This window comes from Acinetobacter sp. UBA6571, from assembly GCF_002434085.1.
Lineage (GTDB): Bacteria > Pseudomonadota > Gammaproteobacteria > Pseudomonadales > Moraxellaceae > Acinetobacter > Acinetobacter radioresistens.
The window spans coordinates 1-108,236 of record NZ_DJJJ01000001.1 but is presented as its reverse complement, the minus strand read 5'-3'; the positions used below and the strand labels follow the sequence as shown (position 1 = coordinate 108,236).

Here is a 108,236-nt window from a genome sequence, read left to right as displayed (position 1 = left end):
CACAATTTAATTTACAGTCTCAAAAATTATGCTAAAAAGCAACCATTATTGATTTATTTAACGTTATTTGGAAATGAACCAAGTTTTTCTTCATTAGGTAATATTAAAAAAGTTGATAATAAGTATTTAATTCAAGCTAATAATGAGTTAATTAATATAAATTTAAGATGTTTAAGCTATAAGATAGATATTATTTCATGGCTTGAGGATATTAAGTCTCAATTTAATCACTTAACAAATCTTCAGTCAGCTCTTAATCAGTATATTAATTTACTAAGAATGTTGACTAATGAGCTGGTAACTGTAAATAAAGAATTAAAAAATATGTTATTAGAAATGACACCCAACGAACTTCAGGCGATTAAGCAAATCTCTAATCAATTTAACAGTAGTAATTATAGAGGAGACTTACTTTTTAAATTATTTGCATATTTTGAACATAAATTTATTGAAACAGGAAATTATGAAATATCTCCTGAATTCCAAGATATACATTATACATTTAAAAATTGCCAACAATGGTTTAAGCAGCTTAGTAATATTAATCCAGAAAGTAAAAGGAATGTTATTGGTTGTGTATTAAGAAGCAAAAAAAATCTTCATGTTACTTTTTTGTTTGTAGCAGCTAAAGATAATTTACATTATGGGATCACGTTATCAGAAGAGTGTCATTTTAATTTGAATGATCTAGAACGTCTACTACCAACATGGGGGCAAGCTAAACAATGGAAAAAAATCCCTGATGGTCTGATTAGCAAAGGTATAGAAAATCTAAGAAATTTTTCTGGTGATGCATTTAAATTATTGGCTGTTAAAGATAATAATTTTCTAGATGATTTCATTAAGGATAGGTTGCAGGAAATGGATATTATTCTAAAGCTATAAAAATAAGAATTTTTTAGTATTATCAAAATCAAATTATTAGTATTCCATATATATGTTAAGTATTAATCTAATTGATAATACTTATACATATATATGTGGAATATTCAGCGGACCTTAAGCTTAAGAAGAAACTTCATAAGTTTAAATATGATGAAATTCCTCGCAGGAGAATAATTTATAACAATCAAGTGAATAAACTATATGACTATATAGAGATTAGGCTTAAAAAAGAGAGTCACTCGGAAATTTACTGATTTTTTAGAGTTAAATTTTGAGCATATTTTTTAAAAAAGGGTTCACACTATAAAATTTGAAGTTAATTGATATTTTCTATATTAATATAATCTTTACAAGATAGGCAATAAGTTATTAAATTTCCTTAAATATGCTAGTTTAAAAGAGAATGTCTAAACAATCCCGCTTCCTCTGCATCGGCGGTTTCCTCAACGGAACCCAAGTCAAAGACCAAGGTGACAGCTTCGTCTGCGTCGAAAATGGTAAACAAGTGACTTACCATAAAAAGGAAATCTTCCATCAAGATGCTTGGGATCATGACTATTATGTCTGTGAAATTATCACTGACCAACAAGCTAAAAACTGGGTCTACGACATTGAAAGCTGAGCTGAAATTTTAGAGATTAAAAAGCCCTATAATGAGAAGCTGCTTACATAAGGTACTTCTCTGTTATTAAAAATAGTAAAATATACATAGTTTAAATATACGAGATAGCTTTTTAGCCTTTAATTTATTCAATCATGAGTAAATCTGCATTATTTGCCAGTTTTAGAGGACGTAAAGCAAAAATTGAACGGGTATGACGTACCCCCTTCATAGAATATAAATTTTTACGTAAGAAACGCTCATAGTGTTCTGAGTTTTTAACTGCTACTTTGACCAGATAATCATAATCGCCAGTTACCAGATGTGCTTCAACGACTTCAGGCATATTCGCTAAGGCCTCACTAAACTGGTCCAGAATTTCATCATCATGCCGTTCAAGTGTAATTTCGATAAAGAACAGCTCATTAATACCAATGGCTTTAGGATTAATATTGGCAGTATAGCCTTCAATAATTTTTAAAGATTCAAGGCGTTTAAGCCGAGTCCAGCAAGGTGAAGAAGAAAGTCCAACTTGTTCAGCTAGCTGAGCGATAGTTAAACGGCCGTCCTGTCTTAAAGCCGATAAAATTTTTCGGTCTATTTTATCTAATGTGTAATCTGTGCTGTTCAAAATTCAAACTATAGAAAATTATTCTGTTAATACTTAATATACTTAATTTTTGTACTGTATATAAGCAAAATTAACAGGAAATTCGGGAGATATTTTGTAAAATTTAACGATACACTATGGTCATAAAATCAGAGTCAATTGGGTAAAGGCTTTGATTAAACTTATAGCTCTTTTAAATAAGGGTGATTTAAAAGGGCTATGAGTTTCTCTAACTAATTTTATAGAATTAAAAACTTAAAATATAATTTAATAAAATTAATAATTACAAACTTAAACAAAACTGTCTTCGAGTTTAACTTAATTTAAGTTTTTGATAAAAATAAAATTTTTTAATATAAGTAGTCATTCTTAAAGTTTAAAATATAAATATTAAAGATAATTATTCTCATTTGTGATATTTTCTTAATTACTCCGCTCTTTTTGCTTTAACTTCGCATGTTATTTCCCTGCCATGATTAAACGCCGTTACCTGTTTCTTTTGCTTGTTCCTCTTGCTGTTATTTCGTTATTTACAGGTGTGGGCGAAATGAATATTACCGGATTACTGACAGGCAATATTCATGAATGGCAATTATTCTGGACCAGCCGTTTACCACGCTTAATGGCCATTTTAGTTGCAGGTGCAGGGCTGAGTGTTTGTGGGCTGATTATGCAGTCACTCAGCCGGAACCGTTTTGTTTCCCCAACTACAGCCGGTCTTTATGATTGTGCCCGGTTAGGTGTTCTCATCTCGATTATCCTGTTGCCAGCCGCTTCTATTTTTATTAAAACCGGTTTTGCAATTTTAGTTACATTGGCCGGTGCATTGGTTTTTATGAGTATTCTAGCCACACTCAAGCATCGGGATACCGTTTTTGTTCCTCTGGTTGGTATGATCTTTGGCAGTATTATTTCTGCATTTACGACTTTTATCGCTTTGCAAATGGACTTGTTACAAAATCTGGCGGGATGGTTACAGGGAGACTTTTCAACCGTTCTAAATGGTCAATATGAGCTGATCTATTTAAGTATACCCATTTTAATAGTGAGTTATTTTCTGGCCAATCGCTTTGTCTTGGCAGGTATTGGGGAAGACTTTGCAACTAATTTAGGTCTCAATTATAAACAGACCTTATTTTTAGGACTAATTCTGGTATCTGTCATTACTGGTGTAGTCATCGTCACAGTTGGAGCTATCCCATTCTTAGGTTTGATTGTTCCCAATATTGTAAGTCTGTATCTCGGAGATAATATCCGCAAGACTTTATCGCATACTGCAATTTTAGGGGCTTTACTGGTACTGGTCTGTGATCTGTTTGGACGTATAGTGATTTATCCGTACGAAGTTTCAGTAAGTCTGATTATGGGTGTACTGGGCAGTGTGCTTTTCTTGTGGCTCTTGCTACGGAGGTACCGTTATGCATAACCGTACCAAACTGATGGTTTTGGGCTTTGCTGTAATCATTATGGTTACCTTGTATCTCGGCTGGAATCTGGGCTCAGGCTGGCAGTTTGCTGTGAAGCTCCGTTTAAAGACAATCATGGCAATTATTGTTGCTGGCATAGCGGTTGGAGTATCTACTTTAGTGTTTCATACTATTGTAAATAACCGCGTAGTGACTCCTCAGGCATTAGGTTTAGACAAGCTATATGAGCTGTCTAAAACCATGATCATTTATTTCTTTGGTGCAAGTACCTTACTGTCAATAAATTTTGTGACTGACTACCTGATTAGCCTGCTATTAATGGTCAGTTTTGCGCTCTTGCTTTACCGTTTTATTTTTCAGAAAGTCGCGCAACAGAATATCTACTTTCTACTTTTGGTTGGCCTGATCTGTTCAACATTGTTTGACAATATGATCACCTTTTTTCAGGTATTGCTCGATCCGGATGAGTTCCAGATAGCTGCTTATGCCGGTTTTGCCAGTTTTAACATAGTGAAAATGGAAACCGTAGGGTTAGCTTTACTCACTATTTTACCAATTTTACTTTATAGCTTTAAACACCATCACCGTCTGAACGTTATGGCACTGGGCCGTGACCATGCTCTTAATCTGGGGCTGGATTACGATAAAACCAGCCGTATTTTGCTGATTTTGGTAGTTCTGGCACTAGCCTCAGCAACTGCACTGGCTGGACCTATGATGTTTCTGGGACTGTTGGTACTCAATATTACCTTGGAACTTTTTAAAACCCATCAGCATTATATTCTGCTGCCTGGCATCATTCTGGTCAGTATCCTGTCTCTGGTCATTGGGCAGTTTATTGTCCTGCATGTGCTGAATTTTAAAACAACGCTGAGTGTCATTATTAATTTTGTCGGTGGAATTTATTTCTTCTGGATTTTGTTGAAGGAAAATAAAAAATGGCAATTGAGCTGAAAAATTTAAGCAAAAGCTATCACGGGCAGAGGGTGGTAAATGATGTGTCGCTTACTATTGCCAAAGGACAGTTCACTGCTTTTATCGGGCCAAATGGGGCAGGCAAAAGTACTTTGCTGTCAATGATCAGCCGGTTGACTCAGGTTGATACCGGCGACGTTCTGCTGGATAGCCAGAATATACAGCAGATGAAGAGTACCGAGATTGCTAAAAAGCTGGCAATTCTTAAACAGTCCAATCATACGGAATTACGTTTAAGTATTGAAGATTTAGTGGCTTTTGGGCGTTTTCCCTATTCACAGGGCGGCTTAAAAGCTGAAGACCAAAAGATTATTGATCAGGCAATCGCCTACATGGAACTAGAACTGTTACGGCATAAACAGCTGAGTGAACTTTCAGGTGGCCAGCGCCAGCGAGCTTATATTTCTATGGTTCTGGCACAGGATACAGATTATATCCTGCTGGATGAACCTTTAAACAATCTGGACATGAAGCACTCTGCACAAATTATGCGGGTACTGAAAGACTTGGCGGTGAATCATGGCAAGTCAATTATTGTGGTAATACACGATATTAATTTTGCCTCGGTCTATGCCGACCAGATTATTGCCATGAAAGATGGACAGTTACTTTATCAGGGCACACCCGAACAGATTATGCAGGAAAATATACTGCAGCATATTTTTGATTTTGCGATTCCAATTCAGCAAGTTCAGCAACACAAACTTGGTCTGTACTTTATTAGCTAGGAGATAGATATGTTTTTTAACAAGAAGGTACTCGCCATTGCCTTGGCCGCTGTGGTTACTGCATGCAGCAATTCCAATATACCTTCTGAAGGTACAACACAAGCGCAGAGTGCAGATACCTTAAGCTTTAGTAGCAAGGCAGGTAATATTGATGTACCGGCTAATCTTTCAAGAATTACAGTATTAGATACCAATGCATTAAACACCATTCATGAACTAGGAGCAGATGAGAAGGTGGTAGCTTTACCTAAAGGTACACCTTTGCCAGCAGTATTAAACAAGTTTAATGACCAAAAATATGCAGATGTCGGTACAGTAAAAGAACCGAACCTGGAACGAATTGCAGCCAGCCAGCCACAACTGATCCTGATGAGTGGCCGAATGGAAAATCTGGTTGATCAGATCAAACAGATTGCACCTACCTATTTTATTGATATTGACTATAAAGACCAATTTAACTCTTTTAAACAGCAAACACTGAATATTGCTCAAATGGTAGGTAAAACAGCGGAGGCTGAAAAGGAACTGGCCGAGCTAGAACAGGATATTGCTGAAATTAAGCAAAAGACTAAAGGCAAGACTGCTCTGATCGTGCTGGTTAATAATAATAAAATTGCTGCCTATGGCCCGGGTTCACGTTTTGGTAATATCCATGATCTGTACGGTTTCACTCCAGCTGATCCATCTATTAAAGTAGGGTTACATGGCATGGCAATTTCACATGAATTCATTGCACAGAAAAATCCGGATTATCTATTCGTGATTGACCGCGGCGCAGCTATTACCGACAAGAAGGATGGTGCAAAACATATTCTGTACAATAATATTGTGAACCAGACCAAAGCTGCTAAAAATGGTCACATTGTATATCTGGATTCAAGCAACTGGTATTTAATGAATGGTGGACTGGGCGGTATGAAAGATATGCTGAAAGAGGTCGAAACTGCCTTAAACTAAGCTGTCTAAATTTAAAGCAAGAGTGCCAGTCAAGTCATCTTCACAAGTTATTTTTAAAAAGTTAAGTGATAAAAAAGCCCCGCAGTGCGGGGCTTAGTCGTATATAGATCGTGCTATATACTGTATGAGGCTCATCTCAAACTGCCTGCATTAAAACATAATTTAAGTTGGCTAGCGAGAATTTTCAGCTAAAAATTATTTTGAAATCGTTGCAAAATGACTTTTGAATTAAAAGGAACAGCTGCATACAAGCTCTATCTTATAGAGGCGAAAAATTGACCGATATTTAAGCAAGTCATTTTTAACTGGTCTGTAAGAGCTTTTGTTTCTTTTCAACAGCGAAAGCAAATAATAAAATAATTAAACCGCCAAGACTGAGCACGAATCCAACCCAGACAGGTGCTAGCCAGCCCATACCATGACTCAGTACCCAACCTCCTAAAAAGGCGCCCAAAGCATTTGCCAGATTAAAAGCAGAATGGTTCAGGGATGCCGCAACGGCTTGTGCTTCACCAGCAACGTCCATTAGACGGGTTTGTAAAGTTCCACCTAAGCCCATAACAGTCAGGCCGATGAGAAATAGAGCTAGAAACGCAGTATATAGATCAGAAAGCATAAAACTGGCTAACACGAAAGCTAAAGCTGAACTAACCAGAATACCAACAATAGTTTTATTTAAATACCGGTCTGCCAGCCAGCCTGCAACCAGACCGCTAATGACCATTCCTGCTCCCCATATTGCTAATGCTACAGGCACCACTTCAATATTTGCGCCAGTATATTCAGTCAGAATGGGTGAAACATAACTATAAACCGAGAACATCCCCCCGAAACCGATTGCACCGACGCCTAGTGTTAACCACATCTGAACATTTTTAAGTCCGGCCAGTTCTGTCTTGATACTCGCTGTAGCCTGAACCTGAATTTTTGGAATATAGAGTATGACCACTGCTACAGTTAAAAAAGCAATCAAGGCAGAGAATTCAAAACCGGTTCGCCAGCCAAACTGCTGACCTAGCCAGGTGGCCAAGGGTACGCCAACCACTGTTGCCAGAGTAAGCCCTAACATCATTTGTGCAACTGCCGAAGCACGACGCGAAGGACCGGCCAGCTCTGCTGCGACCAGAGCACCTACACCAAAATAAGCCCCATGCGGTAATCCGGCAATAAAACGTGACAGCATGACAGTTTCAGTACTATGCGCTAAAGCAGTTAATCCATTCGCTATCCCATAAAATAGCATTAAACCTATTAATAATATTTTACGTGGTATTCGGGCGCCTAAAATCGCGATTACCGGCGCACCAATGGTTACGCCTAGCGCATAAGCACTAATAAAATGCCCGGCAGCTGGAACAGAAATGTTGAGATCTGCTGCAATTTCCTGAATCAGGCCCATAGCAACAAACTCAGTCGTACCAATACAAAATCCGCCAAGTGCTAAAGCGAAAATGGCAAGAAAGAGCGAATAAGATTTTTTTTCGACAGGAGAGTCTTCTATTAGAGGCATAACTACTTAAAAAAATAACAAGAACGCGAATTATAAGGAAAAATAGGTAAAAAATATAAAAAAATAAAAAATCACTTCATATTTAGGTACTATTTTATCTATATATGAGAGTTTATTAATGAGTTTGATCAAGTGAGTAGGGAACTATTAAGTATTTAACGTATCTAACAGAAATATAAGCAAATTAGTTCGAGTTGGAGAAACATGCTAAACCAAATTTGATTTTTAATTAGTCAAAATAAAACTCTATAAAAACTTAAACTAAACAAGCTGATACATAAAGAACTTTCAACTAGTCGCATACTGAGGCTAGAACTTACGAAATAAATGATAAAGAAAATCAGGAAACCAGATGAATTATCAAATCGATGCTTTTGGAACCTTGGTATTAGCTGTACTGGTCCTGTTATTGGGCCGGTTTTTGATTCAAAGAATTAATTTCTTGAGACAGTATAATATTCCTGAACCAGTAGTAGGCGGCTTGATTGCTGCGCTTATTGCTTACCTGCTCCATAATTTTCTTAATATGAGTGTAAATTTTGACAGTAATGTACAGAATATTTTTATGCTCATGTTTTTCTCGTCAATCGGTTTGAGCGCGAGTTTAGTCAAACTGAAGAAGGGCGGCGGGGCCTTGCTGGTATTTCTGGTTTGTGTAGCTTTCTATGTACTTGTACAAAATGCAATTGGCATGAGTCTGGCAACTTTATTAGGACTTGACCCGCTCATCGGCTTGATTGCCGGATCAATTACTTTAACAGGTGGTCATGGAACAGCAGGTGCCTGGGGAGAGATTCTGGAAACCGAATATGGCATTCAGGGAGCGATTGTGCTCGGTATGGCCAGTGCGACATTTGGTCTTATTATTGGGGGAGTGATGGGTGGTCCGGTCGCTAAATTTCTAATCCGGCGTCATCAACTGGCAGAAGAAATTCCCTATAACCAGCGTGATGATGAAACACCTCCTGGGCTTGAAACAGATGTTGCGCCGTTCGAGTATCCACGTAAAACCCGATTGATTACTGCCAGTAATGCAGTGACTACGCTTGGTATGTTTGCCTTCTGTATTTATGCTGCTAACTGGATGACTGATATCAGTGCAGGACAATGGTTTGAACTGCCTACTTTTGTTTGGGCGCTGGCCACAGGAGTATTGCTGCGTAATATTCTGGAAAATGTTTTTAAAGTAAATATTTTTGATCGGGCTATTGATGTATTTGGCAATGCTTCATTATCTGTTTTTCTGGCAATTGCTTTGCTATCACTTCAACTCTGGTTACTGGCAGATCTGGCAGGCGCCCTGGTTGTAATACTCATTGCGCAAACAGCAGGGCTTGCCTTATTTACTATTTTTGTGACTTACCGCTTTATGGGTAAAAATTATGATGCTGCGGTTTTAAGTGCAGGGCATTGTGGTTTCGGTATGGGGGCTACACCTACAGCCATTGCCAATATTCAGGCAGTCACCAATACTTATGGCCCATCACACAAGGCTTTTCTAGTAGTACCATTATGTGGAGCATTTTTTGTTGATATTATTAATGCAGTGGTAATTCAGGGCATATTATCTTTTTTCTAATTTTCATTTAAAAAATAGACCTAATTTAAAGGTCTATTTTTTATATTCAGTATACGCAGACTATAAATTCAAACCCAAAAGCATATAGCAACTGACAGGCCAGTTGATATCAAATCTCTTTTAATAATTTATAGGTTTTTATAGGCATTTAACTGGTATATAAAGATTATAGGGTTAGCATTAAACTATTATGATCGGCTTGCTTTAAAGATAGGAATGATTATTTACCTTTATAAAATAAGCTATTAACTTAGGTAAATTAGTAGATTTCAATATAATGGGAAGGGCGAGAGAAAGTTAAATATTCTATCTTATTTAATTTCTTAACAGCTTGAAAATATAAAAAAAATAAGTGTAATACTGTCTGAATTAAAAAACCTTCATAAAAAATAAAATAGCCAATTGTAAACAGGCTAAAGCTGGCATCAATCTGATTTTTCTGCTTGTTATCTTCAACCGGCTGAGTTTTTTCCAGAAATCTATTCTGGTCAGTTTTTCCTTGTCCATAGTCTTTTTCTGCAAATTAATATTCATATTTTGCCTTGGTACCCGAGTAGTCAAGAATATTGGCTTAATAAAATATTCATCCTAATTTTTATGGGTAAAATTAACTTATTTAAGAATAATAAAGAAAAGTTATAATTGAGTAAAACTAATTAAATTCATGGTATATTGAATTTAATTCATTTGAACATTTTAAGTTTAATTTATGCTTGAGATCCGTCACTTAAAAACTTTACTGGCTTTACGTGAACATGGTTCGCTGGTGGCTGCTGCTAATGATTTATGCCTTACGCCGTCAGCAATTTCTCATCAGTTAAAGGAACTGGATCACTGGTATGGAACTGAAGTAGTAAATCGCCGAAGCCGCCCTGTAACTTTTTCTAATGTTGGGCAACGCCTGTTACGACTGGCAGATGATGTTCTGCCACAGATACAACTTGCACAAAGTGATATAACTCGTATTGTTCATGGACAAACTGGGCGTATTATATTTTCTTCAGAATGTCATAGCTGTTTCGACTGGCTAATGCCACTTCTCAACCAGTATCGTCATCAGTACCCAGATGTAGATCTGGATTTTGCTTCCGGCTTTGAAGCTAACCCTCATGAACTTTTGCAAACTGCCGAGTTTGATCTGTTAATTACAGCTGATCCGATTGCTCTAAAAGGGGTGGAGTATTTTCCAATTTTTGAGTATGAATCTCGTCTTGTGCTTGCCAGTACCCATCCACTGGTCCGTGTTGAGCAAATTACGATACAGCAGCTGGCTGAGGAAACCTTGATTACTTATCCGGTTGATAAACATCGGCTGGATATTATGGCAAAACTGTTTATTCCTGCCAATATTCAGCCCAAACACATCCGTACTACCGATCTGACCCAGATGCTGATTCAGCTGGTTGCCAGCGGACGCGGTATAGCAGCTTTACCAGACTGGGTGGTCAATGAATATGAACAGAAAGGCTGGGTCATCAGCCGTCGTCTGGAATGTGCGGGAGAGAAAGGCCTGAGACGGACTTTATATGCGGGTTATCGTACTGAAGAGAAGGAAAAGGACTATTTTGCAGGCTTTTTAAAACAGTTGCAGAAATTCTCTCATCAGCGTACACATTATTATATGTAAGTTAACTTCATGTTTAAGATGTACCAATAATAATAGATAACAGGCCTGCTGCAATTAGTGGGCCGACCGGTACGCCACGTAATACCGCTACACCGGCAACTGTTCCAATTAACAGACCAGCCACGACATCTGGCTGGTTAGACATCAGTTTTACACCGCGTCCACCGAGCCACGCTACCAGTAACCCGATTCCAATTGCCAGTAATGATTTCAAACTTAGAAAAGATTTTAAAATACTTTCGCCTGGAATTTTACCGCTAGCGATCGGCGTAAGCACACCAATAGTTAAAATAATAATACCAATATTTAAACCATGTTGCTGAAGATAGGGGAAAAACTGCTCTAGTGGCGTCATTTTGAAAACAATCAGTATCCCGGCTGCAATAGTGACAGCAGTATTATGACTAAAAATACCACAAGCCAACAAAACCAAAAGAACCATCAGGTTTACATCAAGTTGGGACATCATAAGCAAGTCAAACGTTGGGAGAAACGGACTGCCATTGTACTCTCTTTCCTTAAAGGCGCTAGGGCAGGTTAATGCTTGAGAAACGCAAGTAACTAAGACAGATCGCTAATATCAACTATGCTGTATTTAACTAAATACTTTAAAAACCCGAATCGCGGATAAGAAATTGACTTGAAAAATAAGAGGACTAGAGCCATCAGTTAAGTTACCACACCAAACTCACAACTCTAGTCCTGATGTTCGATAGTACCGAATTATTCTGCATAATTGATGATTTTTTTCTTAAATTTGAAGCAACTTATTGGGAGTTTCTCAAACAAAACCGTGGTTCCTTAAGAATCAGAACTGCTCAACTTACAATTTCAGAAATCTGCTTTATTGCCATTTGGTACAAATGCTCTCATTTCAATAATTTCAAAGCCTTTTTCACCTGGTTAAAAGAAGATAAAAGCCATTTATTTAAGTACTTGCCTTGCTATCAAAGGATGATTCATCTGATCAATATGCATGAATTAGCCCTACACGCTTTACATGTGGCACTGATGAAAGGCCAAGGTACACAATATTTATGGATTGATTCAACAACTCTGCCAGTTTGTAAAACTCAACGTATTCAGCATTATAAATCATTAGTCCAAATTGCATCACGTGGTAGAAGCTCAATGGGCTGGTTTTATGGCTGTAAATTACATATTGCGATGAATCAATTTGGTGAAATTGCCTGTTCTGCTTTATCGAATGGACATGTTGCTGACATAAAAATGGTTGAGCAATTGGTTGCTGGTATAGAAGCAAAACTTTACGGGGATCGAGGTTACATCAGCCAAGAATTAAAAATTAGATTGAAATATCAAGGTATTGATTTAATTAATTATCATCGAAAGAATATGCAGGCTATTCAACTTTGTGCATCAGATGAATATCACCTAAGACAACGCAATAAGATAGAAACATTATTCAGTTTATTGAAGGGGCAATACAATTTAGTGACGAGTAAAGCACGTAGTCTTCATGGATTTCTGAGTGGAATTTACGCCTCACTATGTGCATATCAACTCACTCATCAAAATAAGCCAACAATTCAAATTAAGGAATCATCGGCTTAAGCAGGATTCGGGTTTAAAAGGCTATAAATATTTTAAAAATAGAGGAAGCTCTGCCTAAATTTCAATATTTTCAATAAAAAATTTTAACTTATATGCTTCACTCTCCAATAGTTACGATCTGCTACTTTTCATATTGTTTGAGGTATCAAAAAAGAAAATAATAAGTTATTTATTTTATTTACCACAAGAGAGCAGATAACAATCATCAGCGCATTCTTGGTGGAACTTAGCTAAAATAAACCGATTATTTTGGAGAATATCTCATGTTGCTGGAAAAAATATTGCAATCTCAAGGTTTTGGTTCACGAAAATATTGCCAGCAACTGATTAAAAGTGGAGCAATTAGTATAAATCACGAAATTTGTGTAGATACTAAAGCAAAATTTGACCTGAAAAATTTTACTTTTAAGGTACATGGTGAAGAGTTTGAATATCGGGAAAAAGTATATATCGCATTAAATAAGCCACAAGGTTATGAATGTTCTCATCAGGCCCAATACCATTTTAGTGTATTTGATTTATTTGATCCCACTCTCCTTAATCGTGGAATCCAGTGTGTAGGCCGGCTCGATCAGGATACAACCGGGTTGCTGTTGTTGACAGATGATGGTCAATTTCTACAGGCTCTGACACATCCACGTAAACATGTGGCAAAAGTATATGAGTTGATAACGGCCAACCCTATTACGCCAGAACAGATTCGATTGCTGGAACAGGGCGTAGAGCTTCGTAATGATGGTATATTTAAAGCAAGCAATATAAAGCAAACCAGTTCTAATCAGTTGAGTCTGGCGATTCATCAAGGTGTCTACCATCAGGTAAAACGTATGCTAGCTGCGGTAGGTAATAAAGTCGAAAAATTGCACCGTAGTAAAATCGGAGAACTTGAATTACCTATGCTTGCCGAAGGAGAATGGACTTATCTGGACCAGACACAGATTGAACTGGCAAAGTCGCGTATGGTGCCATAGTAAAGTCTATCCAAAAGCTGAATCTAGGTTTTATGTATATAGGTTTGGCATGAAAAAACAATCAGACTTTGTCACTTTCCCCTAAAAGAGCATTGAGCTCTTCAAATAAGTCAGCATCATTCTCATCATCTGGTTGATAGGCTGGAGAAAGGGGAGCAGTTGCGTGCTCACTTTTCATCTTACGCAATTTGGTCAGCTGTTCCATATTAATACTGGGATTTTCAATTGCGAAAGGAATAGATTTGGTCAGTACGACTTGCTTGAAAAAAAGGCGGACTGCCTGTGCTGGTGTAATTCCCAATTGCTTAAAAACTGCAAAAGCCTGTTTTTTTTCTTGTGAGTCAAGTCGGACTTGATAAACTTCCGTTTTCCGCATGAATAATAACCAAGTTAGGAGAAAGAATTTTAGCTGTATTTTAACGCTACAAAATGTATTTTCAACGCTTTATATCAAGTAAATAATTTTTTTGTCATTACAGGTAAATTACAATAGCAGGTCAAATCCTGACTGATAGGTTTTTTTAACTAAATCTACAGGATCAATAAATGTTATTTCTTTAGCTAGTAGCTGCAAGGGCGCTGTAAAATCGTTATCTGATTTGTGCTGAACGATAGGATAAAAACTGTCATTTTGAATAGGTATTCCCAGATGATTTAGATGAACCCGTAACTGATGTTGTTTGCCTGTGCGTGGCTTCAACTGATATTTTGCCCAGTGAGCTCGAACATCTAAAAGATCAATCAATGTTTCTGTATTAGACTCTCCCTCCACTATCTGCATAGTATAAAAAGGTTCACCTTTGTCGAGACGTAGTGTTAGGTTTATCGGGAAATTAAGCTCGGGCTTAAAAGGCGCCACGGCATGGTAAGTCTTTTCTACCTTACGTTCAGCAAAGAGCTTCTGATATAAACCACGTGTTTCAGGACGTTTTGAAAAAAGTACTACACCTGCAGTTTCACGGTCGAGTCGATGAATAGGGGTGAGAGTCTCTATTCCGGTTTGTTTTTTCAAACGAACCAATAATGTTTCTTGTACATACTGCCCGGTTGGGCTCATCGTAAGGAAATGCGGTTTATCGACCACCAAAAATTCATCTGTTTCATGCAAGATGTGATGCTCAAATGGCACAGGTGTTTCCTTGGAAAGAAAACGATAGTAATAAATATGCTGATTTCCCTCATAAATACTATCAATCCTTAATTTCTGCCCATGTGTCGTATAAACCAGCCCGTCCTCGAAACGCTGCATCCATTCATTCGCATTAATATGCGGAAACTGCTGGGTTAAATGTTCATAGATGGTATTTGCCTGAGATTTTAGTGGCAGAAATACTTTACTGGCGCTAACACCATCGATCATAGGAGGTATAAAAACTGTACTAAAAGGTTTATTCATGAGAGCAATAATATATAGACAATAAGAACTGATCTTTATAAAGACCGGTCAAGATTAAAATTAATGAATATAGTATAGGGCAGCATAGGCTTTAAGGCGGGGCAATGCTATCATAATTGCAAGATTGGAACATGATGTGAGCCTTATGCAGTATACTTTTAGCCTGACTTTAAATAGTGAAGATGATACACAAAAGCTGGCTCAGGTACTGGCTCAGCATTTTAATTCAGGTGTTGTATATCTGGTCGGAGATTTGGGTGCCGGCAAGACAACACTCAGCCGTTATTTTTTGACAGCATTGGGCCATCAGGGTGCTGTAAAAAGTCCTACCTATACTTTGGTCGAGCCTTATACGATACAAGGTCGTGATGTTTTTCATTTTGATTTATATCGTCTGCATGACCCTTACGAGCTGGAACTGATGGGGATCCGTGATTATCTGGAAATTCCGGATGCGCTGTTTTTATTTGAATGGCCTTCCAAAGGTGGAAGTGAAATTCCGCAAGCTGACCTCATTATTGATATTTTAAAATCAGACGATGACCTGCAACGTCAGGTAAGTATTTCAACTGAATCGGCTGAGCTGTTTAATAAATTACGGGAAAAAATGAATGTCGCATGATGAAAGCGGTTTGCGCCGTATTCATACGCTTGATGCTGCTCTTGCAAACCAGATTGCTGCAGGTGAGGTAATTGAGCGGCCTGCTTCTGTGGTTAAGGAGTTACTAGAAAACTCGATTGATGCTGGTGCTACCGAGCTGATTATCCGGGTCGCCCAAGGTGGCAGTACTCTAATTGAAATTATTGACAACGGACGTGGAATACATCCTGAAGATCTTGCACTGGCAGTGATGCGACATGCAACCAGTAAAATCCAGTCTGCTGAAGACTTATATGCAATAGCCAGCTTGGGGTTTCGGGGTGAAGCCTTGGCTTCAATTGCTGCGGTATCACGCTTGAGTTTATGCAGTAGTCAAGATGACTCAGGTATTGGCTATCAGGTTGAAGTTAATGGTACTGCTTTTGATCACCAGGAGATTCAGGCAGTCGCAGCACAAAAAGGGACGCACATTCGTGTACAGGACTTGTTTTTTAATGTGCCTGCCCGTCGGAAGTTTTTGAAAAAACCGACCACCGAGTTCGGGCATATTGAGGAAATCGTCCGTCGCATGGCGCTTACGCATTTTGATGTGCGTTTCGTTCTTGAACATAATGACAGTATCCGTTTAAACCTGCCAATTGCTGATAGTGGAGAGCTGCGCTCTCAACGTGTCCAGCAGTTGCTGGGTCGCTCATTTACTGAAAATGCTTATTGGATTGATGCGCAAAGTATTAACATGCATCTTTCGGGTTGGCTTGGTCATCCATCTGATGCGCGTCCTCAGGCAGACTTGCAGTATGTCTATGTAAACGGAAGAATTGTAAAAGATAAAACCATCTCACATGCATTACGTATGGCGTATGATGGTATTTTGCATGGCCATCAGCATGCAGGATACTTATTGTTTCTGGAAGTCGACCCAGAAAATGTCGACGTGAATGTTCATCCTACAAAACATGAAATCCGTTTTCTAAATCAACGTGAAGTTCACGAATTTGTGCGGCACTATGCAAAAGAAACCTTATCACAGTTCCAAACTGCAACTGCTGACCTTGCCCAGGCAATGAAAGCTGAATCAGTTATACATACCACGACTGGTTCTTTTAACCCGCAGCCGCGTCACCAGGAACAGTTTCAGTTACATCGTCCGACACAGCCCAAGGCTTCAGCTCTGGGCATAGCAACTCCCCAAACTGAAGTATCTACCGAATTACTGACCGAATTTAAGGCGAGTGCACCGCGTACTGTACAATATGCACCCCAGCGGCCTTATGCCGGCTCTCAGCAGTTAAATAACGCCTTAAGGAGTTATCTGTCACCATTAAGGGAAGAGAGTACTCAAGCGCCTGTTATTCCGGCTGCATCGGTAGTATCGACTCATGTAGATGAGTTTCCATTAGGAATTGCAATTGCTCAACTGCATGGTATTTATATTTTGGCGCAAAATACTGAAGGTTTGATTATTGTTGATATGCATGCAGCCCATGAGCGGATTTTGCTACAGCAAATGAAGTCTGCCTGGGATAAATCTGAGTTCTGGATAGCACAGCAATTACTCATTCCTAAAGTTGTTTCAATTACGCGTATGCAGGCAGCACGTATTGAAGAGTTGAAACCACAACTGGAACGTTTGGGGCTGGATATAGACCAGTATGGAGATGAGCAGGTGATAGTAAGAGGTGTTCCTGCTATTTTACAAAAAGCCGACTTCACTACACTAATACCTGAACTTTTAAATGATCTTGACCCAAGTGATGAAGCGCGCGGTCTTACGCAAAAACGTGACCAGATTCTGGCTGGTATGGCGTGCCATGGAGCAGTACGTGCACATCGGCAACTTAGTCTCTCTGAAATGAATGCATTACTTCGTCAAATGGAACAAACTGAATTTGCCAGCCAGTGTAATCATGGCCGTCCAACTTGGCGTGCGTTTCCTTTAACTCAATTAGATAAATTATTTGCTCGAGGAGAGTAGTTGTACATGTCTAGCGTACTACCCGTCATCAATTTAATGGGCCCAACGGCAAGCGGTAAGACGGCGCTGGCATGTGAGCTGTATGAACAGGGCGGATTTGAACTGATATCTGTTGACTCGGCACTAATTTATAAAGATATGGATATTGGTACAGCCAAACCTACCAAGGAAGAGCAGGTTCTTTATCCGCATCATCTGATCGATATTATTAGCCCACTAGAAGTATATTCAGCTGCACAGTTTGTGGAAGACGTCTGTCCGCTCATTGATGATATACACGCCAGAGAAAAAACACCTATACTGGTAGGTGGAACTATGCTCTACTTTAAAGCTTTACTTGAAGGTCTTTCAACTAATCTACCAAATGCAGATCAGGCTATCCGTAAAACTATTGAGCAAAAGGCTGAATACGAAGGCTGGGAAGCAGTCTATGCTGAACTATGTGAAGTAGATCCTTTAGCGGGACAAAAATTTAGAGTAAGTGATAGACAGCGTATAACTCGTGCACTGGAAGTTTTTTATATCACTGGCCAGCCTATTACAAAACTACAGGCCGAACAGCCAAAAAATTTACCATATCGTTACACATTTCATAATCATGCCCTACTACCTAATCGATTAGAATTGCATGAGCGCATTGAGAAAAGATTAAAAAAAATGTGGGAAATCGGATTTTTAAATGAAGTAGAGATATTGATTAAAAAATACGATTTAAATGAAAACTTGCCCTCAATGCGTAGTGTAGGATACCGCCAAGTAATCGATTTTCTATTAAAAAGTGATAAAACTATTAAAAGTAAACATGAAATGGAGGATAAAACCTTATTTGCAACACGACAACTGGCAAAACGTCAATACACTTGGTTACGCTCTTTGCAAGAATTACACCAATTTAAAACTTACGAGACGCTTAAGCAGGCTCAACAAGACTTGCGAAACTGTTATAGATAAAGCAAAATTTAACTACTGTCTTTTTTATAATTTTTAATTGAAAAATAAAGATAGTTTTTTGCGCTGATTTTAATTTTTTTGGAGTTATAAAATGTCTAAAGGTCAAACTTTACAAGATCCGTTCTTGAATTCTCTCCGTAAAGAACGTATTCCTGTTTCTATCTTCCTTGTTAACGGTATTAAGCTACAAGGTCATATTGAATCTTTTGACCAGTATGTTGTTTTATTGAAGAATACTGTAAGCCAGATGGTTTATAAGCATGCGATTTCTACAGTAGTTCCAGCGCGTAATCCTCGTCCTGCAGGTGCACCTGCAGGGGCTCAAGGAGCTGGCGGCTTTGGTGGCGGTCAAGGCAGTGGCTTTGGTGGCGGTCAAGGTGGTGGCTTTGGTGGCGGTCAGGGCGGTGGCTTTGGTGGCGGTCAAGGCGGTTTTGGCGGCGGTCAATCGACTTCAGGCTTCGATAATGACTCGAAATTTGAAGATAGCCAAGATGACGATACCAATAATCGTTAATTTATAAGTAATAAAAAAAGCTCCTTAAAAAAGGAGCTTTTTTTATTAATCAAACATTGACTTAAAACTTTTAAGTTTAGTTATTAAAAAAGACACTGTTACCAGTGTCTTTTTTTCAGCTTAACTAGGAGTTACTGTCCAGATTAGGTTGTTTGATTTCAACATAAGCATTGGCACGCAGTTCACGTAGCCAGCTATCAAGCTCGGTTTCAAACTGCCGCTCACCCAGAATTTGGCGAGCCATACGTTCTTGGTATTCTTCTGTCATATCCTGCTGACGAGTATCTGTCACCTGTAAAATATGCCATCCAAACTGGGTCTGGAAAGGAGCACTAACCTGGCCGACAGGAGTGCTTTTCATTTTTTCTTCAAACTCAGGCACCATTACACCAGGGCTTACCCAGCCCAAACTACCACCGTCACGTGCTGATCCAGTATCTGTTGAAAAAGTAGAAGCTAATACTGTGAAATCCTCACCAGCTTTAAGACGATTATAAATATTATCAATCATGTGTTTAGCATTTTCTGGACTGACCACTTCAGATGGCTGAATCAAAATATGACGGGTCTGATACTGAGGGACTAATGCTTTTTGTTCACTTGTCTTACGTTCTAATACTTTTAGAACATGCACACCATCACGTGCCGGAATCAGCTCGGTAGTTTGGCCGACAGGTAAGGCACTTACGCGAGCTGCAAGTTCGGCAGGTATGTCTGCTAGGCTGCGAAAGCCCATGTCTACACCTTCTACCTGAACCTTAGCATCTGAATATTGCTTACTGATAGCCTGAATATCATTGCTTGTGTTTAATGCATTTTTTACTTGCTGCGCAATACTTTCAACATTAGCAGTCTGTTTGTCTTTGGGAGTAATCCGGGCATGAATGACATGGACCTGACTACCCAGTGCCGCCTGACCTTGTGGAGATTTCAGGAAATTCTCTACATCTTGGTCGCTGATTTTGATGCGGGACATAACCTGTTGCTGGCGAAGACGATTAATTGCTAAATCTTCAGCAATACGGTTACGTAATGATTCATATGTTCCTGGAGCCATAGCATCAAGCTTTTGCTGAAAGGCTTCTAGGGTTTTTGTGCCGGACTGACTGGCAACCTTCATCACTGCTTCATTTAAACTCTTTTCATCAGGTTTAACGTTATAGCGTCGCACCTGTTCAAGCTGGGCCTGACGCAAAATCAGCTGGTCCAAAGCCTGTTTTTCCAGAAACGCCTGTGGAGGAACTTCACGTTTCTGGGTTTCCAGCTGATGTTTAAGTTCAGCTACGCCTTGTATCAAATCACTTTTTAAGATGACACCATTGTCCACAATCGCAACAACCTCATCTACAGGTTGTGCAAAGCTTTGCATTGATGAAGAAATGACTAAGGCAAGCGCAGTGGCTTTAAAGAATTGTTTAAAATACTTTGTCTTCATTAACGTTGTGTCCAAGATTGATTAATTTTACTAAAACCTAAAACGCGACTTTCAAGTAAAGAGGCCAGTTTATTATTTAGCCCCCCTAATCCCTTGAGGGTGAACTCGGCCATAACAGCGCGTTTCGGTTTAACGCCCGGCTCATTGATGTCATCTAGATCATTATAATAAGAGCGGCCATATACTGACACGCCCCAACAGCAGGATTCATAATTTACACCGAGCAGATATTCGCGTGCTACATCCTGATCAATGTCATATTGCACATGTCCCATAATACGCCAATTGTTATAAACAGGTTGTATAAACGATGCAACCACCTGGTCATAGCTGTCTTGGCGGTTTGGAATATCTTTGCGGTAAAAATAGCCAAGATTGTAAAGATTGCCCTGATTACCGGTGTAGTAAACCTGAAAATCTCGCTGCGAGTTTTCACCATTAGACATCCAGGCTGAATTGGCGCTAATTGTGAAATTCTGGTTCAGTTGGCTACTCAGGCTGAGTACGGGACCTGTACGTTTTTCTTGGTCCAGCTCATCTTCATTATATAAAGTTACTCTGCGGTCTTCAAAGAAGTAGCTTTGTCCTACACTGGCACGCAGTCTTTCCAAACCTATCTGATCCATCAGGCTGTATGTTACGCCCAGAGAAAGAAAATTATTGTCTTCTAAGCGGTCATGTCCATAAAAGCGGTAAGGATTGAACAACTGGTCATAACTGATAGAGGCTGTAGTCGTATCAAAGTTTGGATAATCATTCTGATCTTTATACGGCGCATAAGCATAGAAAAGGCGCGGAGAAATACTTTGCAGGAAAGTTCCTTCTTTTTCAAACAATAGGCCGGTATCAAGTGTAAATTGCGGTACTGCTACACTTTTTGTCAGAGAATCTGCTTCAATACCCCGGTCTTCACGAGAGTCGCGATCATAGAAAGTGTTAATAGAGCGGAAAGATACTTCCGGAATTACAAAAGACCATGGATTGCGGTAGTTGTAACGAACCGCAAATTGATTATAGATACGGGTACCACTACTTTCCAGAACATCTGAATCATCATTAATTGATTTTTTAAAATAGCCGGTATCATTGTTGAATTCATACTGTAGGCCCTGAGGATTTCCCCCGACGTAATTCAGCAGGAATTGAGGAAGTCGAGCGTACGGCCGATCTTCATCCTTAATGTCTTTATCCAGTGTCTGAAAGTCTTCGACCTTAAGTTGAGCTTTCAAGCCTGGAATCTGATTACGATAGTTAATTACCCAGGCGCGGCGCTGGTTCAGATCTGTTTTGCTGTTTGGACTTGAATCCAGGTCGGCGAAATAGTCTTTATCAGAGACATAATTATATTCAAGATTGGTTGACCAATACGGGTTAATGACCCAGTCATGTAAAAAATGGAATTCTTTACGGTCTTCATCGTTATATTCTTTATCAGAAGGAAGATAACCTCCCCAAACACGCCCCTCACCAAAGTTTTCAGTTAAATAGCGGAACTCTCCCTCAGCCATAGGGCCACGATCAGCAAGATAGCGTGGTATAATGGTCGCATCATAATTTGGTGCAAGATTGAGATATACCGGGACAGAGAGCTCTAGTCCACCATCATTTGAGAAACCGAACTGGGGGTTTAAAATACCGGTTGTACGCCGGTCATCAATTGGGAAATTGAAGTAGGGCACAGCCAGCACAGGTGTATTTTTTACATATAATTTTGTTCCGGTTGTTACCCCGCGCCCGGTCTCCTGATTAAGCTCGATCCGGTCAGCCTGCAGCCTCCAGGCTGGTGCTTCACCTGGCGGGCAGGTGGTATAACTGGCATTACTGAGTATTGCAACTGTAGGGGAGGTTCGTTCAATTTTCTCTGCATGACCATGAGCATGCTGTTGCTCTGCAATATAAAAACTATTGTTCAGGTCGCCCGTCTGTGTTTTGAGGTTATAGTTAATCTGGTCACTTTGTGCTAGCAGCCCACCTTGAGCCAGTTGTACCCGACCTTGTGCATTCGCATAGGTTCGTGTCTGGTCAAGAGTGACTTTGTCTGCACGGATGCTGCGCCCCTCTTGATCAATTACCACATTACCTTCAAGTGTCGAATCACCTTGCGGATTGTAATAGCCATAATCAGCAGTAATCACAGAGGTGACCTTGTCTGGATCAGGTGCGTTATTGTCCGGACTAACTGGTGTAATCCATGTGCCCTGACAAAATGCAGAACTTAAGGCCTGAGTATTTCTTAGTTGTGCCTCAGGTGCACTTTTGTCAACATAATATTGTTCAAAAAACTGTTGCCCTGGGTAAGCTTCATTAATGCTTTCTTTGAGCTGGTTATTGCTTACTGTTGAAAAGGGTTCTGACTGCTCTGCATAACTTGATATGGAGCTACCACATAAAAGGGTCAAAATAGCAGTCGCTAAAGGATTAAATTTAAACTTATGCTTCATTTGTCTCATTAACCAAGTATGCTTTTCGCAATTAATTATTGTGGCATCATAGAGAAAAAGTGCAGAACTAGCTACACTTAATCCTTTAAAAAACTCAGCCTGTTTTAGATTTTATTGCAAATGAATACACAACGTGAACAATTGATACAAACATGGATTACAACTGTACTGAACTCGGATGAGTTTGAGCTTAATTTTTTAGCAGGTGATGCCAGCTTTCGCCGCTATGCACGTATAAAATATCAGAATAAAAGTTATATGCTCATGGATGCGCCGCCAGAAAAAGAAGACTGTGCTCCATTTGTTCATATAGATGAATTTTTTGCTGCTCATGGAGTGCGGGTGCCGCAGATTATTGCAAAAAATCTGGAACAGGGATTTTTACTGCTGGAAGATTTTGGTGATGTACTGCTTTCTACCCTGCTAAATGAAGAGACTGTAGATCAATATTATTTGCAGAGTTTCAAGCAACTGGTACAGCTGCAATCAATTGACGGAAAAGGCCAGTTTTCGCTTTATTCTCAGGAGAAATTACTGTCTGAAATGCAGTTGCTGACAGACTGGATGCTGCCTGCCTTAAGTATTGTACCCTCTCCGCAAGAACAGAAAATTATTGATCAGACATTTAAATTTTTATCTAAAGCTGCTTTAAGTCAGCCACAGGTGATCGTACATCGTGATTTTCATAGCCGTAACTTGATGAAACTTGAAGATGGGCAAGAGCTAGGGATTATCGACTTTCAGGATGCGGTAATTGGTGCAGATACTTATGACCTGGTCTCCATTACCCGTGATGCTTATGTACAGTGGCAACCAGAGCGTGTATATCAATGGTTCAAGACATTTTATGAGCTTTTGCCGGCCAGCACAAAACTGAACCGTACCTTTGAAGACTTTAAGCGTGATGCTGACTTCATGGCAATTCAACGGCACATTAAAATACTAGGTATTTTTGTGCGTCTGTTTGAGCGTGATGGTAAGGCGGGTTACTTAAAAGATCTCCCTCGTGTGATGTGGTATCTGTTAGAAGAAAGTCAGGGCTATACTGAACTTGAAGCGTTTGCGGAATTTATACGTCAGCGTGTGATGCCTGCTTTTACCCAAAAATACGGAATATATGAGGTGGCTGCCTGATGAAAGCAATGATTCTGGCAGCGGGACTGGGTAACCGGATGCGGCCACTCACACTGACCACGCCCAAGCCTTTACTGGAAGTTGGTGGGAAGCCACTTATAGTCTGGCATCTTGAGAAATTACAGCGTATCGGTGTTCGTGATATTGTCATCAATACGGCATGGCTGGGCGAAAAGCTCGTTGATGCTCTAGGTGACGGTTCAGCCTTTGGAGTCAATATCCTCTGGTCACATGAGGATGAAGGACTGGAAACGGCTGGTGGAATTATCAATGCTTTACCTCTGCTGGGTCGTGAGCCATTTATTCTGGTCAATGGTGATGTCTGGACTACGATGGATTTTGCGCCTTTGCTGCAGACTGAGTTAACTGGACATCTTGCACATTTGGTACTGGTTGACAATCCGCCTCAGCATCCTCAGGGTGATTTTATATTATCTCAGGGACATGCCTATACTTTTGCACAGGCGAAATCTGGTGAGGCACTGACTTATAGTGGTATTGCTGTTCTTTCGCCAGAGCTGTTTGTTGGGCTGGAACCTGGAAAGCGTCCACTTGCCCCGCTATTAAAAGAAGCTATGCAACAGCAACAGGTGAGTGCTGAAAAAATGCAGGGAGTCTGGGTCGATGTGGGTACACCAGAGCGTTTGAATGCTCTAGATCAGCAAATTCAGCAGGGCTTGTATGACCAAATGCATAATCACTAGTCATTAGATACTGTGTCATGAACTAGAAATCGGTATACTTCACTTAATTTTTTTGAGATGTTGCTTGTTTATGCATCCGTTTTTCCAAGAGTTAAAACAGGGCAGTCAGGCCTTGGGGCTAAGCTTGAATGATGAGACTTTAGGTCTGTTGTTGCAGTATCAGGATGCACTGGTACTCTGGAATAAAGCCTATAATCTGACAGCAATCCGTGACCCGAAAGAAATGCTGGTAAAACATTTACTGGACAGTTTAAGCATCTTGAAAGATCTGCCGTCTGGACGTCTGCTGGATATTGGTACCGGAGGTGGCATGCCAGGCATGATTATTGCCTTGTGTCAGCCAGAACGTGAATGTGTATTGCTGGATTCAAATGGCAAAAAAATCCGTTTTCTCAAACAGTTTATTGCTGACCTGAAACTAAAAAATGTGATTGCAGTACAAACCCGTGTAGAAAATGAAGAAAGTATTCATGAGCTTGGCCAGTTTGATGTGATCACCAGCCGTGCATTTGCGTCACTGACAGATTTTGTGTTGGCTTCAGAACCTTATATGCATGGCGGAAGTGTGATTGCCTCTATGAAAGGGTTAGTTCCACATGAGGAAGTCGCTACTCTTGCAGAAAACTTTTCTTGCCAGATTATTGAACTGCAAGTTCCACGTCTGGATGAACAGCGGCATCTGCTTTTATTAAAACGTATTTAAAAGATTTTTAGGATTGGGGTTAGCATGGCTCAGATTATTGCGATTGCAAACCAGAAAGGTGGCGTAGGAAAAACCACAACTGCCGTCAACCTGGCAGCTTCTCTTGCAGTATTAAAAAAACGTGTATTGCTGATAGACATGGATTCACAGGGCAATGCGACGATGGGTTCTGGCGTGCAGAAAAATGATCTGCTTTATTCAGTTACAGATGTACTGCTGGGTGAAGTACCCATTGAAACGGCAATTACCAAAGCAGAAGTAGGTTATAAAGTTCTTGGGGCCAATCGTGACCTTGCTGGGGTAGAGCTGGCGATCGCTGAACAGCCAGGCCGTGAATATATTTTGCGGGAAGCTTTAAAAGATATTGAAAAGTCTTATGATTATATCATTGTTGATTGTGCACCTAGTCTGAGCTTGATCACCGTTAATGCGCTTGCTGCAGTGCAGGGTGTAGTCATTCCGATGCAGTGTGAGTATTACGCGCTTGAGGGACTGGCAGATCTCACGCAGACAATTGACCGTATTCAGCAGGCGCTTAATCCTGACCTGCAAATTGTGGGTGTATTGCGTACCATGTATGATGCCCGAAATGCCCTGACCCGTGATGTTTCGGCTGAACTGGAACAGTATTTTGGCAAAAAACTCTACGAGACGGTTATTCCACGTAATGTTCGACTGGCTGAAGCACCAGCGCATGGTTTGCCTATCATTTATTTTGAGAAAAGTTCTAAAGGTGCAGTAGCTTATTTGAATCTTGCAGCCGAAATTCTTAAAAAGACCAAGCTAAAAAAAGGAAGTAATGCATGACCACCAAAAAGCGCGGATTGGCCAAAGGCCGTGGTTTAGATGCCTTACTGGGTTCGATTCAAAAAGAGAAGTTGCAGCTAGAAGCTCAATCACTGGATCACGGACAGCTTAAACAGATTGATGTGCATCTGCTTAAGCGGGGTGAATACCAGCCGCGCCGTTTTATTGAGGAAAAAGATCTGCAGGAGCTGGCCGCTTCAATTGAGAAGCATGGGGTGATGCAGCCGATTGTTATACGCCCAGTTGATGATGAAAAGCGTCCCTATGAAATTATTGCAGGAGAACGCCGCTGGCGTGCAGCGCAGCTGGCGGGGCTGACTGAAGTACCGGCAATTGTTCGTGACTTAAATGACCAGGTAGCAATTGCGCTTGCCTTGATTGAAAATATTCAGCGCCAGGATCTGAATCCAATTGACCAAGCAATAGCATTACAGCGTTTTCATGATGAATTCGGTTTAAGCCATCAGGAAATAGCCGAAACAGTAGGCAAGGCCCGTACTACCGTAAGTAACCTGTTGCGTTTGCTGAGCCTGGCTGAGCCAGTAAAAGACTTTATGCAACAAGGTTTGCTGGATATGGGACATGCGCGTGCAATCCTGACCTTAAAATCTAAAGATCAGCTAAAAGCTGCTGATACCGTTATTGAAAAAAGTCTTTCAGTCCGTCAGACCGAGCAACTGGTGCGTGAGTGGAACACACCAAAACAGGAAAAAAATAAAACGTCAATGTCAGCTGATCTTGAGCAGCTCACCCAGCGGCTTTCTGAACGTTTCAGTGCAGATGTCAAAATTGATTACAACAAGCAAGGTAAAGGAAAACTGGTGATCCATTATCATTCGCTTGATGAGCTTGATGGTATCTTGAATATCTGTCTGGCTGATTAACAGTTTAAAAATATAAAAAGATAGTTTGATTTGGGGTATACAGCATGTGGGAACTTGTTAAAGCTGGCGGCTGGCTAATGCTGCCGCTCGTCGTATGTTCTATTTTTACCATAGCTATTACATTGGAGCGCTTTATCCGTTTAAAGCGCTCTCAAGTGATTCCTGTAGAGCTGATTTTACGTCATCCCCAAGATATTGCTCCAGTAATCGACAGGTTAAGCCATGCCCCAAACCTGCAGGCTAGCACTTTGGGGCAGATTCTGCTGGCAGGCTATGCGAGTCGGCAAGAAAGTGAGCAGTTTGCACGTGCCCAGATGGAAGCGAAAGCCTCTCAGGAAATTGGGTATTTGGAAAAGAATATTAATTTTTTGGGTACCTTGAGCGCAGTAGCCCCATTACTTGGGCTGCTGGGTACGGTGCTGGGTATTATTGAATCTTTTCTGGTGATTGACCTAGGTACGACCAGTAACCCGGGTCTTATGATACCGGGTATTTCTAAAGCCCTGATTACCACTGCTGCGGGTATGCTGATTGCTATTCCTGCATTATTTGCTTATCGTTTCTTTCAAAGACTGGTACAGGAATATGTGGCTGAGCTTGAGCAGCAGTCAACATTATTTCATGCAGCATTGTTCTATAGTAGTACGGCTGGTTCAGAGCTGCGAAAAGTCGGCTAAACAGGTCAAATGTCATGAAATTCAAGCGCTCTCAAGTGGAAGATATCCAGATTAACCTGACTCCCATGATCGACTGCCTACTATTTATTCTGGTATTTCTGCTTTTGTCTACGACATTTAATCAGCAAAGCCGTCTTAACCTGACCCTGCCAGATGCACAGGGTGTTCCACCAAAACAATACGATCAAAAAATCGAGGTTATGGTAGACTCTTCCGGCCATTACGCAGTCAATGGACAAGCTTTGTCCAGTAAAGAAGTGGCTGATTTAAGCGCAGCAATCAAGCAGGTTGCTGAAGACCGGCGTGATTTGATGTTTATTATTGCGGCTGATGCCAAGGCCACCCATCAGGATGTAATCCGTGTGATGGATACGGCCGGACAGCTGGGCTTTGTAAATGTCAATATTAGTACCAAGCTCCCTACCCGAGGTTATTAGTGAAGCAAGATTTTAAAGTTTATGCGCGTCTCCTGTCTTATTTAAAGCCTTACTGGGGGGCAGCTTTACTTGTACTCGTCGGTTTTGGTATTAATGCTTCTACAGAGGTATCAGTTGCCAAGCTGCTTGAATATATCATTAATGCCATTCAGCACCAAAACCAGCAGAATTTAAACTGGTTTCCATTTCTGGTTATTATCTTGATTTTTTTCCGTGGATTGGGGCTATTTATTGGCGGCTACTATACAGCCGTCATCTCACGTAGTCTGATTTTTCAGATCCGGCAAGAGGTGTTTGCCAAACTATTGCGTTTACCTGCCCAGTATTATCTGGACAATAACAGTGGCCAGATTACTGCCAAAATCATGTATAACGTGGAGCAACTTACAGCTGCTTCTTCTGAATCTTTAAAAACACTGGTTCAGTACGGTTTTATTACATTAGGCCTAATTGGTTATCTATTATATACCAACTGGCGTTTAACTATCTGTATCTTGATTTTCGCACCGCTGATTGGACTATTGATCCGCAAAGCGGCTAAACGGATGCGCAAGCTTTCCGTGCAGGTGCAAAATACTATGGGTGATATTAACCATGTTGTACAGGAAAGTGTAAATGGCAATGCAGTCGTAAAAGGGTTTGGTGGAGAGACCTTTGAGCAGGAGCGTTTTTATCATCATTCTAATGAAAACCTGAAACGTGGCCTGAAAATGGTCATTGTACAGCAGATGAATAGCCCAATTGTTCAGCTGATCATGGCAATTGCAATGAGTATTATCATCTGGATTGCTTTGCGCCCACAGGTTCTGGGTAATACTTCAGCAGGCGAGTTTGTCGCTTATATTACAGCTGCCGGATTACTGGCTAAGCCGATCAAGTCTCTAACAGATATTAATGAAAAGTTGCAGCGGGGGATGGCTGCTGCCTATTCAGTATTTGAATTACTGGATATGCCTGAAGAAAAAAATACAGGTGATTTAAAACCTGTACTAAAAGGCAATATTGAATTTAATCAGGTAAACCTGACTTATAGTGATGGCTCACAGGCTATTTATGATTTTAGTCTTAATGTAAAAGCTGGTGAGACAGTAGCATTGGTTGGACGTTCTGGTGCAGGTAAAAGTTCTCTGGTGAATTTGCTGGTACGTTTTCAGGAAATCAGTTCCGGAAAAATTTTACTAGATGGCTTCGATATTCAAAAAATCGAACTGACAGCCTTGCGTTCTCAAATCGCAATGGTAAACCAGCAGGTCGTACTATTTAATCGTAGCGTGCGAGACAACATCGCTTACGGTCAGCTACAAGGGGCAAGTGAGGCTGAGATCATTGCAGCTGCAAAAGCAGCCTATGCCCATGATTTTATTATGAGTTTGCCGCAAGGTTATGACACCATTCTAGGTGCACAGGGACTTAATCTTTCAGGTGGTCAGCGTCAACGTATTGCAATTGCCCGTGCTATTTTGAAAAATGCCCCAATTCTGATTCTGGATGAGGCTACCAGTGCACTCGACAATGAGTCTGAGCATTTCATTCAAAAAGCCTTTGATAAGGCTATGCAGGAACGGACCACTATTGTTATTGCACACCGTTTATCTACTATTGAGAATGCAGACCGGATTGTGGTTATGGATAAAGGCCGTATTGTCGAGCAGGGTAACCATCAGGAACTGATGCAAAAGCATGGCGCGTATTATCAGTTGCATCAGCGTAATTTTGAGGAAAACTGATCCATGTCAATGGCCCGGTTGATTCAAGATGCGTGGAATAAGCAGGCTGCTTGGCTGATTATTTTAAGACCATTGGCATGCTTGTATCGTGGAGGATTTTTGATAAACCGCTGGTTCTATCAGGCAGGTTTAAAGAAAGTCTATCACTCACCTGTGCCGGTTATGGTTATTGGCAATATTACCGTGGGCGGTAGTGGAAAGACACCACTGCTGATTCATCTGGTTAAATATTTGCAGAGTAAGCAGGTGCGAGTGGGGGTGATCAGCCGCGGATATGGAGGCAAAGGACCATTTCCAGCACAGGTTTCTGTTCACTCCACACCTGAGCAGGTTGGTGATGAACCTTGCCTGATTGTACAGTCGACCGGTATACCAATGGCAGTAGGCAGCAACCGGCAAGCTAATATTGAACTGTTATTGCAACATCATTCGCTTGATCTGATCATTAGTGATGACGGGCTGCAGCATTGGGCATTGGGCCGGCAAATTGAGTGGATTGTACTGGATAATAACCGTGGCCTGGGCAATGAAAAACTCCTGCCAGAAGGCTACTTACGCGAACCGAAGAGTCGTCTGCAGAAAGCTACTGTAATTGAACATGCTCAGCATCCTCAGTCTGTATTTAATATGCATCTTGAGCCTGGGCAGCCTTATTTGCTTAATCCTGATGCAGGAAAAGAGCAGAGATTTGATGCCACTCTGGAATTTCATGCAGTTGTAGGTATCGGTTTTCCTGAGCGCTTTTATCAGACGCTCGCTTCACTGGGCATTAATCGGATTTATCATCATGCCTACGCAGATCATCATGATTACCAGCTTAAAGATCTGGAATTTGGTGACTTGAAACCGCTGATTACTACTGAAAAAGATGCAGTAAAAATCCGCCAACTTCTAAAGAGTGTTCCAGAATTTAAAAGGCAGATTTGGGTCGTGCCGGTCGATGCGATATTATCTTCTGCTTGTTATGCACTGCTGGAACAACAGCTTGGTCAATATGATATACAGATTTCTTAAGGTCTTTTTATGAAACACATCGTCATCCCTGCACGTTATGCAAGTTCACGTCTGCCAGGTAAACCGCTTCTGGAAATTCATGGACGTCCAATGATTTTACGTGTGGTAGATCAGGCCCGTAAAGTTCAGGGGTTCGATGATTTGTGTGTGGCAACTGATGATGAGCGTATTGCAGAGGTGTGTCGGGACGAAAATGTGGATGTGGTGTTAACCCGTGCAGATCATCCATCAGGTACGGACCGCTTGAGTGAAGTTGCACGGATTAAGGGTTGGGGAAGTGATGATATTATTGTTAATATTCAGGGTGATGAACCTTTATTGCCAGCTCAACTGGTACAACAGGTTGCACAGCTATTAATAGATCAGCCCCAATGTTCAATGTCGACTTTATGTGAGCCGATTCATGAGCTTGATGAGTTTCAGCGTGACAGTATAGTTAAAGTGGTAAAAAGCCTTCATGGAGAGGCTTTGTATTTTAGTCGAGCCACTATTCCTTATGATCGTGATGCTGCCCGGCAGACTATACCGCAGTTACATACGCAGGCTTTTCGTCATCTGGGGCTTTATGCGTATCGTGTGAGCCTGCTGCAGGCTTATGTAGGTTGGGATATGGGACTGCTTGAAAAACTGGAAAGTCTAGAGCAGCTGCGTGTACTGGAAAATGGCCATCGTATTGCAATTGCTGTTGCTATGGCTAACTTGCCACCGGGTGTAGATACTCAAGCTGATCTTGACCGGCTAAATGCATTGGATATTTCCTATTTTGAATAAATGCTGGAACAAATAATATGGAAAATGTTCTTGAGCAATCCCGGGTTTATCCCTGGCAGCAGCCAGTATGGGAAACACTGACGCAGCGTTTTCCTGACATCGGTCATGGGCTACTGTTTTACGGCAAATCTGGCTGTGGTAAAGAAACTTTTAGCCGGCATTTTCTCGCCTGGATACTTTGCCAGAATAAACAAGCTCAAGGACCGTGTGGGGAATGTAGTAGTTGCCAGTGGTTAAAATCAGATACACATCCCAACTATGTACATATTTCGACCGATGAAGAAAATAAAAAACAGAATGCTAAAATTCGCATTGAAAAAATACGTGATTTACAGCCTTTCGTACAGCAAACCGGTGAGGGCTGGCGCGTTATAATGATTGAGCCAGCTGAAGCACTCAATATTGCTGCGGCAAATGCATTGCTTAAAACTTTGGAAGAACCGGGGGAGCGCATTGTCATTATTTTACTGGCTGATCATTATTTAAAGTTACCGGCAACTATTCGCAGTCGACTGCAGCACTATGCACTGGATCGAATCAGTACTGAACAGGCAGAACAGTATATCCGTCCCAACTTGTCTGACCTGAACCAGCAAAATTTGCAGCTTTTAATGAATCTATCCAGTGATATGCCTTTAAAGGCATTAGAGTTGGCTGATTCTGCATGGTTGCCGAAGCGCCAGGAATTTCTTAAAGATTGGGAAAAACTGGTAGCTCAAAAAAATATGCCGGTATTCTTTGCATCAAAATGGCATAAAGAGCTGACATTTCCTGAATTTATCACTATGTTTGAATACTTGTTGTGTGATCTGATTTGTGTCAAGCTAAATCAAAACCTGAAGAATGTTGATCTTAACCTGAAGCCAGTTGCTGAACATTATTCGCTTGATGTTTTATTCGAAATCTATTCAGATTTGCAAAAATCCAAGCAGCTTACTGAGCAGAATGTACAGGTTAACTTGGTTCTGGATCAACTGTTCATCAGGCTGATGAATGTTTAAGACTTAAGGGGAAAGTCGATGCAACCACGTATGGGTGGTATTATTCAGGTGAATATACCTGACCGGGCAACCTTGCAGGCCAGTTATATGGGTTTTGTTCAGGGTGGTGGTCTGTTTATTCCATCACAACAGCCAGTAAAAATGGGTGAAGAGGTTTTTGTGCTAGCTACTTTGCCTGGACAAGCTCAGAAAGTACCCTTGACTGGCAAAGTCATCTGGATTTCCCGCAAACAGAATGGAATTCGACCTCAAGGTTTCGGAATTCAGCTAAGTGGCGAGAAAGGAATTTATTATAGAAGTGAAGCTGAAAAGCTGCTTGCCGGTAGCCTGACTTCAGATCGTCCGGGTTATACCGTCTAAAACTGTCGATTTTTAAGCTCACTGGTTGTTATAGGAAAAAATTGTGTTTGTAGATACTCATTGTCATTTAACCCTGCTGGACCTGTCGCCTTATGATGGTGATATTGATCTGGCCATTCAGGCGGCAAAAGATGTAGGGGTATCAAAAATGATGAGTATCTCGGTAAATCTGGATGACCACATTGAGCTTTCGCGAATTGCCATCCGTCATCCTGAGTTGGGCTATAGTGTAGGTGTGCATCCTTGTGAAGATGCCACAGTCATGGCGCGTGCTACGACTGAATATCTGGTTGAGCTAGCACAGGCAGAAAAAGCGTGGGCGCTTGGTGAAACCGGTCTCGACTATTTTCACAGTACGGATTTTATTGCTGAACAAAAAGAATGTTTCGCCCGTCATATTCAGGCTTCAAAAATAGTAAAAAAGCCAGTAGTTGTACATACTCGCTCGGCCAAGCAGGATACGGTTGATATTATTCGTGCCGAAGGTTCTGAACATGGAATTCTGCACTGTTTTACAGAAGATTGGGAAACTGCCAAGGCAGTCCTGGATTGTGGTTACTATATTTCTTTCTCGGGTATTGTATCCTTTAAAAATGCTCAGGACTTGCGAGATGTTGCCAAACAGGTCCCCCTTGACCGTATTTTGATTGAAACGGATAGCCCGTATCTGGCACCAGTACCTTATCGAGGTAAATCTAATGAACCAAAATATGTTCCATATGTAGCCAAAGCCTTAAGTGATGTATATGATAAACCGCTTGAGGAGATTGCTTTCATAACAACACAAAATTTTGAAAACCTCCTTAATTCAAAGTAAATACGCATTGAAAAGCAAAAAGAGAGTAATCGGGTGAAGATGGATCGTCAGGCCCAGTTTCGGGCAAGAGAAGCATTAATATTTCAAGTGGCAGAGCAACTCCTGTTAGAAAATGGTGAGTCAGGCATGACACTTGATGCACTGGCGGCAGAACTCGATTTAGCCAAGGGTACTCTATACAAGCATTTTCAAAGTAAGGATGAGCTGTATATTCTGCTCATTATTCGCAATGAGCGGATGTTGCTGGAAATGATTCAGGATACCGAAAAATCTTTTCCTGAACACTTGGCTTTTTTCATGTTGCATCATCTGCATCATCCGGAACGTACCGTACTTTTTCATCAGATTGAAGAGCGGCTTTCGATTACCGGACAGGGAATCCACCATCTTTTTAGTGAGCTTTATCAGGTCCGTAAACAGCGAATGCGTATTATTATACGCATGACCGAAAACTATTTGGAATCCATCGGCAGTATCATGACAGTGCGTGACTATCTCGCTTCGATCTGGTCACTAACACATGGCGCGGCAGCAATTTTAAATTCAAGTTTTTATCAGCGTTATCTGGGGTCGCGTGATACTTTAAGAGTGGCCTATATTGATCAGGCTTTGGCACTGCCCAAGCAGGTTAATGAACAATATGCCTGATATGGAATAATCTAATGATCCGTTCATCTTCATCTGCTCATTATGGTTTTACCTTAATCGAACTGATGGTGGTCATTGTGATCATTGGTATTATGGCATCTCTTGTTGTAATGAATTTGAATGGTATTGATCAGCGTAAAGCAATGCAGGCTAGGGAAGTTTTTTTACTGGACCTGCAGAAAATCAACCGCGAAGCCAATGACCAGGCACGTATACTCGCACTTGAAACGCGCTCAGCTACTGATGTAAATACTTTTGTTTATAACTTGCTCGAATATCAAGCTACGGCTGATATGAAAACTACTACTGGGTTTTTAGCTCCTGCACCAGAAAAATGGCAGAAATATAGTGAGTTTCCTTCTCGACATTTGCCCCCAAATGTCAGCTTTAGTATTCAGCCTCTCGATCATGATTTTCAAAATGCCAGTAATGAAGAGTTATTAGGAAGCCGGGCACCTAAACTGATCTGGCTGGGAAATGGAGAAGTGCGACCTGTACGCATCCAGTTCTATCTGGAGCAAAGGCCGGTAGGTCATGAAATCGAAATTGATTATTTAGGTAAAATTAGTGAAACCTAAAGGCTTTACATTACTTGAAGTTATGGTTGCGCTAGCAATTTTTGCGACAGCAGCAGTTGCCCTGACAAAAGTAGCCATGCAATATACACAAGCCACCTCAAATGCAATTTTAAGGACAAAAGCGCAATTTGTAGGTATGAATGAAATTGCTCTCATGGAAATGAATCAGGCGTGGTTACAGGGAACAGAGTCTAAACAGGTAACATCTCAAGGTGAAACCTGGCAAATTGACAAACAGGCAGCTTCCACCATCAGTCCAAATGTACAGCGTATTGAAGTACAAATTAGTCTGTTTAATACAGAGCAGGGTAAGGTTGAAAATGGAATTGCGACCTTGGTGTTTTTTAATCATCCACTCAAAGAAAATACTTCATGAAATATAAATGGGGTTTTACTCTTGTGGAGCTGTTGGTCGCAATTGCGATTTTTGCAGCACTCTCTGCGCTGGGTTGGAAGGTTTTTGATTATCTGATCAAAGTAAAAGAACGAAATAGTATACATGAGCAAAATCTTGCCCGGTTACAGGAAGCTTATCAGCAAATCTTACGTGACAGCCTGCAACTGATTCCATTAACTGCAAATAATGGAGGAGAGTTGCGTCCTGCACTTGAATTAAACGATCAGCATTTTATTTTTAGTAAAGCTGGTGTAACTGATCCTTTGGGCCAAGGGCTGGGGCCTTATGAGCGGATCGAATATCAATACAGTAGTGCAGATCAGAAACTGTACCGGTTAAAATATCAAAACCTGAATACTTCAACTGCTATTCAGCCCCAGTCAAGTGTGCTTCTTGATCAGGTCGAGCAATACCGGATTAGCGTCTTAAATCCGGCTGAACTGAACAGATGGCCTGAAGGCGTATTAGATCCTGCTTCCCAATCAGAACAGCTTAAAATTCTACCGCGCGGTTTTAAAATCAATCTGACCATAAATGGAACTGAATACGAATGGATTTACAGCCTTTTAAATACAGATGATTTAAAAGAAAAAACAATAAATCCATCTTAAAAGTAAAAAACTGGGGATTACTATGCGGCAGCAACAGGGTATAGCACTTATTACTATTCTGATGATGGTTGCCTTGGCAACCATTCTGGCTGCCACTATTGCCAAGCGGCAAAGTCAGACAGCAGATAACACCGCTTACCTGATGCGACAGGACCAATCTTTACTCTATGCAAAAAGTGCTGAAGCATTTTTCTCTGAAATCCTGCAACAAGACAAAGAAAATGCTGGAGATATTGATCATTTACAGGAAATTTGGGCACAGCCTATGCCCGCCTTTCCCGTAGAAGACGGTTATATTTCAGGTCGTTTAAAAGATGAAAGCGGAAAGTTTAATTTAAATAATTTGGTTAAGGTAGATGGTACGGTTAATCCGGATGCTCAGGCCTGGTTTGAGCGCTTGCTGGTCCGTGTTGGTCTGCCTGCCGAACTAAGCCAGGCAGTGATTGACTGGCAGGACCCTGACGATCTGACTATAGGTGCTATGGGCGCGGAAAGCAGTTATTATCAAGGTTTGAATCAACCTCATCTTACTCCCAATACCCGGTTTTTTAGTATTGAAGAGCTGAAGCAGGTAAGAGGGTTCGAAGGAAAAAAATACCAATTGATAGCGCCTTATGTAAGTGCATTACCAGCAGAGACCAAAATTAATATCAATACAGCACCTGCTTTGGTTCTTGCCAGTATGGATGAGAAGCTTGATCTGAATGCTGTCACAGATGCTTTGCAGCGTAAGCAAAGTAATATGGAATACTTTAATGCCACAGGCGATTTGTGGGGACTTGAGCCATTCGATCAGATAAGTGCTACCAACAAAGCACAAGTAAATCCATTGCTGGATATAAAGTCAGATTTTTTTAAAGCTGAAATTGAAGTACGGCTCTCAGAACGTAAACGGCAGTTCACAACATACTTTAAACGCGATGAAAACCAGATCTATGTATATTTTCGAAGTCTTGCCCCATTTTAGACTGCATGAATTGTGAGCAGTTATAAAAATAGCTGCGAACTACTTTACTTTTGCTTTATAATTAAAAATATTTGCAGTCAATTACCTATTCGGCGCATGTTAATTCGTAAGTTATTTAAGTTTGAAAACGCTCATATCGTGCGAAATTGCACTTCGGATCGCTGTAAGCGTTCAATTCATGGCCATAGCTACAAGGTTGAGTTGTTACTCAAGGCTAACCGGTTGGATCATGGACAGATGGTCTACGACTTCGGCCTGTTGAAAGGGGTGATTAAAGATCTTTTCGACAGTTTTGACCATGCCATCTGTTTTTGGCAAAATGATGACCAGGAATATATTGCAGCGTGCAAAAAATTTAGTGCGCGCTGGATAGCTCTGCCTGTTTCACCCTCTGCTGAACAGTTTTCGCGCATTTTCTTCTTTCTAGCCCAGCAGGTTCTAAATTCAACCGTTACCCAGAACGGGGAAGGTGATGTTGAGGTTTACTCGGTAATTGTGCATGAAACAGATACAGGTTATGCACAGAGTTTTCAGGAAGATATAGAAAATAGGCAAATGGGTTTATTACAGCTTGAACAGATCGAATTTTCTGAACAGGTTCAGCAAGAATGGGCCGATCCGACCATGTATGAAAGATTGAAACAGGGTTTGAAATTTGAAAATCCTGGAGTTGAGCTGCAGGTCAAGCTTTAAAACTTCGGATATTTTATTTTGGATAAGACTTTAAGGAAAAAGGCATGCAGTTAACTGAGCAGCAAGATGAAAAATTGAGTAAGGTTCAGTTAGACGAAAGTTGGAAATATGCCTTGGCAGATTTTTTGCTGGGTGCCAAGATAGAACACTTGCGTAACTTCTTGCGAGAAGAAAAGAAAGCTCAAAAAACAATTTATCCCCCAAACCCGGAAATATTTAAGGCATTAAATATGACTCCACTTGACCAGGTGAAGGTCGTAATTTTGGGGCAGGATCCTTATCATGGGCCTAATCAGGCCAACGGGTTGAGCTTTTCTGTACATCGTGGTGTAGGTTTACCGCCATCATTACGTAATATTTTTCATGAACTGCATACTGATCTGGGTGTGCCTGAGCCTCACCATGGTGATCTGACCAAATGGGCAAAGCAAGGTGTATTACTGCTAAATAGCGTATTGACTGTTGAGGCAGGTCAGCCAACTTCTCATCAAAAGCAGGGCTGGGAAGATTTTACCGATTATGTGATTGATGTGGTAAATGAACAGCGGGAACATGTTGTCTTTATTTTATGGGGTGCATATGCACAGCGTAAAGGACAGCGAATTAATCAAGACAGACATTTGGTCTTGAAAGCTGCTCACCCTTCTCCTTTGGCAGCCAACCGTGGTGGTTTCTTCGGTTGTAAAGTATTCTCCAAAACAAATAATTATTTAACACAACATGGCATTGAGCCTATAGACTGGCAGCTGGACGCATGACAAATTCTCCCTTACTAAATTCTTATCATCCTGACTTGGTCGTTGAAGCTGCCGATAATGGCTGGCGTATAGTACGTTTAAATCGTCCGAAATCCTTGCATGCTCTGGATGAATCTATCGTTTCTGCATTACTGAAGGCTTTTGAAGATTTTCAGCATGATGATCAGGTCAAGGCTATCTGGTTAGATTCAACAACACCAAAAGCCTTTTGTGCAGGTGGAGATGTTCGTAAACTACGTCAATTAGTCATTAATCATGAAGTAGATACAGCGAACCGGTTTTTTGAACAGGAATACGCACTGGATTTACTCATTCATAATTATGCCAAACCAATTCTGGTCTGGGGAGAAGGTTATGTTATGGGAGGTGGGCTGGGCTTGTTTATGGCAGCACCGTTCCGGCTGGTCACTCCCTATTCGCGGTTAGCTATGCCTGAGATTAATATTGGTTTATATCCTGATGTCGGTGCAAGCCGTTTCTTGGCAGATCGGGGTCCGATAGGTTTATTTACCGGTCTGACGGGTTCAATTATGACCTCTGCTGGCGCTTATGGCATCGGTTGGGCAACCCATATCTGTGATGCACAGCGTGATGTAGTATTACAAAAAGTCATCAGTATTGATTGGAATCATTATCCTGCGGGAAGTTTCCGTGCGATTGATGATACCTTAAACAGCCTGCACCGACCGGTGGCCCCAGGCCCATTACAGAATTCACTTGATGTAATTCATAGTGTCTGCCGGGGTATAAATTTTGAACAGGACTATCAGGCTATTATTGGTTTAAGTGATGCTCGTAGTGACTGGTTGCGTCAGGCAAGCGAAAATCTGCAAAAGGGCTCGCCTGCCACAGCCGCACTTACTTGGCTGTTATGGCAATGGGGGCGTCAGGTTCATTCTTGGAACGAAGTATTTGAGCTTGAACTTCAAATTTCCAACTGGAAAATCCGCCATCCTGATTTTGTTGAAGGAGTACGTGCACGACTGGTGGATAAAGATTTGTCACCTGAGTGGAAACAAAGTGCCGATTTAAGTCTGCGCAGTATCTTGGGTGATCAACCACCAGTAACCACAAATGAAAGCTGGAACAGACTACTTAAACAATATCAGGTGATTGACTGATATATGCAGCAACATGAATTCGATGATCATTACTGGATGCAGCTTGCCTATGAGCAGGCTGCACTTGCAGCGTCAAAAGGGGAAGTTCCGGTAGGTGCGGTAATTGTAAGTAATAACCAGGTTATTGGTGTAGGACATAATCAGCCAATTTTCAAGCATGACCCAACAGCTCATGCAGAAATACAGGCCCTTCGAGAGGCTTGTCAATTGACACAAAATTATCGACTGCCAGATGATACTACTTTATATGTCACTCTTGAGCCTTGTACAATGTGTGTAGGAGCATTAATCCACGCACGGGTGCAGAGAGTGGTTTTTGGAGCGACTGAGCCTAAAGCCGGATCGCTCGTCAGTGCGCGCCGCTTATTAGAGAGTGGTTATTATAATCATCTATTTCAATTTGAATCAGGCTGTTTACAAGAACAGTGTTCACAACAGCTAAGTGATTTCTTTAGAATGCGACGTGAACAGAAGCGTCAGCAGAGTAAACCCTGAACTAATCTCCATAAAATAGATACCATCATGGTTTCAGAACTCTCCAAATTATCAATTTTCAATAAAAAACACAGGAAAGAAAATGGATTATATTGAAGTAAAAAAACAGTTTAATGCGCCTGTATCCCAAGTCTTTGAATTGCTCTCCAAGCATTCAACATATAATACAGCATTCGCACCTATACAGGTCGTGCGTAGTAAAGACTCAGCTGATCCGCAACGTCCGGACGGGGTCGGATCAGTTCGCCGTATGGGATATGGACCAGTCAAACCTCTGCAAGAAGAAATTACACTGCTTGAAGAAAATAAGCGTATTGAATATAAGATTATTAAAAATCCTTTAATCCGACATCATTTAGGCCGAATTGAGTTTGAAGAGCTGGCAGGAGATAAAACTTTAGTGCGCTACCGGATTGAATTGCAGGCAAAGGCACCGTTTGTCAGTAAATTAATACTTGCACAGCTTAAAGGCGCGATTACACTAGGTCTCTCAAAGTTAGCAAAATCAGTTTCTTGATGGAAAATTAATGACAGTTCAAATTATTACTATCGATGGTCCAAGTGGTTCAGGAAAGGGGACATTAGCAGCGAAGCTCGCCGAATATTATGGTTATCATTTACTTGATTCGGGAGCCTTATATCGACTTTTAGGGCTGTCATTACATAAACGTGACCTGTTTGAAGAATTGGAAAGCAACCTGGCTGTCTGTGCAGATATTGCTGCACAGTTGAATATACGCTTTAAAAGCACTGATCAGGGCACGAAAATCTATTTAGATGATGAAGATGTTACTCAGACTATTCGTACTGAACGGGTTGGAGAATATGCCTCAAAAGTAGCTGCTGTGCCAGAACTGCGCGCAGCCCTGTTTACACGGCAGCGTGATTTTGCACAGCAGCCTGGCCTGGTTGCAGATGGTAGGGATATGGCTACAACTATCTTTCCTGAAGCGCAGGCGAAAATCTATCTGACTGCATCTGCCGAGTCGCGTGCAGAGCGCCGCGTAAAACAGTTGCAGGGTATGGGGCTGGATGTTAAAATAAGCGACATTTTAGCTAATATACAGGCGCGCGACAAAAGAGATATGGAACGTGAAGTTGCTCCTCTTAAGCCTGCACCAGATGCTTATATTATTGATAGCTCAAATTTGAGCATAGATCAAGTGTTTAAGTTGATGGTCGACTATGTCGATGCCCGATTAGCGCATTAAAGAATATCAACAGAAGCATAGCTTGATCAGTTCTTATGGACTATGTGGATGTTTAACTAAACCGGCCTTGTCTGATCCAAGACCGTTGACTTTATCAGGTATATCATGACCGAATCTTTTGCAGCCCTCTTTGAAGAAAGCGAATTAAACCTTAACGTTGAAAAGGGTGCAGTCATCCAAGGTGTTGTAGTAAGCATCGATGCTGACTGGATTACTGTTGACACTGGCCTTAAATCTGAAGGCGTTGTTGACCGTGCTGAATTTTTAAATGACCAGCGTGAACTTGAAGTTCAAGTTGGTGATACTGTAGACGTTGTTGTTGAAGCTCTTGACAACGGTATGGGCCAAACAGTTTTATCACGTGAAAAAGCAAAACGTGCTGAAACTTGGACTAAACTTGAAAAAATCTTTGAAGACGGCGAAATCGTTACTGGTGTTATCTCTGGTAAAGTTAAAGGCGGTTTCACAGTTGATATCGGTCCAGTTCGTGCGTTCCTGCCGGGTTCTCTGGTAGACACTCGTCCGATCCGTGATACAACTCACCTTGAAGGCAAAGAGTTAGAATTTAAAGTAATCAAACTTGATGCTAAACGCAATAATGTTGTGGTATCTCGTCGTGCAGTAATGGAAGCTGAATCTTCAGCTGACCGTGAAGCTCTTCTTGCTCAGCTTGAAGAAGGTCAAACAGTTACTGGTACGATCAAAAATCTTACTGACTACGGCGCATTCGTTGACCTGGGCGGTATTGATGGTCTTCTACACATCACTGATATGGCTTGGAAACGCATCAAGCACCCATCAGAAGTGGTTGAAGTAGGGCAAGAAGTTACTGTTAAAGTGCTTAAGTTTGACCGTGAGCGTAACCGTGTATCTCTAGGCCTTAAACAGCTTGGTGAAGATCCATGGATGGCGATCATGAACCGTTATCCTAAAGGTTCTATCGTTAAAGCTCGTGTAACTAACCTGACTGACTACGGCTGTTTCGCTGAGATTGCTGAAGGCGTTGAAGGTTTGGTACACGTTTCAGAAATGGACCATACTAACAAGAACATCCACCCATCTAAAGTTGTTCAGATCGGTGACGAAGTTGACGTTATGGTTCTTGAAGTGGACGAAGAACGTCGTCGTATCTCTCTGGGTATTAAACAAACTCGTGCTAACCCATGGGAAGAGTTTGCTAAGAACCACGACAAAGGTGAAAAGGTTTCAGGTACAATCAAGTCAATTACTGACTTTGGTATCTTTATTGGTTTGCCAGGTGGTATTGATGGTCTGGTTCACCTGTCTGACATCTCTTGGAACGAACAGGGCGAAGAAGCAATCCGTCGTTACAAGAAAGGTGATACTGTTGAAGCCGTTATCCTGTCTGTAGATGCTGAAGGCAACCGTATCAGCCTAGGTATCAAGCAATTAAACAGCGATCCGTTCAATGATTTCCTTGCTGCTAACGAACGTGGTGCTTTGGTTAAAGGTACTGTAACTGCTGTTGATGCTCGTGGCGCAACTGTGAAGTTGGCTGACGAAGTTGAAGCTACTCTGAAAGCTTCTGAAATCAACCGTGATCGCGTTGAAGATGCAACTAAATTCCTTGAAGTTGGTCAGGAAGTTGAAGCGAAGATCATCAATGTTGATCGTAAATCTCGCTCTATCAACCTGTCTATCAAAGCGAAAGATGAAGCTGAAGAGAAAGAAGCTGTAGCTAACCTGCGTCAGACTTCAACTAATCAAGACAATGGTCCTAAGACGATTGGTGACTTGATCAAGGCTCAAATGAAGTAATATGTAAAAAAGGACATAGTAGTGTAACTACTTAGTACTTTTTATACAAATACTGTAAACGGTAGCGTAGTATTAGTATACTGCGCTACCGTTTTGTATTTAAACAGGTTATTATCTGCAAGAGTTAGAGTAGCTTGATAACTTAAGAGGTCATAGATGACTACTGAAGCACTTAATAAATCCGATTTAATAGAGCGAATTGCCCTGAAAAACCCGCATTTGGCTGAACCTCTTGTTGAAGAGGCCGTAAAAATCATGATTGATCAGATGATTGAAGCGCTGTCTACAGACAATCGTATTGAAATACGCGGATTCGGTAGTTTCGCATTGCACCATCGTGAACCACGTGTTGGCCGTAATCCTAAAACTGGTAAAGCGGTAGAAGTTGCAGCGAAAGCCGTACCACATTTTAAACCGGGTAAAGCACTCCGTGACGCAGTAAACGAATCTGCCAATAAATAAACTTAATCATGTGGGGTGTTTATGCGTTATCTCTTAGTCGCCTTATTAATTATTGTATTTGGTTATGCACTTGCACTTGTACTGCAAAATGGAACCGAACTTTCAGTTGACTTGTTATTTACACAAGTTCCAGCTATGCGTTTGGGACTTTTGCTATTATTGACCCTATGCTTGGGAATCATTGCAGGTTTGCTACTTGGTGTGCAAGTATTCCGCGTATTTCAACGCAATTGGGAGATTAAACGCCTTCGCCAAGACATTGAGCATTTACGTAAAGAACAGATTCATACTGCTCAGCTAGCAGCTGCCGAAGCCGCAGCAAGTGCCCGACATGAAAAAACAGTTTTAGATATTAATTCGGAAAGCCAGAATCGTACACCATTATAATTTTTCTAGTTTAACTCTTATAAAATCCAGCTGATTTTATAAGAACCTTAAAAGCTCTTTATTGGAATAAAGAGCTTTTTTTGTTTATGCAAAGCCTATATACCTCAACATACCTGTAACGGTCATTGCAATCATAATGACTATGATAAAAGAATACTTTTTCCATGCAAATACGACTGCAACTAAAACTCCGACTAATTTACTCATGCCACTAAAATGATCTTCAGTAAATAGTGTATTGAATAACGCTAAGCTAAACAGAAGCACACAAGCAGAGTCTGCAAAGAGCTATTGATGAGATTCTTTAAATGTAATGCGACTGGCTAAATAGAACCCAGAATAACGAATCAGATAGGTACCTAATGCAAGAATTATAATCGCTATAAATATATAACTTTCACTATATTTCATTTTGTTTTTCGTCCTATTATTAAACCAAACATAGACACCAAAACAGGAAGACCTGTTGGAAGTAAGGGAATAGAGGCCAAGGAAAGTGATGTACCCAGAAATACTCGATTTCGTGTGGTTTTATTCTTGAGCATTGGCAGGATTAAGGCAAAAAGAATGGCTGGGAATGCTGCATCAATACCAAAAATATAGATATCTGGAATATTTTTGCTAAGCAGATAACCGATAAATACACCAAGCGGCCAAAGCATGCTGATGCCTAAACCACACATCCAGTAGGCCCACTTTTTTGAATGAGTATTTTCTTGGCTGAGGCCGAACATGACACTCTCATCATTCATAATATGGCAAGCAAAAAATTGATAAGTATTTTTTTCAATATAAGTAGCAACTGATAGGCCAAAAGGGAAATGCCTTAAATTAATTAATATACCGGTCAATGCAGCAAAGATTGGATTGGCACCTGATGCAATCAAACCAATGAAGGTAAACTCTGCAGCGCCTGCCAATACAAATATAGATAAAGCTAGAGGAATCCATAAATGTATATGGAAACTGGCTGCAATCGACCCTAAAGAAATGCCTACAATACCGGTTGCCACCGAGATAAGTGTGATAGTTTTAATTAATTTGTTTCGCTCTTCATTGCACATCTTTTGTTTTCTATATCAAACGATCGTACGATATAATAGTTTAATTTTATATTGTTCGTCAAAACGAACATTTGTTTTTTATGGTGAATTATGACATTACCTATTGAGATGGTGGCTAAAGGACTACAAAGAGAAAGACAAAAAGCGGGATTGTCATTGACAGAGGTAGCCCGCCGCGCAGGTATTGCCAAATCAACCTTATCTCAACTGGAAGCTGCGCAAGGAAATCCAAGCTTGGAAACATTATGGGCTCTATGTGTGGCTCTAGATATTCCATTTGCAAAATTAATGGAGGCTAATACTGCACAAACACAGGTTATTCGTTTTGGCGAAGGCCCATCCGTCAGTTCTGAAATTGCTCATTATCAGGCAATATTACTGGCAAACTGTCCCACAGGTGCCAGACGAGACGTTTATATCCTTACTACACATCCAGACGAACCGCGTTGCAGTCAGCCACATTCAATCGGAAGTATAGAACATATTATTATTATGAAAGGTAAGGCTAAAGTAGGCTTAGTTTCAGAACCGATTGTGCTTAATGAAGGGGATTACATTTGTTATCCTGCCGATCAGGCTCATATTTTTGAGGCCTTAGAACATGATACGAGAGCTATTCTGATCTCTGAACAGAGATAAATATGTTTTAGAAAAGATAACCAGGCTTTTTTGCATTATCAATATATTCCTGCTTTGAGCATGGCATGAATCACTTTATAATTGGCCGATTTTTATAAGATGGAATTAAACTTGTGAGTATTATTGTTGCCTTAGATGCAAAAAGCCAATATGACGCCCTGAAAGTTGCAGATCAACTTGATCCATCACTATGTCGTGTCAAGGTAGGCAAAGAGCTTTTTACTCATGAAGGTCCATCAATTGTTAAAACCTTACAAAATAAAGGTTTTGAAGTTTTTCTTGATTTAAAATTTCATGATATCCCGAATACTACAGCTCAAGCAGTGTGTGCCGCCGCTGATCTTGGGGTCTGGATGGTAAATGTCCATGCTTCAGGTGGCCGTAAAATGATGGAAACCTGTGTAGAGCGATTAAGAGCAGGACAGTATCCTACCCAACTGATTGCAGTAACAGTACTAACCTCACAAACACGCGATGATTTGCGTGATATTGGTTTAGATGTTGAGCCTTTTGAGCAGGTTAAACGCTTGGCAAAGCTTACTCAGGAAAGTGGTCTGGATGGTGTCGTCTGTTCTGCCCAGGAAGCTCCACTATTACGTAAGGAACTAGGACAAGATTTTGCACTGGTTACTCCCGGTATCCGTCCTGCCGGTTCAAGTGCGGATGACCAAAAACGTATCGTGACTCCAAAACAGGCTGTGCTTGATGGTTCAACCCATTTAGTAATTGGACGTCCAATTACACAATCGACTGATCCTGCCGGAGCCTTAAAAGAAATTCTAGCCAGCTTATAATTGGGTAATCGTAAGTTTAACTACTGCAGACAAAGCTGATCACTAGTTTATCAGCTTTGTTTTTTGGCATAACCTTCTGAGGATTTAGATCAAGTACAAATAAATTCAAACTTATATTTTTGTTTTATAAAAATATAAAAAAGCTTATTAGTAGAGGTGCCAGTAAAGTTAAGATTAGGCCACTCATCATGGCATGAGGAACATAATGAGTCCCGCAAGACTGTTTGACCATGGCAAGTGTTACATCCATGGAAGTTGCTCCTGCACTAGAAATTGCCGAACGCGGAAAACGCCAACCGATACAATACATCAGTAAAATTGCAAAAACTTCCCGGAACAGATCAGTGAGCAGAGCAATACTGCCAAGCTGTGGAGAGTGAATCTGACTCAGCAGGATGCCAGACATTGAGTACCAGCCATAACCTTGAGCTAAGGCCAGAATTTCATTCGCTGTGTAACTCTGTAATAAAGGAATGCATAATAATGCAGCCAAGCCAGAACCAATAAAAGCCGCTAATGGAACAACCAAAATTTTCCAGCTTAACCAGGCACGGTCAAAATGGGTATGAGCCAGCTCCACACCAATTAGTAAAATAAAAACCAGTAATAGATACCAGCTGTTAAAAGAATATTCATTTCCAGATAATTTAATCAGCCAGCCAATGCCTGCACCCGCCATTAGAGCCAGCAGAGCATAACTGATATTCTTAATTGCCTTTAAAAACAGGTGTAAGGAAATTGAGCCTTTGACACTGCTACGGTCTAGCCATTGATAAGCAAATAAACAGACCAAGAAAGATCCTAATGAGGTCAGTAGAGCAATTAATAAGGCAGGTTTTAAAATATATAAAGGATGTTGTAACTGTTGTAGAGCTTGAAAAAGTTCAAGCGATACACTTATTAATAGCAGATAAGAAAAATACGGCAAGATTTTGAAAATAAGTTTTTGTACAGGAACAGGTAATTTTTTTGCGGATAAAAAGCCTAAACCCAAGGCTAAAAAAATTTGTAAAACCAGAATAAGAGAAGTCATGAATAAGCAGATGCAATCAACACCTGCTTATTATGTCAGGGAAAAATTTAAGCTGCACGGCTTATGGTGCTATTTCCTAAAAAATGATAATCCGCCGGATTTACCTTTCGGGTTTCTAGCCAGTATCGCCAAGTGTAAGTAGGCCATAGGGAAAAGTTTTTGCCGCCATTTTGCTGATACCAGCTAGTGCAGCCAGACTGCCAGACTGTACCTTTAAGCATGTCTTGGACTCGATGATTAAATTGATCCTGTACTTCAGCTTTAACAACGACTGCCTGAGTATGAGTTTTTTCAACCAGCTGAATCAATTGCAAGATATGCTCGATTTGAGATTCAATCATAAATAAAACGGAATTATGCGCCAAAACAGTATTTGGACCTAGTAACTGAAACAGATTCGGGAAACCTTTAGTACTTACCCCATAGTAGCTTTCGGCGCCATCTTCCCAAGCCTTTGCTAATGATTGATTATGCTGGCCAATGCATGGAAAATTCTTTAGGTAAACACGGGGATCAGTGATAAAACCTGTACCATAGATCAGGCAGTCAATTCCTCGGGTCTGACCATCCTGAGTAATAATGCTGTCTTCAGTAATCTCCCGAATCTTATCAGTTACAAGTTCAACATTGCTCCGGTTGAAGGTTGGATAATATTTATTTGATACCAAGATGCGTTTACAGCCCATAATATAATCAGGTGTAAGTTTCTTGGCGATAGTTTTATCTTTAACCTGGAATCGTATAAAAGCGCGGCCTAGTTTTTCTACATAGCGCATAGCAAATGGCTGTACAATTGGAATAACCCGTGATTCATTTGACCAGTACAGCCGGATCCGATGTAATTTCCTGAACCATTCCTGCTGAGCAAAAAGGTTTTTCTCCAACTGGCCATATTTGCGTTCGTCGCGTGGAATGACCCAAGCTGCACTACGCTGCATTACATAGAGCTGTTTCACCTGTGAGGCTATTTCTGGAATATATTGAATGGCGCTGCCGCCTGTACCAATTGATGCAACTGTTTTACCTATCAGATCGTATTCATGATCCCATTGTGATGAATGGAAAATTTTCCCATTAAATTTTTCGATACCTTTTATTTTAGGAATCTGCGGTATATGAAGCGGCCCGGAAGCAAAAATGACAAATTGGGCTTCTATATTCTCCTGCCTATCAATTTCAATATGCCATATATTTAACTGTTCATTATAAAAAGTTCCAGTGATTTCTGTATTGAATTGAATATATTGGCGCAGTTGATAGTTTTCAGTAAGATTTTGTATATATTCAAAAATTTCTGGTGCCTCGGCGTAACGCTTTGACCAGTCTGTTTTTGGCGCAAAAGACAGAGAATACATGTGTGACTGTACATCACAGGCAGCTCCCGGATAGCGGTTTTCGCGCCATGTGCCCCCTACATCTCCTGTTTTTTCAATAATAATAAAGTCATCAATGTTTTGCTGTAATAACCGAATTGCGGCGGCTAAACCACCAAATCCCGCACCAATAATTGCAACTTTTACTCTGCGTCCAGTTACAGGTTCTATATTATTTTTCTGCATTCTCTGCTAAGTCCGTTCTATTTTTATACAAATTATACAGCTTTGCTTATATTGGCCCATGATAGCAGCAACATAAATATTGATAGATTCGGCAATTAAAAAGATGAGATTTTTATAGTAAAACAGACAGGTCAGGGTAAATTGAATTATTCATGAAGCGTTCTATTCTCGGTTTGATGTATTTAATACAAGGTATGCGTAACGCTGGAATTGATGTTGATTCACGGCTCGCAACAATTGGTATCAAGCCGGATGCTTTGGATCCGACTTCTATTATTCATCCCAGCTTGGAATGGGATATACAAAAAGTTGTGGGTGAAGGGGTAAAGCCTGAAACAGGACTATTTATTGGGCAGCATTACGCGCTTGCCGGTTATGGCCCTTTGCTGATGCTCCTTGTAACCAGTAATAATATCCAGACTGCTCTTGAAAAGGGGATCCAATACCAGGGTCTTACTCACCTATTTGGAACTTTAGGCCTTGAAGTCATGGCTCATCAGGTTGCATTGACATATTTGCCAGTAGACCTAAACTCAGATATGGGATTGCTACGTGCCCAATGCGAAATTTCGGGAACTTATAAATTTATTCAAGATATTTATAAAATGATGGGACTGGTTGCACCTACTTTAAGAGTTGAGTTACCTTTTAAAGCACCTGAAGATAAAGAGCAATTACAGCTGTATCAGAATTATTATGGTGCAGATCTGCACTTCGGTTTTAAGCAGGCGAAATTTGGATTAAATTCGCAAGTACTTGAAATCAAAATTCCTTCTGCAGATCCAATTACCCATCGGGTTTATGAAGCTAAATGTATTAGTGAGCTACAACGTTTAAATCATGATGATGCAGTACCTTCACTTATTCAGCGCGTACATGACTATTTAGAGCTGCAAAAGGGGGTAATTCCTACTATGGCAGAGACTGCACAAGCACTTGGTATTCCAGAACGTACCTTGCGCCATCAGCTACAACAGTTCAATACCAGTTATAAAGAAATTAGAGAACAGTTGATTAAAAACAAAGCATTAAAACTGATTGAATATAAAGAGTACTCAATTGAGGTTATTGCTGAGTTACTGGGCTATTCAGAACCGGCCGCATTTAATCATGCCTTTAAGCGCTGGTTCGGACAAAGCCCAAGACAATATGGTAAATAGCCTAAGTTGGGTTATGCCAAAGTTTTATATGTTTCACTATATTCTTCGTTATACTTCCCATTAGCCCATAAAACGTATCAGAATTATATGCTAGAGCTTAAATCATCACACAGTACAGCTTTTTCACCCGTCTCTCCAGCCGAGCATTATTCTCAAGCTTTATCTTCTGGACAATTTTTACCTGATGAAGCACAGGCACAAGCTGTGCAGGAGCTGGACCGGGTCTGGCATGAATTGATTCACCGATATAAGGCTTCTAAGAAAGCATTTCGCCGTTTTCGCCGGCAAACTGCACCGCGTGGTGTATACATGTGGGGTGGGGTTGGCCGTGGAAAAACATGGCTAATGGATCAATTCTTTGAGTCTATTCCATTTCGCCGCAAGTTACGTATGCATTTTCATCACTTTATGCAACATGTACACCGTGAGTTAAATAAGCTGTCTGGCCAGCGTAATCCCCTAGATCTGGTGGCTGACCAGATTTACAAAGATGCAGTTATTATTTGCTTCGACGAATTTTTTGTATCAAATGTCACTGATGCCATGATTTTGAGCGATCTGTTTCAAAAATTATTCCAGCGCGGTATTACGCTGGTAGCGACCTCAAATATTGCACCAGATGGTTTATATAAAAATGGTATTCATCGTGACCGTTTTTTACCTACCATTGAAATGGTCAAAAAAAACTGCGTCGTGTTAAATGTAGATGCTGGAGTAGATTATCGGTTACGGGTGTTAAAACAGGCGCAGCTTTTCAAGGCACCGCTCAGCCACGAAGCACAGCAGTGGATTGCCCAAAGGTTTTCTGCATTGACCCAGACTCAGGTGCAGTCTCAAGAATCAATTATTATCAATAACCGTATTGTAGAGACTATCGGTCATACTGAAGATGTGTTGTGGTGTGAATTTTCAGAACTTTGCCTTAAGCCTCGCAGCCCGTCAGATTTCATTGAAATAGCCAATATTTATAATACGGTACTGGTCAGTAATGTTCCGCATTTAACTGATCAGATTAATGATGCAACCCGACGTTTTATTTATCTGGTTGATGAGTTCTATGATCGGGGAGTAAAACTTTTACTTACCTCTCAAGATGATATTATTAATATCTACCAGGGAGAGAAGTTGGCGTTTGAAATTGAGCGTACCCGTTCAAGATTGCTGGAAATGCAATCAGATGAGTATCTGCATTCAGAGCACAAGCAAATTCACGGCGCCCAGTAAAATTTTAATCAAGCGTTCTACGGAACGCTTTTTTATTATTTATATTAAATAAAACCGCGCAGTATCGGCATGGTTTTGCTTTAATACGTGTGATCAGTTATTGTAAAAGTTATAAAAGATAGGTAGAAAAGCTGGTACTTAAGTCTAATTTTCGAAACCTCTCTCTTTATCCACTATAAGTAAATTTAAAGCGGCTGAATATAAACGTATTTTAAACTGGCATATATAAAAACTATTGATGTCAATATTTTTTAAACAGAAAATGCTTACTATTTAGGAACGTGATAGTGGTATTCAGCTAAATATAAATCAGTATACTAGAATCTCTTGTGATAAAAAGTAGCAATATCAGGAAAGACAATGACTGCACGTATTCAAAAAGGCAAGTTAGCGATTGCTAAAGAACTCTATGATTTCATCGAAAATGAAGCTTTACCGGGTTCCGGTCTGGACAGTGAAACATACTGGAAAAATTTTGAGCAAGTCGTTGTTGATCTTAGTCCGAAAAATAAAGCGCTTCTTGCAAAGCGTGATGAAATTCAGGCTAAAATTGACGAATGGCATCGCAATAACGAATTTGAACTTGAAGCTTACAAAGCTTTCCTGAAAGAGATTGGCTACTTATTACCAGAAGTAGAAGATTTCCAGATTACCACTGAAAATGTGGATGAAGAAATTGCAGTATTGGCAGGCCCACAGTTGGTTGTACCTGTACGAAATGCCCGTTACTGCCTTAATGCTGCAAATGCCCGCTGGGGTTCTTTATATGATGCACTTTATGGCTTTGATGTGATTTCTGAAGAGAATGGCGCAGAAAAGGGTAAGGGGTATAATCCGGCCCGTGGCGCCAAAGTTATCGAATTTGCTAAAAGCTTTCTGAATGATACTTTCCCGCTTGAGGCAGGCTCGCATCAAGATGCTACACGCTATGAAGTTGAAGATAATCAGCTGGTTATTACTTTAAAAGATGATACTAAAACTACCTTGGCTGAACCGGTTCAGTTTGTAGGTTATAATGGCGAGAAAAGTAATCCGAATGAAATTATTCTAAAAAATAATGGATTGCATGTCATTATCCAGATTGATGCGACTAGTCCGATTGGCCAGACTGATGCAGCTGGTGTAAAAGACCTGGTACTTGAAGCAGCTGTAACGACAATTCAGGATCTGGAAGACTCGATTGCTGCAGTAGATGCAGAGGAAAAAGTAGAAGGCTACCGTAACTGGCTTGGGCTTATGAAGGGTACACTTCAGGAATCTTTCCAAAAAGGTGACAAAACTGTTACCCGTGCTATGAACAAAGACCGTACTTATACAGACCTTGAAGGGAATACGGGTAAAATTCATGGCCGATCATTGATGTTACTGCGTAATGTTGGCCACCTGATGACGAACCCTGCTATTTTGGTAGATGGTGCAGAAATCTATGAAGGCATCATGGATGCACTGGTAACGCCATTACTAAGTATTGCTGATATTCGTGGCGAAAATGAAATCAAGAACTCACGTCAGGGTTCAATGTATATCGTAAAACCAAAAATGCATGGTCCGGAAGAGGTCGCATTTGCGGTAGAACTTTTTGAACGTGCTGAGCAGGCTTTGGGGCTGCCGGCAAAAACTCTTAAAATCGGGATTATGGATGAAGAACGCCGTACTTCTGTAAACCTGAAGAACTGTATTGCTCAGGCCAAAGACCGTACCATCTTTATTAATACTGGTTTTATGGACCGTACAGGTGATGAGATTCATACCTTTATGGAAGCAGGTCCATTTGTTCGTAAAGGCGAAATCAAAGGACAAAAATGGTTCCCTGCTTATGAAAACCGTAATGTAATGATCGGCCTGAAAGCAGGATTACGCGGTAAGGCACAGATCGGTAAAGGTATGTGGCCAAAACCAGATATGTTGCTTGACATGTATCGTACTAAGATCGAGCATCCGGAAGCAGGTGCAAGCTGTGCATGGGTTCCTTCTCCAACAGGAGCAGTAATTCATGCAATTCATTATCATCAGTGCAATGTATCCGAGCGTCAGCAAGAACTATTACAGACTGAGCCTTTAGCTCTGGATGATCTGTTGACTCCTCCGCTAGCAGCAAATACAGACTGGACTGAAGAAGAGAAAAAGAACGAACTTGAAAATAACTGTCAGGGTATTCTGGGTTATGTTGTGCGCTGGGTTGACTTGGGTGTAGGCTGTTCAAAGGTTCCAGATATTAATGATGTAGGCCTGATGGAAGACCGCGCAACATTACGTATTTCTTCACAGCACGTTGCGAACTGGTTACGTCATGGTATTGTGAGTCGTGAACAGGTTGAAGAAGTATTAAAGCGCATGGCTAAAATTGTAGACGAACAAAATGCCAATGATCCGCTTTATACTGCAATGTCTGCTGACTTCGAAAATAGTATTGCTTTTAAAGCTGCATCTGACCTGATCTTTAAAGGCGGTGAGCAACCATCTGGTTATACTGAACCTTTACTACACGCTGCGCGCTTAAAACTTAAAGGCTATACAGGTGACTAATCTGAGCCATTAAAAAAAGCCTCTTCGGAGGCTTTTTTATTTAGTTTTTAAATAAATATTTTTCTTATATTCAGGCAGTAGCGACCTGAAAACCTGGACGCTCAGCATAGCGAGCAACCGATAAGTCATCTGCATAAATCGCTGGTCGTTTATGGCTCATGAGGTCTGAAAGCAATTTACCTGAACCACATGCCATGGTCCAGCCTAATGTACCATGCCCAGTATTTAAGAACAGGTTACTCAGGGCAGTTTTACCTACAATAGGCGTACCATCTGGTGTCATGGGACGAAGCCCTGTCCAGAAAGTTGCTTCTTTTAAACGTCCGGCAGACGGATAAAGATCATTCACCACCATTTCCAGAGTTTTTCTGCGTTCTGGAAGCAATTTATAATTAAAGCCTACAATTTCTGCCATACCCCCTACACGAATACGATCATCAAAGCGTGTTACAGCGACTTTGTAGGTCTCGTCCAGTACTGTAGAAACTGGTGCACGCGTAGCATCTTGAATTGGAATGGTCAGTGAGTAGCCTTTTAATGGATAGACTGGAATATGAATTAACCCACGTAATAGTGGAGTAGAGAAAGATCCCATTGCAATTACATATTGGTCTGCTTTAACCAGACCTTCACTGGTTTGGACTGCTGTGACTTTATCTGCTTCAACCACCAGTTTTTCAATAGAAACACCAAATTTAAAAATTACGCCAGCAGCTTTTGCCATTTCTGCAAGATGCTGTGTAAATAACTGGCAGTCACCAGTTTCATCATTTGGCAAGCGTAACCCGCCTGTCAGTTTATGACTGGAATATTTTAAAGCAGGTTCAACTTTCATTAAATCTTTCGCTTCGAGCAACTCAAATGGCACACCAGCTTCTTTTAATACTTCAATATCTTTGGCAGCATTGGCATATTGCTGTTCACTACGGAAAAGCTGTAAGGTTCCTTGCTGACGACTTTCATAAGCAATACCTGTAGTCTTCCGTAATTCTTTCAGACAGTCACGACTATATTCAGCAATACGAACCATACGGCTCTTATTTTCCTGATAATGCTGAATATTGCAGTTCTTTAGCATTTGCCACATCCAGGCAATCTGGAAACTGGTTCCATCTGGACGAATAGACAGAGGAGCATGTTTTTGAAACATCCATTTAATGGCTTTAAGTGGCACCCCTGGCGCTGCCCAAGGTGTAGCATAGCCAGGAGAGACCTGTCCGGCATTTGCAGCACTGGTCTCCAGCGCTGCTCCAGGCTGTCGGTCAATTACGGTCACTTCATGCCCTGCTTGGGCTAGATACCATGCAGTTGTGACACCAATTACACCACTTCCTAAAACGACGACTTTCATGATCTTCTCTACTCATTGCAGCCTGAATCTGGCCTGTACATGGAGCTCTACCAAACGCGGTATATATGACTGATTTTTAAAGCAAGCAGTCCGTGGGTAGTAACGGTATAACTGAGTTTCAGGGTAAACATTTAAAATGTGAAAGGGTCACTAAAAAAATCCCTTTTTCCAGTTATGCTCTCAGTTTACATCTGGGGTTTAGTTCTGATAAATTCAAATAAACTTATCTTTAGATATAAAATTACTTACGTAAATGAAAATTAAAAATCTGAACCAGATTACTGATTTTGATATCAAGTTATTGAGAATTTTCAAGACAGTATGCGAATGTGGGAGCTTTACTTCAGCAGAGAGTGTTCTTGGAATTAGCCGCTCAGCCATTAGTCTGCATATGAGTGATTTGGAAAATCGTCTGGGGCTCAGGTTATGCCAGCGTGGCCGTGCCGGATTTTCTCTTACCGATGAAGGTAAGGAAATCTTGAACTATAGTGAAACGCTAATCGCTTCTATTGAGGAGTTTAAGCTTAAGGTTAACCAGATTCATAAAAAGTTAAAAGGCGAGTTTAATATTGGAATTATTAACAATTTAATTAATTTGCCAAAGCCTTATATCACTAATACGCTTGAGCAACTTACCAGTGAAAGCCCTGATGTGCAGATTAACATCAGTATGAGTACACTAGCAGATATTGAATGCAAGGTGATGGATGGCCGCTTACATGTAGGGGCAGTCCCGATGGTTACTCCATTATCGGGGCTGGACTATTTAAATCTTTATGAAGAAAGTTCCTATCTTTATTGTGGAGATCGGCATCCCTTATTTTTTTCTACCGAACGATTAAAAGAACAAGATTTAAGTCAGTGGAATGCGGTAATGCCTAACTACAGTATTAATTCACAAGCATTACAGCTCTACCAGCTGCTGCATTGTTCTGCAACTGCAAGTGACCGGGAGGGAATTGCTTTTTTAATTTTAACCGGAAATTTTATGGGATTTTTACCTGATCATTATGCAAGAAAATGGGTAGAAAGCGGTCAGATGAAACCTGTGCTCGAGCAGCGCATGCATTATAGTACACCGATCTGCATGATTACCAGAAAGGGCAGGCGACATAATATGATTCTGGAATCTTTTCTCGAAAAGCTGAAAAATAATATTAATGAGCAGAATAATTCCGGGTTAACGATAACGAACTAGATGGAATCCATATGTCAGCTTAAATAGCAAACAGGATTTGCTATTTCATGGACTATTCTAGAAGTTGTTTTAATTTGACTGCATGAGGACTGTCTTCTGGTAAAAGTTCAAGCAGACGCTCAATTGCATCAGTACGTTCAGGAACGCGACTAATCAGGCGAAATAACTGGTCAATGTCTTGCAAGTTATGAATCATATGACTTAAGCGCGCATCAAAGCAGTCACGCCAGGCACACAGGAAAGGACTTTCTGTCTTACTCAGGAAATTGCCCTTGTACAAGGCCAATACTGTAACAGTAAAGCCCAGATTCAATGCCTGTTCAGCCATAAGAAAATCTGCCTGAACCTCACAGTTCAGTTTGTAAGGGCGTGATTGGATACAGTCGAGTAACAGACTGCGCATCTGGGATAATTCTGCTTTTAGAGTTTTCTGGCTAACCTGCCTGTCTCCATAAAGGGCATAGTGTAATTCGTCCAAACTGATCCCATCTGGACACAATGCCAGAATACACAGTATTTCAATTTGCCGGTGCGTCAGCTGTAAAATATGATGATTAAACTGAACTTTTGACCCACCCAGCACTTTAAGATAAAGCACATTTTGCTGTTCAAGCCGGATGGCGCGTTGTACCAGATCTGCACAGCGCTCTACGGCGAGTACGCCTAAAGAATTATGCTTCTCATACTTGGTTGAAAGGTTAATAATGCCATGGAACTGGCCGCTTTGTGGGTCGATGATGGGCGCTGCGTAGCATACCCAGTCACGCACGCTATTCATCTGGTTTTCATGTGAGTACACACAACTGGCAGCATGGGTATTTAACGCAAGGCCAATAGCATTGGTGCCTACGGACTGGGTAGACCACTGGCCACCTTCAAAAAAATGCACCTGTTCTGCAGAAGAGCGCATAGAGTGACTGCTCCAGGTCCAGAGCAGAGTGCCATGCTGGTCTGTAATTCCGATTGCCATGCTGGCATCTTCTGCAATTCTCAAGAGTTCAGAATGACACTGATCTAATGAGCGACCGAAGAGTGTTTCACGCCAACCATGATCCAGATTCAGTACTGGGGCCGCATCTACTGAAACGGGAGGCACATGATGTGCTACAGCATTCTTTAAAAAAGCTGATGAATAATGAGAAACAGGATTTAACACGGGTAATTTTTTAATCATATGCATATCATGGTCCTTCATGATGAGGCAAAAATGCAGCTACCTGAGCTGGTTACTGTTGTTATTTTCCCCTACCTTAAACCTTGATGCTCTAATCTGCTATCCGACAAAAGGCTGACGTCAGCATACACATCTTTAAACATCAGTCTGGTATATGTACCAATATAGTCAGACTGTTTTTAAAAGAAATGGCCGATTCAGACTGATCTGTTTAAAATAGTTACAGAATATTCCTGCATAAGATCAACCTGTCTGTTTGTATTTAGGGTAACTGCTTTCTGCTGAAAGGTTGCGGTACAGGTTTCCCTAAATATTGCTGATCGGCAAAATAACTGGAACGTACCATAGGCGCACTCCAAATATTTTTAAATCCTAAAAACTCGCCATGACGCTGATAATGCTCAAATTCTTTTAAGCTCACAAAACGATGGATAGGAGCATGAGCTTTAGAAGGCTGTAGGTACTGTCCGATGGTGACCAAATCCACATAATGATCTTTTAAATCATTTAACAGCGCAATAACCTCTGCCTCAATCTCTCCAATACCTACCATCAAGCCACATTTGGTAGGAATCTCAGGACATAAATTTTTAAATTTTTTTAACAGATTAAGAGAATGCTGATAATCTGATCCAGGCCGCAAGGCCCGGTACAAGCGGAACACTGTCTCTATATTATGGTTAAATACATCTGGTGGAGACTGGCTAAGGATAGACAAGGCAAGATCAAGCCGCCCTCTAAAGTCCGGAACCAATATTTCGATCCGGGTATTCGGACAGCATTTACGTATCTCCTGAATACAATCTACAAAATGTTGGGCGCCTCCATCTTTCAGGTCATCCCGGTCTACAGAAGTAATTACCACATAACTTAAATTCAGGTTTGCGACGGTTTCGGCAAGATGCCGAGGCTCAGCCGGATCTAGGCTGTTCGGGCGGCCGTGAGCTACATCGCAAAAAGGACACCGTCTGGTACAGATATCACCCATTATCATAAAAGTTGCAGTACCGCTACCAAAACATTCTGGCAGGTTTGGACACGCCGCTTCTTCACATACCGTATGTAGTTTCTGCTGACGCAACAGCCCTTTAATACGGCCAATCTCTTCAGGTTGACTGATTTTTGCCCGTATCCATTCGGGTTTTGTCGGAATAACGTCTGTTGCAATAACCTTAACAGGTATACGTGCCAGTTTATCCGCACCCCGAAGTTTTTTTTCATGCTTAAAATTCTGTTGTAAATCCATTTAAATATATCCTGATTTAATAATAAGTCTTAAAATAAATAAAAAGAGATTAATATTTAAAAAAAATATTTTTAAAATAAAAATCTAACTTTTAAATAAAATTAGGATTATAAAATATATGAGGTTGGTTAAAGGTTTGTTTTTAAGTCGTTGTTTAAAATAATAAAAAATTACATTTATTTTTTAATAAATAAATTATTGTTTTTGAAAATAATAGGTAAGTTTTATTTTAATAAATAATTTTAGTCTAATATTAATTTTAGAATAAATATATTTAATTGGAGGTGTGAGTTATTCACTGTTCCCTTGATTTTGATCAAGATAAAAAGGAAAAGGATATGCAATTAACGGAAGAAAAATTACTGGCTGCATATAAGAGTATGCGCGATATTCGTGAGTTTGAGGACCGGCTTCACGAAGAAAATACCATGGGTGATATTCCTGGATTTATTCACCTTTATAGTGGTGAGGAAGCAGTTGCAGTCGGTATTTGTGAAAATCTAACCGATAAGGATTACATTACCTCCACCCACCGGGGCCATGGGCACTGTATTGCTAAAGGATGTGATATCCATGCCATGATGCTTGAGATTTTCGGTAAAGATGCCGGCCTGTGTCGTGGTAAAGGTGGTTCAATGCATATTGCAGACCTCGACAAGGGCATGCTGGGTGCAAACGGTATTGTAGGAGGTGGACCTCCTTTAGCAATTGGAGCAGCTTTGACTGCTAAAACTTTGAAAACCGGTGGTATAGGTCTGTCATTTACGGGTGATGGGGGGTCAAATCAGGGTCTCACTTTTGAAGCGATGAATATGGCTGTAGTATTGCAACTTCCAGTCATATTTGTATTTGAAAACAATGGCTTTGGTGAAGGTACCGGTCATGACTATGCAGTAGGAAGTAAAGATATTGCTGGTCGGGCAGCAGGTTTTGGTTTACCTGCAGTCAAGGTTGACGGTACAGATTTCTTTGCAGTCTATGAAGCTGCCCAGCAGGCAATTGAGCGAGCCAGAAATGGTGGTGGACCAAGTGTAATTGAAACAATTACCAACCGCTTCTATGGTCATTTCGAAGGTGACCCTGGGTTAATCCGTTCTAAAGATGAAGTGGATTATGTAAAAGAACATCGCGATCCATTAAAAATTTTCCGTAAAAAAGTTAAAGACCAGATTGATCTGGCAAAGCTCGATGCAATTGATGCTGAGTCTAAAGCTAATGTAGACGACGCTGTAGCAAAAGCCCGTGCTGCCAAATACCCAGAAGTTTCCCAGCTTCTGACCGATGTTTATGTCTCTTACTAAAGGAATAGTAAAGCAAATGCCAAATAAAAGTTACCGTAACGCGATTAAAGAAGCGATTGAATTAGAAATGCGCCGTGACCCGACTGTATTTGTAGTCGGTGAAGACGTACGTGGTGGTCATGGTGGTAAAAATACTGAAGATAATGCCCTTGAAGGCTTTGGTGGCGTACTGGGTGTGACCAAGGGTTTATGGTCTGAGTTCGGCTCTGAACGTGTGATCGATACCCCAATTACAGAATCTGCGATTATCGGTATGGCTGCAGGTGCAGCAGCAACCGGTTTACGGCCTGTAGCTGACCTGATGTTTATGGATTTCTATGGGGTATGCCATGACATGCTTTATAACCAGGCTGCGAAGTTCCGCTATATGTTTGGAGGTAAAGCCAAAGCACCTATGGTAGTACGTGGCATGATCGGCGCCGGTTTCTCAGCCGCAGCCCAGCATTCACAGTCACCATATAATGTCTTTGCTGCAGTACCCGGTTTGAAGGTGGTCGTACCTTCTAGTCCTTATGATGTAAAAGGTCTGTTGATTCAGGCAATTCGTGATGATGACCCGGTAGTATTTTGTGAACACAAACTGCTGTATGACATTAAAGGCGAGGTTCCGGATGATGCCTATACCATTCCTTTTGGCGTAGCCAATTACACCCGTGAAGGAACAGATGTCACCATTATTGCTTTAAGTTTAATGGTACACCGTGCCAATGAGGTTGCAGATAAACTGGCAAAAGAGGGAATTTCGGTAGAAGTGGTAGATCCAAGAACTATTTCGCCTCTAGATGAAGAAGGTATCCTTGAATCTGTAGCCTCGACTGGCCGTGTAGTAATTGTTGATGAGTCTGCGGCACGTTGTGGTTTTGGTCATGATATTGCTGCCCTGATTGCCCAGAAAGGATTTCATTATCTGAAAGCCCCAATTGAACTGGTGACTCCTCCTCATACACCTGTACCGTTCTCACCTGTATTGGAAAAAGAATGGATTCCGAGTGTAGAGCGTATTGAACAGGCTGTACGAAAAACTTTGGAGGCTTAGGATGAGCGAAATTAAAACACTAGAAATCCCAAAATGGGGATTATCTATGGAAGAAGGAACTATTGCCCAATGGTTAATTCAAGAAGGAAGCCAGTTCAGTAAAGGACAAGAAATTTGTGAAATTGAAACCACAAAAATTGTAAACGTCCTGGAGGCACCTTTTGACGGAACATTGAGAAAAATACTGGCAAAAGATGGTGAAACCCTGCCAGTCGGTGGGTTGATTGCAGTTTGTGCCAATGATGATGTCACAGATGATGATATACAGGCATTTGTACAGTCACTTGATCAAGGGACAGCAGCTTCGGCAAGCTCTGCACCGGACAGTACTCCGGCTGAAGACAAAACCGAACAGACTGCACCAGTAGAGCAGCTGAGTTCATCAACTGTGAAAGCTGAAACATCATCTGCTACCCGGAAAACTTCTCATAGTGCCGGTGACTATATTATTCCTGCGTCTTTACAAGGCTATCAGCCACCAGATGACCTGTTTATTACACCACATGCCCAGAAACTGGCAGAAAAATATAATTTGGATTTAACCAAGGTTACAGGTTCGGGACGCGAAGGGCGTATTAGTATCGCTGATCTTCAGGCAGCAGTGCAGGGCGCAGGTGGACAATGGCCAGATGTTAAGCATCAGGCCAGTACAAAAGCTGCAAAATCTAACGCTGATGACAGTCAGGTTGCTGCTACACCTGTAGCTCGGCGTCTGGCCAAGCAATGGGGCATTAATCTGCATGACTGTCGCGCCTCGGGAACAAGAGGCCGGGTCTGCAAAGAAGATGTTGAAGCAGTGTATAACCGTGAACACAAGTCTGCTCATACAGAAACTTCATTGAATGCAACTCAGCCCGAACAGGCAAAAGTAACCAGTATTCCAATGAATGCCATGCGTAAAGCCATTGCTTCACGTTTACAGGCAGCAAAACGTAATGCGCCACATTTTCGTTTAACTGTTGACTTGAATGTTGAGGCGATACAGACATTACGTGCACAGATTAATGAGTCCGTGCCTCAGGTCAAACTGTCTATCAATGATATGCTCATCAAGGCAGCAGCTGCGGCGTTGATTAAAGTACCTGAAGTAAATGTACAGTTTGATGAAGAGTCACAATCAATTTTACAGTTTGATCAGGCCGATATTTCTGTGGCTGTGGCTATTCCTAATGGCCTTATTACTCCAATTATCAAAGCTGCAAATCAGAAATCGCTTGCTGAGATTTCTGGAAATATGCGGGACTTGGCCACGCGGGCAAAAACTGGAAAGTTAACTCCGGATGAATTTCAGGGGGGAAGTTTCAGTATTTCTAACCTGGGAATGCTGGGTATCAAACACTTTGACGCCATTATCAATCCGCCTCAAGGTGCTATTTTGGCTTTGGGTGCTTCAGAGGCTCGAGCAGTGGTAGAGCATGATCAGATTGTTATTCGGCAGATGGTGACAGCAACTTTATCCTGTGACCACCGGGTGATTGATGGAGCAGTTGGGGCGAAATTCTTGGCCAGCTTTAAAAAGTTTGTCGAGAATCCAGCATTAATACTGGTATAGGAGCTGGACATGACAGGAAATCAGTATGATTTAATTGTTGTGGGTGCAGGTCCGGGTGGATATGTGGCTGCAATACGTGCAGCTCAGCTTGGCCTTAATACAGCAATTATCGAAGAAAAACATCTGGGGGGGATCTGCCTGAACTGGGGCTGTATCCCGACCAAGGCTTTATTGAGTGGAGCTGACTTGGCCTATCAGCTTAAGCATGCTGGAAACTTTGGTTTCACTCTTCCACAAATTGATTTTGATCTGAGTCAACTGGTTAAACATAGCCGCCAAGTCTCGCAGCAACTGGTACAGGGAATCGAGCACCTTCTCAAGAAAAATGGTGTAGAGGTTATATTTGGACGGGCCAAGCTGCAGGCGAAAGAAACGCTTGAGATAATCGATGAGAGCGGTAAAGCACGCATTTTAAAAGCACCTCATATCATTTTAGCAACAGGTGCCAGAGCTCGAACTTTGCCTGGTCTGCCTGTCAATGGCACCGAGATCTGGAGTTACCGGGAAGCGCTAGTCCCGGAACAATTGCCTGAATCTTTACTGGTAGTCGGTTCTGGCGCTATAGGCAGTGAATTTGCCAGTTTATATCATGATCTAGGCTGTGAGGTTACTCTTATTGACGTTGCTCAGCAGATTTTGCCTACTGAAGATGCAGAAGTTGCAGAATATATGCGTAAGCAGTTTGAGCAGCGCGGTATGAAAGTGATTACTGGCTGTTCATTACAAAATGTCCAGGTTACCGGAGGTCAGGTACAGTGTGAACTTCATAGCTCACAGGGCAAACAAGAGCAAGTGTTTGATCGGGTTCTGTCTGCAATAGGTGTACAACCGAATGTAGAAAAACTGGGACTGGAACAGTTAGAAGTAGAGTTTAAGCAGGGCTTTATTCAGGTGGATGAATACTGCCGCACAAATGTCGTGGGGCTCTATGCAATTGGTGATGTGGCGGGTGCACCATGTCTGGCTCATAAAGCCAGTCATGAAGCTATTCTTTGTGTAGAAAAAATTGCAGGACTCACAAATCTTCACTCTCTAGACCGTACTCAAATTCCTGGCTGTATTTTTACTCATCCTCAGGTTGCCAGTATTGGTTTGACTGAAGCGCAGGCCAAAGCGCAAGGCCATCATATCCAGACTGGGAAATTTCCTTTTCAGGCAAATGGCAAGGCACTGGCCTTAAAACAAACTGCCGGTTTTGTAAAAACTGTATTTGATAAAGAGACTGGCGAGCTGCTCGGAGCACATATGGTCGGTCATGAAGTTACTGAACATATTCAGGGTTTCGCAATTGCCAAATATCTGGAAGCTACCGACGAAAGCTTGGCACAGGTCATTTTTCCTCATCCTACGTTATCAGAAGCAATGCATGAATCGGTATTAGCTTCCCTACAGCGGGCAATACATATTTGAAAACATGGAAGAGCTTATCTGGTTTAGCTTGATAAGCTCATTCTTCTTACAGAAAACTGATTAATCAGGAGCAGTAATGAAAGCAGCTCGTTTTTATGATAAAGGCGATATTCGCATTGAAGATATTCCGGAGCCACAAGTTACACCAGGTACAGTCGGTATTCAGGTTGCCTGGTGTGGCATTTGTGGAACCGATCTGCATGAGTTTATGGATGGTCCAATTTTTATTCCGCCTTGTGGCCATCCGCATCCAATCTCGGGCGAATCTGCTCCGGTAACGATGGGACATGAGTTTTCCGGAGTTGTATACGCTGTGGGTGAAGGGGTTAATGATATTCAGATTGGTCAGCATGTGGTGGTTGAACCTTATATCATCGCTGACGATGTGCCGACTGGGCCTAATGATGCTTATCATCTGTCGAAGAATATGAATTTTATTGGTTTAGGAGGGCGAGGCGGTGGTCTATCGGAAAAAATAGCCGTGCAGCGTCGTTGGGTACACCCAATTTCCAATAAAATACCATTGGATCAAGCTGCACTGATTGAGCCTTTGTCGGTAGGTCATCATGCTTATATCCGTAGTGGCGCACAAGCCGGAGACATTGCACTGGTTGGGGGTGCAGGGCCTATAGGTTTGTTGTTATCAGCTATTTTAAAGGCTAAAGGACTCACTGTTATTATTAGTGAGTTAAGTGCTAAACGTAAAGAAAAAGCAAGAGAGGCTGGTGTTGCAGATTATATTCTGGACCCTTCAGAAGTTGATGTGGTTACGGAAGTCATGAAAATTACTCAAGGCCAAGGTGCAGATGTTGCTTTTGAATGTAGTAGTGTAAATAAAGTACTAGATACTCTCGTAGCTGCGATGAAGCCGGCTGGTGTACTGGTCATTGTATCAATTTGGAGTCATCCAGCCACAGTAAATGTTCACAGTGTTGTTATGAAAGAACTTGATATTCGTGGCACCATTGCTTATGTCAACGACCATCAGGCAACAATCAAATTGGTGGAAGACGGTAAAATTAATTTGCAACCTTTTATTACACAGCGCATTCAACTCGATGACTTGGTTTCGCAGGGTTTTGAAACTCTGATCCATAACAATGAGTCAGCTGTTAAAATTATTGTCCATCCCTAAATACTCAGAAAAAACAAGCAGACGTTTTAATTGCTTATCAATAATTTAACAATAATATATAAGGAAAAATAATGAATAAGGGATTAATGAATAAAATCGCCGTTGTAACAGGCGCAGCGCAAGGTATAGGGCGTGGTATTGCTCTAAGACTGGCTCAGGAAGGTGTACATGTAGCCTTGGTAGATCTGAATGAACAACGACTTAATCAAGTAAAACAGGAAATTGAAAATTTAAAGGTAAAAGCCAGTATTTTTGTTGCTGATATCAGTCAGCGTGATCAGGTGTATGCCAGTATTGAACATGCCGAGCAGTCTTTAGGTGGTTTTGATATTATGATCAATAATGCTGGAATTGCTCAGGTTCAGCCTCTTGATGCAGTGACACCTGAAGGACTGCAAAAAATTAGCGGTATTAATATTGGTGGAGTTCTGTGGGGTATTCAGGCCGCAGCTCGAAAATTTAAAGCGCGCCAGCAAAAAGGTAAAATTATTAATGCAGCTTCTATTGCAGGGCATGAAGGTTTTGCCATGTTAGGAGTATATTCGGCAACAAAATTCGCAGTCCGTGCTTTAACTCAGGCCGCAGCCAAGGAATATGCTTCACATGGCATTACGGTAAATGCATATTGTCCGGGAGTAGTGGGCACAGATATGTGGGTAGAAATTGATAAAAGATTCTCTAAAATTACCCATACCCCAATTGGTGAAACATACAAAAAATATGTGAGTGGTATTGCACTAGGGCGTGCACAAACACCTGAAGACGTGGCTGCGCTGGTTGCTTTTTTATCGAGTGAAGATGCCGATTATATTACCGGGCAGGCAATTTTAACAGATGGAGGCATGATCTACCGCTAGTACAATATACACTGTCTAATTTTTAAAAATGTATGAACATAATCAGGCTTCTACTTAAACACATTAAATAATAAAAGGCCTGAGTACATAGAATATAACACTATCTTATTTGTACTCAGGCCTGTATTTCCTTAAGTTTTTTAAGATGTTTTTGTCAAATTCTGCTGTTTATACATAATATTATCCAGCCACTAGTCCATTGAAATACTAAAAGTTATCACTATATATGACCTATAGTTTTTTAAATTTTCGCCTATGTGTGCCAATTTTAAACCTGTTACGCGTGTTCAGGTGGATAAACTTCAGTTACCGGATATTCCTTTCGATTATCTCGAAGAAGTGTATCCAGCCTATGATTTGCCTTTACTATTCAAGTCAGAATATGGCTTGGAATGGCGTAGCGTAATGTTCGGACTGGTGCCAAAGTGGGCTCAGGATAAAAGTTCGGCTAAACGGACCTATAATGCCCGAAATGAAACTTTATTTGAAAAGCCAAGTTTCCAGGAGGCTGCATTTAAAGGTAAGTTTGGAGTTATTCCGGTGACCGAATTTTATGAAGCAAAATATATTGATGGTAAGGCTCAGCGTTGGGGAGTACGACGCAAAGATGGCCAAGGCTTTTTCATTGCTGCCATTTATGAAATCTGTAAAATCAATGATGAAGTGATTCGCTCAGCCAGCATGATCACGATGGATGCAATTCAACATCGTGCATATAAGTAGATGTATTCAAATAATAATTATTGTAGAGATTACCTTCTTACTCACTATCTTACTCACAATTAATTTTGTTGTGAAAAAAAGGCCGCTAAATGCGACCTGTTTCTTTTTTCTTATTTTATGCATTTAGCGAACCTATATTACCACCTTCTGTTTTTAGAATACACTCCAAAACATAGCTGTTCAGCCAGTAGTTTTTTCGGCCATCTTTATAAGGTTGCTGTATACGCCCATCGTTAATCCGAGCATAAAGTTCTTTCTCGGATATGTTCATACGGAGAGCAAACTCGCTTGTTGAGATTCGGCGCTCGGTATATGTCAAATCAAATGCAATACCCATATCAATCCTCCCGCTCTTTAACATCCAGCCTGATTACATCCTCACCAAACTTAAAGCTCTGTGTGATGTCCTTCTTCCCGTCATCCTTCCATGTAAAGTATTCAATCCCAGCTTTATCTAGTGGCAGATCCATGGTTTCCATCATGAGATTCATAAGCTTCACACTTTCCTCAAATTCGGCCAGACAGTCATGAAGCCGACCAGCAGGGATGCGATGAAAGTCTTTTAATGACCTTATTGTGTACTCGCTCATACTACCTCCAACCTTTTACCCGCTTCGATTTCTTCACCTGTTGCGCGTCTAACATAAAAATAAGGCTTATACTTATTAGACAAAACATAACTTGCGTTAAAATCATCACTCTCACACACTAATAGCTTATCGGATATAGATTTAACTGTTAGTACATCATTGCTGGGATAATCTGTTATCTCTACAACCTTATCCCCAACCTCAAAAATATTATTGGCTCGACGGTATTCGAGAAGGGCTGTTTTTAAATCAAGCACAAAAACATCAACGAAATTATCCGAGTTCTCAGAATAGTTTGGATAATATCTAAACATTAGTGCGTGATCGTATGTATGAAATAATCGCTTCGAGTTCTCATACCCGCCCAACTGTTCAATCAGATTCATACCACCTCTCCCAAACTGATGACCACGGTTTCAGGCAAATCACTGTCTTTTAAGATCATTGTTCAGACTCCACGGCATCAGCTTTTCGATACTCACTACCCAGAATCTCAATAGCTACTGGCGCAACCTTTAGCGATGTTTCAAACTTAAAATATTCACCCTTTTTCCAAGACAAGCCATAGCCAGAGCCCCAAGGCAAAACATCTTCAGCCAGAATGATCTTATTTAACTCATCATAGGTCATGGACTTTGGCTTCATAGCATCATATTCAGCCTTATGTTCTTTGGCAGAAGCACGAGGTAAAACAGCCAAATAACCACTTTTATGCTTTGATGTTTTCCATTTTGTTTTATCAATTTCAGCCTTTGGATCTGCTGACATGTTAAAAAAACGGAGGCCATTTTGAATGCTGTCATGTGTTTGATGCATCTCAAAACCATAGTGTTTACAGAGTTTTGTGACTTGCTCATAAAAGGCATCACGCTTATCCATAAAAGCATCAATTTTTGCCAAGGTTTCAGCATCTTCAATTTTGTAAAAACAAGTTTGTTTAGTCATTTTATTTCCCATCTCAAAACCCCATCGCAGCCAGAGCAAAACCAATCAGCCCTAACAGCAGCCAGCCCAAAAACAAATACTCCAAGTGCTCCATGTGGTGTTTTTTCATGTGGCCTCCTGGGCTTCGATCATGGCTTTACGACTTGTTAGTGATTTAGACCAGTCTCCATCAAAACCAAAATCAGGAGCTTCAATGACTTGATAGTTATAAGGGAATACGAAACAGCCGATATCCACATCTATTTTTGGGCGCTTGTTTGACCAAACACATCTTTTTGAGTAACCATCCTTTAACCAAAACTTTGCCCATTCTGGCGCTTGAGAAAAATCAACATTATTGTTTCCAACCAAAGGCCTTGGCTTTTTAACCAGTTGATAACCTTCCGGCACTGCTTGGGCTTTGGCATCACGCTTTGCACGTAGCCACATTACCCAGCCAGTATTTAAGGTTTCGTAGGCGAGCCTTCTGTCTTCACTGGTATCAGTGTTTAAGCACTCGTCTTTGATTTCGTAATCACCCGTGTTTTCATTGAAATTGAAAAACGGTAGAAGGTGAGAGTGAATAAATTTAGCTTCAAATAACGGTCTTTCAATTGCCCATCTTGCTTGCTTTTCTTTAATATCCATTTTGCCACCAATCTTTTATTAAAATAAATAACTGTGCTAAAAATCCGGTCTACTTTTTTATTAAAGTAGATTTATGCGACTTTTAGCTTCTGATTTAATGCGAGCTGGTCAATTGCCCGATCTATCGTTTTGTTAAAAGCAATCACGCTTTCCTCAAGCCCGGTAATATCTAAATCTTTTGCAAACACACGAATAACTACGAGTTGCAGATACTCAGGCAGGCGAGGGTCATAGCTCACAAAGTCACACCATTCGCGCTCTGTGCACGCAAGTTGCCATGTAATTTGTGGCATGTACTCGTCTGGTACTTTACGACTAAGCAACGTGTTTAAATGCGTAGTCGTGTTTGGACACTTCACTTCAAGCTGACCTTGCTTGCCAACTAGGCCATCAGGAGAAGCGCCAGACAATGGGATAGAAGGGTGGTCAATCAGACCTGTACCTTCTACAAATTCACCTGTTTCATTTTCATAGGCTGTGATTGCATGAGGCTCGTGATCGATACCCCATTGCATAAGCTGAGTGGTTTTAGTGTCTTCCTGAACGCCAGTGAGGCGCTCGGAAAGAATGATCAAACCCAAAGAATTAAGCACTTTGCCCTTGGCTGGCTTGGCATCTATATCCTTGATGCGACTAGCAGTTACTTTGCCGCATCGTTCAGAATGCCAGTCATCACTACGCTGGAGAATGTTCATAGGTTTCTCCTTCGCGAGCCAAAGCCTGATCAGCAAATTGTGCGATTTCTTTTAATGATGCGGAGTGTGTTGTCCACAGCGCTTTCTTAAATTCGCTTTTAGGTAAAACTGTATAAGCCTGCTGCAACCGCTCGGTACCGTATTGCGCCTCATTCTTCAGGTGTGGCAAATGAAGAGCCTCAAACTCTGCATAGCCTTCCTGAGCAGCACCACTTACGGTGCGTTCAGATGGGATAAATTCTGAATGATCATTTAACTCGTCATCTGTATAAACACCAAGAATCACATCAGGGAAGTGCAAACGAGCTAACTTTTTGATAGCCAAATAGGCAATCTGTTGCTTTGGGTCATTTGCCCAATTTGGAGAATTTCGTGTGGCACCCACTTGGGCAAATGAAACATCAAGCACACGAGCATTTGTCTCACCCTTAAGCATGACAGACACACGAACTCCTACATCAGCGGCTTTACAACTCTTACCATCTACCTTTGACCAGTCGCCATACCATTCATAATCTGGACGGCTGGTAATCGGGGCGCGAGCTATGATTACCGCATTGACGAGTTGAGCTTCATAACCCAAGTTACCGTTAACTAGGTGGGTTTTTTGAGCTACAGCGAAAGGATTCATTCCCCATTGCATAGCCTGCATTGTTACGGCTAGACAGTCACCTGAGTTTCCCTGCAAGTGCTTTGGCACAGTGATTACCGCTTTGCACATGAACTCCGCAAATGCCACCATGTTTTGCATGGATTGTGGATCAAGAACCAAAGCTGAGGTTTGAGCATTGTTCATTAAAACAGGTGTCTGTGTATTTACCGGTGCATTCATATTCTTCTCCTAAGCAACCTGTGCCAATTCCATCCCAAACAATCCAATTTCGCGCTTCACTTCTTCTAAATTCGTGAAGTAATCAAATTGCTGGGTCGTCAATTCATCAATTGCGATAAACTCATCGTTAAACACACAGTCATCCGGCAGACCACGGTAAGTCTTAACTGTGCACACCTGGTCTGTATCGACTGTGCCGTCTTGCAGCACTAAGATGGATAGCGTGACGCGCTGGGTGTGCAAGTCATCAAGCAGCATGTACTGCGTGTCCAAGTGAATTTCGATGCGGCCAAAATAGTGGGCTACAAAATCAGGGTCATAGTCGTGAGTGTTGAACTGCTCGGCAAAAGCGGTTTTGATTTTCATTGAGCAGCTCCTTGGCAAACCACACCACTTTGAATTTCCGCATCATCTGCGTGCCGAATAGATACAAGATGAATCCAGTGAGAGCCAATATCATCAGCTTGTACTGTGTAAAGCTCCGGCTTGTTGTCTATAACAATCTGATCACCAGCTGCTATAAGATTGTTTGCACGACGATACTCAAGAAGTTCCCGGTCTAACTCAGGCAAGCTCACTTGTTTAGAGTGGTTATAAGCTGGCATATAGCCGCCAAATTTTTCGATTAGGCTCATACCTGGCGCTCCTTCAAAATTTCTCTCACCTCAGTAGCTACCCTGCCAATATCCTCGTCATTCATTTTTCCAGTGCCAACCAAGCAAATAATTGCCTTAATTTCCGGCTTACTCCAATCGCTATCCGGCTTAGAATCCCAGTACAGCTTGAATACATGATTGCCATTCTTGTCAATGCTGAACATTGAGAACGTATTGAAACGCTGACGCTCAAGAAACTTTTGAAGCTTCTCTTTATCGCCACTGTAGGCGTGAAAATTTGGCTTAGCACTCATACCGCCTCCTTCATCACAACAAGCTGTTCTTCAAACTCAGTAGTAAGCTCTGCAACGATTTTGCTGGTCATACCTTCTTCAAAATCAGGCGCACCTAAATCGCGGTCATCCGGGGTGATAAATCGAATTTCCCCAAGTTCAATCCATTGCTGACCATCTTCATTGACTTGCAGAACCTCAACTTGTAGTGAGCAATCCTCCTGACCTTCTAGCCATACGATTGCCTTGCCGATAGATTCCGTACCTTCGTGTCCATGTGGGTAAAGCTTGCCCTGAACTGATAACTCTTGAAGGGCAACGAATGGTTTAGCCTGATTGATAGAAACTTCAACTTCTTGTGCAGGCCCACTTGCATCGGCGTAGTTGCAGCCTGATACCACTGAAGCAATTAGGAGGCTATTGAATAAAGTAAGTTTTGCATTCATAATTAATTCACTCACAGTAAGGTTGTGGGTCACGCTCCAGGTAGTTCGCGCTACGCTGGGGCTTTTTGTTGTCTTGGTGAATTAAATATAACTTATGTTATAAAGAGGTGTCAATAACATAGAGAATATTAATTATAATTTTTGTTATAACAGGTGTAATAAAAAAGGCGCTACATGAGCGCCCTTATAATTTGAGTAATTTACATTGTGCCGCCTTTCCAGCAAATACGGCCTTCGATTTTTACTTTATCTTTAAGCTCATCCAGTGAGAGGGTGATATCTGGATACTGAATCTTATCTGGATTGTCAGACCTAATCACCCAATGTGTCACCATATTAAGTAGTCGTTTTACATAGTATTGCTCATCAATACACAAGAAGTAGACTTTATTTGATTTTGGAGTGTTGTCATGCGGATTAACTAAAAGCACCTGACCATCTTCAATAGATGGATACATACTTTCACCCTTTGCATAAATGACACGAAGATCATCAGGATTTGGCAAACCCTGCTCTCTAATCCAATTTTTATTAAATACCAGTCCACCCTTAACCTCAACACTATCAATGATAGAGCCGCCGCCACATGAGGCATATATATCAAATTGTGGCACAAGAATATATTCATCTACAGTTGGCTCTTCTCCAGCAGCATCACCCCCAACAACAACAAAATCGCTAAGCTTGCCTGACTGCTTCTTTATGTATTCTTTACCATATATAAGGTAGTCAACAGATGTATTAAGCGCCTTGGCAACTTGGGCAATGTATTTAGAGTTATCAGTATCATTATTCTCTATCTTAGAAATAGCCGCTTGAGACACTGCTGCTTTTTTCGCAAGTGCCAATTGTGATAGTCCAAGTCTAGTGCGCGCCTCTCTAACACGGTCGCCGCAAGTTAAACCAACCATAAGAATACTCATAACAAATAATTACCTGTGTAATAACTTAGCGCAAATCAAAATAACATGGATTATTGACTTGTCAAAACAAAAGTTATAAATTATTACCTAAGTTATGGAGCGTAACGAATATGAATTGGGAATCCATTGTAAATCAATTGCTAGAAAGGATGACTCAGCAAGAGCTTGCTAAGTTGGCTAACTGCTCACAGCCCTTTATTTCGCTCTTGTCATCTGGAAAGCGGAAGAATGTGGATTTCATAACAGGGCAGAAATTAATTTCTCTTTGTGTAATCCACGGTGTTCAAACCAGCGGAAACGAAAAAGCCCCAGCTACCGCAAATAGCTAGGGCTTTTGTGTCTAAATCCTAGGAGATTCAAACATGAATATGATGACACAATTTAATCACAATCAACATAGTATGACAAGCCTTGAGATAGCAGAGCTTGTTCAATCTCGACATGATGATACCAAGCGCTCAATTATGCGCCTTGCTGATAGAGGGGTAATAGCATGTCCGCCAGTGGCGGTTGTGCAAAAAGAAGCCAATAACCGCCTTTATGATGTAGATGTTTATATCTTCTCTGGCGAACAAGGCAAGCTCGACTCAATCACCGTAGTTGCTCAGCTTTGCCCTGAATTTACAGCGGCATTAGTTAAGCGCTGGTACGAGCTGGAAAATCAAAACAAGCTACCCCAATCCTTCGCCGAAGCTCTTCAACTCGCAGCAGATCAAGCTAAACAGCTCGAACTCGCAGCACCTAAGGTTCAGTACTTCGACACCGTGGTAGAGCGTTCAAACCTACTGAATGCAACGCAAGTGGCTCAGAAGGTTGGTATGTCAGCCGTCTGCATGAACAAATTACTTGATGAGCTAGGCGTATATAACCGCTGCGTCAAACGTAGTCGCGTTTTTCAACAATGGTTTATTGATCAAGGATTAGGGGAGCTTAAACAGACAGAAGCCGGCTATCCACAGGCCATGTTTACAACCAAAGGAGAAGCATGGGTAATTCAAAAATTCGTGTCAGAGGGAGTAACAGCATGAGTGTTGATGCTACTCGCTGGGCTTGGATTGCTCCTGTTAACAGCTCAGCTCAAAGACTTGTTCTGCTTTCTCTAGCTGATCGGGCAGGGGAATTCCATACGTGTTTTCCATCGATTGCTCGTATCACCAAAGACACTAAACTCAACCGAAAAACCATCATGAAGGTAATTGGTGAATTAATTGGACTTGGTTTAGTTGAAGATACTGGGCACAGAAAAGGGTCTACAAAGCAAATTATTGTGTACCGGTTACTGGGTGTAAGAACCCGTGAAGATGATGAATTAAACAGTACCAATTTTGGAACAGTTCCAAAAACGGAACAGTCCCAAAATTACCAAGAAACAGTACCGTTTTTACCACCTAAGAGTCCCAAAAACGGGACACAGAACCTAAAAGGAACTAAAAAGGAATCTAAAACTATTATTAAGTTTAATTTTGCTCAAGAGTTAAAAAACCTTGGAGCAGAAACTCAACTTATTAGTGACTGGATGCTCGTCCGCAAGAACAAAAAAGCTGCCAATACCGAAACAGCTTTCAAAGGTTTTGAGCGTGAATTCAACAAAGCAAATTTAAATATCAACACTGTGCTGAAGATCTGCATCGAACGTTCATGGCAGGGCTTCAATGCATCTTGGTTGCAGAATATCAACCTTGCTGAATACCAGGAGCAAGTGCCTACCCAAACCGTCCCTGAACAACCAGTTACCACCTTCAAAGGTGTAGCCAAGAAATTTAAGGGGATGGACCAATGATTGAATTATTTTCTATCCCGGTTGAGCAAAGCATCCTGGCAACCATCATTGGTGCAGAGCAGGGTACTGACGAGTACATCGAGCAACTAGACCCGAAAGATTTTTATGCAGTACAGCACCAAGTTATTTGCACTCACATCAAGAGCCAGTTCGCTAAAGGCGAAGCTTACGATGAAGTTACTTTGTGGGAACTGATCCGCTCTAATGGGCTTGAGAACACTGTGATTGATGAGCAGTTTCTGGTGAACCTGATGAGCCGTATTGCTCAGTACAGTCTGCTGGGTACTCACATTAAAAAACTTAAGGATTTTTCAACTCGTCGCAAGATTCAGGATGCAAGTAAGCAGATTGGTGCACTTGCACTGGACATGGTTTCACATACCTCAGAAACAGCACTGAATCGCGCACAGGCGTTAGTTACAGGTCTGGACATAGGTCAGGTCGATGACAAGCTGAAACATGCTCATGAGTTTTCTAAAGAAGCCATTGGTGAATTCTTGGATCGCCATGCGGCACTTCATGAGAACAGGGCATTTGAAGGTGGAATCAAGACAGGTTTCATTGAACTGGATAACAAGCTTGGTGAAATCGGGAAAGGTGATCTGGTTATTATCGGCGCTCGTCCAAGTATGGGTAAAACCACATTTGCACAGAATCTGGCGGCAGACATGATGATCAACCAGAGCCTGCCTGTTCTGTTTGTATCAATCGAAATGTCAGGCAAGCAAATTGCCCAGCGTCTCATCAGTGGCATCGGACAGGTTGAACTTCGTAAAGTTTTAAGTGGTCATGCCGAAATGGAAGATTGCGGAAAGATCAATACAGCCGCAGCCATTCTTGAAAAGGCTCCACTTGAGATTGATGACAATGCCCGAACCACCACATCAACTATCCGTAGATCGGCTCGAAAGATGTCAATGAAGTACGGAAAGCTTGGCGCAATCTTTGTTGATTACATCCAGAAAGTGACACCACTGACTAAAAATAACTTTGGCCGTAGTGACAAGGATATTGGTGAGGTTTCAGCAGATCTTAAGCGTATGGCGCGTGATTTTGATTGCCCTGTATTTGCTCTGGCGCAGTTGAACCGGAATCTTGAAAACCGACCAAACAAACGCCCAGTTAATGCCGATCTAAAAGAGTCAGGTGATCTTGAGCAGGATGCAGACATCATCATGTTTATCTACCGCGATGAAGTTTATAACCGTGATTCTAAGGAAGCTGGAACCGCAGAAATCATCATTGGAAAGGCCCGCAACGGATCAACCGGAACCGTAAGACTGGCAACTGATTTGGCTCGTTCTAGCTTTGCTGACCTGAGTCCCGAGTATTACGAGAGCATGGGAGGTGGGGTGTGAGTTTTCTTCAGGAGGTTAAGTTTGGCGATCTGCTGCGCAAAAGAATAGTGACCGAAACAACATACAACTCTGGTCGCAAGGTTAAGGAAGATGGGTATCTGTCTGGATTGGGTGTTAATCACAAGTGCTCATGTAGGGATGTTTTGTCGCTTGGTGAAGTTTTTGAGCGGAATTGGGTAAAGCAAAAAGACTCAATGGGTAGCGAGACTCAGTATTTAGAAGGCTTGGGTGCTTATGACAACTTGGCTTACAACACGCTCACTATCACAACGCAAAGGAAAAGAAATAGGTTTGGCAACTATGTGCGAATCCATGAGCTAGATATATCTGCTGGCCCGCATGGTGAGTCTGGGAAAATTATCCGCTTCCCTGAGGGCAGCACTATACGGGACGTTAAAAAGAAAGCGGCAGAAATAATTATTGATTCGTATAAAAGCGGCAAATGGTACTTCTACTTGCGAGATGCAAGTGATGGTGAGGGTTGCTCTAAATGTGCCAAATCCGAATCTATCTTGTTTGATGAAACGTGGGGTGCAGCATGAAAGATCAACATGACAACAAAACCGTGGATTGGGTGGGTCAATTTTCCAGAGCATGGGCCATGCCAAATAAAAATACATTTTCTATTAAGCCCATAAGAGAGCTAATTGCAAAACATAACAGCTGCGAATTATTGAGCATTGATCCTTTTGCAAATACTTCACGAATAGCAAAGGTCACCAACGATATTGATTGGACTATGGATACGGACTTTGCACTTGATGCTTTGAGTTTCTTAAAGACTTTTGAGGATGAGTCTGTAGACCTCGTTTTATTTGATCCGCCGTACAGCCCAAGACAAGTTTCAGAGTGCTATAAAAAATTAGGCTTATCAGTGAGTAGCCAGGACACACAGGCCAAATTCTGGGGAGATCTTAAAAAGGAAATTGCCCGCATCACTAAAGTAGGTGGAAAAGTTTTGTCATTCGGTTGGAACTCTAATGGTATTGGCAAAACAAAAGGTTTTCAGATTGTCGAGCTATTAACCGTGGCCCATGGTGGCAATCACAACGACACCATTTGCACTGTTGAAATCAAGGTCAGTGGTCAAGGAGGTGCGGCATGAAGCTAGGTCTAAAAGGTTCCGGGATTTCGTGGTTCGAGAAATACTTCGCCATTCTCCTCTTTGCTGTTCATGCGGAGCCATTCAAGGTGCTGGATGTGAGAGAAGCGGTACTTGATGAGAAGCAGGCAGTGATCAGGGGGTATTTATATCACCTAGTGAGACTTGGTTATCTCGAAAAAATAAATACAACCACCTTTCGTGCAACGGATTACGCAAAACAACTATTTGGAGCCACCGCATGACTAAGCATGACAACGTGAGCCTAGGGGGAATTATGAAAGCAACTGAGTTTGTTAAGAAGAAAGGATATAAAACCGCAAAGCTTATTGTTGATTGCTGGTGTGATTATCCAGAAACCGATGTCTATCTGCCCGATATGATGGAATATACATTTATAGCGATTGCTCCAACCGAAAATTGCCCATTTGTCAGTCTTTGCGACCTAAAACGCCTTGTTGAGAGTCATGAGCTAGTTGAGAGGTGTGGCGGTTTAAACTCTCTAAAAGCATGGGTAAAAGAGACAAAGAGCAAACTCAGTCTTGCGACTTATTTTCATTGCAACAAGCCACTTGTTCTCATTCAAATTGAGAAGGCTGAACAAGCCATCGCAGACGTGGAGGCATGCCATGAAGTCAATTGAGGATATGGCGCATGAGTATGCCTTGCTGCACATGAGTATGCCGCGCTATCACGATGTGGATGATAAGGAAATTGTTGCTTGGGCTGTGGAATATGCTCAAGCCATGCAAACCGAACTCAACAAACTCAACCGAGGCGTACCAGATGCAATTCTCGAAGCTGAGCGCCGGAAGTGTGAGCACTGCTGGGTTGATGCAACAGTAGATGGTTCGGTACGGGACTGTATTAAGTGCGGACAGCGTAGGGAGTTTCTGCGAGGTGAGTCATGATTAAAGGAACTTGGCAAATTGTGCAGTGGTGTCCTGATCTTGTGACAAGGGAGTGGCTAAATATCGGCGTGGGCTTTCGAGAAGCTGATAATCAGTATTTTAAATTTTTAAGTGATTTCAAAAAAGTAGAAACACTCTACAACTCCGACACAAAAAACCATCTGGTTGCTGTGCTTGAATTGGTTAAGGGATTTTTAAGTAAAGGCCATTTTGATTTTTCACATCAAATTAAAATTTTAGAAATTGGATTTCAGCAAGGAATATCGGTGGAGGAGAATCTAAACCGCTCCTACGAAAGGGTTGTGACATTGCGAGGTGCTAATGAAGACACCTAGAGGCTGGCAAGTGCAATCAAAACCAGTGGCTCGGTCTGCAATAAGACCGAAGCCGCGCAAGTCGGTAAGTCCGGGTGAGAAGCTACTTAGCTCTCATCTGGATGTATACAAGATCGAATACACCAAAGAGTTTAGGTTTCACCCTGAGCGTAAATGGAAAGCAGATTTCAGGATTGATGGGTATCCGATTTTGGTTGAAGTGGAAGGTGGTGTGTATAGCAATGGTCGTCATACACGCGGTGAGGGCTATTCATCGGACTGCGAGAAATACAGTACGGCAGCAGTCATGGGCTGGATTGTCATTCGGGGCACAACTGAGCAGGTTCGGAAAGGTTTGGTGATTGAGTGGATTAGGTCAGCAATTGAAAAGTTGAAGGTATAAGGGGAACGGGATGAATGCGGCAGTGAAAACACAAATAATGGATTGGGCGAAATATACAATTGATGGCTGGCTGGAGCAGTTCGGGGCTTGGTGTGAAACTGAGCGCATGAGAGGAGGAGACTATCCCGATGGTTTGCATATTAATCAGATTTACTGGTTGATGCGTGAAGCAGGCAAGGAAATGCCGAAGGGTAAGGCCTATATCCGTTGTGAGATTAGCGACTTTGAAGCAGATCAGGTGCAGGCGTTGTTGAGGAGTATCTTTCAATCTGAGTCAGTGGATTTTACAGCCAAGTATGCAGTGATGTGTCTGGTGAAGCACAAGGTGGAGAATCGTAGTTTAAATGCTGTGGGCGGTATCACAAATCAATCTAAAAGTCAGGTGAATATCATGGTTGGTTGTGCCAGATTTTTTATTCATGCACACGATAAAAGATTAAGAATATCATGAGTTTATTTATATTTATGGTATAATATTTAAGCAAGCCATACAGGTGCTACCAACACCTATATGGCTCTAATCAAATTGAAATCGAGGCTCCAAAATGACTGTGCGCAATAATACTTGCGTAGCCGCAGCTATGCAACGTCGTCACCAAAATTTTATGAAACTCTTAGAATTAACCTATGAAGACTTTGAATATGACTTTTCAAAGGTTGTATTTAACAAAGATGTGGACTCATTAGTTAAAATTAAATGCCCTAAACATGGCTGGGTGAGAACTAGAGCAAAGAAGCTATTAGCTGGCCGAGGGTGTATAGCCTGCAATGAAGAAAGCCTGCTAGATCATGGTGCAATGATTTATATAATTCGTTGTTACGATGATCAGGAAGAGTTTTACAAAATTGGAATTACCACAAAATCTTTAGACGTTAGATTCCCCGATAGGAGTGGACTCCCATATGACTATGATGTCTTGAGTCTCCAAAACGGGGATAGGAAAAAGCTCTATAAATTTGAAGCAATGATTTTGAGGTTGCTGAAAAAATACAGGTATACACCCAAGAAGCCTTTTCGCGGACGCACTGAATGCTTTAGCAACATTGATCTAATAAGGCAGAAGTTTAATATATTTGATGCTTTTGGTGTTGACTCGTTTAAACGCGCGGTATAGTATTTCTGTTATAGTGACCGAAGTGTACGTTGAAACACTAAAGTTAATTAAGAAGCTCATCGAAAGGTGGGCTTTTTTTTGTGCCCTTAAAAAGACATTTACCCTGCTGAGGAAAACACAATGAAGCGTGAAGGTTGGGATGGTTAGAGAGGTGTTTTGATGGATTTACGGAAATTAATAGTGAACATCCTGATTGTTCCATTGCTACCAATTGGAATACTGGTGGCTCTCTATCAGCGTTTAACGTGCAAGCATGACTACAAAAAGATCAAAACAATTCATGGTGATCAAATTATAGCAATGGGATGGACGCGCAGCGTTTGGGTATGCCAGAAGTGTAACCATGAATACTGGTCTGGTGACCTGAATAAGATGACAAAAAGATAAATTTAATCAAGCTAAGTGTTTGAAAACATTATCGTATGATAATTAAGGAGAAAGGAATGCTCCGCTTTATACGCCAGATATTCTGCTTCCACTGTTGGGAGTTTGAGAACGATATGTTTAGGGTGAGGGAATGCAGGAAGTGTGGGAAATGTGAGAGTGCGTGAGCGCTCTTTTTTGTTGTTTGAAGGAAGGCTAAAAAACCATGTCAGAACAAGAGATTGAAAAAGAGATTCAAGATAAAGGCTTAAATGCACCACGCTTAACACCAGATCATATTGATAGTGTTATTGCTGGTGAAACTTATACCAACCTTCCTGATGGTCGAACGGTTATTTGCCAATTAACACTGAAAAACGGATTCACCATTGATGGTAAGTCGGCATGTGTGAGCAAAGAGAATTTCAATCAAGAAATTGGCAACAAGATTGCTCGCCAAAATGCCCGTGAAAAGATATGGGAACTTGAGGGTTATTTACTTAAAGAAAAACTTTACCAAGATTCGATAGATAAAGAATTTTAAGCCCTCTTCGGAGGGTTTCTTTTTGGGGTGAAGGTTATGTGGCAATTCCTGCTGGGTTTTATTGTGGCTTGGTCTTTGTGCCATGCCTATACACACATACAAGTAGCCGCAGAGTGTGAACGTCTAGGTGGATTCTTTGTGGGCAAGAAAGTCTATAAATGCGTCTTGGTAGAAGAGCTAAAAGAAGAAGGTATGAAACATGAACCGGAAACAAAAGAAAATTAAGCGTCAGCGTGCAACACAGCATACCAAGCGACAAGCCAAGATGGTCCCAGTACATAATCCGCTAAAAACCGATTTAGACGAGAGTCGCTTTGTTGAGCAAGACTGGCATACGGATGAATCTGGTAAAAGTGCCGTCTATTTGATTGTAATTGTGCTTGTACTGGCAGTGGTTGTAGTTGCTGGTGTATTGGCGATGCTAATGGGTGGCTGACTATGAACACACAGGAAGTACAGCAAAACCTTCGCACCCTAACCGAAGAAATATCGAAATATCAAAACCTGTCGCGCTCAATGATGACTCGAAGTGAAATGATCATGGTTGATCAGAAGATCATTGTATTGAAGGAACGGGTAAAGAATATTCGGTCAATACTTGATAATTGAGGTAAATATGTCAGAACAATACCCTGGCGCAGACCCACTTGTGGATGATCGTCATGAGTTGTTCTGCCATGAATATTTAATTGATCTTAGTATCAAGAATGCAGCAGCACGAGCCGGATTTAGTGAAAGAAGTGCTCGTCAACATGGTTGGGTGGTTTTTAATCGTCCGGAAGTAAAAGAGCGGATTGCTTTTCTGCGTGAAGAGCGAAATCGAGAGCTTGGATTGGATAGCTATTATGTATTGAAAAACCTCAAATCTATAGCTGAAAGATGCATGCAAGCTGAAGAGGTGATGATTGATGGTGAGCCCTCTGGTGAGTTTAAATTTGAACATTCGGGAGCGAATAAGGCTCTTGAGCTCATTGGCAAACACATTGGTATGTTCAACGACAAGGTAGAACATACTGGCAAGAATGGCGGGCCAATCCAGACAGTCAATACAACCATTACTTTGGATGAGTTTAAAAAAGCCCGAGAGGATATTTTAAATGACTACTGAAGCGAGAGATGTGGCAATACAAGTTGAAGCTCAAGAGGATTTGTATTTCTTCTCTCGCTATATGTTCAAAGAACGTCGTAAGTATAAGTGGATGCATAACTGGCATCATCGGGTGGTCTGCGATGCACTTATGAAAGTTTTTCGCGGTGAAATAAAACGCTTAATCATTAATATTCCACCACGTTACTCCAAGACTGAATTGGCGGTAATTAATTTTATGGCTTGGTGCTTTGGTAAAGTGCCGGACTGCGAATTTATTCATGTGAGTTACTCTGCCACATTGGCTGCAAATAATGCATTTCAGACTCGTAATCTGGTCCAAGAGCCCGCTTTTAAAAAGATATTTCCCGACCTTATACTACGGGATGATAGTAAGGCTAAGGATGATTGGCGCACTGTTGCTGGTGGTGTGTGCTATGCACAGGGTACGGGCGGAACTATTACAGGTTTTGGTGCTGGCAAGATTAGAGATTCATTTGGTGGGGCAATCATTATTGATGACCCGCATAAAGCGAGTGAGGCACGATCCGATACCATTCGTAAAGGTGTAATTGAGTGGTTCCAAAATACACTTGAGTCTCGTACGAACTCACCAGATACACCAATCATTGTCATTATGCAGCGTTTGCATGAGGAAGATTTGGCAGGCTGGCTGCTTGATGGCGGTAATGGTGAAGAATGGCAACACTTATGCCTTTCTGCAATCCAAGATGATGGCACTGCGCTCTGGCCTGCAAAGCATACTATTGAAACATTAAATCGAATGGAGTTGGCAGCACCTTATGTTTTCTCAGGGCAATATCGTCAAAGACCATCACCACCAGCCGGTGGTTTTTTTAAGCCTGACAATATTGAAATTGTAGATGCATTGCCGAGTGAAATTATTAAAGAGGTTCGCGCTTGGGATTTGGCATCTTCTGAAAATGAGGGTGACTACACGGCTGGTATGCGTCAAGCCAAAGGCAAGGATGGGTATATCTACATTGTGGATGTGCAGCATGCCCAGCTTGGACCAGACGGTGTTGAGAAACGTATTAAACAAACTGCTGAGATGGATGGTAAGTCTGTAGCAATTCGATTACCCCAAGATCCGGGACAAGCTGGTAAGGCTCAAGCTAAAAGCTTTATCAAAATGCTGGCTGGTTTTTCTGTCAAAGCCGAGACTGTTTCTGGTGATAAGATTACCCGTGCTCAGCCTTTTGCCGCTCAGGTCAACGTCGGCAATGTGCGGATGCTTCGCGGTGCTTGGAATAAGCCATTGATTGAGGAAATGCGTAACTTTCCAAACGGCAAGCATGATGACCAAATCGATGCTGGAAGTGATGCATTTAATGAATTACTGGAAGCCAGGACAAAAGCCCGGCCATCTGGCGCAGGCTCGAGAACATTTAATTAGGAATAACTATGGCAAAGTCTAAAAAAGACAAAGTTAAAAATAAGGCTTTGTCTAATGGTTCACTCGACTCTCATTTAGCAGTAAAGAGTTTTTTTAATGCCGGCAAAGCTGCCGATGTTGACGAGACTTTAATGAAAGCAGGTATTCAACGTCACCGATTGTCTGTCTTACTTGATGATGATGAGATTGGTCAAGCTGCTGAAACTCGCTTGGATGCGTTGCTTGGTGCGCCTTATCGTTTAGAGCCTAACGACACACCCGAAGCCGAATTGCTTACTCAAGAGATGAATGAGTGGTTCGTGGAGCTTGCAACGTGTGCACACAATGCGCTGTTCTTTGGCTATTCGGTGCAAGAGGCGATTTACGAGCAAAAGGATACGCATATTGGGCTTAAATGGATTGGCGAAAAGCCGATGGAGTGGTTTGAGCCTAAAAACGATGGTCGTTTGATTTATCGTGCTGAATCGGGTTATGAGGTGGAAGTAGATCAAACAGTTAAGTTTTTCCTAACTCGTCGCAAATCTTCATATAAGCAACCGTATGGCAAGGCGTTATTAGCTTCACTCTACTGGTTATTCTTCTTCAAACAGAATGGATTTAAGTTCTGGGCGAAGTTTTTAGAACGATTTGGCACACCGATTTTGCTTGGAAAGGTGAAAGATGGTGATGATGAAGATATTCGGGCAATGAATGATGCACTACTGTCTGCTCATGCTCAGTCTGTTGTCTCAATTGATGCTGAGGATGATGTAGAAGTACTTGGGGGGGCGCAAGGCACAGCAGGGTCGTCATTTGAAACATTCAATACCGAAATCAAGCGTCAGATTCAAAAGCTCATTTTAGGCCAAACACTTACAAGCGGCACTGATAATTCAGGCAGTCGAGCATTGGGCCAAGTGCATGAGAATGTACGGAAAGACAAACTCAAGTCTGATATTCGGATGATTACACCGACGATTCAAGCAGTCGTAAATGCTTTGTGTGAGTTGAACCAGTGGTCGAAGCATAAAATCATTATCGGTGATGAAAAGTCGCTTGAGACAGATAAAGCTGAGCGCGATGTAAAGCTTAAAAATGCAGGCGCAAATCTAACACCACAATACTTTCAGCGTGAATATGGATTGCAAGATGGTGATATTGCAGAGACTCAAGAGCAAACACCTAAGACTTTTTCAGCTATTCCGAAACGTGCATTTAGTTTCAAGGCTGACATGCAGGGTATTGATCCAAATCAACAAGAAGTGGATGATAAAATTGATGTAATCGATAAGCAGCTATTCTCGGAAAGTGAGCTGCTTAAAGTTGTTGAGTCATCTGCCGATGTTAATGATCTGCAAGCCAAGCTATACGAATCCATGTTGAGCGAATCGGTTGAGAAATTCAATGCAATCATGGCAAGAGCTTTATATTTATTTGATGTGGTCGGGTATGTTCAGCGGAGCAAGTGATGACAATAACCTACGCTGAAGCACTCCGTTATGCTCGTGATAAGCGTGTTGTTCTGCCTGAAGAGTTCTATTTATTGGATTTGAATGCAAGACAATACGCAACCACAGTAAGTGGATTGGCTTCACTTGATCAGATTAAGACTGTAATCAATCTATCTAACAAAGCAATTGAAAGCGGTTCGACATTTCAAGAGTTTCAAAAGGCGGTTAAAGAGTCAGGGATTGAGCTTAGCCCGCACCACCTGGATAATATTTTCCGCACGAATATTCAGAATGCTTATGCTCACGGTATCTGGACGCAGCAGCAGGAGAATAAAGCTAATCGGCCTTATTTGAAATATTCATCATTAACGGATAGTCGAGTTCGTCCAAGTCATTTAGCTTTAAACAATATTGTTAGGCATATCGATGACTCATTTTGGCTGACACACTACCCACCAAATGGCTTTTTATGTCGGTGCGGTGTGGATGCTTTGACTGAAGCGCAAGCCAAAAAGCAAGGCATTACTATTGATGATGAATTGCCAGATGTGCAGCCTGATAAAGATTGGTCAACAAGCCCGGGCAATTATGGCAAACACTTAAATAATGTGCTTCAAGAAAAGATTGATGATGCATTACTCACAAATACACCGCTTGCACGAAAATTAAGTGATATTCAAAACGAAGCTTTAGCCTCGCAGCAAGCGAATGAAAAAATTGTGAAAGCATTTGAGCCTATGTCTGAGGTATCCAAACAGGTCAATGAAGCTATTGTTGATCGTGTGCTTGAGTCTAAAAAGGATGTTGAGCCAAGTGCAATACGAATGTTGACCGAGCTTGTAAGAGATGATGAGCAAGTATTAACTGATCTGCTTAAAAATGCCGTGGTGAAAGATGACAGATCAATCGTTGGCTGGATGAAACGTTCATTTGATTCGCTGCTTTCAATTGCAAAGAATCTTAAAAATAAGCTCACAGGCAACAATCTGAAAGGCTTTGATTCTCTTAATCTGCAAAAAGGTAATGTGATTGGTATTCAAACACCAACTTTATTTAAAACTTCAGCTGAAGCAGGGAAAAGCATCACAATCTTAGACATGAAGGGGCAGGCTTTGGATTTATCTAAGATTAATGGCTTGAAAGGTGCGCTATTGGCTCCTGATTTGAATTTAGAGGTCATTAGCATTACCGATAGTAAAGTGGTGCTAAGAAAGACAAACGAGCTTGCTACACGGCTATTTGTGGCAAATAACACATTATTTAATTTGTATTAATCAAAATCAATTTAAGACCGTCCTATTTGGGCGGTTCTTTTTATGGAGCATGAAAATGCCAGAACTACAAGAAAAGCCAAAAGATCAGTTTTGCTTTGAACTTGGGCAGTTTGCTGTTGAGCAGCCAGTCGAAGGGAAAAAGAAACGAACCTTTACAGGTGTGGCGTACAGCGGTGAGCCGATCCTTGATCACTGGTATTGGGATCGAGTTATTTTTGATTTGGACTCTATTCAGATTAAAGGTCGTATTCCCGCATTACTTGAGCATCGTTCAAGTCAACGAGCAGGGGCGATCAATAGTCACAGTATTGACTATGCACAAGGTTTGGTTATCTCGGGCGACTTAATGAGTAATGAGTTTGGCTCACAAGTCGCTCAAGACTCAGATGATGGCTTTCCGTGGCAGATGTCGGTGCGTATTGAGCCTAGCTCAACCGAAGATATTGCAGCGGATCAAGCGGTAACAGTGAACGGTAAAACGTATCAAGGGCCTATCACAGTGTTCCGTGGCGGTCGTATCCGTGAAGTATCTTTTTGTGCCTTAGGTGCTGATGACAATACAAGTGCAGTGGCGGCAAGTCACAACCCAACCCAACCAACCAAAGAGGGCACTAACGTGACCGAATTAGAACAGGCGAAAGCCAAAATTCAAGAGCTTGAGCAGAAAAACACTCAACTCGAATCAGATGTGAAGAAATTCGCTGCTGAAAAGCGTGAGGCTGAAATCACGGCACTAACCGCTGAAACCAAAACTGAATTTTCAGTAGAAGAAAAAGCCGAAATGGCAAAACTGGACGATGCTGCATTTGCATTTTCCGCTGCTCAAATTCGCAAATTTTCAGCAAATTCAACTTTAAAAAAGCAAGGTCTACCTGACCACCTGACTAAACACCAAGCAGGTGGCGATCCAGCTCAAAATCAATTCAACGCAAAGCCGATGTCACTCGCTGACCAGGCTAAAGCACGTAAATAAGGGGTAATACAAAATGGCTGTAACTAAAAAAGGCGTAACGTCGGATTGGCTGGCTTGGGAATTAGATGGCAACCATCGTCCGAGTCGTGAAAATGCAACCGTAGCAATCAATCAAACGATTGAAGACGGTCAACCAGTATCACTAGATGCATCAGGCGACATCGTTGCATTTGATGGCACTGGGGCTGTTGCAGGTATCGCAATTGGTGCAGTGAAAACAACCACTGAAAAAGGCGAAGGCGTGATCTTGGCTCATCAAGCGCGCATTGTGGCTGAAAAATTAAAAGTCGAAGCGGATGACTTGGCGACTGTTGTTGCTGGTCTTAAGACTCTTGGCATCACTACTGTGCGCTCGGCATAAGGGGAAAAAGAATGGGCGAATTAGAATTTAGTACACAGGAATTATCCACTGCTATTACAAGTTTACCAACTCGCATTGGCAATCCAAACGATGTGAATTTATTTCGCAACGTACCAGGCACAACCAGTGCGTTTGAAGTTGAATTTTATGCTGAAGACACGGTTTTAGTGCCAACAACTGCCTGGGGTGGTGTTGCTCCAAAAAATAGCAGCGGTACTCGAACTTTAGAGACCTTTGCGATTCCGCACATGCCACTTGAAGATGTTGTGAAAGCATCTGATGTGATGGGTGTGCGCGCGTTTGGCGGTACTGCTGCTGAAACTGTAAATGGCAAGGTGCTCGATAAACTTCAGATCATGAAAAATAAAATCGATACCACACTTGCTTATCGTCGCACGAAAGCAAAACAGGGCATCATTTTAGATGCTGATGGCACAGTGATTGTAAACTACAACACGCGCTTCGGTGTTGCTCCGCAGGTTGTTGATTTTGAATTGGGAGTTGCAACTACTGATGTGGCTGCTAAGTGCCAAGACGTTATTGATCAAATCGAAGATGGTCTAGGTCAAGAAACTACATCAGGTATTGAAGTCGAAGTTGATCGTGCATTTTACGATGCCTTGGTTGCTCACAAAAACGTGCGTGAAGTGTTCTTAAACTGGTCTAAAGGCGCTGATGTTCTTGCAACCGGTAACAAATCAGGCTTTGAATTTGGCGGCTTAAAATTCATTGTGAACCGTCAAAAAATTGGTGGTGTACCGCTGATTGGTGTGAAAGAAGGTCATGCATACCCACTTGGCACACAAGATGTATTCTTAAACGCATTAGCTCCTGCTGACTTCTCTGACACGGTGAATACGCTTGCATTGCCGTATTACGCATCTCAAGAGCCATTGAAGCACAACCGTGGCTTTGAGCTTCATGTTCAATCAAACCAATTACCAATCGTTGCTAAGCCAAAAGCATTGGTGAAAGTAGTTTCAACCAAATAGGTGACCTATGTACGCAAACCGAGCCGATCTGGTCTTGCGTTACGGAGAGGTTGAGGTCTCACAATTAGAACGAAGTTTGACTGCTAATGAGTCGGTCAACTCCTACATCGAAGATGCGTCTGATATTGCCGATGGTTATATCGGGGTCATCTACGATGTGCCGCTTTCCGACCCCCCTAAAAACTTAAAAATCTATATCTGCGATATTGCTCGATTCTTACTGTGGCGTTCCAAAGCGTCCGACCAAGTGCGTCAGCGATATGAAGATGCAATCGGGTTTTTAAAACGCGTGGCGGATGGGAAGGCAACGCTTCTAATTCAGGATGCTGAAACTCAAGAAGTAACCAAGCCGAAAAAAGTTAGAGCTAGCGCACCACTTGGGACGACGTACACAGGTGGTGTTTTCTCAAACGCAAAACTTGATGATATGCCGAGTCTTTAATCATGGCGGATACTATTCAATTTCACGGTCAAGAAAAGATAACCGAGTGGCTGAACAGAGTTTTAAAGGAAGCTGGCGACCACTCCAAGTTGATGCACAACATCGGCTCAATACTAGAACACAATACAAAACAGCGTATTAATACCGGTATTGGTACTGATGATAAGCCTTGGCAAAAGTCATGGCGTGCAAAGCTTCAGGGCGGTACAACGCTTCGTGATACAAGTCGATTGTATAACTCAATTAAATACACTGTTTCTAGCGATGGCAAGCGCGTCACCGTTGGAACCAATGTGTTTTATGCTCCTGTTATGCATTTCGGTGCTCGAATTACTGCCAAAAATGGCAAGTATTTGAAGTTTAAATCGTCAATGGGTGGCTGGGCACAAGTTAAAAGCGTCACTATTCCGCCGCGCCCATTTCTTGGCATGTCTGTGGATGACTCTCAGGAAGTTCTGTTTGAGATTGAAGAGTATTTGTTGGAGTTATTACTTAATGCTAAGTGATTATTTTGCAGTTGAACCGAAGATTGTTGAGTTGCTAACACCCAGTGAAGGCATTTTGGCAGTAAATACACCGTTTAGCGTTGATGACATGCTTCAGATTACAAACATAGCTCCCGCTTTAAATGTAATTTATGTCGGTGATCGGGTGGGCGATAATGTTGGGCAAGGTAGGTCGAATATGGTCACTCAGCAATGGTTGATCGTTTTAACTGTACGTGATGCATCATCGCAACTTAATCAAACGAGCAATATTCGTAAAGAAGCAGATCCGCTGATCCGTGAATTGTTAAGTAAGATGCAAGGCTTTAATCCTCAGATTGCAGGCTTTCGGTCATTTGAGCGTGTTGATGCGGGTGTGCAAATTGGCTCATCTTCAGGCTTTGCGTATTTCCCTTTCTTATTTGAAATCAAATTTACTAATTAGGAGCCAGTCATGGCAGCAAAGCAATATGTAGCCCAACAACCATTAGGGCGTTTCAAAAAAGGGGATTTCGTGGGTGGACTCACCGATGCTGAAATCCGACAGCAATTAGATGCAGGTACGATCAAGGAGGTAGAAAAGCCCTCTGAAGAGTCGAAACCAGCTGCAGCAAAAACTACAAAAGAGGTAAAAGCAGATGGGAAATAAACCAGACGTTATTTCGTTACAGGGTGAACTGTTCCTGGCTAAAATTATTAATGGTGCGGTATCAGGTATGTTTCCAGTAGGAAGTATGCCGGCCCTGCAGCTTCAAATTACTTCGGATTCGACCGATCACTATGAGTCAAAAACAGGTTTTCGTACGAAAGATGCAGTACTGCGAAAGCAGACAGGAGTATCTGTAAACGGCACCCTGGAAGAGGTAACCAAGCAAAATCTTGCCATGGTGATGAGTGGTAAAGTTACTGAAGTATCTGCAAGCACTATTGCTGATCGCTCACTAGGTACTGTTGAAGCTGGGACCATGATTGATCTGGGTGAGCGTAATCTGTCAGAAGTTAAGTTTAAAGACGGCGCTGATACAGATATTGATACCAGTACCTATGTACTCGATTCGGCATTCGGTACAGTGATTTTTAATATTGCACCGACTGGTGACGTTAAGTGGTCAGGTAAAGCCGGAAAATTAACACGTACTGCGATTGCAAACGATATCGGCAATGAATACCGCTTCTTCTTTAAAGGTGTTGATACCTATAAAGGAGATAAGGTTGCCGTGACTTTATGGCGTGTGGAGTTTTCACCGGAAACGGAATTTGATCTGATCAATGAAGATTTCTCTAGTTACGATATTGAGGGCGAATGCCTGGCTGACATTACCAAGGTAAATGATGCTGAACTTAGCATGTTTGGCCACATTGATCGTTTTAATGTAGCAGCTTGATACTTAAAGCTGAGTAACTAAATCCAAAATACAGGCACAGGGGCGCATAAGCGTCTTTTTTTGTGCCTGTGTTTATAGCATATCGTCTTGTATATGGCTCATATACAAACCTATGTAATTTACTACCCTGATGACAGAGAAGTATATTTTTTAAAGCGAAGCCGGCCTAACAAGTCGGCTTTTTTAATGCACGGAACTTAAGTAACAAAACAAGAAAATTGGACGATTAGACAATTTTCTAACTGAAAAAATAAGCCTTGCAGTAATGCAGGGCTTTTTTTTACGCCTGTTTTCAGGCAAACCACTGGCTAGGCTGATCCCCGAAAAGAAGATGGTCGTTTCGACTATTCATTGCATCTTCTTGCCAGTGCTTCTTTTTTAATGAGTAGTCGGAGCAGATCAATGAATGCAATCGTAAAAATTGAAAATCAAACCCCATTTGTCGAAGTCGAATTAAATGGAAAAGTTCAGCTCGGCGTGAATGCGCGTGACCTACATAAAATGCTAGAGGTTAAGACGGACTTTTCGGATTGGATTAAGCGACGCATTAAACAATGTGGCTTTGAAGAGAATTTTGATTTTATTAAGCTCCTCAAAAAAGAGGAGCTTTCAAAAACAGGACAAAACCTAATTGAGTACATCATCTCAGTGGATATGACCAAACACCTTGGGATGATGGAGCGCAATAAAAAAGGTCATGAGATCCGCAAATACTACATCGAGCAAGAGGAATTGGCTCGTCAACTCAAGGATGGGCTACAGGTGCGCATTGGCAAGCTTTCAGCACAACTTGAGGTGATTACTCAATCTCTGTCAGGTGCAGCAAGCCTCCTATCAATCCACGGCAAACAAACTAAGCCAGCATTACTAAAAGAACTGGATAATCTAATTAAGGAGGCTCAGCCATCCTTAGATTTTAAAGATGATGAATAAACAAAAACTATTCTGGATTTTAAATACGAAATTCAAACCAACGCCACCTTCGGGTGGCTTTTTCGAGATCCCCTCATGAATGATTTTTTTCTAGCAGCTAATCGCTCTATCACAGTGAATGATGTTGAAGTTCACCAGATCCAGATAAAAGATTTTGACACTTGGGCAACCCATGCGGAAGTACTTAAGAACTTCATCAAAGATAAAGATCATTCAGATGAGATTTTGAATGAGTTATTTACAGCTCATGGTGTGCAGGTCATTTCAACAATTACATGTGTAACCGATCTGGATAATGAATCATTACTTAAACTTGCCGCTGATGAGCAAGGATTTAAGGATTTGCTTAAAGCAGTGCTTTTGGTTAATCAGGCTTACTTCAAGTATGAAAAGCCAAAGCGTGGTATTAAAAAGAAAGATGACTCCACTTGGTTTGATTCATTCCAGTTTCTAGTATCAATGGGCCATCAGCATAGTGAAATCATGGAAATGACTTACGGTGCATTCCAGAACTACGTTAAGGCAGCAAACAAGCTGTACAAGCAGGGAATCTTCAATAACGCTATTGCGGCGCGTGTGGCTCAAGCTGACAAGAAAGGTTTTGAATCATTTAAGAAAGAAATGATTTCTGATTGATCGACTATCTTCCTAAAGTTATGATGTGAAAATAATAATTTAGGGGGGGGTTCTTTGGTGAAGTATTTAATTATTGGCCTTTTGGTTTTAGCATCCGGCATGTTTTATTTTATGCACCAAAGCAATAAGGCGTCAGCCGAAAGATTGAAGCAGGCTGAGATTGCACATCAGCAGAAGCTAGAGATGGAAAAGCAGGCTGAAGCTGAGGCTCAAAAGAAGCATGAAATGGAGTTAAAAGCAAAGCAGGCAGAGAGGAAAAAAATAGAACAGGCTGCTGAGCTAGAAAAAGCTCAAAAAATAGAAATTGAACAACAAGAATATAAATTATTTATGTCTTTGTTAGCTAAATGGATGTCTCAGGATAATATTGCCGGATCTACATCTCGCATTGCAGCCTCAGCTCCGGTTACCGAGTTGAGAAAAATACACGATGAATTGAGATCCACAAACATTACTGGCTGCTTAAAAGATGCAAAGGGTAAGCTTTTGGATGCTATGAATGATGACTTGACAATGTATTTATATTTTATGCAAAACGACATAAGAGGAAATTTGAAAATACCAGATTTAAAAGTTAGTTATTTGAATAAGCTATCCAATGCAATAGAGCTATCAACTGGTTGTAAAAATCAGTTTGGACTCAAGAGTAATTCTTAATAAATCAAAAGCACCTTAGGGTACTTTTTTAATGTCTAACACATACCCGCTTCGGCGGGTTTTTTAATACCTAAAATTTTACCTGCCATTGAGCGGGTTTTTATTGCCCGGAGAAACCAGATGGCTGGAAATTTAGACTTTCGCTTAAACCTGTTGGCAAATACCACTGGTCTACAGCAGGGCATGGATGGTGCTAAATTTGCTGTCAATGCACTTGTTGCCGCGATGGCTGCGGTTGGTGTTGGTGTGTCGGTCAGTGGATTGGTTGCAGCAGCCGATTCATACACAAATCTTTCTGCCCGAATCAACATTGCGACTAAAGATGGTGGTGACTTCACATCTGCAATGGCGGGTGTTCACCAGGTAGCACTAGCAACAAATTCAAGTCTTGAGGCTACTGGTAGTTTATTTACCAAGGTGAATGATGTTGGCAAACAGATGGGAATGACCCAGCAGCAAAGTCTGGAACTGGTAAAAACCATCAATATGGCCATTCAAACAGGAGGTGGATCAGCACAGGCCAGTGAAGATGCTATTGTCCAGTTTACCCAGGCACTGCAATCTGGAGTACTCCGTGGTGATGAGTTCAACTCAATCATGGAACAGGCTCCAGGAATTTCTAAAGCCTTGGCTCAATCCCTTGGTGTGACTACAGGTGAGTTACGTACTATGGCAGAAAACGGCGAGTTATCTGCTGAGCGCGTAATCAAGGCATTACAAAGCCAATCCGCTGCAATTGAAGCTGATTATGCTAAGTTCCCAACCACCATTGGTAACGCATTGCAGCGTATCACTACACAATGGCAAATCTTGATTGGCACCATGGACCAAGCAAACGGCGCATCTGCAACTGTGGCGCAATGGCTGGTTACTCTTGCTGACAATATGGACGTAGTGGAGACCATACTTGAGGACATTGGCGAGGGATTTATCTGGGTAGGGGATCAGCTTAAGAAGATTGACCCAGCCACATTTGAAGCACTTAAAGAGGCATTAAGTACTGCTTATGAGACTGTAAAGTCTATGGCCAGTACTATAGGGACTGGAATTGGAAACACTGTAGATCAGTTAAATACACTCCTTGGAGCAATATTTAATTTTGAAAGCGGCATAGATACAGCAAAAGATAAGACTAATGGCTTCACCAAAGCCCTGCAGGCTCTCAATGTAGTATTTGGATTCATTGGTGATGGTTTTGAAGCAATTAGTATAGTTTCCAACCTGCTTGCTGGCGTGTTTTATGATGTTGGTGCTGCATGGATAGGGTTTAAAGCCAATTTCAAATGGGGCGATGCCAAGGATCAGGCTATTGCAGATATGGATGCAATGGCCAAGAAAGCACAGGATTATTATGACCGTGCAACTGCTGGTGCAATGGGCTTTAAATCTGCAGGTATTGCTGCTATTGAAGACATTGGAAAGACCCAAGATCAGAAAAACCAAGAATCCCTGCAGAGCAACAATGCCACCTTTGCAGAACTAGCAAAGCAGAATCAAGAATTTACCCAAAAGTCTAAAGATTTGGCAGCTGAACGTGCTGCCATTGATACACAATTAAATCAGGCTCGCAAGGATGGCAACCAGTCGACCATTGATGCAATTATCCAAAAATCTAATGAGCTGGAAGGCCGCGAGAAGGAGCATGCAGCCAATAAGGCCGCATTAGATAAGGATATGCTGGCTTCTGCTCAAGATTATGCCGAGGCTGCTATCAAAGCCAATGGCGGTGTCATGGACGGCGTGATGCAGGCTGATCTATTAACCAAAGGCTACATCGTTACCATTGATGAAGCTGGCAAAGTATCTGTTCAAGCTGGGGAAAGCGCAGCGCAGGCAGCAGAAAAAGCTAAAGAGAAAGAGGAAGCACTTAAGCTTGCCAAGGAGAATGTCAAAAAAGCAGACGAAGAATTGCTTGCCTACCAAAAACAAGCTGCTGTTGAACGAGTTTTACTGGATAAGCAGATCGAGGAGGCCAAGAAGTCTGGTGATCTAAATGCTTTAGCTTCTGCTCAGGCGTCCATTACCGCCATCAATACCAAAGAAGCAGAGTTGGCCAATAACCGTGATTTACGTATAGCTGAATTAAATAAAGCTAATACTGGATCTGGCCAAGTGGCTGAAACTGCATATTCAAGAGCCTCTGCTGCTGCCAAGCTATTTGGTGTTGATCTAGATGTGTCGCTAAACAAAGTCTCAAAGTCATTTTCCAGTTCCGGGAATGAACTGGATGGACTTAAGATCAAGTTGGGTGAGGTGGGGTATACGGGTAAACAAGCCGGTGATGTTCTTTACCAGGCATGGGAGGATTGGCTTAGTAAGGCCAAGAGCCAAGCTGAAATTGATATGGCCAAAGCCAAGCTTCAAGAGTTTGGAGATCAAGGTAAAGTTTCGACTGCTCAAGTAGAGCAAGGCCTCATTGCTATCAAAATGCAGGCTCAAGGATTACCAGATGATATTGATCCGGTTACTGAAGCATTTAAGCGATTAGGCATCCAAACCAAAGAGCAATTAAAGTTGGCCGCCCAGCAAGCCTTAATGGACTACATCACAATTCGGGATAGCGGAAAGGCGACTGCTGAAGGTATCCAGAAAGCATATGAGAAAGCTGCTCAGTCTGCAGCAGCATCGGGTGATGCAGGTGTGATTGCTGCGACTAATGCTGCGAATGCAGGCCGCAATCTGGAAATCCAGATTGATGACAGCGGTCAGGCTGTAGTCAAAACCATGAATGACTGGGCCAAAGCCAATAATCGGGTAGAGAACTCAGCCAGTGCCATTGGTGATGGTTACCGTGAAGCTGGCCGGGTCGCAAGAGAGGAGGCCAAATCCTCTACTGAAGCCTGGTCAGAAGCGCTTACTGCCATGCAGGGCAAGCTTAAAGCCTCTAAAACTGGAGTCATGGCTAAAAACGGTTATTCAGTTGATGAGATTGAGCAGCAGCTGACTGAAATGGGTTATGGGGGCAATGTTAAGCAGAAAGCTAAAGAACTGTTCCAGACCGCTCAACAGGGTCCAGGTGGTTATTACCGTTCAGCCTCTCATGAATATGCTGCGCGTTATGGTGTCTCTGCATACGACAACCAGAAACAGACGGGCAATTATATGTACATTGCCGAGCAGCTGGAAAAGCTGGAAGAGTATGCAGGCAAGTCGGGCAGTGTAGGTGCAAGCTCCAAAGCTAAAACAGTTGTGCCTGAGGTGAATATCAACAGCCTGGCTCCGGATGTGAGCTATCCTAAAACCAGTTTACCGGTATCAGATCCAGCCAGAACCGTACGTTATGAGTTTGATCTAGGCAATGGTAAAACCGCAACAATGTATGGATCGCCTAATGATGGTGATGATCTGGAATCGATGCTGAGAAAACTGGAAATGATAAAAAAGAGTAGCTAATGAAATTAATACGAGTGTCTACATCAGAAACCGTCCCGCTTGAGGACGGTTTTTTATGGTCTGATGAATTTGAATGGAAGCCCATCGAGCAGAAACAGAGTCGGGCTATTGATGGTTCTCTAATTATCCAGGAGGGCCGTAAAAAAGCAGGTCGTTCAATTGTGCTGGAACCGGCAGATAACACGATGGGCTGGATCAAACGCCGTGATTTACGCACGGTTCAAGCCTGGTCTGCTTTATCTGAACAATTCATTCTGGCTTTTGAGTATCAGCACGACAGACGTGAATTTCATGTGATTTTTAACCATGAAGCCGGGGCTTTGGAAGCTGCTCCAGTGAAGGGAATTCCATCTGTATCTGAGGATGACTATTACAACGTGACTTTACGTTTTATTGAAGTGGGGGAACTATACAGTGGCAATTGAAACTAAAAATCTGGTGCTCTATAAATCTGAGCGCCTGAGCGATACAGAAGATGGTGGCGGTAAGTACTCTGGCCAGATCATTGAAGACGGCCAGAGCAACAACCTGTTTAATGATGTGTCTGAACTTGACCGCACCATGGGTGATGTGTCACTGCGTAAACTGTTCCCCGCCGTGACAACGAATGATACAGATTTGCTTATGGGGGCTACGGTCTTCATCTCGGAAAACCCGAAAGATCCCAATGTCTCAGCTTTGCTGTTTAGTACAAAGTCATGGATTGATGAGCGCAAGTCCGCCCAGAACCGGATTGAAAACTATCTGGCCAAGGGTGGACAGGCGGCAGGGAGTCCACTGGATACACATTATGCCGGTATGAAAACCCTGCAGGTGGCGATGTTTCTGAGTGAAGTCGAAAGCTCGGTGGGCAGTACGCTGGTACTGGTCTCGAAAGAAGGCCAGGCACTGCAGCATGAGCAGTATGTTCGCATCACCAAAGTTGAAACCCGTATTGCCAAGATGGTCATCGATGGGAAGGAAGTTGAATATAAAATTGCCACCTACAGTATCAATGATCCACTCGATCAGGATTATGTCGGACTCTCTGCAAGACAATGGTATAGCGGCGAAAAGTCCGAAACGATTTTACGGGATACCATCGTAGCCGATACAGGTAAGTATTACGCCTCATCTAATCTGGCCAATGATGCCAAAGTCGGTGAGTTTACTGTAAATGCAAAAAGTATCTTTGCTCAACTGGTACCATCTGCCCAAACCGAAACGCCAATTGTAGATGTAAACGCAGCTGGGGAAAGTATGGTGCTGGTACCGGGTAACACTGCTGCTATTACTGCAACTTACTCGACCACCATTGGTACCGCTCAGAACCTATATATTGGTTCATCTGTCATGCCATCGAGTGTCTCGTTTAACCTGTTTGGCCAGCAGATCACTGATCAGGGCGGACTGCTTAAAAACACTTCTGGTACCCAGGTTGGAACAATTGATTACCAACGCGGGCTGATCCAGTGGACGCAAGCTGCAGGTGCAGGATCTGCAAACTTAAGCATGACCTTTAAGCCTGCTTCAGCACCCAACCAGTACTTCCAGTCTGAAACCCGGCCCGTTACTCAACAAAACCAGAGTGCCAACTGGACCGGTGTACTGGTACCACCGCCTGCGCCGGGCAGCCTTTCAGTTTCTTATATGTCACAGGGCAAGTTTTATGAACTGAAAGATGATGGTTCGGGGCAATTAAAAGGTGCAAGTACTTCGTTTGGCTCTGGCGCAGTCAACTATGAGACCGGTTCCTGGTCTATTACGACGGGTGCCTTACCGGATGTGAATACACCAATTCTGTTGCTGTGGGGTACACCGCTGGCAACCTTTGTACGCTCAGGTCTTGCGGTTGAGCCGGCAGCATTCGAGTTTGATTTGCAGCAAGCAGGAATAGCCTCAGGCAGCGTGACAGTAAAATGGTTGCTCGAAGGCAAGAGTATGACCGCGACTACTAACACCTTAGGTCAGTTTGGTGGCGATGCCACGGGTACCTTTAACTATGCCAGCGGTCAAGGCCGGCTGGTCCCAAATAAACTGCCGCAGAAAAACACGGTCTTTACCATTAACTATAGCTATGGCGTACCGCTTGGTCAGACTGTTGAAAATGTCATGCCAGCTGATCAAAAGCTGAAATTTACCATTGGTTCCGGCGCTGCAATACAACCCAATAGTGTTGAGTTAAGTGTACCGGTTGCTGATCAAATCGGGTCAGTCATCGGTACAGTGGTTTTAACTGATATTCCAGTGAATGCCGAAGTCGGCAATCTGGTTGATAGCAAAGGTAAAGTACAGGGCACCATCACCTATGCAACAGGTGCGGTAGAAATTATTCCTGAGGCGACCAGCTCGGTTTTCACCAAATCCTATATACCAACTGCGGTCTATGGAGCAGCATAATTATGTCATTTTATTTACCCGCCACTTCTCAAATTAAGGAAGAAATAGTGCAGCTCGGGGCATACCGGGCAACCAGTATTAGTGTGAAATACCGGGATACTTCAGGCGTAAGTGCCGGGGTCAAACAGATTACCGGTGACAAGCTGCGCTTTGATCTGACCCAGGGTTTTGATGAGCAGATCCTGACAAAATCAGTTCGCTTCAATCTTGGCACAGATACTTTTGTGGACCGCGACGGTACAATTTATCGTAACCCGGACCCAACAAACAACAGCGCAATTGCATCGGGCATTATTCAATATGGTACCGGCAAGATCGAAATCGAAAGCTGGACACCAAATACCGATAACCGTCTGACACTGCAGTCTTTAACCACCACCACAGATATGCCCCCGGTCAACCGTATCAGCTTTAGAACACCGGTCAGTCCGCTGCGTCCCGGATCATTAACAGTCGTCGTCGCCACACTGGACTTTGGGCAGCTGACACTGCGGGCTGATGACGATGGCATCATTGAAACCAGCCGTGCACATGGCCAGATTAATTACGATACCGGTTTTGTGGATCTGTTTTTTTATACCAAGACTGAAATCACGGAAAGTAATCGTACAGGAATTGAAGAGCAGGACTGGTATGACGTTCTGCTCGAGTACGATGAAGCTGGCAAAAGGTACATTAATATACCGGTATGGGTTGCGCCGGAGACTGTACGTTATAATGCGGTGGCTTATACTTATATTCCACTGGATGCTGAGATCTTGGGGCTATCCGCTACACGTCTGCCGCTGGATGGCCGGGTACCGATTTACCGGGTTGGTGATATTGCTATTGTCAGTTCCAGTAAAGCCTTTGAACTGCCGGATTATGTGGCTGGCCAGACTTATGAGTTGCCAGATCAGCGCATTTCATGGGCCGAGCTTGAAGATGCCGACGGGGTAAAAGTACCGTTTGATATGTACAGCGTGGACTATGACTATGGCAAGTTTACTCTGGGCGGTGATTTTGCTTTAAATGCGCTGACCGCACCATTGACAATGAAATATCGCTATCAGGACATGCTGCTGATCCGTGATGTGCAGATCAACGGCCAGCTCACCTTCACCAAGCCACTGACCCACAATTATGATGCTGAAAATACCATTGTCGGTTCAGCGTTGGTCATTGGTGATATGCAGGCCCGGTCCACTGGGAAATTTGTACAACAGACTTGGGATAGTATCTGGTCAGATGAGGCCACTGGTGGGGCAATTTCAGCCAATTACAATGATGCCTTATATCCAATTGCAGTCACGAATAATGGTGCAATTCAGGAACGCTGGGCGCTGGTTTTTACTGGAGATCAATCGTTCCGCTGTGTGGGTGAATACTCGGGACAGATTGGTACAGGAACTATCAACACAGACTATGCCCCAATTAATCCGGTGACCGGTGTACCGTATTTCATCATTAAAAAAGAAGGCTGGGGACAGGGCTGGGTGAGTGGTAACGTGCTGCGCTTTAACACAGTGGCTGCAACCTTCCCGGTCTGGGTCATTCGCACCGTAAAGCAGTCCGAACCGACAGTGCTATCAGATCAGTTTCAAATCATGCTGCGCGGTGACATTGACCGCGTGGTTTAAAAGTTAAATCAATTATGGCCGCGTTAAGCGGTCTTTTTAATGGGTAAATAAAAATGGTAATGAAGCAGACACAGACCAAGATGTTTGATTTTGCAGATATCGGCCTGGATTTCAGTGCAGGCTCAAAAAGTCTTTTTCCGGATCGTTTTAAAAAAATGCTGGCTCAAGGCTATAACACGCAAACTGTATCAAGTGTTACGGTCGAGGGAAATCAGGTCACACTCAATTATGGGGGAAGTCATGGCTATGCAGCAGATCGGGTACTTAAGCTGAATAGCCCGGCACTTGTAAACATCAACAAGGGCGAATTTGTAATTGACAGTGTTACTGCCCAGTCGGTGACTTTAACCATCGACAATGCGCCAGCTGCCATATCTGGAAATTTCACCACGTATGTAGCTTCACTGGGGTATGAACTGGTCTACGAACAGGCAAATATTCATGTGTACAAATTTAAGGCTCTGGATGAATCAGCCCTTTATTTAAGACTGTGTTTCCAGAACCAGCCGGCAAGACGAAACTGTATCAGTCCATGTATTGGTAAAAGCTTTGATACAGCTACCGGTAACATTACAGATAGCGATGCACTTATTGAAACAGCAAGTGTACAGACTCCTGGACCTGGCATGAAGTGGGAGTATAGTTTTTTTGCAGACTCTTCTTATGACACATATACATATAAACAGGGTGAAGCCATGTTTGGAAAAGGCTGTATTGTGGGTAGTCCGTACCACCTGTTTAGCCTGCATTCCAGTGCAGGTGATCAGGGGCGTGTTACAGGTTTTGCACCAACCTGCACTCTTGATTATGCAGTATTGCAATATCCGGTATTGATAGGTGAGTCCTATGCAAACATGGGAGGAAACGGGCTGAATTTTCAGGGAGAAGCAGGTCGGGGATATATTGGTAATATCAGGGTAGTTTTTGACCTGGCCCCCACAAATGAAGGCAATGCATTATTTACAATGCCTCAGGCGAACTCATCATTTTTACCCATTTCCATAGACACATTCAATACTACGACCGCAGCGCCTGTTTTTTGTTATGAGTTCACGACAAAACAACTGGTTGGCGCGATCGCTGCAGGAATGTATGTGGCTAAATATGCAGCTTCAAATACGCCGCCACCAAAATCAATAAGTTCACCATCAACCACTTACGACATTGATATGAATAGCAAATGTCTGATTCATTTTATTAGCGCGTCCTACAGTACCTTCAACTTTGTCTATCTGGCCTTTCCAGTAGAGGAGGTCAAAATTGCTTAAAATTTTTAGAACCTTTTTTGGCGGTTATGTACCTGATTATGTAAAGCTCAAAGACCGGAAATATATGATCTTGAAGTTGCCCAAACCGCTGATCACTATATCTTCACCGGATCAGGGTTTCGGTTGTATCAAGGGAACCACCAAAAAACTGGGCCAAAGTTATTTTCCTGTCCCGGTATGTGTATTTAAGCGCAGTACCCGACAATTACTTTGGGAAACCAAATCCAGATCGGATGGTACTTACCATTTTAGAAATATTGCGATTGGCCTGGAATGTTTTGTCATCGCCTTTGACCCTAACAATCAATATAACGCAGTCATTCAGGACAAGGTGGTAGCTAAATGAGTAAAACATCGGTTAAGGCAAAGCTTGCCATGATTCAAGCCTTTGCCAGCTTTTTAGATAGCGGTAGCCAGAGTGCTACCGTTATTTTTTATGAGGGTGAGCAGCCAGCAGGTCCAGAAGAAGCCGCAGATCAAGGAAATGCCTTGGTAACACTAAACTTACCTGAACCCTGTATCAAGGAAGTAACAGTCACCCATGTTGAATTACAACCCTCTGACACAGCAACGGTCATTAAAGCAGGTACGGCAAGCTGGGCGCGGATCTATAACGGTGCCGGGGAAGCTGCAGCAGATCTGACTATAGGGACAGATATCAGTCTGGCCAATACCAATCTAGTCGTGGGTGGCACCTTAACCATTCAATCTATCAAGTTAAAACCGTAACCTGAGGTGCTCATGTGGATTTTAAAAACAAGCTGGGGACCACGGATGCCCATAATTTAAATCTGGAATTTAAAGCGGACAATACTGACAGCCATCACATTGTTCTTAACTTTAAACATCAGGCCGATGGGAGCACCGGTCTTAATTTTGGGGACGATATATCTGCAGTTATCGATACTGTTTTAATTACTGAGTCCTCATTTGAACTCACTGCAGTCCATACGGACACAGGTACCGATACTGCAAGCATTGAAACACTGCTAGATACGGAAATTAATGTTGAGCTAACAGCTCTCTTTGCTGATCAGGAGCCGGAACAACCTGTCGATTCTGGCATTGTGCTGGACTTCACCCAGCCATGGACCGGTTCAACTGAATTAAATTTCGGCTGGGACAGTGATGTTGTTGCAATCAGTATTGATACCCGGCTGGAAACACAATTTACATTTGAACTTGCTGCCGAGTTTAAAGAAAATCTTGATCTTGATGCAGAGCTTAATACTGCTCTGGATACAGGTTTTAGTTTTGAGCTGCAGGCCAGCTATAGTGAAAATCGATGTGTTATTGATTCAGTTGCGGATACCAGTTTCAAAACTGGGATTGAAGCAATTTTCGATATCAACTTTATTCGTGGTGTAGAGCGTTACTTGGCTGCCGAGTATCAACTGGCCTTGCCTTGTTTAAGTATAATCAAACTCCCTTGGGCTAAACCGGTATTACGGGCGCATCACAGCGCCTTTTATTTTGAGCACAGTTTAAGCCTGAGTAATCAGGCATTACTTGGCTTTGAAAAGGCTGCCTTGCTGTACCGCTCGGTTCAGCTGCAGCATGAGCAGGCCACTGGTTTATCTAGTGATGCGTACTTTATCTGGCAGGAAAACAAAAGACTGGCCAAAGCGCGAACATTAGTTTTTGAAGAGGGAAGTAGGCTTAGGATCAACCGGACATTTGATTGGGTGGAGCTGGTACGGAAGCGCCAAAACTTGACCTATTCACATCAAGTCGCCCACGTCTTTGAAAAGTGTTTTACATTCGAGTGGGATAAAGGCCTTGAACTGATCACGACCAATAGCATTGCCTGGGATAAAGCTAAAGCCATTCATTACCGCAAGCATCCGGTTCAACCCTGGCCACAACCTGAGCTTCCTGAATATATTGGCAGTACCGACCTGAACTTTACTTGCTTGTGCAGTGAACCAGATCCACATAACCTTATTTTAAACTTTGGGGCAGATGACTGTATTCCAGGACTGCCGCCAAAAAACTGGTGGTATATCGTGAATGAATTATCCGTAAGCCGTCTGGACAATGGCCAGAATATCCTGGTCTATGATGGCAGTTATAGTACAGATCGCAGCCGCTGGTGCTGGTCATATAGCCTGAGCGTACCCGCATCTGAAATACCAAAGCTCGAACCGGTTAATGGTCAGCCTGTGATTTTAAAAATCATGGTGAATGGTACCGAGCATCACATGCTGCTTGAAAACCGCAGCCGCTCACGTCGCTTTGCCGAAACCACTTATACACTGAATGGCCGCAGCCAGTCCGCTTTACTGGACGCTCCCTATGCACCGACACGCTCATTTACCCAGGAGAATGAAAGGACCGCACGGCAGCTCTGTCAGGCTGAACTGGATCGGGTGAATAGCTCAACAACACTGCAGTGGGAGCTGATCGATGAGCTGAGCTGGATTGTTCCAGCGGGCAGCCTGAGCTATTCAAACATGACCCCCATTGCTGTAATCAAAATGATTGCTGAAAGTGCAGGTGGCTTTGTCTACAGCGAGAAGGGCAGCAATACCATCACAGTTAAGCCGAAATATAAAAAAACATTCTGGGATTCAGTCACGGTTGAAGAATATGACCGGCTGATCCCTGAAAGTCTGGTCACAGAGCAGTCTACCGATTATGAGCCTTATCCTGATTATAACGGTATCACGTTAACTAATGACCGCTCTGGCTTAAGTGGCCAGATTAAGCGTACTGGCACTGCAGGTGATACTTTGCTGGAAACAGCGAACAGTCCACTGTTTACCGTTGAAAGCATGGGAGCATATGGCAAAGCAGTTCTAGCCAAGTCAGGTCTGGTCGAAACCCACAATCTGGTGATGCCGATTGGTCCGGATGTGAGTGAATGTGTACCTGGTGATTTAGTGGCATTTAATGCTGAATGGTGGGGCATCATTGATGGGGTCAACGTGTCATTTAATCATGCGGTGATTAACCAGAGTATTAAAGTGGAGAGCATCAATCGTGAGTAATCCATTACAGCGTTTAATCGACTTATTGCCCAAGGCTCCGGAGTTCATTGGCACCATCACCTCAGCAGATCATCCCAATTATAAGGTTTTAGTGGTCGATGGTAGCGGATTGGTTCTGTGCACCAGCAGTACCAAATACGCCACCGGTATCCGGGTATTTGTATCTAACAACGAGATCAAGCGTCCAGCGCCTGAAGGCAGGGTGTTACAGATAGAAATTTAAGAAAGCTAAAACAGTTTAAGCACCCTACGGGGTGCTTTTTTTATATCTAAGAAATGAGGAGGCTATATGCCTGATAGTGAGACTTATGGAGTAAGAGTCGAGAAAAAGCTCGATCAACTCCGGCAAGAAATGGGCGAGCTGAATAACAACGTGATTCGCTTGTCAGAACGCGATGAATATTATCGGTCACAAGCAGTCGCAAACCGACGTGATATTGATTTGCTTCAGGCAGATATGAACCAGGCCAAGGGTGGCCTTACCTTTGCAAAAGGACTTGGAGGCACCGCTCTTGCTGCTCTTGTTGCTTTTGGTGGGTATGTCTTTCAAGGCAATAGATCGCTTGAAAAAGATAATGCGCTATTGAATCAAAAAATGGCAATTGCTGAATCTAAACAGATCCGTATGGATACAGATCTGGCTGCAATGCGAAATCAAATTGACCAACAGAAAAAATTAACCTATTAAATGAGAATCAACCATGAAATTAATAAACGAAAGTGTCTGGAAATTTGACTCAGTAAAATATGGCGCCTATATGGCGCTTTTTTTATCCTGTCTGCAACTGGTTCTGCAGGAAGTATCTAATGCAAATGTGCTGCCAGCAACCTATCAAAGCATTGTATCTATCATCCTTGTTTTACTGGCCACCATTATTGGCCGCAAGAAAGCTCAGCCCGAGCTTAATCCAGAGCCAACCGTTTTAGGCTTTGCATCGCTTCCTGATAACACGATTACCTTTGAGCAGGCATTCGAGCGGCTGATTGGGCATGAAGCAGGTTATACCAATTTACGAAGTGACCCGGGTAACTGGACTGGCGGCATAGTAGGTAAGGGCCAGTTAAAAGGTACTAAGTATGGTATCGCTGCAAACACTTACCCGCATATCGATATTAAGAATCTGACGCTGGCTGAAGCGAAGGAAATTTACCGTCGTGACTGGTGGGAAAAGTTAGGTGCCGAGCAACTGCATTCAGCTATTGTTTTCCAGTTATGGGATTTTGCGGTAAATGCTGGGAAAAGCCGAGCCATTAAAGAACTGCAACAAGTCGCAGGTGTGCCAGCAGATGGCATCATTGGACCGAAAACGATAGCTGCTGTAAACGCCATGGATCTAAATGATGTGCTACTTACTTTGACTGCGGAACGTCTAAAGTTCTACACAGATTTATCTACATTTAAAACTTTCGGTAAGGGGTGGGTTCGGCGTGTGGCAGATAATCTGGTTTATGCAGCTAAGGATAATTAGTATTCTGGTTTGTGCGGTTCTCTCCGGCTGCACAACACACTCAATCCCACATAAATTAAAATACCCTTATTTCATCGTACTCATTAGTTGATTTAGAGCCTCATCCAAGCTATCCAGCTTATTTGCTTCCTTATACTCTGTAAGTTTTTTCAATGTGCCTTCATTTACATAAAAGGCCCGTTTCTTAAATCCTTTTTCAAGCATGCGATTGTGTCGCTCTTTCTGACGTTCTGCTGCTGTACTTGCCATACTTAAAACTCGCTGATATATTTAAGTCACTTAGCTTGCTAAGTAATGTTTACCATCGCTTAGATGGTTAAAGAAAACCCCACTCTGACCAGTGGGGTTTTGCTTTTAAGCCTCTAAAAAGAGTTGTGCAATTTTTAAAGCATTTTCTGTATTGAATTTTGCGCCTTCATCCTTAATGAATTCGAGATTTGCTTCGATTGATTCAATAGAATTATCTTCAGAAGCTTCCCAAGCATACTGTGCAGCAGCATAGTCATTTAATTCATAAGTGGCCGCAACATCACCCCAACCGTAATGATCTACTAAGTGATCTTTGCGATCATTCACAGTGTTAATAAAATCAACAACGGCTGAAACTGAATCTGCATTTGAAAGAGTCATAAAAGTATTCATGTGTATATCTCACTAAGTAATGTTTAATTCATCAAGACTTCTTTGATCTGACCATCTCGTCCTGATGAATTAAATATACAATGTGAGAATCTCACAATCAAGTATTATTTTGAATTCTTTTTAGCCTCCCGACGAACGGTCAACAAACCCCGCCAACTTCAAAAAATTCTAATGGCTCTTGCTCTGAAAACCACGGATTATACCTAAGCGCCCACCCCGGACTTTTATTGTACGGCTTGGCTCGTTTGACTAAATAGCAAATATAAAAGTGGTAAGGGTTCATTTCTCAGCCCAACCATCGACCATGTCGGCCCAGTCTTGCATCATTTTTCTGCGGTCACTCAGCCATTTGGCGTGATCATACGTAGCCTTGACCTTATCACCCTTAACATGGGCAAGCTGCAGCTCAATCCAGTTTGAATTATAGTTCGCTTCGTTTAGATCTGTAGACGCTGTAGCCCTAAAGTCATGCATAGTGATATGACCTAATCCCATATTGCGAAATGCCTGATTTAGTGTTGTAGGCCCGATCATGGATTCATTTTTTACCCCGGGGAAAATATAAGGGCTATCAGGGTAAGCAGCAAATTGCACTTTTAATATTTCTATTACCTGATCAGATAAAGGCACAATATGGATTCGGTTTTTTTTCATATTACGCTTGCCTGCCAGAATTTCTGATCTGGTTGCAATCGGAATAGTCCAGGTCCGAGCATCAAAATCAATATATGACTTTAAGCCTCTGCGAATTTCAATTGTTCTCAACATTGTATAGATAAGAGCTTTAAGTGCATTTCTGGTACTAATTGAACCATCATATTTGCTGATGCTTGGCATAATTTTTTTACGGTCATGAGAGCTGATGGGCTGGGCATTCTCAGTTTCAGGTGCATGAATGTAGCCGCGTAATGCATAAGTAGGGTCGTTAGTTAGCCTGTCCGAAATAATTGCATATTGCATGACTTCGGCAATATTTTGTCGCACCAGAATAGCCTTATTCTCACCAGTACCCTTACCAGACTTCAGCACTCGCTTGACTGCATTGTCCATAATGTTTTTAACATCAACAGAGGTAACATCCTTAATTGGCTTATCTCCGATGACTGGGAAAATATCTACTTCGTATGATAGCTGCCGAATGTAGAGCCAGTTTTCCGACTTCGAGTTTTTCTTATGTTCACAGAATTCTTTTGCAATGGATCTAAAGGTTTCTTCCTGGGCTTGCAAGGCTTCTAATCTTTCATTTTTCTTAACTGCAGCAGGGTCAATATTTTTAGCAAGTTGCTCCCGGAACTCATTAGTTTTAGTTCGGGCATAGGACAGACTGATTTCTGGATACTGCCCAATGGTCAGCATTTGCGGTTTATTGAGGAAGCGATAACGAAAGCGCCAGAACTTTTTACCTGTCGGGCGTACTTCCACACATAAACCAGAGTGGTCAGCAACTCTATAAGTTTTTTCTTTAGGTTTTAACTGCTTGATTTTTAAGTCGTTTAACATGGTGTGAGTAACGTCCGTAATGAATTAAAAGCCCTTACTCACAATATTACTCACAAATAAAAGTAATGTCATTCAAGAAAAGGTTAGGCACAGTAAGAATAATAGTATTGAAAAATCAGTAAGATAAAACAAAAATAAAGATAAGGTAAGACAAGGTAATATCAATGTTGTGTATGGATGCAAT

Annotated in this window: 124 protein-coding genes and 2 pseudogenes; 97 read left to right on the top strand and 29 right to left on the bottom strand. The window is 41.9% G+C overall.

The features are described 5' to 3' along the window. Both B3X18_RS00630 and B3X18_RS00625 read left to right on the top strand, forming a co-directional pair. Positions 1 to 885: hypothetical protein (locus B3X18_RS00630; protein WP_286934959.1), on the top strand; the 885-nt coding region annotated here is incomplete at its 5' end. 403 nt (positions 886 to 1,288) lie between these two features. Next, entirely contained in the window at positions 1,289 to 1,507 is a 219-nt protein-coding gene (locus B3X18_RS00625) for a hypothetical protein (protein ID WP_017401086.1), read from the top strand. A 124-nt stretch (positions 1,508 to 1,631) separates the two neighbouring features. On the opposite strand, the gene B3X18_RS00620 is transcribed toward B3X18_RS00625, so the two are convergent. After that, positions 1,632 to 2,117, bottom strand: a complete 486-nt coding sequence (locus tag B3X18_RS00620; protein ID WP_005025518.1) for an Lrp/AsnC family transcriptional regulator — start codon at positions 2,115 to 2,117, stop codon at positions 1,632 to 1,634. Positions 2,118 to 2,568: 451 nt separating this feature from the next. Here B3X18_RS00620 and B3X18_RS00615 point away from each other — a divergent pair, with 451 nt between their 5' ends. The 4 genes from B3X18_RS00615 to B3X18_RS00600 are packed head-to-tail and all read left to right on the top strand — an operon-like array spanning position 2,569 to position 6,183. Next, complete coding sequence (locus tag B3X18_RS00615; protein ID WP_034670069.1) at positions 2,569 to 3,522, top strand: ABC transporter permease; 954 nt, start codon at positions 2,569 to 2,571, stop codon at positions 3,520 to 3,522. Beyond that, positions 3,515 to 4,477 carry an iron chelate uptake ABC transporter family permease subunit gene (locus B3X18_RS00610; protein WP_034674734.1) on the top strand — a complete coding sequence of 321 codons (963 nt, stop codon included), beginning with the start codon at positions 3,515 to 3,517 and terminating at the stop codon, positions 4,475 to 4,477. The genes B3X18_RS00615 and B3X18_RS00610 overlap by 8 nt, the downstream gene beginning before the upstream one ends. Then, entirely contained in the window at positions 4,462 to 5,226 is a 765-nt protein-coding gene (locus B3X18_RS00605; RefSeq protein WP_034670066.1) for an ABC transporter ATP-binding protein, read from the top strand. The genes B3X18_RS00610 and B3X18_RS00605 overlap by 16 nt, the downstream gene beginning before the upstream one ends. Before the next feature lie 9 nt (positions 5,227 to 5,235). Then, positions 5,236 to 6,183 carry a siderophore ABC transporter substrate-binding protein gene (locus B3X18_RS00600; protein WP_034670063.1) on the top strand — a complete coding sequence of 316 codons (948 nt, stop codon included), beginning with the start codon at positions 5,236 to 5,238 and terminating at the stop codon, positions 6,181 to 6,183. A 301-nt stretch (positions 6,184 to 6,484) separates the two neighbouring features. Here the strand turns inward: B3X18_RS00600 and B3X18_RS00595 are convergent, their stop codons facing one another. After that, complete coding sequence (locus B3X18_RS00595; protein ID WP_017401085.1) at positions 6,485 to 7,693, bottom strand: MFS transporter; 1,209 nt, start codon at positions 7,691 to 7,693, stop codon at positions 6,485 to 6,487. A 352-nt stretch (positions 7,694 to 8,045) separates the two neighbouring features. Between B3X18_RS00595 and gltS the strand changes: the two genes are divergently transcribed. Together gltS and B3X18_RS00585 are read left to right on the top strand one after the other, a co-directional pair. Continuing rightward, on the top strand, positions 8,046 to 9,272 hold the full coding sequence (gltS, locus tag B3X18_RS00590) for a sodium/glutamate symporter (RefSeq protein ID WP_005014746.1): 1,227 nt from the start codon (positions 8,046 to 8,048) through the stop codon (positions 9,270 to 9,272). Between the two features lie 709 nt (positions 9,273 to 9,981). Further along, entirely contained in the window at positions 9,982 to 10,899 is a 918-nt protein-coding gene (locus B3X18_RS00585; RefSeq protein WP_005025533.1) for a LysR family transcriptional regulator, read from the top strand. 13 nt (positions 10,900 to 10,912) lie between these two features. On the opposite strand, the gene B3X18_RS00580 is transcribed toward B3X18_RS00585, so the two are convergent. Next, positions 10,913 to 11,368 carry a DUF441 domain-containing protein gene (locus tag B3X18_RS00580; protein WP_005014743.1) on the bottom strand — a complete coding sequence of 152 codons (456 nt, stop codon included), beginning with the start codon at positions 11,366 to 11,368 and terminating at the stop codon, positions 10,913 to 10,915. A gap of 236 nt (positions 11,369 to 11,604) precedes the next feature. On the opposite strand from B3X18_RS00580, the gene B3X18_RS00575 reads away from it, so the two are divergent. Both B3X18_RS00575 and B3X18_RS00570 read left to right on the top strand, forming a co-directional pair. Then, complete coding sequence (locus B3X18_RS00575) at positions 11,605 to 12,474, top strand: IS982 family transposase (protein ID WP_034670058.1); 870 nt, start codon at positions 11,605 to 11,607, stop codon at positions 12,472 to 12,474. A 263-nt stretch (positions 12,475 to 12,737) separates the two neighbouring features. Beyond that, positions 12,738 to 13,445 (top strand): pseudouridine synthase, encoded by a 708-nt coding sequence (locus B3X18_RS00570; RefSeq protein WP_005025539.1) that lies wholly within the window; start codon positions 12,738 to 12,740, stop codon positions 13,443 to 13,445. A gap of 61 nt (positions 13,446 to 13,506) precedes the next feature. Here B3X18_RS00570 and B3X18_RS00565 read toward each other — a convergent pair whose 3' ends face one another. Both B3X18_RS00565 and B3X18_RS00560 read right to left on the bottom strand, forming a co-directional pair. Then, positions 13,507 to 13,821 (bottom strand): type II toxin-antitoxin system RelB/DinJ family antitoxin, encoded by a 315-nt coding sequence (locus tag B3X18_RS00565; protein ID WP_005014739.1) that lies wholly within the window; start codon positions 13,819 to 13,821, stop codon positions 13,507 to 13,509. A 108-nt stretch (positions 13,822 to 13,929) separates the two neighbouring features. After that, positions 13,930 to 14,841, bottom strand: a complete 912-nt coding sequence (locus tag B3X18_RS00560) for a pseudouridine synthase (RefSeq protein WP_005025541.1) — start codon at positions 14,839 to 14,841, stop codon at positions 13,930 to 13,932. A gap of 145 nt (positions 14,842 to 14,986) precedes the next feature. Here B3X18_RS00560 and tsaE point away from each other — a divergent pair, with 145 nt between their 5' ends. The 4 genes from tsaE (at position 14,987) to hfq (ending at position 18,882) form a co-directional block, all read left to right on the top strand. Then, entirely contained in the window at positions 14,987 to 15,463 is a 477-nt protein-coding gene (gene tsaE, locus B3X18_RS00555; protein WP_005025544.1) for a tRNA (adenosine(37)-N6)-threonylcarbamoyltransferase complex ATPase subunit type 1 TsaE, read from the top strand. Further along, on the top strand, positions 15,453 to 17,417 hold the full coding sequence (mutL, locus tag B3X18_RS00550; RefSeq protein WP_005025546.1) for a DNA mismatch repair endonuclease MutL: 1,965 nt from the start codon (positions 15,453 to 15,455) through the stop codon (positions 17,415 to 17,417). The genes tsaE and mutL overlap by 11 nt, the downstream gene beginning before the upstream one ends. A 6-nt stretch (positions 17,418 to 17,423) precedes the next feature. Further along, a complete protein-coding gene (gene miaA, locus B3X18_RS00545; protein ID WP_005025548.1) occupies positions 17,424 to 18,368 on the top strand; it encodes a tRNA (adenosine(37)-N6)-dimethylallyltransferase MiaA in 945 nt (314 codons plus the stop codon). Between the two features lie 91 nt (positions 18,369 to 18,459). Then, positions 18,460 to 18,882 (top strand): RNA chaperone Hfq, encoded by a 423-nt coding sequence (gene hfq, locus B3X18_RS00540; protein ID WP_286934943.1) that lies wholly within the window; start codon positions 18,460 to 18,462, stop codon positions 18,880 to 18,882. Between the two features lie 124 nt (positions 18,883 to 19,006). Here the strand turns inward: hfq and B3X18_RS00535 are convergent, their stop codons facing one another. Next, a complete protein-coding gene (locus B3X18_RS00535) occupies positions 19,007 to 20,317 on the bottom strand; it encodes a peptidylprolyl isomerase (RefSeq protein ID WP_005025552.1) in 1,311 nt (436 codons plus the stop codon). Continuing rightward, the gene (locus B3X18_RS00530) at positions 20,317 to 22,758 is read right to left on the bottom strand and encodes an LPS-assembly protein LptD (protein ID WP_034688226.1); all 2,442 of its coding nucleotides are present in this window, start codon (positions 22,756 to 22,758) and stop codon (positions 20,317 to 20,319) included. Before B3X18_RS00530 ends, B3X18_RS00535 begins: the two co-directional genes overlap by 1 nt. 120 nt (positions 22,759 to 22,878) lie before the next feature. Here B3X18_RS00530 and B3X18_RS00525 point away from each other — a divergent pair, with 120 nt between their 5' ends. The 27 genes from B3X18_RS00525 to B3X18_RS00395 all read left to right on the top strand — a co-directional run bounded on the left by B3X18_RS00525 (position 22,879) and on the right by B3X18_RS00395 (position 43,901). Then, on the top strand, positions 22,879 to 23,892 hold the full coding sequence (locus B3X18_RS00525) for an aminoglycoside phosphotransferase family protein (RefSeq protein ID WP_034670054.1): 1,014 nt from the start codon (positions 22,879 to 22,881) through the stop codon (positions 23,890 to 23,892). Further along, entirely contained in the window at positions 23,892 to 24,596 is a 705-nt protein-coding gene (gene murU / locus B3X18_RS00520) for an N-acetylmuramate alpha-1-phosphate uridylyltransferase MurU (protein ID WP_005014729.1), read from the top strand. The genes B3X18_RS00525 and murU overlap by 1 nt, the downstream gene beginning before the upstream one ends. A gap of 70 nt (positions 24,597 to 24,666) precedes the next feature. Further along, complete coding sequence (gene rsmG / locus B3X18_RS00515; RefSeq protein ID WP_005014727.1) at positions 24,667 to 25,299, top strand: 16S rRNA (guanine(527)-N(7))-methyltransferase RsmG; 633 nt, start codon at positions 24,667 to 24,669, stop codon at positions 25,297 to 25,299. A 24-nt stretch (positions 25,300 to 25,323) separates the two neighbouring features. Next, positions 25,324 to 26,106, top strand: a complete 783-nt coding sequence (locus B3X18_RS00510) for a ParA family protein (protein WP_005014724.1) — start codon at positions 25,324 to 25,326, stop codon at positions 26,104 to 26,106. Continuing rightward, positions 26,103 to 26,990 carry a ParB/RepB/Spo0J family partition protein gene (locus B3X18_RS00505; protein ID WP_005014719.1) on the top strand — a complete coding sequence of 296 codons (888 nt, stop codon included), beginning with the start codon at positions 26,103 to 26,105 and terminating at the stop codon, positions 26,988 to 26,990. The genes B3X18_RS00510 and B3X18_RS00505 overlap by 4 nt, the downstream gene beginning before the upstream one ends. A 44-nt stretch (positions 26,991 to 27,034) precedes the next feature. Further along, a complete protein-coding gene (locus tag B3X18_RS00500) occupies positions 27,035 to 27,667 on the top strand; it encodes a MotA/TolQ/ExbB proton channel family protein (RefSeq protein WP_005025558.1) in 633 nt (210 codons plus the stop codon). Positions 27,668 to 27,681: 14 nt separating this feature from the next. After that, positions 27,682 to 28,104, top strand: a complete 423-nt coding sequence (locus tag B3X18_RS00495; RefSeq protein ID WP_005014717.1) for an ExbD/TolR family protein — start codon at positions 27,682 to 27,684, stop codon at positions 28,102 to 28,104. Further along, positions 28,104 to 29,831 (top strand): lipid A export permease/ATP-binding protein MsbA, encoded by a 1,728-nt coding sequence (gene msbA / locus B3X18_RS00490; RefSeq protein ID WP_005014715.1) that lies wholly within the window; start codon positions 28,104 to 28,106, stop codon positions 29,829 to 29,831. Before B3X18_RS00495 ends, msbA begins: the two co-directional genes overlap by 1 nt. 3 nt (positions 29,832 to 29,834) lie before the next feature. After that, entirely contained in the window at positions 29,835 to 30,845 is a 1,011-nt protein-coding gene (lpxK, locus tag B3X18_RS00485; protein ID WP_005025563.1) for a tetraacyldisaccharide 4'-kinase, read from the top strand. Between the two features lie 9 nt (positions 30,846 to 30,854). Further along, the gene (kdsB, locus tag B3X18_RS00480; protein ID WP_005025565.1) at positions 30,855 to 31,616 is read left to right on the top strand and encodes a 3-deoxy-manno-octulosonate cytidylyltransferase; all 762 of its coding nucleotides are present in this window, start codon (positions 30,855 to 30,857) and stop codon (positions 31,614 to 31,616) included. 17 nt (positions 31,617 to 31,633) lie between these two features. Next, a complete protein-coding gene (locus B3X18_RS00475) occupies positions 31,634 to 32,617 on the top strand; it encodes a DNA polymerase III subunit delta' C-terminal domain-containing protein (RefSeq protein WP_005405477.1) in 984 nt (327 codons plus the stop codon). Positions 32,618 to 32,635: 18 nt separating this feature from the next. Next, a complete protein-coding gene (locus tag B3X18_RS00470; protein ID WP_005014707.1) occupies positions 32,636 to 32,977 on the top strand; it encodes a PilZ domain-containing protein in 342 nt (113 codons plus the stop codon). A gap of 43 nt (positions 32,978 to 33,020) precedes the next feature. Then, a complete protein-coding gene (locus tag B3X18_RS00465) occupies positions 33,021 to 33,794 on the top strand; it encodes a TatD family hydrolase (RefSeq protein WP_005025571.1) in 774 nt (257 codons plus the stop codon). Between the two features lie 39 nt (positions 33,795 to 33,833). Further along, a complete protein-coding gene (locus B3X18_RS00460; protein WP_005025573.1) occupies positions 33,834 to 34,442 on the top strand; it encodes a TetR/AcrR family transcriptional regulator in 609 nt (202 codons plus the stop codon). Between the two features lie 14 nt (positions 34,443 to 34,456). After that, positions 34,457 to 35,020 (top strand): prepilin-type N-terminal cleavage/methylation domain-containing protein, encoded by a 564-nt coding sequence (locus B3X18_RS00455; RefSeq protein ID WP_005025574.1) that lies wholly within the window; start codon positions 34,457 to 34,459, stop codon positions 35,018 to 35,020. Further along, positions 35,010 to 35,396 carry a type II secretion system minor pseudopilin GspI gene (gene gspI / locus B3X18_RS00450; protein WP_005025576.1) on the top strand — a complete coding sequence of 129 codons (387 nt, stop codon included), beginning with the start codon at positions 35,010 to 35,012 and terminating at the stop codon, positions 35,394 to 35,396. The genes B3X18_RS00455 and gspI overlap by 11 nt, the downstream gene beginning before the upstream one ends. Next, positions 35,393 to 36,028: a type II secretion system minor pseudopilin GspJ gene (gene gspJ / locus B3X18_RS00445; protein ID WP_005025578.1), complete on the top strand. Its 636-nt coding sequence runs from the start codon at positions 35,393 to 35,395 to the stop codon at positions 36,026 to 36,028. Before gspI ends, gspJ begins: the two co-directional genes overlap by 4 nt. Positions 36,029 to 36,050: 22 nt before the next feature. Beyond that, positions 36,051 to 36,995, top strand: coding sequence for a type II secretion system minor pseudopilin GspK (gspK, locus tag B3X18_RS00440; protein WP_005025579.1), 945 nt, complete (start codon positions 36,051 to 36,053; stop codon positions 36,993 to 36,995). 96 nt (positions 36,996 to 37,091) lie between these two features. After that, a complete protein-coding gene (locus B3X18_RS00435; RefSeq protein WP_005025581.1) occupies positions 37,092 to 37,688 on the top strand; it encodes a 6-pyruvoyl trahydropterin synthase family protein in 597 nt (198 codons plus the stop codon). Positions 37,689 to 37,732: 44 nt separating this feature from the next. Continuing rightward, positions 37,733 to 38,446, top strand: a complete 714-nt coding sequence (gene ung, locus B3X18_RS00430; RefSeq protein ID WP_005025584.1) for a uracil-DNA glycosylase — start codon at positions 37,733 to 37,735, stop codon at positions 38,444 to 38,446. Next, positions 38,443 to 39,567: an enoyl-CoA hydratase/isomerase family protein gene (locus B3X18_RS00425; protein WP_005014691.1), complete on the top strand. Its 1,125-nt coding sequence runs from the start codon at positions 38,443 to 38,445 to the stop codon at positions 39,565 to 39,567. Before ung ends, B3X18_RS00425 begins: the two co-directional genes overlap by 4 nt. Before the next feature lie 3 nt (positions 39,568 to 39,570). Further along, positions 39,571 to 40,062, top strand: coding sequence for a tRNA adenosine(34) deaminase TadA (gene tadA / locus B3X18_RS00420; RefSeq protein WP_005014690.1), 492 nt, complete (start codon positions 39,571 to 39,573; stop codon positions 40,060 to 40,062). A gap of 82 nt (positions 40,063 to 40,144) precedes the next feature. Then, positions 40,145 to 40,579: an SRPBCC family protein gene (locus B3X18_RS00415; RefSeq protein WP_005014689.1), complete on the top strand. Its 435-nt coding sequence runs from the start codon at positions 40,145 to 40,147 to the stop codon at positions 40,577 to 40,579. A gap of 10 nt (positions 40,580 to 40,589) precedes the next feature. Next, complete coding sequence (cmk, locus tag B3X18_RS00410) at positions 40,590 to 41,273, top strand: (d)CMP kinase (protein WP_005014688.1); 684 nt, start codon at positions 40,590 to 40,592, stop codon at positions 41,271 to 41,273. 105 nt (positions 41,274 to 41,378) lie between these two features. Next, on the top strand, positions 41,379 to 43,052 hold the full coding sequence (gene rpsA, locus B3X18_RS00405) for a 30S ribosomal protein S1 (RefSeq protein WP_005014687.1): 1,674 nt from the start codon (positions 41,379 to 41,381) through the stop codon (positions 43,050 to 43,052). A gap of 156 nt (positions 43,053 to 43,208) precedes the next feature. Next, positions 43,209 to 43,514 (top strand): integration host factor subunit beta, encoded by a 306-nt coding sequence (locus B3X18_RS00400; RefSeq protein WP_005014686.1) that lies wholly within the window; start codon positions 43,209 to 43,211, stop codon positions 43,512 to 43,514. A 21-nt stretch (positions 43,515 to 43,535) separates the two neighbouring features. Then, on the top strand, positions 43,536 to 43,901 hold the full coding sequence (locus tag B3X18_RS00395; protein ID WP_034670049.1) for a lipopolysaccharide assembly protein LapA domain-containing protein: 366 nt from the start codon (positions 43,536 to 43,538) through the stop codon (positions 43,899 to 43,901). A gap of 84 nt (positions 43,902 to 43,985) precedes the next feature. Here the strand turns inward: B3X18_RS00395 and B3X18_RS00390 are convergent. Continuing rightward, a pseudogene (locus B3X18_RS00390) lies at positions 43,986 to 44,312 on the bottom strand (AzlD domain-containing protein). Continuing rightward, positions 44,309 to 44,965 carry an AzlC family ABC transporter permease gene (locus B3X18_RS00385; RefSeq protein ID WP_034670048.1) on the bottom strand — a complete coding sequence of 219 codons (657 nt, stop codon included), beginning with the start codon at positions 44,963 to 44,965 and terminating at the stop codon, positions 44,309 to 44,311. Before B3X18_RS00385 ends, B3X18_RS00390 begins: the two are co-directional and overlap by 4 nt. A 90-nt stretch (positions 44,966 to 45,055) precedes the next feature. Here B3X18_RS00385 and B3X18_RS00380 point away from each other — a divergent pair, with 90 nt between their 5' ends. Together B3X18_RS00380 and pyrF are read left to right on the top strand one after the other, a co-directional pair. Next, a complete protein-coding gene (locus B3X18_RS00380) occupies positions 45,056 to 45,604 on the top strand; it encodes a helix-turn-helix domain-containing protein (RefSeq protein WP_034670047.1) in 549 nt (182 codons plus the stop codon). Positions 45,605 to 45,717: 113 nt separating this feature from the next. Continuing rightward, the gene (pyrF, locus tag B3X18_RS00375) at positions 45,718 to 46,398 is read left to right on the top strand and encodes an orotidine-5'-phosphate decarboxylase (RefSeq protein WP_005025601.1); all 681 of its coding nucleotides are present in this window, start codon (positions 45,718 to 45,720) and stop codon (positions 46,396 to 46,398) included. A gap of 124 nt (positions 46,399 to 46,522) precedes the next feature. Here pyrF and B3X18_RS00370 read toward each other — a convergent pair whose 3' ends face one another. Beyond that, on the bottom strand, positions 46,523 to 47,431 hold the full coding sequence (locus tag B3X18_RS00370; RefSeq protein ID WP_005014679.1) for a lysine exporter LysO family protein: 909 nt from the start codon (positions 47,429 to 47,431) through the stop codon (positions 46,523 to 46,525). A 47-nt stretch (positions 47,432 to 47,478) separates the two neighbouring features. Continuing rightward, positions 47,479 to 48,990 (bottom strand): flavin-containing monooxygenase, encoded by a 1,512-nt coding sequence (locus B3X18_RS00365; RefSeq protein ID WP_034670045.1) that lies wholly within the window; start codon positions 48,988 to 48,990, stop codon positions 47,479 to 47,481. Positions 48,991 to 49,142: 152 nt separating this feature from the next. Here B3X18_RS00365 and B3X18_RS00360 point away from each other — a divergent pair, with 152 nt between their 5' ends. From B3X18_RS00360 to B3X18_RS00350, 3 genes are all read left to right on the top strand, one after another. Continuing rightward, positions 49,143 to 50,150 (top strand): helix-turn-helix domain-containing protein, encoded by a 1,008-nt coding sequence (locus B3X18_RS00360; protein ID WP_034670044.1) that lies wholly within the window; start codon positions 49,143 to 49,145, stop codon positions 50,148 to 50,150. 87 nt (positions 50,151 to 50,237) lie between these two features. Then, entirely contained in the window at positions 50,238 to 51,374 is a 1,137-nt protein-coding gene (gene zapE / locus B3X18_RS00355) for a cell division protein ZapE (protein ID WP_034670043.1), read from the top strand. Between the two features lie 360 nt (positions 51,375 to 51,734). After that, on the top strand, positions 51,735 to 53,900 hold the full coding sequence (locus tag B3X18_RS00350) for a malate synthase G (protein WP_005025611.1): 2,166 nt from the start codon (positions 51,735 to 51,737) through the stop codon (positions 53,898 to 53,900). A gap of 70 nt (positions 53,901 to 53,970) precedes the next feature. Here B3X18_RS00350 and B3X18_RS00345 read toward each other — a convergent pair whose 3' ends face one another. Further along, on the bottom strand, positions 53,971 to 55,251 hold the full coding sequence (locus B3X18_RS00345) for a D-amino acid dehydrogenase (protein ID WP_005025613.1): 1,281 nt from the start codon (positions 55,249 to 55,251) through the stop codon (positions 53,971 to 53,973). Positions 55,252 to 55,504: 253 nt separating this feature from the next. Here B3X18_RS00345 and B3X18_RS00340 point away from each other — a divergent pair, with 253 nt between their 5' ends. Beyond that, positions 55,505 to 56,449, top strand: a complete 945-nt coding sequence (locus tag B3X18_RS00340; protein WP_005025615.1) for a LysR family transcriptional regulator — start codon at positions 55,505 to 55,507, stop codon at positions 56,447 to 56,449. Between the two features lie 52 nt (positions 56,450 to 56,501). Here B3X18_RS00340 and B3X18_RS00335 read toward each other — a convergent pair whose 3' ends face one another. Further along, positions 56,502 to 57,629: a hypothetical protein gene (locus B3X18_RS00335; RefSeq protein ID WP_005025616.1), complete on the bottom strand. Its 1,128-nt coding sequence runs from the start codon at positions 57,627 to 57,629 to the stop codon at positions 56,502 to 56,504. 256 nt (positions 57,630 to 57,885) lie between these two features. Then, positions 57,886 to 58,869: a lipoyl synthase gene (gene lipA / locus B3X18_RS00330; RefSeq protein ID WP_005025619.1), complete on the bottom strand. Its 984-nt coding sequence runs from the start codon at positions 58,867 to 58,869 to the stop codon at positions 57,886 to 57,888. Between the two features lie 338 nt (positions 58,870 to 59,207). On the opposite strand from lipA, the gene B3X18_RS00325 reads away from it, so the two are divergent. The 7 genes and pseudogenes from B3X18_RS00325 to B3X18_RS00295 form a co-directional block, all read left to right on the top strand. Further along, positions 59,208 to 60,170: a thiamine pyrophosphate-dependent dehydrogenase E1 component subunit alpha gene (locus B3X18_RS00325; protein ID WP_005025622.1), complete on the top strand. Its 963-nt coding sequence runs from the start codon at positions 59,208 to 59,210 to the stop codon at positions 60,168 to 60,170. A 16-nt stretch (positions 60,171 to 60,186) separates the two neighbouring features. Continuing rightward, positions 60,187 to 61,206 (top strand): alpha-ketoacid dehydrogenase subunit beta, encoded by a 1,020-nt coding sequence (locus B3X18_RS00320; protein ID WP_005025624.1) that lies wholly within the window; start codon positions 60,187 to 60,189, stop codon positions 61,204 to 61,206. A gap of 1 nt (position 61,207) precedes the next feature. Next, positions 61,208 to 62,758: a 2-oxo acid dehydrogenase subunit E2 gene (locus tag B3X18_RS00315; protein WP_005025627.1), complete on the top strand. Its 1,551-nt coding sequence runs from the start codon at positions 61,208 to 61,210 to the stop codon at positions 62,756 to 62,758. Between the two features lie 9 nt (positions 62,759 to 62,767). Beyond that, complete coding sequence (lpdA, locus tag B3X18_RS00310; protein ID WP_005025629.1) at positions 62,768 to 64,168, top strand: dihydrolipoyl dehydrogenase; 1,401 nt, start codon at positions 62,768 to 62,770, stop codon at positions 64,166 to 64,168. Between the two features lie 76 nt (positions 64,169 to 64,244). Beyond that, complete coding sequence (locus tag B3X18_RS00305; RefSeq protein ID WP_034674744.1) at positions 64,245 to 65,303, top strand: 2,3-butanediol dehydrogenase; 1,059 nt, start codon at positions 64,245 to 64,247, stop codon at positions 65,301 to 65,303. A gap of 71 nt (positions 65,304 to 65,374) precedes the next feature. Continuing rightward, positions 65,375 to 66,160: an acetoin reductase gene (locus B3X18_RS00300; protein ID WP_005025632.1), complete on the top strand. Its 786-nt coding sequence runs from the start codon at positions 65,375 to 65,377 to the stop codon at positions 66,158 to 66,160. Positions 66,161 to 66,415: 255 nt separating this feature from the next. Beyond that, positions 66,416 to 66,880, top strand: a pseudogene (locus tag B3X18_RS00295) (SOS response-associated peptidase family protein); the annotation flags it as partial. A 118-nt stretch (positions 66,881 to 66,998) separates the two neighbouring features. Here the strand turns inward: B3X18_RS00295 and B3X18_RS00290 are convergent. From B3X18_RS00290 to B3X18_RS00235, 12 genes are all read right to left on the bottom strand, one after another. Continuing rightward, positions 66,999 to 67,220: a hypothetical protein gene (locus B3X18_RS00290; RefSeq protein ID WP_034685761.1), complete on the bottom strand. Its 222-nt coding sequence runs from the start codon at positions 67,218 to 67,220 to the stop codon at positions 66,999 to 67,001. A gap of 1 nt (position 67,221) precedes the next feature. Then, positions 67,222 to 67,473 (bottom strand): hypothetical protein, encoded by a 252-nt coding sequence (locus B3X18_RS00285; protein ID WP_286934925.1) that lies wholly within the window; start codon positions 67,471 to 67,473, stop codon positions 67,222 to 67,224. Further along, positions 67,470 to 67,859 carry a hypothetical protein gene (locus B3X18_RS00280; RefSeq protein WP_286934923.1) on the bottom strand — a complete coding sequence of 130 codons (390 nt, stop codon included), beginning with the start codon at positions 67,857 to 67,859 and terminating at the stop codon, positions 67,470 to 67,472. Before B3X18_RS00280 ends, B3X18_RS00285 begins: the two co-directional genes overlap by 4 nt. Before the next feature lie 55 nt (positions 67,860 to 67,914). Beyond that, entirely contained in the window at positions 67,915 to 68,418 is a 504-nt protein-coding gene (locus B3X18_RS00275) for a hypothetical protein (protein WP_262446952.1), read from the bottom strand. A gap of 105 nt (positions 68,419 to 68,523) precedes the next feature. Then, positions 68,524 to 69,045: a hypothetical protein gene (locus B3X18_RS00270; RefSeq protein ID WP_286934920.1), complete on the bottom strand. Its 522-nt coding sequence runs from the start codon at positions 69,043 to 69,045 to the stop codon at positions 68,524 to 68,526. A gap of 71 nt (positions 69,046 to 69,116) precedes the next feature. Beyond that, complete coding sequence (locus tag B3X18_RS00265; RefSeq protein ID WP_286934917.1) at positions 69,117 to 69,740, bottom strand: lambda exonuclease family protein; 624 nt, start codon at positions 69,738 to 69,740, stop codon at positions 69,117 to 69,119. Then, a complete protein-coding gene (locus B3X18_RS00260; RefSeq protein ID WP_286934915.1) occupies positions 69,721 to 70,572 on the bottom strand; it encodes a RecT family recombinase in 852 nt (283 codons plus the stop codon). The genes B3X18_RS00265 and B3X18_RS00260 overlap by 20 nt, the downstream gene beginning before the upstream one ends. A 9-nt stretch (positions 70,573 to 70,581) precedes the next feature. Next, on the bottom strand, positions 70,582 to 70,938 hold the full coding sequence (locus B3X18_RS00255; protein ID WP_034680959.1) for a hypothetical protein: 357 nt from the start codon (positions 70,936 to 70,938) through the stop codon (positions 70,582 to 70,584). After that, the gene (locus B3X18_RS00250) at positions 70,935 to 71,207 is read right to left on the bottom strand and encodes a hypothetical protein (RefSeq protein WP_034680962.1); all 273 of its coding nucleotides are present in this window, start codon (positions 71,205 to 71,207) and stop codon (positions 70,935 to 70,937) included. The genes B3X18_RS00255 and B3X18_RS00250 overlap by 4 nt, the downstream gene beginning before the upstream one ends. Then, positions 71,204 to 71,482 carry a hypothetical protein gene (locus B3X18_RS00245; protein WP_174498883.1) on the bottom strand — a complete coding sequence of 93 codons (279 nt, stop codon included), beginning with the start codon at positions 71,480 to 71,482 and terminating at the stop codon, positions 71,204 to 71,206. Before B3X18_RS00245 ends, B3X18_RS00250 begins: the two co-directional genes overlap by 4 nt. Beyond that, positions 71,479 to 71,862 carry a hypothetical protein gene (locus tag B3X18_RS00240; RefSeq protein ID WP_286934912.1) on the bottom strand — a complete coding sequence of 128 codons (384 nt, stop codon included), beginning with the start codon at positions 71,860 to 71,862 and terminating at the stop codon, positions 71,479 to 71,481. The genes B3X18_RS00245 and B3X18_RS00240 overlap by 4 nt, the downstream gene beginning before the upstream one ends. Positions 71,863 to 72,107: 245 nt before the next feature. Further along, positions 72,108 to 72,818, bottom strand: a complete 711-nt coding sequence (locus B3X18_RS00235) for an XRE family transcriptional regulator (RefSeq protein WP_171456197.1) — start codon at positions 72,816 to 72,818, stop codon at positions 72,108 to 72,110. Between the two features lie 374 nt (positions 72,819 to 73,192). Here B3X18_RS00235 and B3X18_RS00230 point away from each other — a divergent pair, with 374 nt between their 5' ends. The 43 genes from B3X18_RS00230 to B3X18_RS00020 all read left to right on the top strand — a co-directional run bounded on the left by B3X18_RS00230 (position 73,193) and on the right by B3X18_RS00020 (position 105,910). Continuing rightward, a complete protein-coding gene (locus B3X18_RS00230; RefSeq protein WP_286934909.1) occupies positions 73,193 to 73,858 on the top strand; it encodes a phage antirepressor KilAC domain-containing protein in 666 nt (221 codons plus the stop codon). After that, positions 73,855 to 74,610, top strand: a complete 756-nt coding sequence (locus tag B3X18_RS00225; RefSeq protein WP_286934907.1) for a helix-turn-helix domain-containing protein — start codon at positions 73,855 to 73,857, stop codon at positions 74,608 to 74,610. Before B3X18_RS00230 ends, B3X18_RS00225 begins: the two co-directional genes overlap by 4 nt. Continuing rightward, complete coding sequence (locus B3X18_RS00220; RefSeq protein ID WP_174499055.1) at positions 74,607 to 75,968, top strand: replicative DNA helicase; 1,362 nt, start codon at positions 74,607 to 74,609, stop codon at positions 75,966 to 75,968. The genes B3X18_RS00225 and B3X18_RS00220 overlap by 4 nt, the downstream gene beginning before the upstream one ends. Then, the gene (locus B3X18_RS00215) at positions 75,965 to 76,510 is read left to right on the top strand and encodes a hypothetical protein (protein ID WP_286934904.1); all 546 of its coding nucleotides are present in this window, start codon (positions 75,965 to 75,967) and stop codon (positions 76,508 to 76,510) included. The genes B3X18_RS00220 and B3X18_RS00215 overlap by 4 nt, the downstream gene beginning before the upstream one ends. Further along, on the top strand, positions 76,507 to 77,073 hold the full coding sequence (locus B3X18_RS00210; protein WP_286934901.1) for a hypothetical protein: 567 nt from the start codon (positions 76,507 to 76,509) through the stop codon (positions 77,071 to 77,073). The genes B3X18_RS00215 and B3X18_RS00210 overlap by 4 nt, the downstream gene beginning before the upstream one ends. After that, on the top strand, positions 77,070 to 77,315 hold the full coding sequence (locus B3X18_RS00205; protein ID WP_034593904.1) for a hypothetical protein: 246 nt from the start codon (positions 77,070 to 77,072) through the stop codon (positions 77,313 to 77,315). The genes B3X18_RS00210 and B3X18_RS00205 overlap by 4 nt, the downstream gene beginning before the upstream one ends. Beyond that, positions 77,312 to 77,713 (top strand): hypothetical protein, encoded by a 402-nt coding sequence (locus B3X18_RS00200; protein WP_286934897.1) that lies wholly within the window; start codon positions 77,312 to 77,314, stop codon positions 77,711 to 77,713. Before B3X18_RS00205 ends, B3X18_RS00200 begins: the two co-directional genes overlap by 4 nt. After that, entirely contained in the window at positions 77,700 to 77,981 is a 282-nt protein-coding gene (locus B3X18_RS00195) for a hypothetical protein (protein ID WP_286934895.1), read from the top strand. Before B3X18_RS00200 ends, B3X18_RS00195 begins: the two co-directional genes overlap by 14 nt. Continuing rightward, positions 77,978 to 78,316, top strand: coding sequence for a hypothetical protein (locus tag B3X18_RS00190; RefSeq protein WP_286934893.1), 339 nt, complete (start codon positions 77,978 to 77,980; stop codon positions 78,314 to 78,316). Before B3X18_RS00195 ends, B3X18_RS00190 begins: the two co-directional genes overlap by 4 nt. Next, positions 78,303 to 78,698, top strand: a complete 396-nt coding sequence (locus B3X18_RS00185; RefSeq protein ID WP_286934892.1) for a hypothetical protein — start codon at positions 78,303 to 78,305, stop codon at positions 78,696 to 78,698. The genes B3X18_RS00190 and B3X18_RS00185 overlap by 14 nt, the downstream gene beginning before the upstream one ends. A gap of 10 nt (positions 78,699 to 78,708) precedes the next feature. Further along, positions 78,709 to 79,149, top strand: a complete 441-nt coding sequence (locus tag B3X18_RS00180) for a hypothetical protein (RefSeq protein ID WP_286934890.1) — start codon at positions 78,709 to 78,711, stop codon at positions 79,147 to 79,149. A gap of 130 nt (positions 79,150 to 79,279) precedes the next feature. Beyond that, the gene (locus tag B3X18_RS00175) at positions 79,280 to 79,813 is read left to right on the top strand and encodes a GIY-YIG nuclease family protein (RefSeq protein ID WP_250717142.1); all 534 of its coding nucleotides are present in this window, start codon (positions 79,280 to 79,282) and stop codon (positions 79,811 to 79,813) included. A 159-nt stretch (positions 79,814 to 79,972) separates the two neighbouring features. Beyond that, positions 79,973 to 80,200 (top strand): hypothetical protein, encoded by a 228-nt coding sequence (locus tag B3X18_RS00170; RefSeq protein WP_286934886.1) that lies wholly within the window; start codon positions 79,973 to 79,975, stop codon positions 80,198 to 80,200. Positions 80,201 to 80,402: 202 nt separating this feature from the next. After that, positions 80,403 to 80,720 carry a Gp49 family protein gene (locus tag B3X18_RS00165; RefSeq protein ID WP_248124731.1) on the top strand — a complete coding sequence of 106 codons (318 nt, stop codon included), beginning with the start codon at positions 80,403 to 80,405 and terminating at the stop codon, positions 80,718 to 80,720. Positions 80,721 to 80,756: 36 nt separating this feature from the next. Further along, complete coding sequence (locus tag B3X18_RS00160) at positions 80,757 to 80,945, top strand: hypothetical protein (protein WP_174499025.1); 189 nt, start codon at positions 80,757 to 80,759, stop codon at positions 80,943 to 80,945. Next, positions 80,920 to 81,156: a hypothetical protein gene (locus tag B3X18_RS00155; protein ID WP_286934881.1), complete on the top strand. Its 237-nt coding sequence runs from the start codon at positions 80,920 to 80,922 to the stop codon at positions 81,154 to 81,156. Before B3X18_RS00160 ends, B3X18_RS00155 begins: the two co-directional genes overlap by 26 nt. Before the next feature lie 2 nt (positions 81,157 to 81,158). Continuing rightward, positions 81,159 to 81,329: a hypothetical protein gene (locus B3X18_RS00150; protein WP_286934880.1), complete on the top strand. Its 171-nt coding sequence runs from the start codon at positions 81,159 to 81,161 to the stop codon at positions 81,327 to 81,329. Between the two features lie 7 nt (positions 81,330 to 81,336). Further along, complete coding sequence (locus B3X18_RS00145) at positions 81,337 to 81,828, top strand: terminase small subunit (RefSeq protein ID WP_286934878.1); 492 nt, start codon at positions 81,337 to 81,339, stop codon at positions 81,826 to 81,828. Next, positions 81,818 to 83,224 (top strand): phage terminase large subunit, encoded by a 1,407-nt coding sequence (gene terL / locus B3X18_RS00140; protein ID WP_286934876.1) that lies wholly within the window; start codon positions 81,818 to 81,820, stop codon positions 83,222 to 83,224. The genes B3X18_RS00145 and terL overlap by 11 nt, the downstream gene beginning before the upstream one ends. An 8-nt stretch (positions 83,225 to 83,232) precedes the next feature. Further along, positions 83,233 to 84,672 (top strand): phage portal protein family protein, encoded by a 1,440-nt coding sequence (locus B3X18_RS00135; protein ID WP_026444328.1) that lies wholly within the window; start codon positions 83,233 to 83,235, stop codon positions 84,670 to 84,672. Next, positions 84,672 to 85,928: a phage minor head protein gene (locus B3X18_RS00130; RefSeq protein ID WP_026444327.1), complete on the top strand. Its 1,257-nt coding sequence runs from the start codon at positions 84,672 to 84,674 to the stop codon at positions 85,926 to 85,928. The genes B3X18_RS00135 and B3X18_RS00130 overlap by 1 nt, the downstream gene beginning before the upstream one ends. Before the next feature lie 55 nt (positions 85,929 to 85,983). Continuing rightward, entirely contained in the window at positions 85,984 to 86,901 is a 918-nt protein-coding gene (locus B3X18_RS00125; protein ID WP_286934871.1) for a hypothetical protein, read from the top strand. Positions 86,902 to 86,914: 13 nt separating this feature from the next. Beyond that, positions 86,915 to 87,262, top strand: coding sequence for a head decoration protein (locus tag B3X18_RS00120; RefSeq protein ID WP_286934869.1), 348 nt, complete (start codon positions 86,915 to 86,917; stop codon positions 87,260 to 87,262). 11 nt (positions 87,263 to 87,273) lie between these two features. Continuing rightward, on the top strand, positions 87,274 to 88,254 hold the full coding sequence (locus B3X18_RS00115) for a major capsid protein (RefSeq protein WP_286934867.1): 981 nt from the start codon (positions 87,274 to 87,276) through the stop codon (positions 88,252 to 88,254). A 7-nt stretch (positions 88,255 to 88,261) separates the two neighbouring features. Continuing rightward, positions 88,262 to 88,696 (top strand): gp436 family protein, encoded by a 435-nt coding sequence (locus B3X18_RS00110; RefSeq protein ID WP_026444323.1) that lies wholly within the window; start codon positions 88,262 to 88,264, stop codon positions 88,694 to 88,696. A gap of 2 nt (positions 88,697 to 88,698) precedes the next feature. Then, positions 88,699 to 89,202 carry a phage virion morphogenesis protein gene (locus B3X18_RS00105; RefSeq protein ID WP_286934864.1) on the top strand — a complete coding sequence of 168 codons (504 nt, stop codon included), beginning with the start codon at positions 88,699 to 88,701 and terminating at the stop codon, positions 89,200 to 89,202. Beyond that, a complete protein-coding gene (locus B3X18_RS00100) occupies positions 89,192 to 89,626 on the top strand; it encodes a phage tail terminator protein (protein WP_286934862.1) in 435 nt (144 codons plus the stop codon). Before B3X18_RS00105 ends, B3X18_RS00100 begins: the two co-directional genes overlap by 11 nt. 9 nt (positions 89,627 to 89,635) lie before the next feature. Then, positions 89,636 to 89,830 (top strand): hypothetical protein, encoded by a 195-nt coding sequence (locus B3X18_RS00095; RefSeq protein WP_139880861.1) that lies wholly within the window; start codon positions 89,636 to 89,638, stop codon positions 89,828 to 89,830. Then, entirely contained in the window at positions 89,820 to 90,566 is a 747-nt protein-coding gene (locus B3X18_RS00090) for a hypothetical protein (protein WP_286934860.1), read from the top strand. The genes B3X18_RS00095 and B3X18_RS00090 overlap by 11 nt, the downstream gene beginning before the upstream one ends. 402 nt (positions 90,567 to 90,968) lie before the next feature. Continuing rightward, entirely contained in the window at positions 90,969 to 91,499 is a 531-nt protein-coding gene (locus tag B3X18_RS00085) for an antA/AntB antirepressor family protein (RefSeq protein WP_286934859.1), read from the top strand. Positions 91,500 to 91,574: 75 nt separating this feature from the next. Next, the gene (locus B3X18_RS00080) at positions 91,575 to 92,135 is read left to right on the top strand and encodes a hypothetical protein (RefSeq protein ID WP_286934858.1); all 561 of its coding nucleotides are present in this window, start codon (positions 91,575 to 91,577) and stop codon (positions 92,133 to 92,135) included. Between the two features lie 57 nt (positions 92,136 to 92,192). Continuing rightward, positions 92,193 to 92,792: a hypothetical protein gene (locus B3X18_RS00075; RefSeq protein ID WP_286934857.1), complete on the top strand. Its 600-nt coding sequence runs from the start codon at positions 92,193 to 92,195 to the stop codon at positions 92,790 to 92,792. 153 nt (positions 92,793 to 92,945) lie between these two features. Next, complete coding sequence (locus tag B3X18_RS00070) at positions 92,946 to 96,185, top strand: tape measure protein (RefSeq protein WP_414632237.1); 3,240 nt, start codon at positions 92,946 to 92,948, stop codon at positions 96,183 to 96,185. Beyond that, positions 96,185 to 96,610, top strand: coding sequence for a hypothetical protein (locus tag B3X18_RS00065; protein ID WP_144745108.1), 426 nt, complete (start codon positions 96,185 to 96,187; stop codon positions 96,608 to 96,610). Before B3X18_RS00070 ends, B3X18_RS00065 begins: the two co-directional genes overlap by 1 nt. Next, positions 96,600 to 98,564 carry a hypothetical protein gene (locus B3X18_RS00060; RefSeq protein WP_286934855.1) on the top strand — a complete coding sequence of 655 codons (1,965 nt, stop codon included), beginning with the start codon at positions 96,600 to 96,602 and terminating at the stop codon, positions 98,562 to 98,564. The genes B3X18_RS00065 and B3X18_RS00060 overlap by 11 nt, the downstream gene beginning before the upstream one ends. Positions 98,565 to 98,566: 2 nt before the next feature. Beyond that, positions 98,567 to 100,183, top strand: coding sequence for a hypothetical protein (locus tag B3X18_RS00055; protein ID WP_286934854.1), 1,617 nt, complete (start codon positions 98,567 to 98,569; stop codon positions 100,181 to 100,183). 53 nt (positions 100,184 to 100,236) lie between these two features. Then, complete coding sequence (locus B3X18_RS00050) at positions 100,237 to 101,451, top strand: hypothetical protein (RefSeq protein WP_034675310.1); 1,215 nt, start codon at positions 100,237 to 100,239, stop codon at positions 101,449 to 101,451. Further along, positions 101,444 to 101,797 (top strand): hypothetical protein, encoded by a 354-nt coding sequence (locus tag B3X18_RS00045; RefSeq protein ID WP_034675308.1) that lies wholly within the window; start codon positions 101,444 to 101,446, stop codon positions 101,795 to 101,797. Before B3X18_RS00050 ends, B3X18_RS00045 begins: the two co-directional genes overlap by 8 nt. Continuing rightward, on the top strand, positions 101,794 to 102,180 hold the full coding sequence (locus B3X18_RS00040) for a hypothetical protein (protein ID WP_286934853.1): 387 nt from the start codon (positions 101,794 to 101,796) through the stop codon (positions 102,178 to 102,180). Before B3X18_RS00045 ends, B3X18_RS00040 begins: the two co-directional genes overlap by 4 nt. Before the next feature lie 14 nt (positions 102,181 to 102,194). Then, on the top strand, positions 102,195 to 104,441 hold the full coding sequence (locus tag B3X18_RS00035) for a hypothetical protein (protein WP_286934852.1): 2,247 nt from the start codon (positions 102,195 to 102,197) through the stop codon (positions 104,439 to 104,441). Beyond that, positions 104,434 to 104,664 (top strand): hypothetical protein, encoded by a 231-nt coding sequence (locus B3X18_RS00030; protein ID WP_034670929.1) that lies wholly within the window; start codon positions 104,434 to 104,436, stop codon positions 104,662 to 104,664. The genes B3X18_RS00035 and B3X18_RS00030 overlap by 8 nt, the downstream gene beginning before the upstream one ends. A 66-nt stretch (positions 104,665 to 104,730) precedes the next feature. After that, the gene (locus B3X18_RS00025; RefSeq protein WP_005406115.1) at positions 104,731 to 105,129 is read left to right on the top strand and encodes a hypothetical protein; all 399 of its coding nucleotides are present in this window, start codon (positions 104,731 to 104,733) and stop codon (positions 105,127 to 105,129) included. A 265-nt stretch (positions 105,130 to 105,394) separates the two neighbouring features. Next, positions 105,395 to 105,910 (top strand): glycoside hydrolase family 108 protein, encoded by a 516-nt coding sequence (locus tag B3X18_RS00020; RefSeq protein WP_034671001.1) that lies wholly within the window; start codon positions 105,395 to 105,397, stop codon positions 105,908 to 105,910. Positions 105,911 to 105,976: 66 nt separating this feature from the next. On the opposite strand, the gene B3X18_RS00015 is transcribed toward B3X18_RS00020, so the two are convergent. The 3 genes from B3X18_RS00015 to B3X18_RS00005 all read right to left on the bottom strand — a co-directional run bounded on the left by B3X18_RS00015 (position 105,977) and on the right by B3X18_RS00005 (position 108,052). Next, a complete protein-coding gene (locus tag B3X18_RS00015; protein ID WP_034670927.1) occupies positions 105,977 to 106,159 on the bottom strand; it encodes a hypothetical protein in 183 nt (60 codons plus the stop codon). Between the two features lie 105 nt (positions 106,160 to 106,264). After that, positions 106,265 to 106,552, bottom strand: a complete 288-nt coding sequence (locus tag B3X18_RS00010) for a hypothetical protein (RefSeq protein ID WP_155756787.1) — start codon at positions 106,550 to 106,552, stop codon at positions 106,265 to 106,267. A 279-nt stretch (positions 106,553 to 106,831) separates the two neighbouring features. After that, the gene (locus B3X18_RS00005) at positions 106,832 to 108,052 is read right to left on the bottom strand and encodes a tyrosine-type recombinase/integrase (protein WP_286934851.1); all 1,221 of its coding nucleotides are present in this window, start codon (positions 108,050 to 108,052) and stop codon (positions 106,832 to 106,834) included. Positions 108,053 to 108,236: the final 184 nt, after the last annotated feature.

Coding starts and splice junctions, on each gene's coding strand:
- B3X18_RS00625 (WP_017401086.1), top strand. CDS start 1,289: ATGTCTAAACAATCCCGCTTCCTCTGCATCGGCGGTTTCCTCAACGGA.
- B3X18_RS00615 (WP_034670069.1), top strand. CDS start 2,569: ATGATTAAACGCCGTTACCTGTTTCTTTTGCTTGTTCCTCTTGCTGTT.
- B3X18_RS00610 (WP_034674734.1), top strand. CDS start 3,515: ATGCATAACCGTACCAAACTGATGGTTTTGGGCTTTGCTGTAATCATT.
- B3X18_RS00605 (WP_034670066.1), top strand. CDS start 4,462: ATGGCAATTGAGCTGAAAAATTTAAGCAAAAGCTATCACGGGCAGAGG.
- B3X18_RS00600 (WP_034670063.1), top strand. CDS start 5,236: ATGTTTTTTAACAAGAAGGTACTCGCCATTGCCTTGGCCGCTGTGGTT.
- B3X18_RS00595 (WP_017401085.1), bottom strand. CDS start 7,693: ATGCCTCTAATAGAAGACTCTCCTGTCGAAAAAAAATCTTATTCGCTC.
- gltS (WP_005014746.1), top strand. CDS start 8,046: ATGAATTATCAAATCGATGCTTTTGGAACCTTGGTATTAGCTGTACTG.
- B3X18_RS00585 (WP_005025533.1), top strand. CDS start 9,982: ATGCTTGAGATCCGTCACTTAAAAACTTTACTGGCTTTACGTGAACAT.
- B3X18_RS00580 (WP_005014743.1), bottom strand. CDS start 11,368: ATGATGTCCCAACTTGATGTAAACCTGATGGTTCTTTTGGTTTTGTTG.
- B3X18_RS00575 (WP_034670058.1), top strand. CDS start 11,605: ATGTTCGATAGTACCGAATTATTCTGCATAATTGATGATTTTTTTCTT.
- B3X18_RS00570 (WP_005025539.1), top strand. CDS start 12,738: ATGTTGCTGGAAAAAATATTGCAATCTCAAGGTTTTGGTTCACGAAAA.
- B3X18_RS00565 (WP_005014739.1), bottom strand. CDS start 13,821: ATGCGGAAAACGGAAGTTTATCAAGTCCGACTTGACTCACAAGAAAAA.
- B3X18_RS00560 (WP_005025541.1), bottom strand. CDS start 14,841: ATGAATAAACCTTTTAGTACAGTTTTTATACCTCCTATGATCGATGGT.
- tsaE (WP_005025544.1), top strand. CDS start 14,987: ATGCAGTATACTTTTAGCCTGACTTTAAATAGTGAAGATGATACACAA.
- mutL (WP_005025546.1), top strand. CDS start 15,453: ATGTCGCATGATGAAAGCGGTTTGCGCCGTATTCATACGCTTGATGCT.
- miaA (WP_005025548.1), top strand. CDS start 17,424: ATGTCTAGCGTACTACCCGTCATCAATTTAATGGGCCCAACGGCAAGC.
- hfq (WP_286934943.1), top strand. CDS start 18,460: ATGTCTAAAGGTCAAACTTTACAAGATCCGTTCTTGAATTCTCTCCGT.
- B3X18_RS00535 (WP_005025552.1), bottom strand. CDS start 20,317: ATGAAGACAAAGTATTTTAAACAATTCTTTAAAGCCACTGCGCTTGCC.
- B3X18_RS00530 (WP_034688226.1), bottom strand. CDS start 22,758: ATGAAGCATAAGTTTAAATTTAATCCTTTAGCGACTGCTATTTTGACC.
- B3X18_RS00525 (WP_034670054.1), top strand. CDS start 22,879: ATGAATACACAACGTGAACAATTGATACAAACATGGATTACAACTGTA.
- murU (WP_005014729.1), top strand. CDS start 23,892: ATGAAAGCAATGATTCTGGCAGCGGGACTGGGTAACCGGATGCGGCCA.
- rsmG (WP_005014727.1), top strand. CDS start 24,667: ATGCATCCGTTTTTCCAAGAGTTAAAACAGGGCAGTCAGGCCTTGGGG.
- B3X18_RS00510 (WP_005014724.1), top strand. CDS start 25,324: ATGGCTCAGATTATTGCGATTGCAAACCAGAAAGGTGGCGTAGGAAAA.
- B3X18_RS00505 (WP_005014719.1), top strand. CDS start 26,103: ATGACCACCAAAAAGCGCGGATTGGCCAAAGGCCGTGGTTTAGATGCC.
- B3X18_RS00500 (WP_005025558.1), top strand. CDS start 27,035: ATGTGGGAACTTGTTAAAGCTGGCGGCTGGCTAATGCTGCCGCTCGTC.
- B3X18_RS00495 (WP_005014717.1), top strand. CDS start 27,682: ATGAAATTCAAGCGCTCTCAAGTGGAAGATATCCAGATTAACCTGACT.
- lpxK (WP_005025563.1), top strand. CDS start 29,835: ATGTCAATGGCCCGGTTGATTCAAGATGCGTGGAATAAGCAGGCTGCT.
- kdsB (WP_005025565.1), top strand. CDS start 30,855: ATGAAACACATCGTCATCCCTGCACGTTATGCAAGTTCACGTCTGCCA.
- B3X18_RS00475 (WP_005405477.1), top strand. CDS start 31,634: ATGGAAAATGTTCTTGAGCAATCCCGGGTTTATCCCTGGCAGCAGCCA.
- B3X18_RS00470 (WP_005014707.1), top strand. CDS start 32,636: ATGCAACCACGTATGGGTGGTATTATTCAGGTGAATATACCTGACCGG.
- B3X18_RS00460 (WP_005025573.1), top strand. CDS start 33,834: ATGGATCGTCAGGCCCAGTTTCGGGCAAGAGAAGCATTAATATTTCAA.
- B3X18_RS00455 (WP_005025574.1), top strand. CDS start 34,457: ATGATCCGTTCATCTTCATCTGCTCATTATGGTTTTACCTTAATCGAA.
- gspJ (WP_005025578.1), top strand. CDS start 35,393: ATGAAATATAAATGGGGTTTTACTCTTGTGGAGCTGTTGGTCGCAATT.
- gspK (WP_005025579.1), top strand. CDS start 36,051: ATGCGGCAGCAACAGGGTATAGCACTTATTACTATTCTGATGATGGTT.
- B3X18_RS00435 (WP_005025581.1), top strand. CDS start 37,092: ATGTTAATTCGTAAGTTATTTAAGTTTGAAAACGCTCATATCGTGCGA.
- ung (WP_005025584.1), top strand. CDS start 37,733: ATGCAGTTAACTGAGCAGCAAGATGAAAAATTGAGTAAGGTTCAGTTA.
- B3X18_RS00425 (WP_005014691.1), top strand. CDS start 38,443: ATGACAAATTCTCCCTTACTAAATTCTTATCATCCTGACTTGGTCGTT.
- tadA (WP_005014690.1), top strand. CDS start 39,571: ATGCAGCAACATGAATTCGATGATCATTACTGGATGCAGCTTGCCTAT.
- B3X18_RS00415 (WP_005014689.1), top strand. CDS start 40,145: ATGGATTATATTGAAGTAAAAAAACAGTTTAATGCGCCTGTATCCCAA.
- cmk (WP_005014688.1), top strand. CDS start 40,590: ATGACAGTTCAAATTATTACTATCGATGGTCCAAGTGGTTCAGGAAAG.
- rpsA (WP_005014687.1), top strand. CDS start 41,379: ATGACCGAATCTTTTGCAGCCCTCTTTGAAGAAAGCGAATTAAACCTT.
- B3X18_RS00400 (WP_005014686.1), top strand. CDS start 43,209: ATGACTACTGAAGCACTTAATAAATCCGATTTAATAGAGCGAATTGCC.
- B3X18_RS00395 (WP_034670049.1), top strand. CDS start 43,536: ATGCGTTATCTCTTAGTCGCCTTATTAATTATTGTATTTGGTTATGCA.
- B3X18_RS00385 (WP_034670048.1), bottom strand. CDS start 44,965: ATGTGCAATGAAGAGCGAAACAAATTAATTAAAACTATCACACTTATC.
- B3X18_RS00380 (WP_034670047.1), top strand. CDS start 45,056: ATGACATTACCTATTGAGATGGTGGCTAAAGGACTACAAAGAGAAAGA.
- B3X18_RS00370 (WP_005014679.1), bottom strand. CDS start 47,431: ATGACTTCTCTTATTCTGGTTTTACAAATTTTTTTAGCCTTGGGTTTA.
- B3X18_RS00365 (WP_034670045.1), bottom strand. CDS start 48,990: ATGCAGAAAAATAATATAGAACCTGTAACTGGACGCAGAGTAAAAGTT.
- B3X18_RS00360 (WP_034670044.1), top strand. CDS start 49,143: ATGAAGCGTTCTATTCTCGGTTTGATGTATTTAATACAAGGTATGCGT.
- zapE (WP_034670043.1), top strand. CDS start 50,238: ATGCTAGAGCTTAAATCATCACACAGTACAGCTTTTTCACCCGTCTCT.
- B3X18_RS00350 (WP_005025611.1), top strand. CDS start 51,735: ATGACTGCACGTATTCAAAAAGGCAAGTTAGCGATTGCTAAAGAACTC.
- B3X18_RS00345 (WP_005025613.1), bottom strand. CDS start 55,251: ATGAAAGTCGTCGTTTTAGGAAGTGGTGTAATTGGTGTCACAACTGCA.
- B3X18_RS00340 (WP_005025615.1), top strand. CDS start 55,505: ATGAAAATTAAAAATCTGAACCAGATTACTGATTTTGATATCAAGTTA.
- B3X18_RS00335 (WP_005025616.1), bottom strand. CDS start 57,629: ATGCATATGATTAAAAAATTACCCGTGTTAAATCCTGTTTCTCATTAT.
- lipA (WP_005025619.1), bottom strand. CDS start 58,869: ATGGATTTACAACAGAATTTTAAGCATGAAAAAAAACTTCGGGGTGCG.
- B3X18_RS00325 (WP_005025622.1), top strand. CDS start 59,208: ATGCAATTAACGGAAGAAAAATTACTGGCTGCATATAAGAGTATGCGC.
- B3X18_RS00320 (WP_005025624.1), top strand. CDS start 60,187: ATGCCAAATAAAAGTTACCGTAACGCGATTAAAGAAGCGATTGAATTA.
- B3X18_RS00315 (WP_005025627.1), top strand. CDS start 61,208: ATGAGCGAAATTAAAACACTAGAAATCCCAAAATGGGGATTATCTATG.
- lpdA (WP_005025629.1), top strand. CDS start 62,768: ATGACAGGAAATCAGTATGATTTAATTGTTGTGGGTGCAGGTCCGGGT.
- B3X18_RS00305 (WP_034674744.1), top strand. CDS start 64,245: ATGAAAGCAGCTCGTTTTTATGATAAAGGCGATATTCGCATTGAAGAT.
- B3X18_RS00300 (WP_005025632.1), top strand. CDS start 65,375: ATGAATAAGGGATTAATGAATAAAATCGCCGTTGTAACAGGCGCAGCG.
- B3X18_RS00290 (WP_034685761.1), bottom strand. CDS start 67,220: ATGGGTATTGCATTTGATTTGACATATACCGAGCGCCGAATCTCAACA.
- B3X18_RS00285 (WP_286934925.1), bottom strand. CDS start 67,473: ATGAGCGAGTACACAATAAGGTCATTAAAAGACTTTCATCGCATCCCT.
- B3X18_RS00280 (WP_286934923.1), bottom strand. CDS start 67,859: ATGAATCTGATTGAACAGTTGGGCGGGTATGAGAACTCGAAGCGATTA.
- B3X18_RS00275 (WP_262446952.1), bottom strand. CDS start 68,418: ATGACTAAACAAACTTGTTTTTACAAAATTGAAGATGCTGAAACCTTG.
- B3X18_RS00270 (WP_286934920.1), bottom strand. CDS start 69,045: ATGGATATTAAAGAAAAGCAAGCAAGATGGGCAATTGAAAGACCGTTA.
- B3X18_RS00265 (WP_286934917.1), bottom strand. CDS start 69,740: ATGAACATTCTCCAGCGTAGTGATGACTGGCATTCTGAACGATGCGGC.
- B3X18_RS00260 (WP_286934915.1), bottom strand. CDS start 70,572: ATGAATGCACCGGTAAATACACAGACACCTGTTTTAATGAACAATGCT.
- B3X18_RS00255 (WP_034680959.1), bottom strand. CDS start 70,938: ATGAAAATCAAAACCGCTTTTGCCGAGCAGTTCAACACTCACGACTAT.
- B3X18_RS00250 (WP_034680962.1), bottom strand. CDS start 71,207: ATGAGCCTAATCGAAAAATTTGGCGGCTATATGCCAGCTTATAACCAC.
- B3X18_RS00245 (WP_174498883.1), bottom strand. CDS start 71,482: ATGAGTGCTAAGCCAAATTTTCACGCCTACAGTGGCGATAAAGAGAAG.
- B3X18_RS00235 (WP_171456197.1), bottom strand. CDS start 72,818: ATGGTTGGTTTAACTTGCGGCGACCGTGTTAGAGAGGCGCGCACTAGA.
- B3X18_RS00230 (WP_286934909.1), top strand. CDS start 73,193: ATGAATATGATGACACAATTTAATCACAATCAACATAGTATGACAAGC.
- B3X18_RS00225 (WP_286934907.1), top strand. CDS start 73,855: ATGAGTGTTGATGCTACTCGCTGGGCTTGGATTGCTCCTGTTAACAGC.
- B3X18_RS00220 (WP_174499055.1), top strand. CDS start 74,607: ATGATTGAATTATTTTCTATCCCGGTTGAGCAAAGCATCCTGGCAACC.
- B3X18_RS00210 (WP_286934901.1), top strand. CDS start 76,507: ATGAAAGATCAACATGACAACAAAACCGTGGATTGGGTGGGTCAATTT.
- B3X18_RS00205 (WP_034593904.1), top strand. CDS start 77,070: ATGAAGCTAGGTCTAAAAGGTTCCGGGATTTCGTGGTTCGAGAAATAC.
- B3X18_RS00200 (WP_286934897.1), top strand. CDS start 77,312: ATGACTAAGCATGACAACGTGAGCCTAGGGGGAATTATGAAAGCAACT.
- B3X18_RS00195 (WP_286934895.1), top strand. CDS start 77,700: ATGAAGTCAATTGAGGATATGGCGCATGAGTATGCCTTGCTGCACATG.
- B3X18_RS00190 (WP_286934893.1), top strand. CDS start 77,978: ATGATTAAAGGAACTTGGCAAATTGTGCAGTGGTGTCCTGATCTTGTG.
- B3X18_RS00185 (WP_286934892.1), top strand. CDS start 78,303: ATGAAGACACCTAGAGGCTGGCAAGTGCAATCAAAACCAGTGGCTCGG.
- B3X18_RS00180 (WP_286934890.1), top strand. CDS start 78,709: ATGAATGCGGCAGTGAAAACACAAATAATGGATTGGGCGAAATATACA.
- B3X18_RS00175 (WP_250717142.1), top strand. CDS start 79,280: ATGCAACGTCGTCACCAAAATTTTATGAAACTCTTAGAATTAACCTAT.
- B3X18_RS00170 (WP_286934886.1), top strand. CDS start 79,973: ATGGATTTACGGAAATTAATAGTGAACATCCTGATTGTTCCATTGCTA.
- B3X18_RS00165 (WP_248124731.1), top strand. CDS start 80,403: ATGTCAGAACAAGAGATTGAAAAAGAGATTCAAGATAAAGGCTTAAAT.
- B3X18_RS00160 (WP_174499025.1), top strand. CDS start 80,757: ATGTGGCAATTCCTGCTGGGTTTTATTGTGGCTTGGTCTTTGTGCCAT.
- B3X18_RS00155 (WP_286934881.1), top strand. CDS start 80,920: ATGAACCGGAAACAAAAGAAAATTAAGCGTCAGCGTGCAACACAGCAT.
- B3X18_RS00150 (WP_286934880.1), top strand. CDS start 81,159: ATGAACACACAGGAAGTACAGCAAAACCTTCGCACCCTAACCGAAGAA.
- B3X18_RS00145 (WP_286934878.1), top strand. CDS start 81,337: ATGTCAGAACAATACCCTGGCGCAGACCCACTTGTGGATGATCGTCAT.
- terL (WP_286934876.1), top strand. CDS start 81,818: ATGACTACTGAAGCGAGAGATGTGGCAATACAAGTTGAAGCTCAAGAG.
- B3X18_RS00135 (WP_026444328.1), top strand. CDS start 83,233: ATGGCAAAGTCTAAAAAAGACAAAGTTAAAAATAAGGCTTTGTCTAAT.
- B3X18_RS00130 (WP_026444327.1), top strand. CDS start 84,672: ATGACAATAACCTACGCTGAAGCACTCCGTTATGCTCGTGATAAGCGT.
- B3X18_RS00125 (WP_286934871.1), top strand. CDS start 85,984: ATGCCAGAACTACAAGAAAAGCCAAAAGATCAGTTTTGCTTTGAACTT.
- B3X18_RS00120 (WP_286934869.1), top strand. CDS start 86,915: ATGGCTGTAACTAAAAAAGGCGTAACGTCGGATTGGCTGGCTTGGGAA.
- B3X18_RS00115 (WP_286934867.1), top strand. CDS start 87,274: ATGGGCGAATTAGAATTTAGTACACAGGAATTATCCACTGCTATTACA.
- B3X18_RS00110 (WP_026444323.1), top strand. CDS start 88,262: ATGTACGCAAACCGAGCCGATCTGGTCTTGCGTTACGGAGAGGTTGAG.
- B3X18_RS00105 (WP_286934864.1), top strand. CDS start 88,699: ATGGCGGATACTATTCAATTTCACGGTCAAGAAAAGATAACCGAGTGG.
- B3X18_RS00100 (WP_286934862.1), top strand. CDS start 89,192: ATGCTAAGTGATTATTTTGCAGTTGAACCGAAGATTGTTGAGTTGCTA.
- B3X18_RS00095 (WP_139880861.1), top strand. CDS start 89,636: ATGGCAGCAAAGCAATATGTAGCCCAACAACCATTAGGGCGTTTCAAA.
- B3X18_RS00090 (WP_286934860.1), top strand. CDS start 89,820: ATGGGAAATAAACCAGACGTTATTTCGTTACAGGGTGAACTGTTCCTG.
- B3X18_RS00085 (WP_286934859.1), top strand. CDS start 90,969: ATGAATGCAATCGTAAAAATTGAAAATCAAACCCCATTTGTCGAAGTC.
- B3X18_RS00080 (WP_286934858.1), top strand. CDS start 91,575: ATGAATGATTTTTTTCTAGCAGCTAATCGCTCTATCACAGTGAATGAT.
- B3X18_RS00065 (WP_144745108.1), top strand. CDS start 96,185: ATGAAATTAATACGAGTGTCTACATCAGAAACCGTCCCGCTTGAGGAC.
- B3X18_RS00055 (WP_286934854.1), top strand. CDS start 98,567: ATGTCATTTTATTTACCCGCCACTTCTCAAATTAAGGAAGAAATAGTG.
- B3X18_RS00050 (WP_034675310.1), top strand. CDS start 100,237: ATGGTAATGAAGCAGACACAGACCAAGATGTTTGATTTTGCAGATATC.
- B3X18_RS00040 (WP_286934853.1), top strand. CDS start 101,794: ATGAGTAAAACATCGGTTAAGGCAAAGCTTGCCATGATTCAAGCCTTT.
- B3X18_RS00025 (WP_005406115.1), top strand. CDS start 104,731: ATGCCTGATAGTGAGACTTATGGAGTAAGAGTCGAGAAAAAGCTCGAT.
- B3X18_RS00015 (WP_034670927.1), bottom strand. CDS start 106,159: ATGGCAAGTACAGCAGCAGAACGTCAGAAAGAGCGACACAATCGCATG.
- B3X18_RS00010 (WP_155756787.1), bottom strand. CDS start 106,552: ATGAATACTTTTATGACTCTTTCAAATGCAGATTCAGTTTCAGCCGTT.
- B3X18_RS00005 (WP_286934851.1), bottom strand. CDS start 108,052: ATGTTAAACGACTTAAAAATCAAGCAGTTAAAACCTAAAGAAAAAACT.